This is a genomic window from Mesorhizobium sp. M0037, assembly GCF_040323635.1.
Lineage (GTDB): Bacteria > Pseudomonadota > Alphaproteobacteria > Rhizobiales > Rhizobiaceae > Mesorhizobium.
Genome location: NZ_JAMYVB010000001.1, coordinates 167,182 through 281,563 on the forward strand (window position 1 = coordinate 167,182; position 114,382 = coordinate 281,563).

Here is a 114,382-nt window from a genome sequence, read left to right on the forward strand (position 1 = left end):
AAGGGCTATTGCGGCCATGAGGAGATCGAGCTGGCGCTGGTCAAGCTGGCGCGGGCGACCGGCGAGCAGAAATATATGGACCTGGCCAGGTATTTCATCGACCAGCGCGGGCAACAGCCGCATTATTTCGACGAGGAGGCGCGTGCGCGCGGCGCCGACCCGAAGGCCTATCATTTCAAGACCTATGAGTACAACCAGTCGCACAAGCCGGTGCGCGAGCAGGACAAGGTCGTCGGCCATGCGGTCAGGGCGATGTACCTCTATTCCGGCATGGCCGACATCGCCACCGAATATGGCGACGACACGCTCAGGGTAGCGCTCGACCGTCTGTGGAACGATCTCACCACCAAGAACCTCTATGTCACCGGCGGCCTCGGGCCATCGGCGCACAATGAGGGCTTTACCAGCGACTACGACCTGCCCAACGAAACCGCCTATGCCGAGACCTGTGCCTCGGTCGGCCTCGTGTTCTGGGCCAGTCGCATGCTCGGCATGGGTCCCAACGCCCGCTACGCCGACATGATGGAGCGGGCGCTCTACAACGGCTCGATCTCCGGCCTGTCGCTCGACGGCTCGCTGTTCTTCTACGAGAACCCGTTGGAGAGCCGGGGCAGGCACAATCGCTGGAAATGGCATCGCTGCCCCTGTTGCCCGCCCAATATCGGCCGCATGGTCGCCTCCATCGGCAGCTATTTCTACTCCCTGTCGGATGATGCGCTGGCCGTTCATCTCTACGGCGACAGCACCGCGCGCTTCGACATATCGAACCGGGCGGTCAGTCTGATTCAGACCAGCAATTATCCTTGGGATGGCGCGGTCTCGATCCGGATCGAAGCCGAAGCGCCGGTCGAGTTCACCTTGCACCTGCGCGTCCCCTCCTGGTGCGGCAAGGCGGCGCTCAAGGTCAACGGCGCCGCGGTCGATCTGGACGGCATCACCAGCGACGGCTATGCCGCGATCCGGCGCGAGTGGCGCCAGGGCGACCGGGTCGAACTCGATCTCGAAATGTCGATCGCCCGTCTGTTCGCCAATCCGGAGGTGCGTCAGGACATCGGCCGCGTCGCACTTGCGCGCGGTCCGCTGATCTATTGCGTCGAGGAGACCGACAATGCCGGCCAGTTGCATCGGATCGCTCTGCCGCGAACGGCAACAATCGAGGCGCATGCCGAGCCGAACCTGCTCGGCGGCATCGTCACGCTTTCGGCACTTGCCAGCAAGGAAGCCCAGGAAAACTGGGAAACCGGGCTCTATCGCACCGATCCGCCGGCGGTGAGCGAAACGAAAATCACCGCCGTCCCGTACTTTGCCTGGGACAACCGTGAACCCGGTGAGATGCTGGTCTGGCTGCGGGACGGATGAGTTACAGGCTGACGAACGCCGTCAGCGGCAAATGATCCGACGCAACCCGCGACAGCGGCGTGTCATGGGCTTCCACCGACGAGACCATGCCGTGCCGGTTGGCCATGATCCGGTCGAGCGCCAGCACCGGCAGGCCTGAGGGGAAAGTCGGCACCGCCGCCGGCGTGAAACCAAAGGTGGCGTGCAGCGTCTTGAGCGCCGAGCGGTTGCCCAGCCGCCATTCGTTGAGGTCGCCGAGCAGCAAGGTCGGCCTTTCATCCTGGTTGCTCATGATGTCGAGCACGACGCGGGCCTGCTCCGAACGCGAGCGGCGCAACAGGCCGAGATGCGCGGCGATGACGCGCAGAGTGCGCGTTTCGTCGAGGTCGATCTCGGCAACCAGCGCGCCGCGGGGCTCCAGTCCCGGAAGCTTGATCTGATGGACGTCGCGCACGGTGCCGCGCTTGAACAAAAGCACGTTGCCGCGCCAGCCATGGCCCTTGCCGCTTCCGGAAACCGGCACCGGCACAAGCCCGGTTTCGTGTTCGATCCGGGCAAGATCGAGCAGCCCGGCGCGATCGCCGAAGCGGTTGTCGGCCTCCTGCAGCGCGATGACGTCGGGGCCGATCTCGCGGATGACGCGGGCGGTGCGTTCGGGGTCGAACCTGCGGTCGGTGCCGATGCATTTGTGGACGTTGTAGGAGGCGACCACCATCTGGGCGCCTTCAATGTGCTTGCGCGCCGTCGCGTTCGCCTTGCGCGCTTTCCTGCCGCGGATCGACAGGAGCACTGTTTCAGGAAGGCTGCGTCCGTTTATGTCCATAGGCCTGCGTTCAATCTGTCCTGATTCTAAAGATAGGGCGATCCCAGCCATAACAACCGGTCAAAAACCCGGATAACAAATGGCCGCGCTCTTAGGGTTGCGAGTGTGACGGGTTTGGCGGAAGCGATTGCCGCTCCGATGCGCCCTTCGATCTCGGCGGCAAAGCCGGTATCCAGCACCTCCAGGTCGATTTCGAAATTCAGCCGCAGCGACCGCGCGTCGAGGTTGGAAGAGCCGACATAGGCCCAGACGCCATCGACCGACAACAGCTTCGAATGGTCGAACGACCCTTCATGACGCCAGACGCGGCAATAGTGCTTCAGCACCTGGTCGTACTGCGCCGTCATGGCGCGGCCGACCAGGAAGAGATTGTTGACCGCGGGCACGACGATGTCGATCTCGACGCCGCGCCGGGCAGCCGTGACCAGCGCGCTGACAAATTCCCGGTCCGGCAGGAAATAGGGCGACATGATGCGGATCGATTTGCGGGCGACGGAAAATGCCCCCGTCAGCAATTTGTGGTTGGTTTCGATGCTGGCGTCCGGCCCCGACGCCACCGCCCGCACCAGGATCGGCTGACCGGGAGGCGGCGAGGGCTTTGCCACGTGCCAGACCTCGTCCTTGAGCGCCTCGTTGCCGGCAAAACGCCAGTCTTCGGCGGCAACCGCGAACAGGTCGGCCACGACCGGCCCCGTCACCTGGAAATGCGTATCCGCCGAACTGGCGCTGCCGGCGAATTCGGCCGAAAATCCCTTGCGGATGTTCATGCCTCCCGTGAACGCCACCACACCGTCGACGATCAGGATTTTCCTGTGCGTCCTCAAATTCGCATAGGGAAGTCTCAGGCCCATGACGATGTTGCCGTTGAACAGATCGACGGTGACGCCGGCTTCCCGGAGTGTCCCAAGGATGCTGGGCACGGAATAGCGCACGCCGACCGCATCGATCAGCACGCGAACCGTCACACCGCGCCGGACCGCGCAGGCCAGCGATCCGACAAAACGTCGTCCGATCTCGTCATTGTCGAAGATGTAGGTCTCGAGCAGAATGCTGCGCTGTGCGCTGTCTATCGCCCGGCACATTGCTGCGTAAGCTTCGTCGCCGGTCCTGAGGATCGTGATCGCGTTTGCCGACGTCAGTGCGCGCCGCGCCACCCTGTCGCCTAGCGTCTTCAGGCCGGCAAAGCGCTGGCCGAATTCGGCTGAGATGAGTGTTTCGAGCGCAATGTCGTGGTCGTGTTTGGCTGTCTCGGCTTCACCGGCGACGGGCCGCATGGCGCTGATCGTGGCGCGGCGGATGCGGTTGATGCCGGCAATGGCATAGATGATCGCGCCAAGGAACGGCGACAAGATCATCACGCCGACCCAGCCGGTGGCGGCGCGCACGTCTTCCTTGGTCATGATGGCGTGGACGATGCCGATGGCGGCCATCAGCATCGGAATGATCACAAGGATCAGAGGCCAGTAGGTCACAAAGGTCTGCCACATCGGCAGGACTATCGAGCCAGCGGCCGCAGAAGGCAATGCAACGGATCAACCAGGACGGCGGCGCTCGCGCCTCAGTCCTTCGCCCGCTCCACATAAGCGCCATCGGCCGTCATCACCACCACGCGGGTACCCGGCGCGATGTGCGGCGGCACCAGCGTGCGCACGCCGTTGGAAAGCACGGCCGGCTTGTATGACGAGGACGCCGTCTGGCCTTTGGTCGTCGGCTCCGTCTCGACCACTTCGAAAGTAGCGCGCTGCGGCAGCACCAGGGCTATGGCGATGCCGTTGAACTGCGAGATCTGCACCGCCATGCCTTCGAGCAGGTAGGGCGCCATGTCGCCGACCACGCTTTCCGGCACCGCGACCTGGTCGTAGCTTTCCGGGTTCATGAAGTGATACCCCTCGGCGTCGGCGTAGAGGAAGGTGTGCTCGCGCTCCTCGACATAGGCGCGCTCGACCTGCTCGGTGGTGCGGTAGCGCTCCGAAACCTTCACCCCGTCGGAGATGCGGCGCATGTCGAGCTGGGTGACCGGCGTACCCTTGCCAGGGTGGATGTTTTCGGCAAAGAGGATGACGTAAAGCTTGCCGTCCTTGTCGACGACATTGCCTTTACGGAGCGAACTGGCGATGACCTTCACCACGGTTTTCAATCCTAGACTTCGTTGGCCTGAAACGATCGTTCGGCGCAAATCGGCTGCGAGAGCCGTCGCCGTAGCGCATCTTGGCCCGAACCGCCAGCCCTGTCAGCAATTCCGTTGCCCGGCAAACCCATGACTGGCGCTTCGCCCTGGTGGACGGCGGATGTTCACGCCGACCGCCGGCCGCGGCTGATGGCCCGCAACGCCATAGCTGCGGCAATGCGCGGCTGGTTTGGCGAGCGCGACTTCATCGAGGTCGAGACGGCGGCGTTGCAGATTTCGCCCGGCAACGAGGCGCATCTCTCAGCCTTCGCCACCGAGGCGATCGGCGCCGACGGCGCGCGCCGGCCGCTTTATCTCCACACCTCGCCGGAGTTCGCCTGCAAGAAGCTGCTGGCCGCCGGTGAGCGGCGCATCTTCAGCCTGGGCGCCGTCTGGCGCAACCGCGAGCGCGGCCCCTTGCACCATCCCGAATTCACCATGCTGGAATGGTATCGGGTCGACGAAACCTATGACAGCCTGATGGCCGATTGCGCCGAACTGCTGAAGCTCGCGGCTGAGCGGGCCGGCGCCAAAACCTTCCGCTTTCGCGGCCGCGAGGCCGATCCGTTCGCCGAACCGGAACGCGTGAGCGTGGCGGAAGCTTTTGCGCGTTACGCCGGCATCGATCTTCTTGCCACCGTTTCTGCCGATGGCGGCACAGACCGCGCCGCACTCCATAATGCTCTGGTCAAGGCCGGCCTGCGCACGGCCGACGATGACAACTGGGCCGATTTGTTCAGCCGGGTAATGGTCGAGAAGGTCGAACCGGTGCTGGGGCAGGGGCGGGCCACCATCTTGTACGGCTATCCGATCTCGGAAGCGGCGCTCGCCCGGCCGAGCGCGGAGGACCAGCGCGTGGCCGAGCGCTTCGAGCTCTATTGCTGCGGCGTCGAGCTCGCCAATGCTTTTGGCGAACTGACCGATCCGGCCGAGCAGCGCCGGCGCTTTGCCGCAGAGATGGACGAGAAGGAGCGCGTCTATGGCGAGCGCTATCCGCTGGATGAGGATTTTCTCGCCGCCCTCGCCATCATGCCGCAAGCCAGCGGCTCGGCGCTTGGCTTCGATCGGCTGGTGATGCTGGCAACGGGCGCGACGAGGATCGATGACGTGATCTGGACGCCGGTCGCCACTCCTTGACGGAAATCGGCCTCGGTTAAACTCACAAACCGGTCAAGCCGCGCGTCTGTGGCGGCCGCCGCGGATGGGCTTTGCGGGCCGCTTGGGCGCTATGCCGCAGCGGGACAATTGCCCGTGCGCCATTGCACAAGCCGCATTGGGACAATAGATGGTGCAACAGCCGCTACCGCCCGGCGCGGCTTCAGCCAGGACCACGCGCATGACCGATACATCAGAGGCAGCGAAATTGACCGACCGCGTCGCGGCACTGGTCGAGGCTGCCAAGCGGGCCGGCGCCGACGCCGCCGACGCGGTTGCCGTGCGCGGCCGCTCGATCGGCGTGTCGGTGCGGCTGGGCAAGGTCGAGAACACTGAGGCGTCCGAGGGCGACGATGTCTCGCTGCGCGTCTTCGTCGGCAACCGGGTGGCGAGCGTCTCGGCGACAGCGGCATCGGACCCCAAGGCATTGGCCGAGCGCGCCGTGGCCATGGCCAAAGTCTCGCCCGAGGACCCCTATCAGGGTCTCGCCGATCCGGCTTTGCTGGTCGGCAAGGTGCGCGACCTCGATCTGTTCGACGCCACCGAGGTTTCGGCCGATCAGTTGAAGGAAGCGGCCCTTGCCGCCGAGGAAGCGGCCCTTGCAGTCAAGGGTGTCACCAATTCGGCCGGCAGCGGCGCCAGCGCAGGCCTCGGCGGGCTGGTGCTTGCCACGTCGGACGGCTTCGTCGGCCACTATGTCGCGTCGCGCTTTTCGCGTTCGGCCAGCGTGATTGCGGGTGAGGGCACCGGCATGGAGCGCGACTACGAATACTCCTCGAACCAGCATTTTTCCGATCTCGACGCGCCGGAGCTGATCGGCCGTAAGGCCGGCGAGCGCGCCGTGCGCCGCCTCGGCGCCCGCAAGGCGGCGACCGGTCCGGTCAACGCGGTCTTCGATCCGCGCGTCGCGCGCGGCATTGCCGGCCATCTCGCCGGCGCCATCAACGGCGCTTCGGTGGCGCGCAAGACCAGTTTTTTGCGCGAGATGATGGGCAAGCAGGTTGCGTCGGCTGCCATCACCGTCACCGACGAACCGCTGCGGCGTCGCGGTCAGGCCTCGCGCCCGTTCGACGGCGAAGGCGTCGGGGGCGAAAAGCTGTTGATGGTCGAGAACGGCGTGCTGAAGCACTGGTTCCTGTCGACGTCCGCCGCGCGGGAATTGGGGCTGACCACCAACGGACGCGGCGCGCGCAGCGGCTCGTCGGTATCGCCGTCTTCGACCAATCTCGCCATCGAGCCGGGCGACAGGACGCCGGAAGACCTGATCAGGTCGCTGAAATCCGGCTTTTATGTCACCGAAGTGTTCGGCCAGGGCGTCGACATGGTGACCGGCGAATACAGCCGTGGCGCATCCGGCTTCTGGATCGACAATGGCGAGCTTGCCTATCCGGTGGCCGAGGTGACCATCGCCTCGAATTTGAAGACGATGTTCCTCAATATGGTTCCGGCGAGCGATCTTGACCGCGATTTCGGCACTGCCGCACCGACGCTGCTGATCGAAGGAATGACCCTTGCCGGAGCGTGACCCGGTCATATCGGCCGGGGCCTCGGAAGACCTCGATCTGCTGCGCGACGCCGCCCGCGAGGCGGGCGCGATCGCCATGCGCTATTTCGGCAAAAACCCGCAAGTGTGGATGAAGGGCGGCACCTCGCCGGTCAGCGAAGCCGACCACGCGGCGGACGCCTATCTGCGCGATACCCTGCTGGCGGCCCGGCCGGACTATGGCTGGCTGTCGGAGGAAACGACTGACGATCCGGCGCGGCTTCTGGCGCGGCGCACCTTTGTCGTCGACCCCATAGACGGCACCCGCGGCTTCCTCGAAGGTCTGCGCTCGTGGTGCGTCAGCGTCGCGGTGGTCGAGAATGGCCGCACGCTCACCGGTGTGCTCGAATGTCCGGCCAAGGGCGAAACCTATTGGGCGCTGCCTGGCCATGGAGCTTTCCGCAACGGCAAGCCGATTGCCGTGCGCGGCCTGGGTAAGACGGTCGAGATCGGCGGGCTGAAGCAGTTGACTGACCTGATGCCGGCGCAATGGCAGGGCCGGGTGCGGCGGGCGGCGCACATTCCCTCGCTCGCCTACCGGCTGGCGATGGTCGCCAACGGCACGCTCGACGCCACCTTCGTCAAGCCCAACGCGCATGACTGGGATATCGCCGCCGCCGATCTCATCTTGCGCGAGGCTGGCGGCGCCGTGCTCGACGGCCATGGCCGCGCGCCGCTCTATGCCGGGGAGATCATCCGTCACGGCGCGCTGGTCGCCGGCAGCGGCCATCTGCTGACCGTGCTTGCCGGCGTCATTGCCGATACGGAAGCGTGATCGAAGGTTCCAAAGTCGGCAGCTTTGGGCTAGACCTGTCGCAAACTCACAATATGTGAAGGACCGAAATGGCCGCGGAAGACGGAAAGAAACAGCTTTTGCACCTGGTGTTCGGCGGCGAGCTGAAGAAGCTGGGAGGCACCGAGTTCCGCGATCTCGACGCGCTCGACATCGTTGGCGTTTATCCGGACTATCAAACCGCGCACACCGCGTGGAAGGCAAAGGCGCAAGCCAGCGTGGACAATGCCCATATGCGCTATTTCGTCGTCCATCTGCACCGGCTGCTCGACCCTGAAAGCAAGGCCGCCGGTTGACAGCGATGGAGCATGAAGCGGTGAAAGGGCAGCCCACCGGCGCCGCGGTCCGAAGAAGACGCGGCGGCAGTTCGAAGACATTCTGGCGCAAGATCCGCGAGCCGTTGGCGCAGTCGCGAATCGTCAAGAGCATGATCGTCAGCCTGCTCGCCCAGTTCGTCCGCCTGGTGCGCCTGACCAACCGCGTGGTCGAAGGCTCGGCTAAATTTTCAGGCGGCGACTACGCCGAATTCGAACCCGGCATCATCGCGCTCTGGCATGGCCAGCATCTGCTGACCCCAGCCTATTATCCCAAGGGACGGCCGCTGGTCGCCATGGTCTCGCGCAGCGCCGACGCCGAACTCAACGCGCTGATGATCGAAAAATTCGGCATCGAGGCGGTGCGCGGCTCCGGCGGGCGTGAAAGCACGAAGCATCTCGACAAGGGCGGCGCCAAGGCGCTCATCGCCCTGAAAAAGTCACTCGTGGCCGGCAAGAACGTCGCCATGATCGCCGACATTCCCCACGGCACGCCGCGCGACGCGGGGCTTGGTATCGTTCTGCTGGCACGCCTTTCCGGCCGGCCGATCATGCCTGCCGCCATCGCCACCAGCCGCCGCAAGGTGCTGGAAAGGAGCTGGGACAAGACCACCATCAACCTGCCGTTCGGCCGCTCCTCGATCGTCATCGGAACGCCGGTTTTCGTGCCGGCCAATGCCGACGAGGCCGAAATGGAGCGCAAGCGCCAGGAAGTCACGGCCGCGCTCAATGCCGCAACCGCCGAGGCCTATCGGCTCGTGGACGGCAGGCCATGAGCGTCGGCTGGGCGCGCGCCTTCCTGGCGGCCTACCGCCTTGCCGGTGCAGCCGCCTATCCGCTGATGGGTCCCTATGTCGCCTGGCGCACATCGCAGGGCAAGGAAGACCGCAGCCGCAGCCGTGAGCGCTACGGCGTTGCCGGGCGGCCGCGCCCCGAAGGGCCGGTGATCTGGATCCATGCGGCAAGCGTCGGCGAGACCCTTGCGGTCGTGCCGCTGGTGCAAAGCATCCTCGACTACGGTGTCAACATCGTGCTGACGACGGGAACAGTGACCTCGGCGCAGGTTGCCGACGAACGGCTGGGCGACCGCATCATCCACCAATATGTTCCGCTCGACCTCAAGCCGGCCGTCAGCCGCTTTCTCGATCACTGGCGGCCGGACCTGGCTATCATCGCCGAATCCGAGATATGGCCGATGACGATCCTCGAGCTCGGCGCCCGCCACGTGCCGCAGGTGCTGGTCAACGGCCGGCTCTCCGACCGTTCGTTCAAATCCTGGAAGAAGCGCGCCAACATCGCCGAGGCGCTGTTCGAGAACCTCGCACACGTCGTTGCCCAGTCGGATGTCGACGGCGAACGGTTTCGCGCGCTTGGCGCCCGGCCGGTCACCGTGTCCGGCAACCTCAAGGTCGACACCTTGCCGCCGCCGGTCGACGAACGGGCGCTGGCGACGCTGAAGCGCCAGATCGCCGGCCGCCCGACCTGGGCGGCAATTTCGACCCATGACGGCGAGGAGGTGGTCGCGGCGGAAGTCCACGCCACGCTCTACAAGCGCCACCATGGGCTGCTGACGATCATCGTCCCGCGTCATCCCGACCGCGCCGAAGCGCTGGCCGCACAGATTTCCGGCATGGGCCTGAAGCTGGCGCGGCGCAGCAAGGGCGACCGGATCACCGCCGACACCGATATCCTGCTCGGCGATACGATCGGCGAGATGGGGCTTTATCTCCGGCTGACGGAAATCGCCTTTGTCGGCCGCTCGCTGACCTCGGAAGGCGGCCAGAATCCGCTGGAGCCGGCCATGCTCGACACCGCTGTGCTGGCCGGCCGCAACGTCCAGAATTTTCGCGAGGCCTATCAGCGCCTGCTCGACAGTGGCGGCGCCAAGCTGGTGCGCGACCGCGACATGCTGGCCGGCGCCGTCAATTTCCTGCTGAGCAATGAAGTTGCGCGCCATGAGATGATGGCGGCCGGTGCCGCCACAGTCGACCAGATGCGCGGTGCGCTGGCGCACACGCTGAAGTCGCTCGAGCCTTATATCCAGCCATTGATCGTCAAGTCGCGCCTGAAGGGCGCCGACGGGCGATAGGTGGCGTCGGAAGCACCACCTTTCTGGTGGGAAGCGCCGGACTGGCGGGTCTTTGCGCTGTCGCCGCTATCAGCCGTCTATGGCATCGTCGCCGGCCGCCGCATGCATCGGGCGGTACGTGAAAAGATCGACGCGCCAGTGCTTTGCGTCGGCAACTTCACCGTCGGCGGCAGCGGCAAGACGCCGATCGCCATCGCGCTGGCCAAGCAGGCCCGGCGCATGCAGCTCAATCCCGGATTCCTGTCGCGCGGCCATGGCGGCTCGTTCGCGCAGCCGCATGTCGTCGATGCCAGTCACGACGCTGCAAAGCATGTCGGCGACGAGCCGCTGCTTTTGGCCGAGCACGCGCCGGTTGCGGTGAGCCCCAACCGCGCTGCCGGCGCCAAGCTGCTCCTGGAAGCCCATGGCTGCGATTTCCTGATCATGGATGACGGTTTTCAGAGCGCACGCATCCATATCGATTATGCGCTGGTCGTCGTCGACGCCCGCTACGGCATCGGCAACGGCCGCGTCATTCCGGGTGGACCGCTGAGAGCCAACATCGTCGACCAACTGGTGTTCACCGATGGGCTGTTGAAGATGGGCGAGGGCGCTGCCGCCGACCAGGTCGTGCGCCAGGCGGCGCGCGCCGGCCGGCCGATCTTCGAGGCGCATGCCGAGCCCGCGGCCAAGGAGCGGTTCGCCGGCCGGCGGTTCCTCGCCTTTGCCGGCATCGGCCACCCCGAAAAATTCTTCGACACGCTGCGCGGCACCGGTGCGGAAGTGGCGCTGAGCCGGTCGTTTCCGGACCATCACTTCTATGCCCCTGATGAACTCGCGGAACTGGCGGCAACCGCGCGCCGCGATGGACTGGGCCTCGTCACCACCGCCAAGGACGCCGCCCGGCTGCGCCACGGCGCTGCCCCGGCCGATTTCCTCGCTGAACTCGCCGTGCTGGAGATCGACGCCACCTTCGAACTCGACACTGTGCCGGAGCGCATCATCGACGAGACGTTGGATGCGTGGAGACAGCGCAGGCTTCGGGGGTAGGGCGTGCAGCGTCACGCGGAGATGCTGGCGGGACAGCACCCCCTCTGGCCTGCCGGCCATCTCCCCCGCAAGGAGGGAGATCAGCAGCTTTGCCAATGGCGCTCATTCTGCAACGCTGGTGATTTGGCGAAAGCAAAGATGACATCCAATCTCCCCCCTTGCGGGGGAGATGTCCGGCAGGACAGAGGGGGGGTGTGAAGGAACGCGACCAACGGCTCTGTGCGCGCCTTTAACCCCGGCTGCGCAGGTCCGGATGCATCTCGATCTCGCGGCGCAGCGAGGCGGCGGCGCTGACATAGGGCTCCTGCCTGGCGACGCTCCAATATTTGAGCTCGTCCAGCGGAATGCTCTCGCCGGTCACCGCGCAGCGCACGAAGGCGCCGGGGCTGGTGACCTGGAAGTCGCCGTCGAGATAGCGGATACGGGCTTCCTTGCCGCCGGGGCCTTCGAAGCGGTTCATCATGGAGTGGTGCCAAGGTTCATGCTGATTTCATCGCCATAAATTGCCGGCAAGGTCAAGCTTGACGCAATGCTGAGGCGCTATTGTCGCTCCAAACCATTCTTATGGGACCGGTATGGACATTTCATCCGCCCGCCTGACCGCGCTGCTCCGTGAGGCCATGATGTTGGCAGCGTTGCCGTCGGCGAAGGCCGATCCGGCGAAAGCAGCACTTATAAAGGCGCTGGTGCAGCCGCCGACGCCGTCCGGCGCGCCTTTGCAGCCGGCAGCGGCGCCGGCGCTGCAGGCGCTGTTGTCCGCGGCAACGGCAAAGGGGCAGCAGACGGGTTCTGCCGAGATCCTCCAGGCCTATCTGGCCCTTGCCGAGCCTAGTGACGCCACGCCCGACGCTACCGGGCCGACAACCGCTGCGATAGGCAAGGCGACGCCAGCGAACGACGATGCACAGCGCGGTCTGCCGCTGCCGCCGGCAAGGGCCGAAGATGGCGCTGCCGCAAAGCCCGCAGGACTGCCCTGGTTTGCGCTTCTCGCACCCGTGGTTTCGCCGCAGCGCCGCGCTGCCACCACCGATATGCCAATGAAGCGGGAGCAGGCGACGTCTGGGCCGAATGATGCGGCCCAGCCGGAAGGCCGACAGCAGACGCGTGTCGGTCTGATGGCGCTGGCAACCGGGTTTCTGGCCGTCGCCATTGTCGGGCTAGCCCTGCTGGTGCTTCGCTGAGCACCGAACGATCGCCGCTATCGCTCGGCTTCGAGGAAAGCTTCCATCTTGTCCATCGCCAGCCCCGCCTCGACAGCGATACGGCGTGAAAGTTCGGCGGCAGCCGTACGCGGCCGCCCCAGCGGCCGGTCCAGCCAGTACGACACCGGGTTCAGCGCCGTGCGCTCGTCGACGGCGACGATGCGGCCTGCCTCCAACTGGTGTCCGGTCAGCGGCGGCCGCGCCAGCGCGATGCCGAGCCCGTAAGCTGCGGCGTCGAGCACCAGATTGTAGTCCTCGAAGCGGCGATCCTGCGGGCGCGGGCGGTAGTCCATCCCTTGCGCGGCAAACCAGGCACGCCAACCCGAAGCGTCGGAATCGTTGATCAGTGGAAACCTCAGCAGCCGGGCCGGGTCGCCGCGGCCGATCTCGCGGGCAAGGCCGGGCGCGGCGACGGGAAAGACATGTTCCTCGAACAGCTTCACCGAGATGCGGCCCGGAATGCCGCCGCGGCCGCAGCGGACCGACAGGTCGATGCCTTCATCGGCAAGGTCGGCCTGGCGGATGTCGACGTCGAGCACGATGCGCAGCTTGGTGGGATTGTTCTCCAGCGCCGCCATGCGTGGCATCAGCCACAGCCCGCTGACGGAGGGTATCGAGGTCAGCCGCACCACGGCGGTGCCGCGCGGCTCGACCCAGCGGTCGGAATGGCTGGAGATCAGCGCAAAGGCTTCGGCCGTGCGCAGATGCAGGCGGTTGCCCTCGATGGTCAGCGATACGCCACGCGCGCCGCGGTCGAACACTTTCAAGCCCAGCCAGTCCTCCAGCTTGGCGATCTGCCGGCTGACGGCGCCGTGGGTGATGTTGAGCTTCTCGGCCGCGGCCGAAAAGCTCCCCGTTCGCGCCGCCGCATCGAAGGCGCGCAGGGTCTCGAGCGGCACCATTGTGTCTGAGCTGTGATCCACAGTCACAGGTGATCCTCGATTTGATCGTTTGTCAACCGCGCCGAAAAGGCGCTTTCTGCCTTTCAACACTCTGGGAACCCGAGGACAGGCAGATGAGCGCAACGACCAGCACGTCGAATCCGACACAGCGGATGGACACCACGGCAGCCATCGCCGTGGCCTTGACGGTGGTTGGCTGGGCATCGGCCTTTCCAGCGATTCGTGCGGGTCTCGCCGCCTTCGGGCCGCTGGAACTCGGTTCGCTGCGCTTTGCCATTGCCGCGGTGCCGGCGGCGATCTTTCTTGCCGTCAAGCGCCCGGCACTGCCGAGGCTCGATGAAGTGTGGCGCCTCGGCTTTGGCGGCGCCATTTTCGTCGCGCTCTACACTGTCATGCTTAATTACGGCGAACTGACCGTGTCGGCTGGCGCCGCCGGTTTCATCATCAATGTCAGCCCGATCTTCACCGCCATCATGGCAATGACATTGCTGGGCGAGCGTTTCTCAACGTGGGCCTGGTTTGGCACGGCCATTTCTTTCGCCGGCATCGGCATCATTGCGGTCGCCGACGGCAATGGCTTGAGTTTCGACACCGGCGCGCTGCTGGTTCTTGGCTCCGCGCTGTGCTCGGCTGTCAACACGATCGTCCAGAAGCCGCTCTTTGCCCGCCATCACCCGCTGACCATTTCGGCCTCGAACATGATCCTTGGTGCACTTTGCCTGGCGCCCTTTTTGCCAAGCGGCTTTGCGCAGGCAGCGGTCGCCAACACGGCCGGGATCGGCGCCGTGATCTTTCTTGGCATCGTGCCCAGCCTGATCGCCTATGCCGCCTGGGCAACCGCTCTGTCGCGTCTCCCGGCCGCCCGTGCCTCGAACTTCCTTTATCTGGTCTCGCCCATGTCTGCCCTGATCGGTTTCTTCTGGCTGGGCGAAGTGCCGACACTGCTCGGTCTCCTCGGCGGCGCGCTGGCGCTCGGCGGTGTGATCGTGGTGAATTTGAAGCGTTAAAACAAAAAGTTGGAACCGTTTCCGGACTCAAACCGGGAACCGTATCCCCAGCATGCAGACACCCGGAGGAAGGACCGGTATGGTGAGTTGCCTGGCTGGGGGATGGAATGGGAAAACTGTTCATATCGGCAATCTTTTGCGTTTTGCTGCTGACCGGGAAAGCCTTCGCTGGCTGGTACCAGGTCGAAAACTACGAAGGGTCCATCGGGCCTAATCCAGTCCATCTGTCACTGCAGAGATATGACAGTTTCGGCAGCGGGATTACGGTCGAAGGAAGCTATTTCTACGACGCGAAGCAAAGCCCGATAGCGGTGTACGGCAAGATCACCGGTACCAGCGTCTCCCTTTGCGAGATTGCGGACGACAAGGAATTCGACCGGGTCCTGGTCATGGGATCGAAAACGCCGGTCGACACCGCCCGATGTCCGTTTTCTCTCGACCTTGGCGAAAGCGGCGCAACGGGGACCTGGAACAGAGGCCTGGACAAGTTCCCGATCGTGCTGAAGAAGGTCGCAAGCCTCGACGATACCGGTGAGGCGAAGGTTGACGGGACCGTCGAGATCCCCTTCTGGGCGCAGACAGCCACCCACAGATTTGCCGGGGTCTACGAGAAAGCCGGCTTTCTCGTCTGCATGAGTAAGCTGCGGGTCATCGACAAGAAGAAAAAGAAGGTCGTTCAGGAGATCGTTTTCGATGACGACGATTGCGATGCCGGCATGCTGATGACTCCCATCTACATGAATGTTCTAAAACAGGTTGGGGGAAGCTTCGAGATAATCTCCGTGAATTTTCGCGGCGGTAGCGCCGGTTACTCAAGGGATTACGTTTTCTCTCATAGGTTCAAGGATTATCGCCTGTTGGTGAATTGAGCGGGTGGCCTGACCTGGCTTGTGCTCACCGCCGCCCAAACAGCCGCTCTATGTCGGCGAGCTTGAGTTCGATATAGGTCGGGCGGCCGTGGTTGCAGGTGCCGGAGCCCGGCGTTGCTTCCATCTGGCGCAGCAGCGCGTTCATCTCCTCAGGCTTGAGCAGGCGGCCGGAGCGGACCGAGCCGTGGCAGGCCATAGTCGCGGCGATCTTGTCCAGTCGTTCCTTCAGCGTCTCGATCGTGTCGTTGTCGGCGATCTCGTCGGCAAGATCACGCACCAATTGCTGGACATTGGTTTCGCCGAGCATCGACGGCGTCTCGCGCACCGCCACCGCGCCGGGACCGAAACGCTCAATGGCGAGGCCGAACCGGGCCAGCGTTTCGGAATGCATGGCCAGCCGCTCGGCGTCCTCCTCCGGCAGGTCGACGATCTCCGGCAGAAGCAGCATCTGCGAGGGCACCGCGCGCGAGTGCAGGGCATTCTTCAGCGCCTCGTAGACCAGCCGCTCATGCGCCGCGTGCTGGTCGACGATGACAAGCGAATCCCTGGTCTGGGCGACGATGTAGTTCTCGTGCACCTGCGCGCGGGCGGCGCCCAGCGCGGTGCCGAGCAGCGTCTCGGCCGGCTCGGCTAAGCCGGCACGCGCATCGGCGCTGGCGAGCGGACCGGCGTCGAATGCAGCCTGGTCGTTTTCGCGGAAGCCGGCGCCGTCAAATCCCATATCCAGCGGCCGCTGTGGCGAGCGGTCAAAGCCCGAAAAGCCCGAGGCCCGGTAGGCCGCGTCATAACTGCGATGACCGTTGGCAGGACCCGCATGGGCGTAGGAGGCGGCTCCCGGCCGGAACGCCGCCACCATCCCGGCGGCCCCGCTGGTGGCGGCGCGGATGCCGGCATTGGCCAGCGCCTCGCGAATGGCGCCGACGATCAGCCCGCGCACCAGGCCGGGGTCGCGAAAGCGCACATCGGCCTTGGCTGGGTGGACGTTGACGTCGACGGTCGCCGGATCGAGCGTCAGGAACAGCACGGTCACCGCGTGCCGGTCGCGCGGCAGCACATCGGCGAAAGCGCCGCGAATGGCGCCGGCAATCAGCTTGTCGCGCACTGGCCGGCCGTTGACATAGGCATATTGCTGCAACGCGTTGGCGCGGGTGAAGGACGGGATCGAGACGTGGCCGGTCAGGTGCACGCCGTCCCGGCTGGCGTCGATAGCGATGGAATTGTCGGGAAACTCGGCGCCCATGACTTGCGCGACGCGGCGCAGGCTGCCTTCCGCCGTGTCGTCGGTCGCCGGCAATTCCAGCGTCGAGCGGTCCGAGCCGGCGAGCGTAAAGCGCACGGCGGGGAAGGCGATAGCGATGCGCTTGAGCACGTCGCTGGTGGCGGAGCTTTCGGCGCGCTCGCCCTTCATGAATTTGAGCCGGGCCGGCGTGGCGAAGAACAGGTCGCGCACCTCGACCGTGGTGCCGCGGTTGGCCGCCGCCGGTTTGACCGCCGAAACGCGGCCGCCTTCGATGGCGATCTCGGCTGCAGCGTCGCCTGCGGCCGTGCGCGAGCGAACCGACAGTCGCGACACCGAACCAATCGACGGCAATGCCTCGCCACGGAACCCGAGCGAGCGGATATCGCGAATGTTGTCGGCAAGTTTCGAGGTGCAGTGGCGCGCAATGGCCAGCGCCAGTTCCTGTTCGGGGATACCGGAGCCGTCATCGGTGACGCGGATCAGGTTCAGCCCGCCGCCGGCAGTGACGACCTCGACGCGGGAGGCGCCAGCGTCGAGCGCGTTTTCGACCAGTTCCTTCACCACGCTCGCTGGACGCTCGATGACTTCGCCGGCGGCGATCTGGTTGATCATCGTTTCGGAAAGCTGGCGAATGGGCATGGGGGTATTATAGGCGGATTCGAAGGGTGTGCGGAAGGCTTCAATGAATGCCGGGCATTGGAGACGCCAGCGGGACAGCACCCCCCTCTGGCCTGCCGGCCATCTCCCCCGCAAGGAGGGAGATCAGATGTCACGACGGCTTTCGCCAATCTTCAATGCCTGAAGGGTGACGCGCCATATGAACTGCCAATCTCCCCCCTTGCGGGGGAGATGTCCGGCAGGACAGAGGGGGGTGTGAAGGAACTCCGCGATAGTGACTACGCTGCAACCGATTTCAAGCCTGCGCCGCCAGCCAGTCCCTGACTTTCCGCGCATTCTCGCTCAGTTCACGGTTCTTAGGCCAAACCACGTAGAACGCCTTGCCGGTTCTCAGCACATGGTCGGTCACCGGCACCAGCAGCCCCGAAGCCAGGAGCCGTTCGGCCAGATGCCGCCAGCCGAGCGCGATGCCCTGGCCCTCCATGACGCCCTGGATCACGAGGCCGTAATCGTTGATGCGCAGGCCGCGCGCGGTGTTGTCGAGGCTGCCGCCCGCCGACTGGAACCATTCGTCCCAGCTAGCCGCCTCGCGGTAGGGCTCCTCGAGGTGGATCAGGCGATGCGTCGCCAGCTCCGCGACGCTCCTTGGCATGCCGAATTTCGCGAGATAGCTGGCGCCTACGACTGGAAAAATCTCCTCGTCGGCCAGCGGCAGCGAATGATAGTCGGCCCAGTCGCGCGGCTCGCCGCCGCGCACGGCGAGCGGGATGCCCTCGGCGATGATGTCGAGATCGCGGTCGGCGGTCTGGATGCGCAAGTCGATGCCCGGCAGTTCGTCGCGGAACTGCTGCAGCCGCGGCATCATCCAGAACGAGCCGAAGGCGGTCGACGCCGCCAGCGTGACATGACCGCCGGTCGCCTGCAGGCGCAGATCCTCCGCCGATTTGCGGATATGCGACAGGCCGAGTGAGACGTCGGCATGGAAGCGTTCGCCCGCTTCTGTCAGGACGACCTGGCGGTGGCGGCGCTGGAACAGCTGGGCGCCAAGCTGTTCCTCCAACCCGCGCACCGCATAGGAGACGGCGGCCTGCGTCATGCCGAGCTCGCGCCCGGCAGCGGTGAAGCTCGACAGCCGGCCCGCCGCCTCGAAGACGATCAGGCTGCCGGCCGAGGGCAGGAGGTGGCGCAGGCTTCGCATAAGCTGAGCTTATACAAGAGATCAGGATTTTCCAGCATCACATCCATATTTCCTCTCGCTAACTTGGTTGGACGGAATGAGGAGGCTCCATGAACGCACCGGCCACTGAACTGACCGAGCAAACCCACCGCCGCGGCGGCGGTCGCCTCGGACGCAAGGCGCTGAGGAGCGCCCCCGTCACCTCGTTCCCAACGCTGGTCCGCGAGATCCCCACCTACCAGATGGTCCCGGACGAGGCGGTGGAACTGATCCACCAGGAGTCACTCGCCATCCTCGAAGAGGTCGGTTGCGAGTTCCGCGACGACGAGGCGATCGCCATGTGGAAGGCGGCGGGCGCCGACGTGTCCGAGACACGCGTCCGCATCGACCGCGGCCTGCTGATGGAACTGGTCGCGAAGGTTCCGTCCGAATTCACCCTCAATGCGCGTAATCCCGAGCGCACCGTGCGCGTCGGCGGCAAGAACTCCATCTTCGCGCCGATGTATGGCGCGCCTTACGTGCGCGACCTCGACAACAACCGGCGTTATGGCACGCTTGAAGACCTCAACAATTTTCACAAGCTCGCCTACATGGCCCCGGCGCTGCATTCGTCGAGTTCGATCATCTGCGAGCCGATGGAGATCGCGGTGCCGAAACGGCATCTCCACATCATCCATTCGGCGCTGAAGCATTCCGACAAGCCGTTCATGGGCATCGTTACTTCCAAAGACCGCGCCGAAGACACGATGGCGATGGCGGGCATCGTCTTTGGCGAAGATTTCGTTCGCGACAATCCGGTGCTGGTGTCGATTACCAACTGCAACTCGCCGCTGGTGTGGGACGCCACCATGCTGGACGCGATGAAGGTCTATGCCCGCAGCAATCAGCCGCTGATCCTGGCGCCCTTTGCGCTGTGCGGCGCATCGACTTCGGCCTCGGCCGTCGGCGCGGTGGCGCAGGTCAATGCCGAAGCATTGGCCGGGGTCGCTTTCACCCAACTGCTGCGCCCGGGTTCGCCCCAGATCTACGGCCAGTTCATGGTGACGGTTGACATGAAGACCGGCGCGCCGATGGGCGGCACGCCGGAGGCTGCGCAGATGATGTATCTGATGGGCGCGTTGGCGCGGAAATACAAACTGCCCTGGCGAACCTCCGGCTTCCATGTCGGCTCCAAGCTCAACGACGCCCAGGCCGGCTATGAATCCAACATGCTGATGCATGCCGCCATCCTCGCCGGCGCCAATTACATCTGGCACTCCGCCGGCTGGCTCGAGGCCGGGCTCACCTGCGGCTATTCGAAATTCGCCACCGACTGCGAGCAGCTTGTCGGCTGGTACAAATATGCCGGCGGCCTGTCGTTCGACGACTTCAAGGAGGCCATGGCGGCGATCCGCGAAGTCGGGCCGCAGGGCCATTTCCTCGGCACCCAGCACACGCTCGATCACTACGAGTCGGCATTCTTCATGCCCACCATCATGGATTTCAACTCCTACGAACAATGGAAGGCTGGAGGGGCGAAGGACCACGACACGCGCGGCCGCGAGAAAGCCCGCAACATGCTGGCCGACTATGAAGAGCCGAAACTCGATGAGGGCATTGCCGAGGGCCTCAGGGACTTTATCGCGCAGCGCGAGGAGAGGCTGCCCGACAGCGTTAGCTAAGAGAACGACGAATGAGTTGATAACGGGCGAAGACCCGATGGGAACCGCAAGGGAGAAAGACATGACACTTTTCAAAAGCAATGGCGATCGCGTGCCAACGGCCATCGAGGCGATGGCGCAAGAGACGCGTGCTGGCCGTATGGACCGGCGCGAGTTTCTTGCATTGGCAAGTGCGTTCGGCGCATCGACGGCGCTGGCCTACGGCATGATCGGCCTTGCCGCGCCGGGACAGGCTTTTGCCGAGGAGCCGAAGAAGGGCGGCACGCTGCACATATCGATGTCGGTCAAGGCCCAAAAAGATCCGCGCACCTATGACTGGGTGGAACTCGCCAACATCTCGCGCTGCTGGCTGGAGCCGCTGGTCCGCTACACCAGGGAATTCACCTTCGAGCCAGTGCTGCTCGAAAGCTGGGACATCAATGACGACGCGACTGAATACACGTTGCATGTGCGCAAGGGCATCACCTGGAACAATGGCGATGCTTTCAACGCCGATGACGTGGTCTTCAATGTTACCCGCTGGTGCGAGAAGAAGGTCGCCGGCAACTCCATGGCCGCTCGCGTCGGCGGGCTGATCGACGAAAAGTCGGGCAAGGCCAGGGAAGGCGCGATCGCCAAGGTCGACGACAATACGGTCAAGCTGACGCTCAGCGCGCCCGACATTTCGCTGATCCCGAACCTCACCGATTATCCCGCGCTCGTAGTCCACCGCAATTTCGACGCCGAAGGCGCCGACCCGGTCAAGAAGCCGATCGGCACGGGCCCGTTCGAACTGGTCTCCTACGATGTCGGCCAGAAGGCGGTGGTCAAGCGTCGTGAAAACGGCAAGTGGTGGGGCGGCGAAGCGCCGCTCGACAGCGTCGAGTTCATCGACTACGGCACCGACTTCAACGCTTCGATCAACGCCTTCGAATCCGGCGAGATAGACCTCAATTTCGAGACGCCGGCCGACTTCATCGACATCCTGGATAAGATGGGGCTGGAGAAGTCCGAGGTTGCGACGGCAACCACGCTGGTTGCCCGCACGAACGTTACCCACAAGCCCTACGACGACCAGCGGGTGCGCAACGCGCTGCAGATGGCGGTCGACAACAATGCGGTGCTGGAACTCGGCTATGCCGGGCGAGGGACGGTCGGTGAAAACCACCATGTCAGCCCTATCCATCCTGAATATTTCGCGCTGCCCAAGAAGACGCGCGACGCGGCCGGCGCCAAGAAACTGATGGCCGACGCTGGGCAGGCCGATTTCGAGCACGAGCTGATCACCGTCGAGGACGATTGGCAGAAGAACACCGGCGACGCGATTGCCGGCCAACTGCGCGACGCCGGCATCAAGGTCAAGCGCACGGTGCTGCCGGGCTCGACCTTCTGGAACGACTGGACGAAATATCCCTATTCGATGACCATCTGGTACATGCGCCCGCTTGGCGTCCAGGTCCTGGCGCTTGGTTATCGCACCGGCGAGGCCTGGAATGAATCGGCCTATTCCAACCCGGACTTCGACGCCAAGCTGAAGCAGGCGCTGTCGCTGATCGATGTGGAGAAGCGGCGTGAGGTGATGAAGGATGTCGAGCAGATCCTGCAGGATTCCGGCGTCATCATTCAACCCTTCTGGCAGAAGCTCTACAGCCACATGAACAAGAAGGTGAAAAACTACGGCGTCCACCAGACCTTCGAGATGGACCTGCAGAACGTCTGGCTGGATGGCTGAGAGGGTGTAAGCCGGGGCTTCATGAGCCGCAAAAAAGCCGATATGCAGGATGTCTGGTATTGCCGCCTTGCCGCCAAACGTCCGGAGATCCCGCATGAAACCGATAGTGCTTGCCGCTGTCTTTTCGATTGTCTTGCCTGCGACGGTGCTGGCCGGGCCGGCTTCCAACGCCGTGAAGTTCTTTTATGTGCCCGAGGTGAAATTCGAGGGAGATGCAAAGTACCGCGACCGCTTCACCGAGCCGGTGACCAAGCTGTTCGATCTCAACGACCAGGCCACGAAGAACAAGCCCGACGAAGTCGCATGCCTCGACTTCGATCCCGGCCTCGACGCGCAGGATTTCGACCAGAAGTCGATTGCCAAGACATTGAAGCTGACCGAAACCGTCAATGGCGATACGGCCGAAGTCACCGCCACCTTCAGCCTTTTTGCGGAAGGCGATGATTCCAAACGCAAAATGCTGTGGTCGCTGAAGAAGATCGACGGCAAATGGAAGGTCGCCGACATCACCTCCAAGACCAGCAGCTGGACGCTGAGCGCGCTGGAATGCATGCCCGACAAAGCGCCGGAGTGATCCCGTGCTCCGGCGTCTTGCCCTGGCGCTGTCGCCCATGTGCGTGCTGGCGGTGGGTATGAGCGCAGCCGCAGCACAAGGCCTGTTGGGCCCGCCGCCAGCCAATGCGCCGGCCGTGGCGGCACCGGCCGGCGCAGCACCGCCCGCAAATCCACCCGGGACAGCGGTGGAACCGGCGACACCGCCGGTTGGGTGGCCGCCGGCCGACGCCGCACGGGCCGCACCCATTCTGCCGGGATCCCCGACGGCGGTGGTGCGGCCATTTTACGATCAGGTGGGACTGGAGCTCGATCCGACCCAGCGCAAAAACTTCGTCGACCCGGCCAAGACCGTACTCGACAAGAGCGACGCGTTGCGCAAATCCGGGCAGGGCGAATGCCTCGACCCCAACATGGCGCTCGACAATGCCGACTATGACAAGGCCGAGATCGACAACAGCCTGAAGACGCTCGAAGCGATCAATGGCGACCAGGCCAAGGTCATTGTCGCCTTCGTCGTCGCCGGCAATCCACATCGCCTTGAATGGAAGTTCAGGAAGGTCGACGGCCACTGGAAGATATCCGATCTGCTTTCGGTGACCGGTGAATGGGCGCTCAGCCAGTACCAGTGCGAATAATGTTGATTGAGGATCAGCGCCTGCGATCCTTCGCGCCCCTCTCTGTCCTGCCGGACATCTCCCCCACGGGTGGGGAGATCAGCAGTTCCAGCGTCTCGCCCGCTTCGCATCATTTGAGATTAGCGAAAGCCTATGTGGCGGCCAATCTCCCCCCGTGTGCGGGAGATGTCCGGCAGGACAGAGGGGGCGCTGTCCCGCTAAAGTTCCGCAAAATAGCTTCAGCCCCTTCCGCGATAGGGGGCAACGCCGGTGTCGGGCAACCAGGCGCCTTCGGGCGGAGCGCCGGTCTGCCAGAAGACATCGATCGGAATGCCGCCGCGCGGATACCAATAGCCGCCTATGCGCAACCACAGCGGCTTCGTTGCCGCCACAATGCGGCGGCCGATCATCACCGTGCAGTCTTCATGGAAAGCGCCATGGTTGCGAAACGAGGTCATGAACAGTTTGAGCGACTTCGATTCCACGAGCGTGGCATCGGGTGCGTAGTCGATGACGATATGAGCGAAATCCGGCTGTCCGGTTACCGGGCAGAGCGAGGTGAATTCCGGGCAGGTGAAGCGCACGATCGCCGGCGGTCCGTCGCCGCGCTGGAACGGCACGGTCTCCAGAACCGCGGTCTCCGGGCTCTGTGGCGTCTCGACGTGGGCGCCGAGCTGGGTGAGGGTTTTGGTATCGATCATCGTGGTTTTCCTGGGGATTTTCCGCGCTCATTAGCACCGGACCGAAAAGTGTGCAGCGATTTTCGAATAAATTCGATGCTTAAGACAAGAACTGGAGCAGCACGCGCTGCTCCGACACAAATTGGAATGGCAGGAAGATGATGACCAGCAACGACCCGCTTCTCCAGCCTTACCAGCTCAAACACCTGACGCTGAAGAACAGGGTGATGTCGACCAGCCACGAGCCGGCCTATTCCGAGGACGGCATGCCGAAACAGCGCTACCGGCTCTACCACGCCGAAAAGGCCAAGGGCGGCATGGCGCTGACCATGACGGCGGGCTCGGCGATCGTCTCGCGCGACAGCCCGGCCGCCTTTGGCAATCTGCATGTCTATGACGACCGCATCGTGCCGTGGCTGGCCGAACTGGCGGACGCCTGCCACGAGCATGACTGCAAGGTGATGATCCAGATCACCCATCTTGGTCGCCGCACCGGCTGGAACAAGGCCGACTGGCTGCCGGTGCTGTCGGCCTCGCCGGTGCGTGAGCCGGCGCACCGCGCGTTCCCGAAAACTATCGAGGACTGGGACATCGAGCGCATCGTCGCCGACTATGCGTCCGCTGCGCAGCGCTGCCAGGCGGCCGGCCTCGACGGCATCGAGTTCGAATCCTACGGCCATCTGATGGACGGCTTCTGGTCGCCGGCCACAAACCATCGCGACGACGGGTTCGGCGGTTCGCTCGACAACCGGCTGCGCTTCACCGACATGGTGCTGGATGCCGTGCGGGCTGCCGTCGGTGAAAAGTTCATCGTCGGCATCCGCATGGTCGCCGATGAGGACTTTGACAAAGGCCTGTCGAAGGCCGAGGGCGTCGAGATCGCGAGACGGCTAGCCAATTCTGGCAAGGTCGATTTCCTGAACATCATCCGCGGCTCGATCGAAAGCGACGCGGCGCTCACCAAGGTTATCCCGGTGACCGGCATGCGCTCTTCGCCGCATCTCGATTTCGCCGGCGAGGTGAGGGCGGCAACGAAGTTCCCGACCTTCCATGCGGCGCGGATTTCCGATGTCGCCACGGCGCGCCACGCCATCGCGACCGGCAAGCTCGATATGGTCGGCATGACCCGCGCCCATATCGCCGACCCGCACATCATCAAGAAGGTCATGGAAGGTCGCGAGCACGAGATCCGGCCTTGCGTCGGCGCCACCTATTGCCTCGATCGTATCTATGAAGGCGGCGAGGCGCTGTGCGTCCACAATGCCGCGACCGGCCGCGAGGCCGAGATTCCGCATATCATCCTGAAGACCGAAGGGCCCAGGCGGAACGTCGTTGTCGTTGGCGCTGGCGCTGGCGGGCTCGAGGCAGCTCGCGTGATGGCCGAACGCGGCCATCATGTCACCGTGCTTGAAGCCTCCGGTCAGGCCGGCGGCCAGGTTCGGCTGGCGACGCAGAACCCGCGCCGCAAGGAGTTGATCGGCATCATCGACTGGCGGCTGGCCGAACTCGACCGGCTCGGCGTCGGGATCCGCTACGACACCTGGGCCGAGCAGGACGAAGTGCTGGCGCTGTCGCCCGACGTGGTGGTGATCGCCACCGGCGGCCTGCCACAGAACCCGCCGCTGACATCAGGCGACAATCTCGTCACGTCGAGTTGGGACATCATGGCCGGCAGCATCAAGCCGGCGGAGAACGTGCTGCTCTTCGACGACAATGGTGGCCACCAGGGCATGGGCGCGGCGGAGCTGATCGCCAATGCAGGGTCAAAACTGGAGCTGGTTTCGCCGGAGCGCTTCTTCGCCCCCGAAATGGGCGGCATGAACCACGTGCCCTATATGCGCGCCTTCCAGGAGAAGGGCGTCACCATCACCATCAACACCAGGCTGCGCTCGGTACGGCGCGAGGGCAACCAACTGGTCGCCGAACTCGCCTCCGACTTTGCCGATGGCTGGCGTGGCGAAAGGCGGGTCGACCAGGTGGTGGTCGAGCACGGCACGGCGCCGCTCGACGATCTCTATCTCCAGCTGAAACCGCTGTCGAAGAATGGTGGCGCGGTCGATTACGAGCGGCTGGTCGGCGGCGGCGATATTTTTCCTTCACGCAACCCCGAAGGCGGCTTCGTGCTGTTGCGCATCGGCGATGCGGTCGCCTCGCGCAACATCCACGCCGCCATCTATGATGGCATCAGGTTCGGCTTGCGGGTTTGAGCCTACAAGCCGGCCTACGGCTTGTTCCAAAGCTCGATCTCACCCTTCCGGCGGGCGCATCTCGATCGATCAAAGTGATGGGTGGCGCGCAGCCAAACCTCTGTGCGGAGAGCCACCTTGCACATTTGTCCGAACTGCGCGCCGCGTACGCCACCAGCCGAGAGCCGGGCGACGCACGATGCGGAATGCTTAAACCGGGCGGCAACGCGCGGCAGGGCTCAAATCATCCTGGCGGTCGCCATGCAAAGCACGGTGAGTACCAGCAGCCAGGCGGCGATGCGCTCGCCGCGTGCCATTTGGCTGCGCAGCGCCGCTTCCCTTGCGGCGTCCGCGCCGGCAAGCTGCCGGCTGGTCTTGCGGACGACGACGCTGAGAACGCCTGCAGCGGCGAAGGCGGCCAGGATGCCCAGCGCCAGCACCATTTCCATCGAGCCGAAATAGGCGCCGTGAAAGAAATACCAGAGCAGGGCGCCGGTCACGAACACCATACCGGCCGAGCCCATTTGCGGTCCAATAAAGCGCTCCGCCCTGATCTCGGGGTCGCGGGCAAGCGTGATGGTGGTGCCGGCCCAGAACACACCGGCCATGACGTGAAGGCCGATAACGACGATGTAGACATATTGCATGACCGCTTCCTCCTTGCCCGCCGCCCGTCCTCGGATCCCTGTCGAATGCGGGATAATACGAACTCGGTAGATCGACACGCATGATAGTTAGGTATCAAATGGTTCGATGTCAATTTATAATGCCGCGTTCCATCGCTCGGCGCCTTGTTCTACTGTCGGCGCATGACTCCCTTTGACCGTCCGCCAATCGGCATGAATCTCGCGCGCACCTCCAAGCTGGTGGCGCAGGCCTTTGACGCCGCTTTGGTCGAGGCCGGCGGCACGCTGCCGGTGTGGCTGACCTTGCTTTCGGTCAAGTCGAGCGAGCTTGCCAACCAGCGCGAACTTGCCGGCATGATCGGCATCCAGGGCGCCACGCTCACCCACCATCTCAACGCCATGGAGGCGCAAGGCTTGCTGACGCGCCGCCGCGATCCGGACAACCGCCGGGTTCATCTGGTCGAGCTGACGCAGGCGGGCGAAACGATGTTCCTGAAGCTGCGGGCGGCGGCTCTCATCTTCGACAAGCGGCTGCGCGCGGGATTGCCGGACGACAGGCTGGCGGAGTTCGCCGAGGTGCTGGCGGCATTGCGGGCGAATGTCGCGCCGGCCAAATGACCGGCACCGGTGGGCAATAGTCTAGGCTAAATTGCCCTGAAGCACCTTCAGCTTGGCTTTCTTCGGGCTGCGCGCCAGCAGCCATTCGCGCGCTTTGTCCTGCGGCATCGGGAATGCGATGGAATAGCCCTGCACCTGATCGCAGCCGATTGCCATCAGCGAATCGAGCTCGGCTTCGGTTTCCGCGCCCTCGGCGACGATCGAAATGCCGAGACCGCGCGCCAGCTCGGTGATGGCGCGCACGATCTTGGTGTTGTCGCCATTCTCGTTGATGTTCTGGACGAAGCGGCGGTCGATCTTCAGCCGGTCGATCTCGTTGGGATTGACGTGGCTGAGCGAGGCATAGCCGGTGCCGAAATCGTCGAGCTCAAGATGGACGCCGGCAGCGCGGATGTGGCGCAGCTTCGCCGCGATGCCCGTCTTCTCGTCGTCGAGAATGACGGATTCGACGATTTCCAGCGACAGTTTCTGCGGCGCCAGGCCCGCCTTTTCCAGCGTCGCGAACAGGAAGCGGTCGAAGTCGGGTTCGCGCAGCTCGGTGCCGGACACGTTGACGGCAAGCCGGCCGAAGGCAATGCCGGCGCGATCCCATTCGGCTGCTTGCTCGATCGCCTTGGTAAAGACGATGCGGCCGATCTCGGGCATGAAGCCGCATTTTTCGGCGACCGGAATGAACTCGCCCGGCGCAATCATGCCGCGCTCGGCATGCTTCCAGCGCACCAGCGCCTCGATGCCGCTGATGGCGCCGTTGCTCAGCGACACCTGCGGCTGGAAATAGACCTGGAAGGCGTTCTCCGAAATGGCGACCTTGATGTCGTGCTCGAGCTGCTTGCGGTAATCGAGTTCGCGCCTGAGTTCCTCGGAGAAGAACGAGAAGCTGCCGCCGCCGAGCTTTTTGGCGGAATAGAGCGCGAGGTCGGCGTGGACGAGCAGATCCTCGGCATTGTCGGCGTCGATGGGATAGACGGCAATGCCGGCGCTGGCCCCTGGAAGGATGGTCGTGCCCTGGAAGGTAATCGGCTCGTTGATCTCCTCCAGGATGCGCCGGGCCAGCATGTTGATGTCCTCGGGGCCGCCGGCGCCATTGAGGATCATCACGAATTCGTCGCCGCCAAGGCGCGCGCAGAGATCCGACGCACGGCAGGAATCGCGCATGCGCTGCGCGGTGACGACCAGCACATAGTCGCCGGCGGCGTGGCCGAGTGTGTCGTTGATCTGCTTGAACCGGTCGAGGTCGAGCTGGATGACCGCCAGCCTCTCGCGCCGGCGATGCGCGCCCTTGATCAGCGTTTCGAAGTGATCGGTCAGGAAGGTGCGGTTGTGCAGGCCGGTCAGCCCGTCATGTACGGCGATGAAGGCCATCGAGTTGCGGGCATCGACAAGCTCATGGGTCTTGCGCAGGATCGCCTTCGACATCGGCCGGAAGATGAAAAGCGCCACCAGCACGATGACGCCGATGGTGGCGTAGAACAAGGTGCGGTGGAGATCGAGGAGCTTTTCCGACCGCTCGTCGGCGAATGCGGCGATGCGTTGGCCGAGCGCGGCATAACCCGACAGCGTCGCATTGGCGACGGAAGCATCGAGATTGACGCGCTCGCCGCCGCCCTTGTAGGCGGCATTGCCGGAGAGCTGGGATTCGAAGGACGAGATCAGCCTTTCGCCATTGGCGACCAGCCCGACCGAGAAATAGTCGAGGTGGAACGGCTTGCCGTAGAGCACGCTCTCGATCGACCTTGGGTCGGACAATGCCGGCGACAGCGGGTCGGCTCCCGTCTGTTTGAGGAGCAGGTCGTAGTTCGTCTCGAACTCGGCGGTCGCCTGTTTCAGCGCGGCAACCAGGGCCGGCTGCTTGTCACGCGCGGCGGAGCCGGTTGCGCTGGTCAAAAAGACGATGCGCTGCGACAGCGCCTTCTGGGTGCTGACGATGTCGAGCAGAGTATGGTTGTGCTGTTGCGCCGCCATCATCTGCTGCAGCAGGATGAAGGAGGCCATCACCATGGCGGCGATGATCAGCAGCGCCAGCCAATAGCCGCTCTTGATCAGCAGGATGAGTTTGCCCGAGACGGTTTGCGCCGGCTGCTGCGACATATTCTAGGTGACCCCTCGGTCGAACTGATTCTGCCACCGATTCGTGGCGAGAAGACCATTGGCTTGAAAGGGTTAACAGGTCTGGAAGCCGGCGGAACTGTTGCTTCGGCAGTAAACGAAAGCTGCCGAGATGGTTATCATGTTCTTTCGCGGCATAGCCGTATTCGCGTGCCTGCTACTCCAGCATGCGGGCCATGCGATCGGGTCGCGCCAGGGTTGAGCCCGCCGTGCCACCGAAACGGTCGCTTTTGCGATGGATTTTTAGTGCGCGTAGCGCGACAGTCGCGCCAATCTCAACAGGACTTGATCATGAGCGCGGCATTCCTCTCCCATATCGACAACGAACTGCAAGGGCTGAAATCCGCCGGGCTCTACAAATCCGAGCGGGTGATCACCTCGACCCAGTCGGCTGAGATCGAAGTCGGCGGCGACAAGGTGCTGAACTTCTGCGCCAACAACTATCTCGGCCTCGCCGACAGCGCTGAATTGCGTAACGCAGCCAAAGGCGCGCTGGACCGCTATGGCTACGGCATGGCTTCGGTGCGTTTCATCTGCGGCACGCAGGAAGAGCACAAGCAGCTTGAATCAACGATTTCATCATTCCTCGGCATGGACGACACCATCCTTTACGGCTCCTGCTTCGACGCCAATGGCGGCCTGTTCGAGACACTGCTCGGCGAGGAGGATGCGATCATTTCCGATGCGCTGAACCATGCCTCGATCATCGACGGCGTGCGACTGTCGAAGGCCAAGCGTTTCCGCTACGCCAACAACGACATGGCCGATCTCGAAGCCCGGCTGAAGGAGGCGAAAGACAGCCGCTTCCGGCTGATCGCCACCGACGGCGTGTTCTCCATGGACGGCATCATCGCCAATCTGAAAGGCGTCTGCGACCTCGCCGACAAATACGACGCCATGGTGATGGTCGACGACAGCCATGCCGTCGGCTTCGTCGGCAAGAACGGCCGCGGCTCGGCCGAGCATTGCGGCGTCGAGGGCAGGGTGGACGTCATCACCGGCACGCTCGGCAAGGCGCTGGGCGGCGCGTCGGGCGGCTACACCTCGGGCAAAAGTCAGGTGGTCGACTGGCTGCGCCAGCGCTCGCGGCCCTATCTCTTCTCCAACACGCTGATGCCGGCGATCGCCGGCGCCTCGATCAAGGTGTTCGAGCTGATCCGAAATGGCGACGCCCTGCGCCAGCGCCTCTATGCCAATGCGGCGCGCTTCCGGTCCGAGATGGGCAAGCTCGGCTTCACGTTGGCCGGCGCCGATCACCCGATCATCCCGGTGATGCTGGGCGATGCCAGCCTGGCGCAGGAAATGGCGGCGCGTATGCTGAAGCGCGGCATCTATGTTATCGGCTTTTCCTTCCCGGTGGTGCCGAAAGGCCAGGCGCGCATCCGCACCCAGATGTCGGCGGCGCATTCCACCGCCGACATCGACCGCGCCGTGGCAGCATTCGCGGCGGTCGGCAAGGAACTGGGCGTGATTGGCTGAGAGTTTTACCCTCCCCCTTTTTGGGGAGGGTCGACTTTCGACCGCTTGCGAAGCAAGCGGGCGGGAGGCGGGGTGGGGGTCTGCAGGGTCACGACCTCCGCCAGTTTTTGACCCCACCCGGCCCTTCGGGCCACCCTCCCCACAAGGGGGAGGGTAAGGAGTTGTAGCATGTCGAACATGATGAAGGCGCTGGTGAAGGCCAAGGCCGAACCGGGCATCTGGATGGAAGAGGTGCCGGTGCCGGAGATCGGCCCTAACGACGTGCTGATCAAGGTCAAGAAGACGGCGATCTGCGGCACCGACGTCCACATCTACAATTGGGACCAGTGGGCGCAGAAGACCGTGCCGGTGCCGATGGTGACCGGCCATGAATTCGTCGGCACGGTTGCCGATTTTGGTGCTGCGGTCACCGAATACAAGGTCGGCCAGCGTGTCTCCGGCGAAGGTCACATCGTCTGCGGCCATTGCCGCAATTGCCGCGCCGGCAGGGGGCATCTCTGCCGTAACACGCTCGGCGTCGGCGTCAACCGCCCCGGCGCCTTCGGCGAATATCTGGCGATCCCGCAGCACAATGTCGTGCCGATCCCCGACGATGTGCCCGACGAGATCGCCGCGATCTTCGATCCCCTGGGCAATGCCGTCCACACCGCTCTGTCCTTCGACCTGGTCGGTGAAGACGTTCTGGTCACCGGCGCCGGGCCGATCGGCATCATGGGCGCGCTCGTTGCCCAATGTGTGGGGGCGCGAAAAGTCGTCATCACCGACATCAACCCGGTGCGGCTGGCGCTGGCCAAAAAGCTCGGCGTCCAGCATGTCGTCGATGCCTCGAAGGAAAAACTGCGCGACGTTATGCCGGCGCTGGGCATGACCGAGGGTTTTGACGTCGGCCTCGAAATGTCGGGCGCCGCGCCCGCCTTCCGCGACATGATCGACACGATGAACAATGGCGGCAAGATCGCCATTCTGGGCATCGCGCCGACCGGCTTTGAGATCGACTGGAACAAGGTCATCTTCAAGATGCTGCACTTGAAGGGCATTTACGGCCGCGAGATGTTCGAGACTTGGTACAAGATGATCGCCCTGGTGCAGGGGCCGCTGGATGTCAGCGGCCTGATCACGCATCGGATCGGTATCGATGATTTTCAGGCGGGGTTCGATGCGATGAGGAGCGGCAGTTCGGGTAAGGTGGTGATGGATTGGTAGGCGCAGAGGCACGTTCTAGCTGGAGAAGCCGGCGGGACAGCACCCCCCTCTGGCCTGCCGGCCATCTCCCCCGCAAGGAGGGAGATTGGCAGCTTTGACGCCTCGCCACCTCCGCAACATTGGAGATTGGCGAAAGCCTTCGCGACATCTGATCTCCCCCCTTGCGGGGGAGATGTCCGGCAGGACAGAGGGGGGTGTGAAGGATCACGGCGGAGCAGACCCTTTATTCACCCAACGCTCCCTCCAGCGCCGCCACGCCGCTCACAATCGCTGTCCGCTCCTCTGTGCTCAACCTCTCCAGCAACTCCCGTTCGAACGCCTTCGCCAGCGGCACCATTTCGCCATAGGCCGCCAGCCCCGCCTTCGTCAGCGCCAGGTGCTCCACACGTCGATCATTCTCGTCAGTTGTGCGTACCAGCCAGCGCCTTCGCTCCAGTTCCGCGACGGCGCGCGACACCTTGGTCTTGTGCATGGCCGACTGTTCGCCAAGCGCTGTCGCCGTCATGGTGCCGCGCTGTCCGAGCCCTGACAGGGTGCGCCATTCCGGCCGCGTCAGGCCGTGGCGGTCGCGGTAGATTTTTGAAAATTCGCGGCTGACGGCGTCGGCCAGCCGGTAGAGCCGATAGGGCAGGAAGCTTTCGAGTTCGAGGATTTCCATCTGCACCATGGATGCGGCATTCGCCCGTTGATAGTTACATTTTCGATGGTTACAAATGAAACCAGTTTGGTCAACATCGCCGGCAAGCAGCGCTTCGCGGGGCCGGGGTCAGGGAGGATCGGATGACCTTTTCCTACATGCCGGGCTTCGGCAACGACTTCGAAACCGAGACGCTGCCCGGCTCGCTGCCGCAGGGGCGGAACTCGCCGCAACGGCCGGCTTACGGGCTCTATGCCGAACAGCTATCGGGCTCGCCCTTCACCGCGCCGCGCGGCACCAATGAGCGTTCCTGGCTCTACCGCATCCGGCCGAGCGTAAAACACACCGGCCGCTTCAAGGCAGCGAGCTATCCCTTGTGGAAGACAGCACCCAATGTCGGCGACCACGAACTGGCGCTCGGGCAGTATCGCTGGAACCCGGTGCCGATGCCGAAGGAGCCGACCGATTTCATTCAAGGGATGCGCACCATCACCACCGCCGGCGACGTGCTGGGCCAAAGCGGCATGGCGGCGCATGTCTATGTCGCCAACCGCTCGATGGTCGACGACCATTTCTTCAACGCCGACGGCGAGTTGCTGATTGTCCCCCAGGTCGGTGCCTTGCGCTTTGTCACCGAGATGGGCATCATCGAGCTTCGGCCCGGCGAGATCGCCGTGCTGCCGCGCGGTCTGGTGTTCAAGGTCGAGCTCGCCGACAAGGAAGTGCGCGGCTATGTCTGCGAGAATTACGGCGCCAAGCTGACGCTGCCCGACCGCGGCCCGATTGGCGCCAACTGCCTGGCCAACCCACGCGACTTCAAGACGCCCAGCGCCTGGTTCGAGGAGAAGGAGACGCCGTGCCGGCTGACGGTGAAATGGTGCGGCAATTTCAACGTCACCGAGATCGGCCATTCGCCGCTCGACGTCGTTGCCTGGCACGGCAACTATGCGCCCTACAAATATGATCTGGCGACGTTTTCGCCGGTCGGCGCCATCCTGTTCGACCATCCCGATCCGTCGATCTTCACCGTGCTGACGGCGCCGAGCGGCGAGGAGGGCACCGCCAATATCGACTTCGTCATCTTCCCGCCGCGCTGGCTGGTGGCGGAAGACACGTTCCGGCCGCCCTGGTACCACCGCAACATCATGAGCGAGTTCATGGGCCTGATCCATGGCCAGTACGACGCCAAGGAAGAAGGCTTCGTGCCCGGCGGCATCAGCCTGCACAATCTGATGCTGGCCCACGGCCCCGACGCACCTGGCTTCGAAAAGGCCTCGCGCTCCGAGCTGAAACCGGTCAAGCTCGACAACACGATGGCCTTCATGTTCGAGACCCGATTCCCGCAAATGCTGACCCGCTACGGCGCCGAGCTTGAAACAAGGCAGGACAATTACATTGACTGCTGGACCGACCTGAAGAAGCGCTTCAACGGCACTGTGGAGGGCGACTGGTCTTGAGATCAGCCCGATGAGCGACCGGCTGCTGCTTCTCGGCTCGAAAGGCGGCCCGGCATTGCGGCCGGGCGGGCCGTGGCCGAGTTCGTCGCTGCTGGAACTGGGCGGGCGAACCATTGTCGTCGATTGCGGGCTCGGCGTCACGCGCGGTCTGGTCGATTCCGCCGTCAGCCTGAAGGCGCTCGACCTGGTCTTCATCACCCATCTGCATTCCGACCATGTGCTGGAACTGGGCCCGTTGCTCCACACCGCCTGGACCGCCGGGCTCGCCAGCCCGGTGACGCTGTTCGGACCGCCCGGCACCGACCAATACTGGCGCCGTTTCTGCCAGGCGATGGAGTTCGACATCGAAATTCGCATCGTCGATGAGGGCAGGCCGGACATTCGCGATCTGGTTTCGATCGTCGAATTCGGCGAGGGCGAGATTCTCTCGAAGGGCGGCCTGAAGGTCTCGGCACTGCGCGTCGACCATCCGCCGGTGACCGACTGTTTCGCGCTGCGCTTCGAGCATGGTGCGAATAGCGTCGTGTTCTCGGCCGACACAGCCTTCTTTCCGCCGCTCGCAGGCTTTGCCCGAAATGCCGACATTCTCGTCCATGAGGCCATGCTACAAGAAGGCATCGAGGGGCTCGTCGCCAGGACCGGCAATGGCGCGCGGCTGAAAGAGCATCTGCTTGCCAGCCACTCATTTGCCGAGCAGGCAGGTCGCATCGCCAGCGATGCCGGGGTGAAGAGGCTGGTGCTCAACCACCTCATTCCGGCCGACGATACCGAGATCGGCGAGGCCGACTGGGAGGCCGCCGTCAGGAAATCGTGGGCGGGTGACTTGACGATTGCCCGCGACGGCCTTGTTGTGAACTTAGACGGCGCCAAAGCCGCATCAGGAGAGGAAACCGTATGAAGCTTGCCACATTGAGGGACGGGGCGCGCGACGGAAAGCTTGTCGTCGTCTCGCGCGACCTGACGCGCTTCACCGACGCCTCGTTCCTGGCGCGCACGCTGCAGGCCGCACTCGACGACTGGCAGCGGATTTCGCCGCACCTGGCGACGATCGCCGAATCGCTGGAGAACAATGCGGTGCCGTCGGCACGCTTCCATGAGCATGACGCCCATTCGCCGCTGCCGCGCGCCTATCAATGGGCCGATGGTTCTGCCTATGTGAACCATGTCGAGCTGGTGCGCAAAGCCCGCGGCGCCGAGATGCCGGCAAGCTTCTGGACCGATCCGCTGATCTACCAGGGTGGCTCGGATTCCTTCATCGCGCCGCGCGAGCCGATCCGCACGGCGGACGAAGCCTTCGGCATCGACATGGAGGCGGAAGTCTCCGTCATCGTCGACGATGTGCCGATGGGCGCCAGCCTCGACCAGGCGCGCGCCGCCATCCGGCTGGTCATGCTGGTCAATGATGTGACGCTGCGCGCGCTCACCGGACCCGAGCTCGCCAAGGGGTTTGGCTTCTTCCAGTCGAAGCCGTCCTCGGCTTTTTCGCCGGTGGCGGTGACGCCGGACGAACTCGGCGACGCCTGGGATGGCGGCAAGGTCAACCTGCCTCTGCTCGCCGACGTCAACGGCAAGCCGTTCGGCCGTGCCAATGCCGGCGTCGACATGACCTTCGACTTCCCGGCGCTGATTGCCCATGCCGCAAAGACACGGCCGCTGGTTGCCGGCACCATCATCGGTTCCGGCACCGTCTCCAACAAGCTGGATGGCGGGCCGGGCAAACCGGTGGCGGCCGGCGGCGCCGGCTATTCCTGCATCGCTGAACTGCGCATGATCGAGACCATTGAGTCTGGCGAGCCCAAGACGCCGTTCCTGCGCTTTGGCGATACGGTGCGTATCGAGATGAAGAATAAAAGCGGAAACTCGATCTTCGGCGCCATCGAGCAGAAGGTCGAGAAGTCCCAGGCATAAGAGGGGGCAATAGTGACGGGAGAGGCGTTCTACCTGCTGGCCGGCGTCTGGGCGCTGGCCATTCTGGTGGTCTTCATCCAGGCGATCCGGCTGAGCTACCGCATCGAGGCGCGCTCGCCCGATCTGACCAACCGCAGTGGCTACCCGCGCAAGGCGATGATGTTCCGCACCATCACCAACACCAATGTGGCGCGGGACGAGGAGACGCAGGCGATGCGGCGGCGCATGAACCGGCTGCTGCTGATCGTTGTCGCCGGCTTCGCGGTGATGGCGGCTGGCATTGGCCTGATCAGACGAATGAACGCGTGACCCTGCTCGAGCATTTCAGCCGCATGGCCGGCAACAATCTCTGGTCGAACGACCGGCTCTATCGCGCCGTGCTGCAGCTAAAGCCCGGCGAATTCGAAGCCGAGCGCACAAGCTTCTTCCCGTCGATCAAGGCGACGCTCAACCACATCCTCGCGGTCGATCAACTCTATCTCGATTTTCTCGAAGAAGGCGGCGTCGGTGCGGCCGCTTATGACGACTACGTGCCGTTCGATGTGCCGCAGGCGCTGTTTGCCGCCCAGGTCGCAGCAGATCGACGCCTAATCGCCTTTTGCGAGAAGCTGTCGGAGGCGGATCTCGACCGTCAGGTCATCACGGACCGGCGCGAGGACGGCATGATCCCCGAAAAGATCGGCGACATTCTCGCCCATGTCTTCCTCCACGACATCCACCATCGCGGCCAGGTTCACGCGATGCTCTCGGGCAGCTCGGTCGCGCCGCCGCAGCTGGACGAGTTTTTGCTCGATTATGATTTGAAGGTGAGGAAGGAAGAGGTCGAGCGGCTGGGCCTCTGACCTTTATCTGGTGTACTCGTTCCATTCAGGGCCGAGTTTGTCGAAATCGTCAGAAATCCAAATCTTGCCCTTCAGGGCACCTATGCGCGACAACAAGTCTTCTCGAACTGGTGCCACGAGCCGCGCCGCGATCTTGCCGTGACGAGTGATGACTATCTCCTCGCCGGCTTCCGCGCGGCCGACGAGTTCCGATAGTTTGGCCTTTGCTTCGGTTATGGAGACGTTCACGGCTCGACCTCTTGTGATCGGAACTTAGATCAAAGCCGATCGAGCCGCAAACGAGCTTACGGTTTTCACGCCGCCTTGCCATCGACCTTGATCACGCCGCGCTTGATCTGGTCCTGCTCGATCGACTCGAACAGCGCGCGGAAATTGCCTTCGCCAAAACCTTCGTCGCCCTTCCTCTGGATGAATTCGAAGAAGATCGGGCCGATCACGGTTTTGGAGAATATCTGCAGCAGGATCTTGGTCATGCCGCCGTCGACCACGCCTTCGCCGTCGATCAGGATGCCGTGCTTCTTCATCCGCTCGATCGGCTCGTCATGCCCGTTCACCCTGTTGTACGACATGTCGTAGTAGGTCTCCGGCGGACCGGGCATGAACTTCAGCCCGTTGTCGGCAAGCTTGTCGGTGGCGGCGTAGATGTCGTCGGTGCCGACAGCGATATGCTGGATGCCTTCGCCATTGTACTTCTTCAGATACTCGGCGATCTGGCTGGTGTCGTCCTTGGACTCGTTCAGCGGGATACGGATCTTGCCGCAGGGCGAGGTGATGGCGCGGCTGACGAGGCCGGTGATCTTGCCGTCGATGTCGAAGAAATGGATCTGCTTGAAGCCGAACAATTCGCGATAAAAGTCCCACCATTTGTCCATCTGGCCGCGATAGACATTGTGGGTGAGGTGGTCGAGGAAATAGAAGCCGACGCCTTGGGGCCGCGGGTCGCGTTCGCCCAGCCACTCGAACTCGGCATCATAGGCCGAGCCCTTCTTGCCATAGGCTTCGATGAAATAGAGCAGTGAGCCGCCAATGCCGACAATGGCCGGCACGTCGAGCGCCTTGTCGTTGCCGTCGTAGGGCGTGGCGCCTTTCGATACCGCATGCTCGAACGCATGCTTTGCATCGACCACGCGCCAGGCCATCGAGGCGGCGCAGGGGCCGTGCTTGTCGACGAATTTCATCGCATGCGAACCCGGCTCGGCATTGACGACATAGTTGATGTCGCCCTGGCGCCAGACGGTGATGTCCTTCGTGCGGTGCTTGGCCACCGCGACATAGCCCATGCGGGTGAACAGTTCGGCTAGCTTCTGCGGCTCCGCATGCGCGAACTCGACGAACTCGAAACCGTCGGTGCCGGCGGGGTTTTCCTTGCTGATCTTTGCGGGCGGGGCGTGGTGCGGGAAGGGACCCATGGCATTCCTCCAAACGGATGGTGGCCGCATCGGACCACGAGATGACGCATGATAGTGCGAAGCGACCGCACGGTGCTTGCATTCAAACGCTTGAAATGATCTTCTCGTGCATAATTCATGCATGATTGGAGATGAATCGATGAATGAAGCGCGCATCGATCAATTTGACCGCAAGATAATGGCTCTCTTGCAGGGCGACGCGCGGCTCACCAACAACGATCTCTCGGAGCGCGTGAACCTGTCGGCATCGCAATGCTCACGCCGCCGCCAGCGGCTGGAGGAAGACGGCTACATCAAGGGCTATCGCGCCGTGCTCGACCGCGACAAGCTCGGCTTCTCGCTGGTCAACGTCATCTCGGTGACGCTCGCCACCCATAACCGCGACAATGCCAGGCGCTTCGGCGAGCTGCTGGCGCGGCTGCCGGAGGTGCAGGAGGCGCACGCGCTGACAGGCGAGATGGATTATATCTTGAAGGTGGTGACGCCCGACCTCAAATCGCTGTCGGAATTCGTCAATGGCGTGCTGCTGCCGGATGAATCGGTGCAGCATGTGAAGACAGCGATCGTGCTTGAGACATTGAAGGAAACCGGCGCGCTACCGATTTGAGTGGATATGATATCGGCACTTCGATACCGTTCATTTGCATTTGGAAAGTTCAGGCTGTGGGGAAGATGGTCAGTTTTCAGCTCGTCGCTATTGTTCTCTTTGGTGTTGGACTAGTGCTGTACACAATAGGTAGTTTTATCTATTTCGCGCGGCATCCCAAGGGCTTCGACGCAATGTTCCAAATTCCCTTTTACATCAATCCCTTCCGGTCACCTCCGGCATCTCCACTTGGAGGCTTCGTACGAGGCATATTCACAGATCCGAAATCCCGCTGGTGGTGCATTATCGGCGTTCCGATCGGTCTTGTGGGCTTTGTCTTGCTCGTTGCCAACACTGTCCCACTTGGTCAGATTGCCATGACCACCGCCGTTTTCGCTATCTTCTTTGGGGTGCGCGAACTGATGGCCAGAAGACGCCGCTGATTCCCCAGGTCAGCCCTTCGACTGCTGGATCAGCCCATAAAGATTGGTACAGCGCGCTCCAGACCGGCAATAAGCAAACACCGGTCCCTCAAGCGCTTCGAGCGCTTCGGCCTGATCTTCGACATTCTCGGCTGTGATCTGGCCGCTGATTACCGGGATGTAGCGGAAGGCCAGCCCCGCGGCTTCGACCGCCGCCTTGACGCTGTCGGCCGAAGGCTGGTCGGGCTGCTCGTCATCCGGTCGGTTGCAGATCACGCTCTTGAAACCGGCTTCCTTGATGGCGGCGGCATCTTCGGGCTGGATCTGGCCCGAGACCGAATAGTCCTCGCTGATTTCTCGATATTCCATGGCTCTCATCCTCTCAACCTGGTTTGGCGCGAAGTCTTGCCACTCTCACACGAGGCCGGCAATCCGCGCCGGAAAGAAATCCCTCGGCGCAGATAGACATTTGCGGCCCAAGATCCAACCCAGGCTCAAGAGGTTTCGCGCTGTTGGCCTTGCCCGGAGGCGGCAGCGACTCTAAACAGGCGCACCGACAAACGAAGGAACCATCCCATGAGCATTCGTCGCATCGATGTTGGCCCGCGCATGAGCCAGATCGTCATCCACGGCAACACCGTCTATCTCGCCGGCCAGGTCGGAACGCCCGGCGCCAGCGTTGGCGAACAGACCAGGTCGATCCTCGCATCTATCGACGAACTGCTGGCCAAGGCCGGCACCGACAAGACCAAGATCCTGCAGGCGATCATCTGGCTGGCCGATATGGGCACCTTCGCCGAGATGAACAAGGAATGGGACAAGTGGGTCCCGCAAGGCAACACGCCCGCCCGCGCCACGGGTGAGGCCAAGCTTGCAGGGCCGGAATACACTGTCGAGATTATTGTTACGGCGGCGATTTAGAGCGCGGTGCCTTACCCTCCCACTCGAGGGGAGGGTCGGCGAGTAGTCGAAGCGAAGCGGAGACTGCGAGACGGGGTGGGGTCGGCGAGGCTGCACCGGGCCCCCCCCCCCCCCCCCGGGGCGCCGCGGGGGGCGGGGTGCGCCGCCCCCCCCCCCCCGCGGGGGGGGGTGTCCCCCGCGGCACGCTGGACCCCCCCCCCCCCCGGGGGGGGGGGGCGGGGCGACGCCCCCCCCCGGCGCGCCGGCCCGGGGGGGGGGGGGCCGGCGAGGCTGCACCGACCCCACCCCGCGTCACCAGTGCCGCCTTGCGGCACTTGCTCCGCGACCCTCCCCTCGAGGGGGAGGGTAATCACCCCTGCGAAGGCCTGAACCGCGCCACCAGCGTGTGGCTCTCCGCGGCGTAGGTGAACCTCACCTGCGTCACCGGGTGCTCGGCGCCCCAGGTCCGGCGCTCGACCACCAGGCAGGGCGCGCCGGCGGCGATGTCGAGCGATTCGGCAATGTGCCTGTCGGCCGCGACCGCGCGGATACGGTGCTCTGCCTCGCTCCATGGCACGCGGCCGATCAGCCAAGGGCCGGGGGCGATGTCGAGAAACTCCTCCTCGGCGGCTTCCGCGACGGCGGCGAGATTGATCAGCCGCTGTTCGTGCGCGAACGGCCGCTTGCCGGCAAAATGCCGGCATTCGAGCGCCAGCACCTGTCCGGCTGCGTCCAGTTCCAGCAAGGCGCGATCCTCGGCGCTGCTGCGCCTTTTCTGCCGCGCCAAGCGCTCGTAACGATAAGCCAGGCCAAGCGACTCAACCTCGATCCTGATGTCGTGGATTTCCAGCACCGCGGCCTGCGACTGCGGCTGGCGGACAAAGCTGCCCGAACGGCGGCGGCGCTCTATCAGCCCGGCCTTGGCCAGCTGCGACAGCGCCTTGTTCACCGTCATGCGCGAGCAATTGTATTCGGCCGTCAACTCGTGCTCGAACGGGATGCGGTGACCCGGCGCCCAGGCGCCGGACATTATTTTCTCGCTGATGTCGGACAGGATGCGCTGGTGCAGCGAACCGCCGCCTTCCACCGCCGCTGTCTCTGATATGCTCATGCCGAAAGCGCCGTCATCACATGGCGAAAGCGCTCGGCGATCGTCTCACGCACTGCATGCCGGCCGCCGCTGACCTGTTTTTTTCCGTGCACCCAGACGCAATCGACCTTGCCGCCATTGGCAAAGATCCAGGCGTCGAGGATCGCATCGCCACTTTTTCCGGCCAGCGAAGGATGGTTTTCGTCGAGGGAGACGAAATCAGCCGCGGCGCCGGCGGCGATCCGCGACGGGCCGGCGCCGAGTGCGGTGCTGCCGCCATCGAGGGCGGCGTCGAACAGAGCCCGCCCGGTCGAGCCGCCGGCCACCGCCAGCACATTGCGGGCGCGGTGTGCGAGGCGCTGCGAATATTCGAGCTGGCGCAATTCATCCGGCAGGCCGATCAGCACGTTGGAATCCGAGCCGACGCCGAAGCGGCCGCCATGTTCGATGAACAGAGGTGCTGAAAAGGTGCCGTCGCCGAGATTGGCCTCGGTGATCGGGCAAAGCCCGGCAATGGCGCCGCTTCTGGCCATGCCGGTTGTCTCAGCCTCGGTCATGTGGGTGGCGTGGATCAGGCACCAACTCTTGTCGATCCCGGCATTGGCGAGCAGCCATTCGACCGGTCGCGCACCCGACCACGCCAGGCAATCCTCGACCTCCTTCGCCTGCTCGGCGACGTGGATGTGGATCGGTCCGTCCGGCGCAATGGCGGCAACAGCGCTGAGTTCCTCCGGCGTCGCGGCGCGCAGGCTGTGCGGGGCGACGCCGACGACAGCCTGATTCAACGCACGAACCGATTCGCGGCTTTTCTCAAGCAAGCGTTCGAACCGATTCACATCGTTGATGAATCGCCGCTGGCCTTCGTTGGGCGCAGCGCCGCCGAAGGAGGAATGGGCATAAAACACCGGCAGCAGCGTCAGGCCGATCCCGGTTTCGCCGGCGGCCGCGGCAATACGTTCGGCCATCTCGGCAAGGTTGGCATAGGGTTTTCCGTCGCGATCGTGGTGGAGATAATGAAATTCGCCGACGCGCGAGAATCCGGCCTCCAGCATTTCGACATAAAGCTGGGCGGCGACCGCCTCGACCTGGTCCGGCGCCATCGACAGCGCGAAGCGGTACATCACCTCGCGCCAGCTCCAGAAGCTGTCGGCGGAGGGACCGCGCAGTTCGGCAAGCCCGGCGATGCCGCGCTGGAAGGCGTGGCTGTGCAGGTTCGGCATGCCCGGCACCAGAATGGCGTGGCGTTCGTCGTCAGCCTGTATCGACGTGCCGGCTTCGACTGCCGTGATGCGACCGTCGTTCAACAAAATCCGCACCTTGTCGTGCCAGCCATTGGGCAGCAGCGCCTGTTCCGCAAAGATCGCCGTCACGTTTTTCTCCGCATTCCCTGAACAATTGCACTTGCAGTGCTTTTCAATATGTATATACATAATCGCCATCCAATCAAACGGAAAAAGATGATGGCGGCACAGAACAAAAGCCGGGCAGGGGGCCTTCACCTTTGGCGCAATGCGCGCCTGGCAACCATGGCCGAAGGCGACGCCGGACTGGGCATTGTCGACAAGGGCGCGATCGTCGCCCGTGACGGCGTCATCGTCTATGCCGGTCCGGAAGCCGACATGCCGTCAGCGTTGGCTCAGGGCGGCGAGACTACCGATTGCGAAGGCCGCTGGATCACGCCCGGCCTGATCGACTGCCACACCCATCTCATCCATGCCGGCAACCGTGCCAACGAGTTCGAGATGCGGCTGGCCGGCGCCACCTATGAAGAAGTCGCCCGTGCCGGCGGCGGCATCGTCTCCTCGGTCAAATCCCTGCGTGCCGCGAGCGAAGACGCACTGGTTGCGCAGACGCTGCCACGCCTCGATGCGCTGATGGCCGAGGGTGTCACCACGGTAGAGGTAAAGTCGGGTTACGGGCTCGATCTCGAAAATGAACAGAAGTCGCTTCGCGCCGCGCGGCAGCTGGACAAGCAACGCCCGGTCACGGTCCGCACCACCTTCCTCGGCGCGCATGCGCTGCCGCCGGAAGCAAAAGGCGACAAGGACGCTTTTGTCGATCTCGTCGCCAACACGATCCTGCCCGCAATCGCCGCCGAGGGCCTGGCTGACGCCGTAGACGGCTTTTGCGAGGGCATTGCCTTTTCGCCGGAACAGATTGCCCGCGTCTTCGACAAGGCCAAGGCGCTTGGCCTGCCGGTAAAGCTCCATGCCGACCAGCTGTCGAACCTGCGTGGCGCCGAACTTGCCGCCCGCTATGGCGCGCTGTCGGCCGACCATCTCGAATACACCGACGAGGCCGGCGCCGCAGCGATGGCCAAGGCCGGCACCGTGGCGACCATCCTGCCCGGCGCCTACTATTTCATCCGCGAAACCAGGAAGCCGCCGATCGGCCTGTTTCGCCAGCACGGCGTCAAGATGGCGGTCGCCACCGACAACAATCCCGGGACGTCGCCGCTGACCTCGCTGTTGCTGACCATGAACATGGCCGCGACGCTTTTCGGCCTGACCGTCGAGGAATGCCTGGCCGGCACCACTCGCGAGGCTGCCCGCGCGCTGGGATTGCTCGGCCAGACCGGCACGCTGGAGGCAGGAAAATCCGCCGACCTGGCGATCTGGGACGTCGAGCGTCCGGCCGAACTCGTCTACCGCATGGGCTTCAACCCGCTCCATGCCCGCATCTGGAGAGGACAATGACCGAACTTAACCTGAAGCCCGGCAATGCGACGCTGGCCGACTGGCGCACCATCTATCGTGGCGCCGTGCCGAAGCTCGACGCTGCCTGCCGTCCGAAGATCAAGGCCAGCGCCGAGGCTGTCGCCCGTATTGTCGCCAAGGGTGAGCCGGTCTATGGCATCAACACCGGCTTCGGCAAACTAGCCAGCGTCCGCATTCCGGCCGCCGATTTGGAAACCCTGCAACGCAACATCGTTTTGTCGCATGCCGCCGGTGTCGGCGAGCCGATGTCGGTTTCGATTGTCCGGCTGATGATGGCGCTAAAACTCGCCAGCCTGGCGCAGGGTGCGTCGGGCGTGCGGCCGCAAACCATCGAATTGCTGGAAGCGATGCTGGCCAACGACGTCATTCCCGTGGTGCCGGCGCAAGGCTCGGTCGGCGCCTCCGGCGATCTCGCGCCGCTGTCGCACATGACGGCAGTGATGATCGGCGTTGGCGAATGCTTTACCCCGCATGGCCGCTTCCCGGCCAAGGTCGCTTTCGTCTCGCACGGCCTGGAGCCGGTGACGCTGGGCGCCAAGGAAGGTCTGGCGCTGCTCAACGGCACGCAGTTCTCCACCGCCTATGCGTTGGCCGCTCTCTTCGAGGCCGAAGTGCTTTACCAGTCGGCGCTGGTCGCCGGCGCGCTGTCGACCGACGCCGCCAAGGGTTCGGACGCTCCCTTCGATCCGCGCATCCATCTCCTGCGCAAACATCCCGGCCAGATCGAGACGGCGGCAGCGCTGCGCAACTTGATGGCCGGCAGCGCCATTCGTGAATCGCACCGCGTCGGCGACGAGCGCGTGCAGGATCCGTACTGCCTGCGCTGCCAGCCGCAGGTGATGGGTGCGGCGCTCAGCGTGCTGCGCCAGGCCGCCGATACGCTCGGCACCGAGGCCAATGGCGTCACCGACAATCCGCTGATCTTCGCCGAGGACGATACTGCGCTTTCAGGCGGCAATTTCCACGCCGAGCCGGTGGCTTTCGCTGCCGACATGATCGCGCTTGCCGTCTGCGAGATCGGCTCGCTGTCGGAGCGCCGCATCGCCATGCTGGTAGACCCCGCGCTGTCCGGCATGCCGGCCTTCCTGACGCCGAAGCCCGGCCTGAACTCCGGCTTCATGATCCCGCAGGTGACGGCGGCGGCGCTCGTCTCTGAGAACAAGCAGAAGGCCTATCCGGCAAGTGTCGATTCCATCCCGACCTCGGCCAACCAGGAAGACCATGTATCGATGGCCGCACACGGCGCTCGCCGGCTGATCGGCATGATCGAAAACGCCACGGCCGTCATCGGCATAGAACTCCTGGCCGCCGCGCAGGGCTGCGATTTCCATGCACCGCTGGCATCGAGCGTAGCCCTGGAAGCTGTTCGCAAGCTGGTCCGAGCAGAAGTGCCGCATCTCGACAATGACCGACATTTCCATCCCGATATGGAAAAGGCCATCGCCATGGTGCGCAGCGGCGCTGCCATCAAGGCTGCGAGCGCGGTGACATTGCCTTCGATCTCGGGAGTCTGACATGACCGACTGGCTGACAGTGACCGAAGGCACGGCACCCCTGTTGGTGTCGATCCCGCACACGGGTATCGATCTCGCCGGCATCGACAATCGGCTGGTCTCGCCCTGGCTCGGCCGCCGCGATTGCGACTGGTGGATCGACAATCTCTACGATTTTGCCGCCGGCCTTGGCGCGACTGTCGTGCACACGTCGATCTCGCGCACCGTCATCGATGTCAACCGCGATCCTTCCGGCGCCTCGCTCTATCCCGGGCAGACGACAACGACGCTATGCCCGACCGAGACCTTCGACGGCGATCCGCTGTATCTGCCCGGCGCGGAACCGACGCCATCGGAGATCGATCAACGCCGCATAGCGTATTTCGTGCCCTACCATGAAATGCTGGCGGCTCAGTCCGTCAGGCTGCGCGGCCTGCATGAGAAGGTCGTCATTTACGATTGCCACTCGATCCGGTCGGTGCTGCCGCGCCTGTTCTACGGCACGCTGCCGGTGTTCAATCTCGGCACCAATGACGGCCAGACCGCGAATCCTACGCTGCAGGCGCTGGTTGGTCAGATCATGGCCGAGAGCGGTGAAAGCAATGTCATCAACGGCCGTTTCAAGGGCGGCTGGATCACCCGCTATTTCGGCAATCCGCAAGGCGGCTACCATGCGCTGCAAATGGAACTTGCCGATCGCGGCTATTTGCGCGAGCCCGAGGGCAAGGGCGAACCGGACAATTGGCCGGTGCCTTATGATGCCGAGTTCGCCGCGCCGATGCGCGCCACACTGACGAAAATCCTCCAATCCGCCATTGACTGGGCCGGGCGCTGAGACGCCGCCTTACTCCAAAGGGACAATGATGAACAATCCTCGCCACAACATCCGCGAAGTGCGCGCGCCCCGCGGCGACAAGCTCAACGCCAAATACTGGACGACCGAAGCGCCGCTGCGCATGCTGATGAACAACCTCGATCCCGATGTCGCCGAAAACCCCAATGAGCTCGTCGTCTATGGCGGCATCGGCCGGGCCGCGCGCACCTGGAACGATTTCGACAGCATCGTCGCCTCGTTGAAGACCCTCAATGAAGACGAGACGCTGCTGGTCCAGTCCGGCAAGCCGGTCGGCGTCTTCCGGACGCACACCGATGCGCCGCGCGTGCTGATCGCCAACTCCAACATCGTGCCGCATTGGGCGACCTGGGACAAATTCAACGAGCTCGATAAAAAAGGCCTGATGATGTACGGCCAGATGACGGCCGGCTCCTGGATCTATATCGGCACGCAAGGCATCGTGCAGGGCACCTACGAGACCTTCGTCGAGGCCGGCCGCCAGCACTACAATGGCAACCTTACGGGCAAATGGATCCTGACCGGCGGCCTCGGCGGCATGGGCGGCGCCCAGCCGCTTGCCGCCGTCATGGCCGGCGCCTGCTGCCTCGCCATCGAATGCAATCCGGACTCGATCGATTTCCGGCTGCGCACCCGCTATGTCGACGAGAAGGCCGAGACGCTCGACGAAGCGATGGAAATGATCGAGCGCTGGACCAAGGCCGGCGAGGCGAAGTCGGTCGGCCTGCTCGGCAATGCGGCCGACATCGTGCCGGAAATGTTCAAGCGGGGCATCCGCCCCGACATGGTCACCGACCAGACCTCGGCGCATGACCCGATTAACGGCTATCTGCCCAAGGGCTGGACGATGGCTGAGTGGCGCGAGAAGCGCGTCTCCGATCCCAAGGCTGTCGAGAAGGCCGCCCGCGCCTCAATGCGCGAGCATGTCGAGGCGATGGTCGCGTTCTGGAATGCCGGCGTGCCGACGCTCGACTATGGCAACAACATCCGCCAGGTCGCCAAGGACGAAGGCTTCGAGAACGCCTTTGCTTTCCCGGGTTTCGTGCCGGCCTATATAAGGCCGCTGTTCTGCCGCGGCATCGGCCCGTTCCGCTGGGCTGCTCTTTCGGGCGATCCCGAGGATATCTACAAGACGGACGCCAAGGTGCGCGAACTCACCCCCGGCAACACCCATCTGCACAACTGGCTGGACATGGCACGTGAGCGCATCGCCTTTCAGGGCCTGCCGGCGCGCATCTGCTGGGTCGGCCTCGGCGACCGCCACAGGCTGGGCCTCGCCTTCAACGAGATGGTGGCCAGGGGCGAACTCAAGGCGCCCGTCGTCATCGGCCGCGACCACCTCGATTCCGGCTCGGTGGCTTCGCCCAACCGCGAGACGGAAGCGATGAAGGACGGCTCCGACGCCGTCTCCGACTGGCCGCTGCTCAATGCGTTGCTCAACACCGCGTCGGGCGCAACCTGGGTGTCGCTGCATCATGGCGGCGGCGTCGGCATGGGCTTCTCGCAGCATGCCGGCATGGTCATCGTCGCCGACGGCACGCCGGACGCCGCAAGGCGCCTGCAGCGCGTGTTGTGGAACGATCCGGCGACAGGCGTCATGCGCCACGCCGATGCCGGCTACGACATCGCCATCGAGTGCGCGAAGGAGCACCAGCTCAATCTGCCCGGTATTCTAGGCTGATTGGCTTAAATGATGCGCATCCTATGGGCCGCCGACTACCGGGTCATGCCGTGGAAGAATGGCGGCGGCACGACCACCGAGATCGCCGTCTCGCCGGACGGCGCCGGGCTGGACGATTTCGACTGGCGCGTTTCGATGGCGCGAGTCGAGGATAGCGGGCCGTTCTCGGGCTTTGCCGGCGTCGACCGCACGCTGGCCGTGCTGGAAGGCGAGGGCATCGTCCTCGACATTGCTGGCCGGCGGCCGGCCGAAGTGACGGCGGCTTCCGCCCCGCTGTCCTTCCCGGCCGATGTGCCGACCACGGCCGCGCTGATCTCCGGTCCGATCACCGACCTCAACGTCATGACCCGCCGCGGGCGGGCAACGCACTCGGTCCAGCGTCTGATAGTTTCGGTTCCGACCGATATCCGGCCGACCAGCGCTATGACCCTGATCCTGCCGTTCGACGGTGAGGTCGGCGTGACCGGCGCGACATCGTCGCGCCTTGGACCTCGCGACACGCTGTTGCTCGGACCGCAGGCCGCGAAACTGCGGCTTGAACCGGTGCGGCCGACGATCGTGTTCGTCGTCCGGATAGCCAGCCTGGGCTAGCCGCACCGCCAGCACAACGATTAACGCCTGTTGCCAAACATGATCGCACGCCGGAGAAATCTGGCGTAAGCTGTTGTCTGGATCACGAAAAAGCCCGAATCCTTCCGTCGTTCCAAGGCGGACGGGAGGGCAGGGGTGCTCGTCCTTAAGTTGTCGAAAGCCCCACTTAAAATGTCGAAGGGATAACGCCTCTGGCGTGGTGCGAAGCAAAACTTTCGGCCAGTGTATTCATGCAACCAATTGCATTTGAATCGGTTTTAGGGACATTGCCGTGGCGGTGGCGCCGCATCGCGTCCCCCATGCGGAATTTTCAATGAATATCCAGACAAATCCTGCCCATATCGAAAAGTCCAGCGCCGGCTTCCCGGTCATCACCGAAGAGCCGATACGCTCCAATTTCCTGCCCGAAGAGCGGCTGCGCGCGCTGGGCGAAAGCCTCGCCAAGGGCGACATCAAGGACCTGTTCGGCCTGACGCAATTCGATTTCCAGGCCCGCATCCGCGACAGCGCCAAGAAAATCCTCGAAGTCTACCGCTCGACCAATGCCGCCCAGGCCAAGGGCGAAACCATCACGCCTGCCGCGCAATGGCTGCTCGACAACAATTATCTCGTCGAGGAGACCATTTTTCAGGTGAAGCGCGACCTGCCGCGCCGTTTCTACCGGCAGTTGCCGACCCTGGAAGTCGCCAACCGCGCCGCGGTGCCGCGCGCGCTGGCCCTGGCCTGGAGCTATGTCGCCCATTCCGACAGTTCGGTTTCGGCGACCATGTTCAAATCCATCGTCGAGGGTTTTCAGTCGGTCGAGCCGCTCAAGATCGGCGAATTGTGGGCGCTGCCGTCGCTGCTGCGCTTCGTTTTGATCGAGAATCTGCGCCGCATCGCCGTGCGCGTCGACCGCACCAGGCAGATGCGCCATATCGCCAACGAGGTCGCCGACCGCGTGCTGGCGACCGACGACAATGCAGACCGCCGGAAGATACTGTCGGGCTACGGCGCGCATGCGCAGGACACCACCTTCGCCACCCAGTTGCTCTACCGCCTGCGCGATGGCTCGCAGAATGCCGGCAGGGCGCTGGAGTGGCTGGAGGTCGAGCTCGAGAAAACCGGCTCCGACGCCGAGGAAATCATCATTTCCGAGCATCGCACGCTGTCCAGCGGCAATGTCACCACCGGCAACATCATCCGCGGCCTGCGCCTCATCAACGACGTCGACTGGACGGTGTGGTTCGAGGGCGTCAGCCGCATCGACACGCTGTTGCGCGAGCGCACCGATTTCGCCGCGCTCGATTTCTTTTCGCGCGACCAGTACCGCACGTCGATCGAGCAACTGGCGCGCCGCTCCGACCTGTCCGAATTCCGTGTCGCCGAAAAGGCCATCGAACTGGCCAGCCATGTTCCCGGGGTCACCGATGCCTCCGGCGTGCCGGATGCATCAGCCGATCCGGCCATGCATACCGATGTCGGCTTCTTCCTGGTCGGCCCGCGCCGGCCGGATCTGGAAAAGGCCATCGGCTACCGGCCGCCCTTCCATGTGACCTTCAAGCGCGCCTTCACCGCCACGGGCTGGCTCGGCATCGTTGTGCCGGTCTTCCTGCTTACGGTGCTACTGCTGGTTGTCTCCGGCAATGCGCTTGCCCATCTTGGCCTGTCGGTGGAATCCATCACGCTGATGCTGGCGCTGTTTGCGGTGCCTGCCAGCGAAGGCGCGCTCGCCTTCTTCAACACCGTTGTTTCACTGTTCCTGAAGCCGACGCGGCTCGTCGGCTATGATTACAAGCACGGCATTCCAGCGGCATCACGCACCTTGGTCGTGGTGCCGTCGCTGATCGGCTCGCGCGATGATGTCGAGGAAAACATCCGCAACATCGAGGTGCATCACCTCGCCAACACGGCCGAAGAAATCCATTTCGCGCTGCTGTCCGACTGGCCGGATTCCAAGACCGAGATCGACGCCGCCGACATCGAGATCCTGCAATATGCGCGCGACGAGATCGCCAGGCTCAATGCCCGTTATCCCTCGGAAGGCGCGCCGCGTTTCTATATCCTGCATCGCCGCCGGCTCTACAACCAGGCGCAGGGCGCCTGGATGGGCTGGGAGCGCAAGCGCGGCAAGCTGCATGAGCTGAACCTTCTCTTGCGCGGCGACAGCGACACCACCTTCCTGCCGCTCGACGTGCCGCTGCCGGAAAAGGTCGTCTATGTCATGACGCTCGACGCCGACACGCGCACCACGCGCGACGCCGTGTCGTCACTGGTTGGCAAGCTCGCCCATCCGCTCAACCGCCCGCATTTCGACGCGACAAAGCGCGTCGTCACCGCCGGCTACACCATCCTGCAGCCGCGCATCACAGCCTCGCTCACCAGCGGCGACGACGCTTCCTTCTTCCAGCGCGTCTTCTCGTCCAACAGCGGTCTCGATCCTTACGTCTTTGCCGTTTCGGACCTCTACCAGGACGTCTTCAGCGACGGCTCCTTCACCGGCAAGGGCCTTTATCACGTCGACGCTTTCGAGGCGGCGCTGCAGGGCCGCATCGAGGAAAACACCGTCCTCAGCCACGATCTGCTCGAAGGTGCGCTGGCGCGCGCAGCACTTGTCACCGATGTCGAACTGGTCGAGGACTATCCTACCCGCTACTCGGTCGACGCCTCGCGCCACCACCGCTGGGCGCGCGGCGACTGGCAGCTGCTGCGCTTCATCTTCTCGCCGCGTTCCGGCGTGCCGGCGCTGTCGCGCTGGAAGATGGTCGACAATCTGCGCCGCTCGCTGACCCCGATCTTCTGGGTGATGGCGGCGATCGCCGGCTGGACGCTGCTGCCCTTCACGCAGGCCGCGCAGTGGCAGGCGCTGCTGATCCTGTCGCTGTTCATGGCGCCGACCTTCGATGTCGTCAACGCCGTCCTGCCCAAGAGCGGCGACCAGACGCCGCGCGGCCATTTCTCCGCGCTGGCGCACGACACCGTCTTCGGCACGGCCCTTGTGGCGCTGAAAGTGCTGTTGATGGCGCACAATGCCTGGATGATGGGCGACGCCATCGTGCGCACGCTCTACCGCCTGTTCGTCAGCCGCCAGAACCTGCTGGAATGGCGCACCGCGTCGCAGGCGCACAAGGGCGGCGACAACGATATCGGCTCCTATTACAGCATGATGTATGGCGCCGTGATCATCGGCGTCGTCGGTCTCGCTATCCCCGTGCTGGCCGATTCCACCGGTGCCTTCGTCGCCTTCTTCTTCGCTCTGTTCTGGATCGGTTCGCCGGCGGTTGCCTGCTGGATCAGCCGCTCGGCCGAGACCGAGGACCGCCTGCGCATATCGCAGGCCGACATCCACGCGCTGCGCACCGTGGCGCGCCGCACCTGGCATTATTTCGAAACCTTCGTCACGGCCGAGCACCACAATCTGCCGCCCGACAATTTCCAGGAAAGCCCGGCTCCGGTTGTAGCGCCGCGGACGTCGCCGACCAATATCGGCGTCTACCTGCTGTCGGTGGTGTCGGCACGCGATTTCGGCTGGATTGCGCTCTCCGACGCCATCACCCGGATCGACGCCACGATGACGACCATCGAGAGCATGCCGCGCAACCGTGGCCACCTCTTCAACTGGTACGACACGACGACGCTCAAGCCGCTCTATCCGCTTTACATCTCGGCCGTCGACAGCGGCAATCTCGCCGGACATCTGGTCGCGGTGGCGGCTGCCTGCGCCGAATGGGCGGAAGCCCCGTCCGTTCACCTGCAGGGCGATTTCGAAGGCGTCCTCGACACGGTGAGCATCCTTGACGAGAGCCTCGAGGAATTGCCTGACGACCGCCGGCAACTGCGGCCGTTGCGCCAGCGTCTGGCCGACCGCCTCGACGGCATGCGGCGCGCCGTCATGACCATCAAGGCGCAGCCGGAGATGGCCTCAATCCGCACGATCAACCTGGCCGTGCTTGCCGGCGAGATCCGCAAGCTCGCCACCGCCATCCACACCGAGGCCGGATCGCAGCGGAGCGACATTATCGCCGACTGGGCGGCACGGCTGGAAGCGACCTGCGAGGCGCATGTGCATGACTCGCACAGCGACGAAAACGCCGTCGAAGCCTTGCGCGCCAAGCTGCTGGCGCTGCGCGAACGCTGCCGCCGCTATGCCTTCGAGATGGATTTCTCTTTCCTGATGCGTCAGGAGCGCAAACTGCTGTCAATCGGCTACCGGGTCGAGGAGCATCAGCTCGATGAGAGCTGCTACGATCTGCTCGCCTCCGAGGCGCGGCTGACCAGCCTGTTCGCCATCGCCAAGGGTGACCTGCCCACGGAGCATTGGTTCCGGCTTGGAAGGCCGATTGTCGAGATCGGCTTCCAGGGTGCGCTGATGTCCTGGTCGGGCTCGATGTTCGAGTATCTGATGCCGCCTTTGGTAATGAAGGAGCCGCAGGGGTCGATCCTCAACCAGACCAGCAAGCTGATCATCAAGCGCCAGATCCAGTACGCGCGTTCGAAGAACGTGCCCTGGGGCATTTCGGAAGCGGCCTACAATGCCCGCGACCGCGAACTGACCTACCAGTATACCAATTTCGGCGTGCCCGGACTTGGTCTCAAGCGCGGCCTTGGCCAGAACACGGTGATCGCGCCTTACGCCACGATCCTCGCGGCGCAGTTCACACCGCGCGAATCCGTCCAGAATCTGGCCAGGCTGCGCTCCATCGGCGCTCTCGGCCGGCATGGCTTTTATGACGCCGTCGACTTCACGCCGCAGCGCGTGCCGGAAGGCACCGACCATGCCGTTGTCCTGAACTACATGGCGCATCACTCCGGCATGTCGATCGCCGCCGTTGCCGACGCCATCTTCGAGGGCAGGCTGCGCGACCGCTTCCACAGCGATCCGGTGATCGAGTCTGCCGAACTCCTGCTTCAGGAGAGGGCGCCGCGCGACATCCCGACCGCCACGGTCAGGACCGAAGCCGACGAGCGCTCGAAGGACGAGACCGAGGTCGAGAGCCCGGATTCGCGCATCGTCCTCGACCCGCTGAGGGCGTTGCGCGCCACCAGCGTCATGTCCAATGGCCGCTACTCCGTCATGGTCTCGGCCACCGGTTCCGGTTACAGCCGCTGGGGCGAACTCGCCGTCACCCGTTGGCAGCCCGACCCGACCGAAGACCGGCTCGGCTCCTACATCTTCCTGCGCGACGCCGGCAGCGGCGACTGGTGGTCGGCCACCGCAGAGCCGAAGCAGGCGACCGGCGAGAGAGTGCAAACGCTGTTTTCCGACGACAAGGCGAGCTTCGTCAAAACAGTGGGCTCGCTGCGTTCGGAGGTCGAATGCATCGTCATCTCGGAAGGCAATGGCGAGGGACGGCGCGTCACGCTCTACAACGACGGCGCCACTGACCGGCATATCGAGGTGACCTCCTTTGCCGAGCTGGTGCTGGGCAACGAAGCCTCCGACAATGCCCATCCTGCGTTCTCGAAAATGTTTATCGAGACCGAGATCGCTGCCAATAACGGCGCCATCTTTGCCACCAGGCGCAAGCGCGAGAAGAACGAGCCTGACGTCACCATGGTGCATTTCGTCACCGATCCGTCCGGGTCGGCGCGCGATGCCGAGGCCGAAACCGACCGCCGTGCCTTCATCGGCCGTGGCCGTACCATCGCGGAAGCGGCGGCCTTCGATCCCGGCGCCAAGCTTGGCGGTCACCACGGCTTCACCCTCGATCCGGTAGCGGCCCTGCGCCGCCAGGTGCGGGTGCCGGCCAACAAGAAGATATCGCTGACCTTCTGGACCGCCGTCGGCGCCAACCGCGCCGAACTGGACGAGGCCATCGCCAGGCTCGACCATCCCGAAAGTTTTGCTCGCCAGGCGATGCTTGCCTGGACGCGTTCGCAGGTGCAGACCCGCCATCTTGGTCTCAGCCTGACCGACGCCGCCAACGTGCAGAAGCTGGCGCGCTTCCTGATCTATCCCGATCCGTTCCTGCGCCTTCCCGGCGAATCCATCGCTTCGGGGCTGGGCAAGCAGTCCAGCCTGTGGCCGACCAGCATTTCGGGCGATTTCCCGATCTTCCTGGTCCGCATCGGCGACGTGGCCGACCTCGAAATTGTCGCCCAGGCGCTGCGCTTCCAGGAGTATATGCGCGCCCGCGGCATGATGATCGACTTCGTGGTCGTCAACGAGCAGGCATCGTCCTATGTCCAGGACCTGCAGCGCGCGGTCGAGACGCTGTGCGAAAACAGCCGCCTGCGCGGCAAGGAACTCGGGCCGCGCCAGCACATCTTCGCCGTGCGCCGCGACCTGATGGACGAGGCGACGTACAAGACGCTGCTGGCGGTTGCCCGCGTGGTTCTGCACACGCGCAACGGCACCATCTTCGACCAGATCGAACGCGCCGAGGCGGCAGCCTTGCAAGCACGCGATGCCCTGCAGCCGGTGGCCCCCGCGTCGCTGCGCGAGCCGTCTCTGCCGGTGCCGGCGGCGCCTGCATACCATGCCGCGTCCGACAGCAGCGCCGACGGCAGCGGCCTCAGCCAATGGAACGGCTTTGGCGGTTTCGAGGGCGACGGCCGCCACTATGTCACCCGCCTTGCCGGGCGGCGCTCGACGCCGCAGCCCTGGATCAACGTCGTCTCGAACGCCTCGTTCGGATTCCATGTCTCGGCCGAAGGCGCTGCCTTCACCTGGAGCCGCAACAGCCGCGATTACCAGCTGACGCCATGGTCGAACGATCCGGTCACCAACCGGCCGGGCGAGGGCATCTACATCTACGACCAGGCCAGCGGCAAGGCATTCTCGCCGCTGGCTGCCGTGGTCCGCGATCCCTCGATGACCTATGAGACATGGCACGGCCAGGGCTTCTCCACCTTCCGGTCCAAACGCGGCCCGCTGTCGATGGATCTGACGCACGTCGTCGATCCCGTCGATCCAGTGAAGATCACGCGGCTGCGCATCCAGAACTCAGGCCCGGCGCCGGCGCGGCTGCGCGTCTATGCCTATGCCGAATGGGTCCTCGGCAGCCATCGCTCGAGCACGGCTGCGACCATCATCCCGTCCAGGGATCCAGCGACTGGCGCGCTTCTGGCGCAAAACCCCTACGGTCTCGATTTCGGCGACCGGGTGGCCTTCCTGGCCGCCACTGGTCCGGTGCATTCGGTGACAGCCGATCGCGGCGAGTTCATCGGCAGGCATGGCACCAGCGCCTTCCCGCACGCCGTCGTCAGCGGCGCCGGCCTGTCGGGCCGCGTCGAGGCCGGCGACGATCCGTGCGCAGCTGTCGCCAGCGACATCGACATCCCTGCCGGCGGCGACGTCACGCTGGTCTGGCTGCTTGGCGACGCCGCTACATCAGCCGAAGCGAGCGCGTTGGTGCAGACCCATTCGGGCAAGGATTTCGACCAGCGGCTGGCCGATAATGAACGCGTCTGGCGCGGCTTCCTCGACACCATCCAGGTCGAGACGCCCGACAAGGCGCTCGACGCCATGGTCAATCACTGGCTGCCCTATCAGAGCCTGGCCTGCCGCATCCGCGCCCGCTCGGCCTTTTATCAGGCAAGCGGCGCCTTCGGCTTCCGCGACCAGCTACAGGACACGCTGGCCCTGCTTGCGCATGATCCGAAACTGGCGCGCAACCAGATCCTCAATGCGGCGCGCCGGCAGTTCCCCGAAGGCGACGTCCAGCATTGGTGGTTGCCGCGCACCGACGCCGGCGTGCGCACTATGATCTCCGACGATGTGGTCTGGCTGGCGCATGCCACCAATCGCTACATCGAGGTGACCGGCGATACAGGGATCCTGAAGGAGCAGCTGCCTTTCATCGACGGGCAGGTGTTGGGCGAGGGCGAGCACGACGCCTTCTTCACGCCGGAAATCTCCAAGACGAGCGCTTCGCTTTACGACCATTGCGCGCGCGCGCTCGACCTTGCGGTCAAGCGCAGCAGCCCGGCCGGGCTGCCGCTGATCCTCGGCGGCGACTGGAACGACGGCATGAACCGCGTCGGCGAAGCCGGCAAGGGGGAGAGTGTCTGGCTCGGCTGGTTCCTTTTGAAGACGCTGGGCGACTTTACCACCGTGGCCAAGGGGCAGGGCGACACCAAGCGGGCGCAGGCCTGGACAAAACACGCCGATGTGCTGAAGCGGGCGCTGGAAAGCACCGCCTGGGACGGCCAGTGGTATCGCCGCGGCAGCTACGATGACGGCACGCCGCTTGGCTCGCACAATTCGGACGAGTGCAAGATCGACTCCATCGCGCAGTCGTGGAGCGTGCTCTCCGGCGAGGGCGACCCCGCGCGCTCGACCACGGCGATGCAGCAGGCGACGAACCTGCTGGTCGACGACAAGCTCAAGATCGTCAAACTGTTTACCCCGGCCTTCCAGAACACGAGAAAGGACCCTGGTTACATCAAGAGTTATCCGCCGGGCGTGCGCGAGAACGGCGGCCAGTACACCCATGCGGCGACCTGGTTCGTGATCGCGCTCGCCGAAATGGGCCGCACCGACGATGCCTATCGCTGCTTCTCGATGCTGAACCCGGTCAACCATGCGCTCGACGATGCATCGGCCGAGCATTATCGCGTCGAGCCGTACGTCGTTGCCGCCGACATCTATTCCGGTGAGGACAAGGGCGGTCGCGGCGGCTGGACCTGGTATACGGGCTCAGCGGGATGGCTCTACCGTGCTGCGGTCGAAGGCATTCTGGGCATTGAGCGGCGGGGCAAGCAGATCACGTTCCGGCCGAAACTGCCCAGCCATTGGGACGGCTATTCTGCCACGCTGAAGATGCTGGGGTCGGAGATCAAGGTTCGCGTCATCCGCGACAAAAAGGCCAAATCAATCTCGCTCGAAGTCAATGGAACCAAGACAAAATCTTCCGGTTTTCAGCCGAAAGCCGGCGACAAGACCGAGGTGGTCGTCAAGATACCCTCGTAAAATCAAAGGCTTCAGGTTATTGACGCGCGCCTTTCGAGGCGCGCGTTTTCTACTTCGACATGCTCCTGGCGCAGAACGGCGTGCCTTCCCGATAACGGCGGTCCAAGCGTGCAGTGACTAAAAATGTGGCAGGGCCAGCTGTTGCCATGATTTTGCCGCAAGACTGACATTTCACCTTTTATCTCAAACCGTTAGGTGATCACGGCAGATTTCGCAACGTCGTCATCTTTTGTTCGCAGAATGGGAACGGAAGAGGTAGACGGGCATTGTTTTGCGACCCGTTAACCGGTACGTGTCAAGAAATGGTGCGGTGCACAATAATGTTTTGGGCGGAGTAGCTGAAGTGTCACTTCTGCAAATCTACTGGAGAGCGCTGGGTTATCTCGCAGCCGACAGGAAGCGCGTTGCGTTTATCTGCGGTGCGAATGTCGCGCTCGCCATTATCGCCATCCTCGAGCCGATCATGTTCGGCCGGGTAATCGACGCCATCTCCGATAAGGGTTCGGTGTTTTCGACGCTGGCGCTGTGGGCCGGTCTCGGCGCCTTTAACATCGTCGCCTTCGTGCTGGTGGCGCGCGGCGCCGACCGTTTTGCCCACAAGCGGCGCAGCGAGGTGCTGTGCCAGTCGTTCGAGCGCGTGATCACCATGCCGCTCGCCTGGCACCACCAGCGCGGCACCTCCAACGCGCTGCACACGCTGCTGCGCGCCGTCGAGACGCTGTTCAGCCTGTGGCTTGAATTCATGCGCCAGCATCTGTCGACGGCTGTTGCGCTGGCTCTGCTGATTCCGACCGCTATAAGCATGGATCTTCGCATGTCGCTGGTGCTGATGGCGCTGGGCGTTCTCTATGTCGGCATCGGCCGGCTTGTGATGAAGCGCACCAAGGCGGGCCAGGCCGCGGTCGAGCGCCACTACCATCAGGTGTTCGCGCATGTGACCGACTCGGTCAGCAATGTCGCCGTGCTGCAGAGCTACAACCGTCTCGGCCACGAGGCCGATACGCTGCGCCGCTATGTCAAGAACCTGCTCGACGCGCAGAACCCGGTGCTCGACTGGTGGGCGATGGCCAATGCGCTGCACCGCCTGTCGTCGACCATTTCGATGATGGTTGTGCTTTTGATCGGCGCCTATCTGGTCACCCATGGCCAGCTCAAGATCGGCGACGTCATCGCCTTCACCGGCTTTGCCACGCTGCTGATTGCCCGCCTCGACCAGATGTCGGCTTTCGCCAACCAGATTTCCGAAGCCCGCGCCAAGCTCGAGGACTTCTATCACCTCGAGGATTCGGCCGCCGACTCCGCCGAGCCGGACGGCTTGCGCGACCTCACCAACGTCACCGGCCATGTCCGCTTCGAGAATGTCGGCTTCGAGTTTGCCAATTCGCGGCAGGGCGTCGACGACGTCTCCTTCGAGGTCCAGGCCGGGCAGACGGTTGCCATCGTCGGCCCGACCGGCGCCGGCAAGACGACGCTGATCAACCTCTTGCAGCGCGTCTTCTCGCCGTCTCATGGCCGTATCCTGATCGACGGCATCGACACCCGCACGGTGACCCGCAAGTCGCTGCGTCATTCGATCGCCACCGTCTTCCAGGATGCCGGCCTGCTCAACCGCTCGATCGAGGACAACATCCGCGTCGGTCGTGCCGAGGCGACTTATGACGAGGTTCACGCCGCCGCCAATGCGGCTGCCGCGCAGGATTTCATCCTTGCCAAGAGCGCCGGCTATGACACCGTCGTCGGCGAGCGCGGCGGCCAGCTTTCAGGCGGCGAGCGTCAGCGCATCGCCATTGCCCGCGCCGTGCTCAAGGACGCACCGATCCTGGTGCTCGACGAGGCAACGAGCGCGCTCGATGTCGAGACCGAGGACCGCGTCAAGGAAGCCATCGACGAACTGAGGCGCAACCGCACCACCTTCATCATCGCCCACCGCCTGACCACCGTCCGCGACGCCGACCTGGTCGTGTTCATGGACAAGGGCAAGGTGGTCGAGATGGGCGGCTTCGCCGAACTGTCGCTGCGCAATGGCCGTTTCGCCAGCCTGCTGCGCGCCGGCGGCCTGCTCAACGACGAGGAAGTCCGCCGTCTCAGCCGCACGGTGAATATCGAAGCTGCGTAAGCTTTTTTACCTCCCCCTTGTGGGGAGGTCGGACCGAAGGTCCGGGTGGGGTAGTGCCCGCCACCCCCACCCCGCTGCTTTGCAGCGACCCTCCCCACGAGGGGGAGGGTAAATAAGACTGCGACACTCCCTCGATTGCCCCGAACGCGCCGCCGGTCTATCTAGACCTTATGAGCGATACCTCCTCACGCCTCGCCGGCTGGACCGACCTCGCCAACCCCACGCGCTTTGTCGGGCTGGCCGATAGGCTGGTGCCGTGGCTGGCGTCGATCGCCGCGATCCTGCTCGCCATCGGTCTCTATATGAGCTTTGCCGCGCCTGAGGATTTCCAGCAGGGCATCACGGTGCGCATCATGTATATCCACGTGCCTTTCGCCTGGCTCGCCATGATGTGCTACACGGTGATGGCCGTCGCCGCGCTCGGCACGCTGGTCTGGCGCCATCCCTTGGCCGATGTCGCGCTGAAGTCGGCAGCCCCGATCGGCGCCACCTTCACCGCACTTGCGCTGGTCACCGGCTCGATCTGGGGCAAGCCGATGTGGGGCACCTGGTGGGTCTGGGACGCCCGCCTGACCTCGGTCTTCATCCTGTTCCTGATGTATCTCGGCATCATCGCGCTGACGCGTGCGCTGGATGACGCCAGCCGCGCCGCCTGGGCCGCCGCCATCATCACGCTCGTCGGCTTCATCAACATCCCGATCATCAAATTCTCGGTCGACTGGTGGAACACGCTGCACCAGCCGGCGTCGGTGTTCCGGCTCGGCGGACCGACGATCGATCCCAGCCTGCTATGGCCGCTGCTGGTGATGGCGCTCGGCTTCACCGTGCTGTTCTTCGCGCTGCATTTGACGGCGATGCGCACCGAAATCCGCCGCCGGCGGGTGATCGCCATGCGCAGGGTGGCAGCACGGCAGGCCGACTAGCGCGATTTTCAAAACCGAAGCCATACGCCTGCCGCCAAACATTAGCATGTGCTGCTATGTTGCGGTGCAGCAACAAGAATTCTCAAAAGATTGTTCCCGACTTCGCTTGGCTCCTTGATCTCGTTTGCTTTCTTGACAGCTCGGCCGCGAAGCAAGAGTGATACCAGTCACTAGTTGTAGCGAGGGAATCGGCGATGAAACTGCGCTTGTTGGCTGGCGTCTCGACATTTGCATTGGCGCTTGGCTGGAGTTCGGCGTACGCCGCCGACGCGATCGTCGACGTTCCGAGGGCAGAGGATCTCTGGTACGTCACGCTCTTCGGCGGCGCCAGTTTCCCGAACCATGTGAAAACGGACTACAATGGTACTGGGTATTCAGTCGATCTTGATACCGGGTTCGTAATCGGCGGCGCTGTCGGTCGGCGCATCAACGATGTGTTTCGTGTCGAAGGCGAACTGTCCTACGCGCGCTACAAGGCAAGCGAATACAGCTACACGGGCGTCGGCAACTATCCGGCTTCCGGCAATCTGTCGGCCACCTATCTTCTCGCCAACGTCTGGGCCGATGTTGCGCATTTTGGTGATGCCAAACTCTATGTCGGCGGCGGTCTCGGCGCGGCCTATGTTACCGCCGATACTCACTTTGATGGCCACGCCTTTGGATACGGGCCTGGCGGCTGGGGTTTCGCCGGCCAGGTGGGCGCCGGTGTTACCTACGCGGTAACGCAGAATGTCGACCTCGATTTCGGTTACCGCTTTAAGGCCGTGACAAGCGTGGATCTAGACGACAATGATGGCGGCGGCACATACGAGAACGCCAAATTGTACTCCCACAATCTCCAGCTTGGCGTTACCCTGAAGTTCTGATTGGTTCGTCGCAGGCCGCGACCGGGATTTGACGGATGCCGCTCTTGCCACGCCGGCAACCCCTGGGCCTGCCGGCAATGATCCCAGCCTCGCTGCCGACCGCCGGTGAGCCGGCGGAAAAGACATTGCAGCGCGGCATCGACCTGCAACGGCGCAAGCGTTTTCGCGAGGCCGAGTTCTGCTACCAGACGGTGCTTCGCACGCAGCCCAAAAATGCCATGGCGCTGAACCTGATGGGCACGCTCGCCATCGAGGCCGAGCATCATGACGCCGCCATTGCCTATATGGAAAGGGCGGTCAAGCTCGAACCGGACAACGCCATCTTCCGCAACAATCTCGGCAATGCCTACAATGTCACCGGCAACGTCGACAAGGCGCGCAGACATCTGAGAAAGGCGATCGAGCTCGACGGAGGGCTCATCGAAGCGCTGTGCAATCTCGGCCGCTCCTACCGCAGCCAGCTCGAGGGCGACATTGCCGAAGGGTTCTATCGCCAGGCGCTGGCTATCGACGGCCAGTCGGTGATGGCACTTGCCGGTATGGGCGATTTGCTCACCGACATTGGCCGGCCGGCCGAGGCGGTCGAATGCTTCAGCAAGGCCCTTGCCATCGACCCGGGCCATGTCGAGGCGCTGGCTGGAATGGCGCTTGCGCGCCGGGCGGTCAAGGACGATCCGACGTTGCCTTTGGTGCTGAAACGCCTGGAATTGCCGACAACCACCGATCGCGAGCGGGTAGTGCTGCACCACGCCGCCGGCAAGATGCTCAATGATCAGCGCGATTATGGCCCGGCCATCCGCCATTTCGCGAGGGCCAAGGCGATTTCCGGCAATGACTTCGACATCGACCGGCACACCCAGCTTTACGACAGCTTCATCGACACCTTCGACGCCGGCTTCTTCGAGGCGCGAGCCAATTTGGGAAATCCATCCAGACGCCCGGTCTTCATCGTCGGCATGCCACGGTCGGGAACGACGCTGACCGAGCAGATATGCGCCAGCCATCGCGATATCCATGGCGCCGGCGAGTTGTCGACCATTCGTTCACTTGCCGGCGAACTTGGGTTCGACAAGCTCGACCCAGCCATTTTCACCGAGGCCATGGCGGCGCTCACTGCGGCCAAGGCCAAGGAGCTTGGATCGAAATATCTCGACGCTCTCAAAAAGCGCAACAACACGGCGCGGCTTGTCGTCGACAAGATGCCGCATAATTTCGAGCTGCTGGCCTTCATCAGCCTGATCTTGCCGAATGCCCGCATCATCCATTGCCGGCGTGACCCGATGGACAATTGCGCGTCCTGTTTCATGCATAATTTTTCCGAGGCGCACGGCTACAACGCCGATCTGACCAAGCTTGGGCAGTATTACCGGCAGTATGAGCGCCTGATGCGCCATTGGGCCAAGGTCATCCCGCTGGATATCCACGACATGCCCTACGAAGAAACGGTCGCCGATTTCGAAAATCGCGCCCGCGGATTGATCGGATTCCTCGGCATCGAGTGGGACGATGCCTGCTTGCGTTTCAACGAAACCGAGCGCACCGTGCGGACGCCGAGCCGCTGGCAGGTGCGCCAGCCGATCTATTCATCCTCGGTCGAGCGCTGGAAGCTGTATGGCGACGCGCTGGATCCGCTGAAGGCGGCGCTGGGTCCGGTTTATCAGTCCTGATTTCAGTTGGCCCGAACAACCTCGCGCTCGACGCGCGCTGGCGTAGATTAGACCTGAGTTGCACCGTGCTTTGGGGCCAAATTAAAGCCGAATGCTTTCATGACCGCCAGTGTGGTTTCCAGCGTAGGATTACCGTTTTCGCTGAGCGAGGTATAAAGATGCTCGCGAGCCAAGCCGGTCTTTCTGGCAATGTTGCTCATCCCCTTGGCGCGGGCAACGACACCGAGGGCGGACGCGACGAATTTGGCGTCTCCGGTTTCCATTGCCTCTGCCAGAAACGCCTCGATTGCCGTATCGGAATCGAGCATTTCGGCGGGATCGAAATCATAGATTTTTTCAACCATTGTCGTCACTCCATTCTACGGCCAGGCGCTTTGCTGTCCGTATGTCGGTTTCTTGTGAACTTTTATCCCCGCCGCACAGGAGCAGGATGACCGTTTCACCGCGCTTGTGAAATAAACGCGATAGCCGGGCCCATAGTGAATGCGCAATTCACTGATGCCTTCACCCACTGGGGCCACGTCGCCGGGATTTCCTACAATCAAACGTTGCAGCCGAACGGCAATTGCCGCCTTGGCTCTTCCGTCTTTCAGCTTTTGGTGCCACCTCCGAAAGGTGGCTGTCTGCTTCAGGATTGCCATGGGGACTAGTAAGTTATAAATTACAATTCGTCAATGTCGAAATAGGGCGAGCCTCCAAAACGAAAAGCCTCACTCCATCCGCCCACGCGCTTCCACCTTCAGCGTTTCCAGCACCTTGTCACCGTCGATCAGATGCACCTGGTCGAACAGGTTGGTCACCACGCAGCAATGATCAGGCACCACGCGCACGCGCTCGCCAATGCGAAGCTTCGCACCATTTCCAAGCGTGACCGTGCCATGTTCCTCGCTCAAGCTGGTGACGCGGGCGCCGGGCATGCCGAGCAGCTCGCCAAAATCGGCGAGCCCCAGCGTGTCGCTGGACAGCGCCTTGCTGCCGCTGTCCAGGATGGCGCGGGCCGGCGTCGGATGGCTGACCACGGTGGCGAGCACCGTCAGCGCACAATCGTCGAGCGTGCCGACGCCTTTGGCGACCTGGTAGCGGTCGAGGTAGATGTAGGTGCCGGGGCGGTATTCGGTCACCACGCTGTCCTCGCCCGAGCGCCACATGTCAGGCGTGCCGCCGCTGGAGATGCGTTCACAGGCGAGGCCCGATGCCGCGAGCGTTTGTTTGGCGCCGGCCAGCCACGATTCAGCCTCGGCGGCGCGGCCGGCCGCGGGGTAGGTCATCAGCCCGCCGAAGGTGAGCCCCTTGGCTTGGTCGATCAACTTCGCCAGTGCCAGCGCCTCGGCGGCGCTTTGCACACCACAACGGCCCATGCCGGTGTCGCATTCGACCAGGACGGGCAGGGGGTGCCCTGCATCGGTGAAGGTGGCGGCGAGCCCCTCCAGCGTTTCGAGGCTGTCGGCCGTCACTGACAGTGTCACACGGCCATGCAGGGCCTTGAGCCGCTCCAGCTTGGCGCGGCCAAGGATGTTGTAGGGCAGGAAAATATCGGTCAGCCCGGCATCGGCCATCACCTCGGCTTCGCCGATCTTCTGGCAGGTGATGCCGACCGCGCCGGCCGCCACCTGCTTCTTCGCCCAATAAGGCAGCTTGTGCGTCTTGATGTGCGGCCTGAGTTTCAGCCCGTGGCGGTCGGCATGCGCCTGCGCTCGTGTGATGTTGGCTTCGGCGCGGGCTGCGTCGATGAGGATCGCCGGCGTGTCGAGGTCGTCTATGCCTTGCATGAAATATCACCCTGGGAAATCTGGCTGACTTATGGCCCCGATCCGCACGGATGTCATGGGGCCAGCACGCAGTTTGCGTCGACACCGCAGCGCTGTTCGGCTATGCGCTTCAGATAACTCCAGGGAACGCGACGCGAAGGGATCACGATCATGAAACGCTCCACCGTCAACGACATCATCCGCGATGCAGACGCCTTCATCCGCTCGTTCGGCTACATCATGCCGCCCTTCGCCTACTGGAGCCCGGAAGAGATGAAGGCGCGCAAGGCCGACTCCGCCGCCATTTTCACCTCGCGGCTCGGTTGGGACATCACCGATTACGGCCAGGAAAAATTCGACGAACTCGGCCTGTTCCTGTTCACCGTTCGCAACGGCGTCTATGCCGACATGAAGAAGGGCATGGGCATGCTTTACGCCGAGAAGATCATGATCTCGCGCAAGGATCAGCTGTCGCCGATGCACCGCCACAACATCAAGGCCGAGGACATCATCAACCGCGGCGGCGGTAAGCTCGTGCTTGAACTGTTCATGCACGATCGCGACGGCGGCATCGATCCGAAGGCCGAAGTGACGGTGCCGGTCGACGGCACCATCCACAGGCTGCCGGCAGGCGGGCTCCTGAAGCTCGACCCGGGCCAGAGCGTGACGCTGCTGCCCGGCGTCTGGCACGCCTTCTGGGCCGAGGGCAAGGATGTGCTGATCGGCGAGGTCTCGACCGTCAATGACGATCTCACCGACAACGTCTTCCGCGAGCCGATCGGCCGCTTCTCCAACATCGACGAGGATGTCGCGCCGGTGCACCTTTTGGTGTCCGACTATGAGAAGTGGGTGGGGTAGGCGAGGCCTAATCGCCCCAATTCACCTGCTGAAAGAACGTCCAGATGCTGATCGTGCTGTCATCCCGATCGCTCGTGCTGTGCAGCGTCAGGACAATATCCACGGTGGGCGGCGCCTTGATCAAGACTGTGATCAGGCGCGCGCTGCCGTCAGGCACGATACCTATGCCTGAGGTCATTTCCCAATTTCCGTCGGCTTGCTGAAGTCGGGAAGAAGTATCTCCGAATTGCTCCCTCATCGATGCATCGTTTGGAAACGGTTCGTCGGTGAGTTCTGCAAATTCCTTCCAGGATCCGGAGACTGCCGCCTGAATGGCGCGTTCTATTCTGGCTTTTTCCGCTTCGCTAACTTGAGCCGGCATCCCGAACTCCGATCTACCGCTGGTACTTATCCGCCTTACGCGTCCCCAGCAGAAGCTTGCGCTCAAGCTGTGCCCGCAGCTCGCCATAATAGGCGGTGAGGAAGGCCCTGGAATCGACCGGCTCGACCATCATGCCGATCTTGCGCCCGATCGTCTCGGCCACGGCTTTCAGTGCGAAATAGTCGTCGCGGCGCAGCACCTCTTCCAGCTTGTGCAGTTCGGCGATGCCATAGGCATCGAGCTGCGCCTGGGTGAAGCGGAAGGCGCGGGTAGTGGTGTCCTGGCGTTGCGACAGGTCTTCGACCAGCGCCAGTTTGGGCGCCTCGACCACCCAGGTTCCGGCCAACAGGTCGCCGATGCGCATGCGGTCGCGGTTGAACAGCGGGAAGAGCGCAAACAACAGCGTCCACACCATTCCGAAGATCGTCGACAGCGTGTCGGCGAGCCCCATCTCGCTGCGGCCAAGGATGATCGACAGCGGCAGGAATATCTCGATCTCGCGCATCAGATTGCGGGCAATGACCTGATCGACTGACAGGCCGGCGCCGCTGCGCGACGCCACCCGGATGCCGAGCATCCGTTTGCCGGGCGTGGCGGCGCGGCGGCCGGCTTCGAAGACGATGAAATAGGCGTTGCGCAGGAAGAAGATCAGGATGATCCAGACGATGAACAGCGGCTGCGCGCCTTCGCCTTTGAGGCCGGCCAGCCCGAACAGTGCAATGATCGAGATCACGATCGCCGTGACGATGATGATGACAAAGTCGAGCAGGAAGGCGGCGGCGCGAGTGCCGGCATCGGCGAGCTTGATCCGGAGACCGACCCCTTCCGGCGTGATCAGCGGCCGTATGGTCGAGACGGCAGCACGCCTAGCGGTCGCCATGCCGCACCACCCTGAACACATAGAAATAGCAAAGCCACAGCGTCAGCATGCCGCCGCCAATGGCGTAGCGTGTCACGTCGCTGGTGATCACCTGCCGACCGATGCCTTCGAGCAGGCCGGCAAACAAAAGCATGATCGTCACGCCGACCATGGTGGTGGCGGCCACGCGCCCGGCATCGGCAGCAGCCGTCATCCGCGTCAGTTCGCCGGGGAAGGCGATGCGCGTGCCGATGCGCATGCCGGCGGCGCCCGCCAAGGCGATCGCGAAGATCTCGGTGGTGCCATGGATGGACAGCCATCCGCCCAACTCCAGGCCGAGCTCCTTGGCGACGTAGATCTGGAACATCGCGCCAAGCAGGCAGCCATTCATCAGGATCAAGAGCACGCTCGGCACCGCGAAGGCAAAGCCCAGCGCGAAGGCCAGGATCGCCACCTGGACATTGTGCGTGAACAGATAGGCGGCGAAGCCCGACAGGAAATTATTCTCGGTGCCGTCATAAAGCACCTGCCGCAGCACTTCGGCCGAGGCATCCGGGTTGCGCCCGCCGGCCAGGCTCGGCGGAATGATGGCGTCGAACCAGCCCTTGTCTTTGGCCACCAGCCAGTAGCCGGCGCCGGCGCCGACAAAGGTCAGGACGACCGACAGCAAGGTCTCGCGCCACAAATCGCGAATGGCGTGTGGCCAGTCATGCAGGAAGAAGTCGCCGATGCGCTGCCGCAGGCCGCGACGTGCGCCATAGAGGTAGAAGTAGCCGCGCAGGCAAAGCGCTTCGAGATAGCTGACCAGCGCATTGTCGAGCGACGTCGCCCGCGCCACCGAAAGCGAGGACAGCGCCGAGCGGTAGAGCAGTGGCAGCGACAGCAGTTCGTCTTCCGACAGCGTGCGTGGCGCACGTTTCTCGACCCGGGCAAGCAGCGCCTCGAACGCCTTCCAGTCGGCCTCGCGCTCCGAACGGAAGCTCGCCAGCGACTGGCGCACCGCATCCTTGCCGACCAGCGCGTTCACAACAGATCCTCTCGCTTCAGCTCGAGATAGCGCTCGACCAGCGCCGGTCCGAGCCTCTGATGGTCGGCTTCGATGACATGCGCGCCGAGCAGCCTGAGCCTGCCGATGACGACCTGCCTTTCGCGCAGCAGCCCGCCGGCGACGACGGAGCGCGCCACATCCTCTGGTGTGTCCGGCGGCATGTCGGCCAAGGTCTCCAGCTCGACATCCTTCATCATCATGAACAGCACCAGATGGCGTTCGGTGAGCCGGCCTACTGTGCGCAGCATCAGTTCGGCGCTGATCGGATCGACGAAGTCGGTGAAGATGATCACCAGCGAGCGTCGGTCGAGCTTTGCTGCAAGGGTCGTCAGGGCAAGGGTGAAATTGGTCTCTTCGGTGGAATAGTCGATTTCCGCCGCCCGCTTCTGGATCATGGCGAAGCTGGCGGAGCCGCGCACGGCGCCGCTGGAAACGCGCGGCCGCGCGTCGAAGCCGAACAGGGAGACCATGTCGCCGCCCTTCAGCGCAATGAACGCCGACAGCAAGGCTGCGGTGACGGCGCGGTCGACCTTCGGCACGCCGTCGACGGGCTCGCACATCAGCCGGCCGCTATCGATGGCCAGCACGATGTTGTTGTTCTCCTCGATACGGAATTCGCGCGCCAGAAGCCTGCCGTGGCGGGCGCTGCGCTTCCAGTCGATCATGCGCCGGCCCATGCCGGGCTGGTAGTCCTTGAGCGCCTCGAATTCGCGGCCCTGGCCGGCGCGGCGCTGCGCATGGCCATCGGGCAGCGCCTGGCGCTGCAGAAGCGTGATCGCCTCGTCGCGGGCGCTGCTGACGTTGGGCAGCACCGCCACCTTGCCGTCCATCGGCAGCACGACCTGGTTCCAGACCAGCCCGAACGGCCCGCGCCAGCGCACCCACAGGCGATCGAACCTGGCAATGCCGCGCCGCAGCGCCTGAAATTTGAGATCGAGCGATGCGCTGCCGGCCTCGGCGGTCAACGCGCCGCCGGTGCCGCCCAGCGGGGCCAGCCGCTCGTCATGGCCGAGGCGCGCCTGCACCGCGCGCGACCGTCTGCTGAGCCCGGCAGTGACATGGACGGTGAACTGGCCGCCGACGCTGACTTGCGGCGGGGCATGGATGCTGGCATCCAGGGAAGCGCGTCCGCGCCCGGCGGCGGCGTCCACGGCCAGGAAAGCAAGCAGCGCGCAGATCCACAACAGGCCGAGATACCACAGCGACGGCAGCGCGAGCGCGATCAGGAAGGCCGGTATTGCACCTGCCGCACCTGCCCAGACTGCCCGGCCGCTCGGATAGATCAACGTGGCGCTTCCGTCTGGTCGACCAAGTCGGTGACGATCTGCTCGACCAGGCGGCCGTCGATCTGCGCCGCCGGCGACAGGATCACGCGATGGCGCAGCGCCGGCACCGCAAGCGCCTTGACGTCGTCGGGGATGACATAGGCGCGCCCGTCGAGCGCTGCCCGGGCGCGTGCGGCTCTCGCCAGCATGGCGCCCGCACGCGGGCTGGCACCGACTTCCAGATCGGGGCTGGCGCGCGTGGCCCGCACCAGCCTTGCGATATAGTCCACGACGTCGTCGACAATCGTGACCTCGCCGACGGTCGCCAACGCCTTTTCCAGCGTCTTGCGGTCGGCCTGGGCGGTGATGCCGTATTGCTTGATATCGTGCGAGGCGGTGCCGCCGCCATGATGGATGATGATCGCCTTTTCCTCTTGCGGGCCGGGGTAGCTCACCCGGTGCTTGAACAGGAAACGGTCGAGCTGGGCCTCGGGCAGGGGATAGACGCCCTGATGCTCGATCGGGTTCTGCGTCGCCACCACCATGAAATTCTGGCCGAGCGCATGGGTGGTGCCGTCGAAGGTGACGGCATGTTCCTGCATCGCCTCCAAAAGGGCGGCCTGGGTCTTGGGCGGCGTGCGGTTGATTTCGTCGGCGAGCAAAAGGTCGCAGAAGATCGGGCCGCGCGTCAGCGTGAATTGCCCGGTCTGGAAATTGTAGATGTTGGAACCGACGATATCGCCGGGCATCAGGTCGGGCGTGAACTGGATACGGCCATAGGCGACCCCCAGCGCCTGGGCAAAGCAGCGCGCCGTCATCGTCTTGGCCGTGCCCGGCGGTCCTTCGAGCAATATATGCCCGCCGGCGAACTATGCCGTCAGCATCAGATCGACCGTATCGTGTTGCCCGGTGATGGCCTTGGCCACCTCTTCCCTGATCTGTGTCGCCAGGGCCTTCACATCATCGACGTTCACCGAGCCTCCTTGCCGTCCAGTCGTGCAGCTTTTCGGCTGCATCATGCATTTGTGTCAGGGTCTTTGCCGCGTTCGCAGCTTGCAGGCGGGTCGTGAAACCGCCGGCTTCGTCCTTGTCGCGGGAATCGAGCCAGCGGTCGAGCGCTTCGCCCTGCAAACCGTGCGGCGCGCCGAGCAGCGCGCCGGCGCGCACGCGTGCCAGTGCTCCATAGCGGTCGCCCAGTTCCTCCAGCCGGCCAGCGCGGCGCAACAGCATCGCCGTGGTATCGACCAGCGCGCGCTTGCCGAAGGCGATGGCGCGCTGATCGGCCCGCGGCGGCCCGAACCGGCCAAGGCCATGCAGGAAGGCAAGTGCCGCCGCCGCCAGGATGGTCAGCGTCAGCGCCAGGAAGGGCGGCTCGACCAGAAGCTTGGCGAGATCGTATTTTCGCCCGACGCCATGCAGCGTCAGGTCGAACATGACGGCACCCTCTTCGGGCTGCAGGAGCTCGATCAGCTTGAGCGCCGCCGCCGCCTTGTCGGGATCTTTCAAGCCGGCGTTATTGATGAGATCGGGGTCCGTCAGAATGTAGAACCGCTCGTCTTCAACCTCGGTCAGCACGGCCTTACCGTTGCCGGCGGCAATCAGCGGGTGTTCGTCGGCCACCCATTGCAGCTGGCCGGGAACGCTGACCATTTGCCCTGCGACGTCGAGTTGCTTGGCCATGGTCTCACCTTCGCCGAGCGTCGCCTTGGCGATGCGGCCGAGCCAGTCGTTGACCATCACATCCGGCAGCCGCTGGATCTTCATCTCCCAGCCCTCATGCTGGAACAGCGGCAAGGTCGCCCATTTGGGCAGAACGAACAGCGTATCCAGGCCCTTGCGAAGCTTGATGATGTTGGCGAGCGCATCCGGGTCGCTGTCGGGCGAAATGGTGACGATCAGCAGCATCTCGGTCTCGAGATCGCTGTCGGACCGCGCCATGTCGGGCGCTTCGCCGGTCAGCTTCAGCCATTGCGCCAGACCGGCATAGCCGATGCCGCTCTTCGACAGCGGCGTTGCGCCACCGACGCTCGGCTGGCGAAAGTCGGGCGCATAGGTGGACAACAGGAAGAAGCCTGCGGCCGCGAGCAGGCTGGCGAAAATGCCCCAGAACAGCGTCCTGCGGCTGAACGGTTCCTGCTGGGCGATGTCGGCTGTCGCGTCACTCACGTCCAGGCATCCCTGAAGACGAATCGCTCATAGGCGCTGCGCGCCTCCTGCCAGCCCTCGGGCCCGACCGGCCGGCGCGCGAACAGAGCGGCCTCGACGATGCGCGCGATCTGGGTAAAGGCGCCACGCGCCCGCGTTGGCAGCGACGCCGCTCCCGCGATATCGCGCGCGGTCAGCGACGGGCGCAGGAAGTCGGGCAGGCGGCCGGCAATGTCGGCAACGCTGCGGCGAAGCAGGAGATGCACCGCCTCGTCATACTCGCCCCGGGCGGCCAGCGCATCGGCTTCCGACAGCAGGACCTGCGCGGCGCCAACGTCGGGGTGCCATGTCGCTTCCGCCTCGGTCACGCTCTTTTTGCGCCACCAGGGCAGGCGCCAGGCGACGCCTTTCACTTCAAGGACAATCAGCAGCAGAATGATCGCGGCACCTGTGATCACCGCGCCCCAGAACAGGTAGATCATGTACGGGCCGAGCGATTTCAGGAACTCGCCCAGCGGTCTCAGCCACTCGGGTGTCTCGGGTGGTCTGTAGGCCGGCAGGTCGAACTGGATCGAATCCTCTGACAGCAACTGCTTGTGCAGTTTGGCCAGCCATTCGGCTTGCGCAGCGTCCGGCTGTGCAGCAGTCACCTTTTCGCCCCCCCTGCAACCTGCGGTTCGCGGGCCGACACTGACAATACGCCAAGGCAATTGCAAGCGGCGGCAACCGCAAGTATCAATATCGGTGATTTATACTTTCTGATTTCGGGTATCCATTAGTCGGGGGGAATGTAACATGACGTCAATCGCGAGCGAGCGGCCGGAACGGTTCAGCATCGGCAGGGCTTTCAGCAATACGTTTTCGGTAATCGGACGAAGCTTCGTCCCACTTGCCGCCATCGTCGGCCTTTTTTCGACGCTGCCTGCGCTGCTGTACAACATCTGGAGCTTTAGACAGATTGCAAAGATAGCAGTACCTGGGGCGAGCTTCGAGCAATCGGCGATGGCGGGCTATGGTGCCGTTTCGATGATTGCCGGCCTGGTGCTCCTGATCTTGGCCTTTCTGGCGCAGGCGGCGCTGGTACGAGCGACAATCGAAGATTTGAACGGCAAGCGCCCGTCGATTGGCGATTGCATTCAGATAGCCTTGCGCAGCTTCCTCCCCACGCTCGGAATTGGTCTTGTGATCATCGTGGCAATGTTTCTGGTGGCGATGATATTAACGGTCATCACCATGGCCATCCCCATCGTCGGCGGTGTGATTGCACTTCTGTCGCTCATCCCCATAGCCATGTGGCTGATCAGCATATCGGTGGCTGTGCCCGTCGCAGTTCAGGAAAGGCCTGGCGTCTTCGCCTCGATTTCGCGAAGCAGGGCGCTGACGAAGGGAAGCCGCTGGCGGATATTCGCGCTGTTTCTGGTCCTCGGCATTGTTGCGATAGGGCTACAAGTGGTTTTCACCTTGCTGTTTCAGGCTGCTATTGCGAGCGGCGGGATCAGCACGACCGGTCTCATCGCCGCTGCCATCGGAAGCAGCCTGCTGTCGACAATCGTTTCGGCGGTGATTTCGGTGGCGATTGCCGTCACCTATGTCGAGCTGCGCCAGGTCAGGGAAGGCACCAGCGTCGACGAACTGGCGGAGATCTTCTCGTAACGAAGGTTTTGGCCCGAGAACAGCCAGTCATGTTGGCGCGATTGGCCGGGATCTAGCTCGGGCCGGAAGGGGTAATCGTGGCATCGACGGCGTCGGCGCGGCTTGAGAAGTTCCAGATCGGCAGGGTTTTCAACAACACCTTCGCCGTGATCGACCGCAATCCCGGTCTGATGATTGCTTTGGCGGCGCTTTTCCTGGTCCTCCCAGCAGTTGCGCTCAATCTGTCGAACCACTGGAATGGCGGCCCCAACGGCTACATCGCCACACCTCCACTCGGCGCGAAGTGGGTCATTATGAGCAGCTCGTTCTTATCGCTCGTTTTAAGCCTGATCTATTTCGTTTGCGCGCTGTTGTTCCAGTCCTCGCTGGTGCAAGCGACGATAGAGGACCTGAACGGCAAGCGCCCGGCGATCGGCGACTGCATCCAGATAGCCTTGCGCAGCATATTCCCGACGCTGGGGGTGGGGCTGATTGTCTTTTTGGCCATGATCCTTGGCCTCATCGTGATGGGCATCGCCGGAATGTTGGTGCCGATCTTCGGAGCGATCATTGCCTTCGTGGTGTTGCTCGTTGCCGGCATCAGGTGGCTGCTCGGCATATCGGTTTCCGTGCCGGTGCTGATGCAGGAGCGGCTTGGCATGTTTGGCGCGATGTCGCGCAGCCGTGCTCTGACAAAGGGCAGCCGCTGGCCGATGTTCGGTGTCTTTCTGATCCTGTTTTTGGCGGCGCTTGCCTTCCAGATGATGTTTGCCTTGCTGATCGGCCTGATTTTCGCTTTCTTCAGCGGCCTCTCGACGGTCGCCCTGATTTTCGGCGCTATCGGAAGCGTCCTTATCGCGACGGTCGTGTCCACGGTGGCATCGGTGGCCATTGCGGTCGCCTATGTTGAACTTCGCCAGGTTAGGGAAGGCACCAGCGTAGACGAACTGGCGGAGATTTTCTCTTAGAAGGCGAAGCCGACTCGGCTGGTCGGGCGGCGGGGATTTCAGTGACAACAGCTTGGCCCCGCCTCCGCGCTCGTCCGACACAGGCACGACGAGGTGATCGCCACATCCCGCGCGAGCTGGACATGGTCGAAGCAGCGTTTGGCCGCACGGTTAGCCTCGTCCTTGCCGTGCTCCTTCCAGGTGAGGTTGTAAAAAGGCCCGGCGGCATAGGCGATGCCCCAATGCACGAATGCGCAATCAGGATCTGTCTCCAGCGCCTTTTCGAAGCACTTTATGCCTTCCTCATGGTTGAAGCCGTAGCACCAGTTCAGCCCGATATCGAACCAGCGCTGCGTCTCGGCCGAGGCGGTGGAGATTGGACGGCGATAGGTGCCGAGGTCGAAGTGGTCCATGCGTTCTCGTGCAAAATATCGCGGCCAAAGTGTATCAGGCCTTGAACTCAATCTTGGGGTGCTGACCTAGGTAAAGTGCGAAGCAATCTGTTCGACAGGGTCCTTGTCTGGGCGCACCAAAAGCCAGAAGATCAGCCCTGTAGCGCCACCGAGTATCCCTATGAAGGAGCATGCATAGAGAACTCCGCCGATTCCCAATGGAGGACTCCACTTAATGAGGCCGAAGACAAACGCTGGAACAAAAACTGCCAGAAAGCCAACGACGACGTATACCCAAAAAAACTGCCAGCGCCGTCGGGTGAGGACATAGAAGGCCGGAATTCCTACCACCGCCTCCACAACATAGAAAACAAGGGTTACGAAGATGAAGCCCGACAACGGCCCCGTCTCAGGGTGGTTCGCATGCCAATTGTAGCCGGGCAGGATCGCCGGAATAATGGGTGCAAGAATGAAAGCCCAACGGGCGCGCATGTGTATTCTCCGGAATGACGCGAGCCCACAGCGGCGCCTCGTCGACACACCAGACCGATCCACGATCGCCGCGTCAAGACAAACACCGTCGTAAATGCTCGGAGTGCGCTGCAGGTATTTACCTGAGCGACATACCGCTCAGGTGCCAGCCGGTATGCGGCGTCCCCGAACGATCACCCCTCCAGCCACACCTTCTCAAAATGCTGTTCCAGCGACTGGTGCTGTTCGCAGCCTTGCACGCCCTTGCGGTAGGTGCGGTAGACCGAGCGCCAGTAGGGCTGGATGATGATGCCGGAATCGCGCAAATTCTGCTCGATCCTGGCCATGATCTCCTTGCGCTGGGCGGCGTCCGGCGTTGCCAGCGCCTTGTCGAGGAGTTCGTCGAACTCTTTGCTGGCGTAAGCACTTTCGTTCCAGGCGGCGCCCGATTTGTAGGCGAGCGCCAGCACGTGGACGCCGAGCGGGCGGCCCAGCCATTCGGTTGTGGAGAAGGGGTATTTGCTCCAGTCGTTCCAGAAGGTCGCGGCCGGCAGCACGGTGCGCTTCATCTTCAGGCCGGCCTCGCGCATCTGCGCGGCGATCGCGTCGCCGGTGCTCTTTTGCCATTCGATGTCGACCGAGATCAGCTCGAATTCGTGGTCGGCCTTGCCGGCTTCAGTGAGCAGTTTCTTGGCCTGATCCATGTCGCGCTTGGCCGGGCCGATATCGGCAAATTCCGGGTGCATCGGGCCGACATGGTGGTTGTCGGCCGGCTTGCCGCGACCGCCGAGGCCGAGCGCCAGCACGGCGGAATTGTCGACGGCAAGCTGGGCGGCGCGGCGCACCCTGACGTCGTCATAGGGTGCGTTGCCGACATTGAAACGGGCAACGATGGTCGAGCCGGTGGCGATCTCGGAATTCAACAAGCCCATCTGCTCGGTCTGCGACACGGCGTCGGACGCGGTCTCGTGGTCGGTGTCGATTTCGCCGGATTCGAACGCCGACAGCATGGCGTTGGGGTCGGAGCCGTAATCGACCCATTTGATGCCGTCGAGGTAGAAGTCGCCCTTCCACCAGGGCTTGTCCTTGCGCTTCACCTCCGCACTGGTCTCGGCATTACAGCTGACCAGTTCGCAAGGGCCGGTGGTGATCGCCAGCGCCTTCATCGGGTCGTCGCCGCCCTCATAGGAGCGGTGCATGATCAGCGCGGGATAGTCGGCCATACCGGCGATCAGGGAAATGTCGGGCTTCGGCAGATTGAGTTTGACGGTGAAGTCGTCGACCTTCTCGATGCCGCCGTCGACCGGTTTCTTGGTGTCGGCATTGACCAGCGCACCCATGCGCGCGGCGACCGAGTTGCCGGCGACGGAAGCATCGCACCAGCGGGTGAGATTGTGGATGACGTCGTCGGCGTTGAAGGTGTCGCCATTCGACCAGGCGATGCCCTTGCGCACATGCAGCGTCAGCGTCCTGGCGTCGTCGCTGGTTTCCCAGCTTTCGAGCAGCCACGGCTCGAAGGTGAAGTCGCGGTTCCAGCGCACCAGATATTCGTTGCAATGGCGCGCCACATTGGACATCTCGACACCGTCGAAGGTGCGCGGATCCTTGAAACCCTTGACGTTCATGGCGACGCGCAAGGTGCCGCCGCGCTTCGGCTCTTCGGCCCGGGCAGGTGACGCGCTGAGGCCGCCCAGCGCCAGCGCGCCGGCAGCACTGACGCCAAAGCCGGCCATGATGGCGAGATATTCGCGCCGGTTGACGCCGCCTGTCCTGAAATCATCGGCAACGGGCTTCGCCTGCGGGTGCAAATTACGGTCGGTCAGCATGAATTTCATCGTCGTTCCCTTTTTTTTGTCGGGCGCCCCGACGGTCCGCTTCCGCTGGGGGCGGATGCGATCGCCGAGGCGCCGTTGCCTGAGCAGGTGATGATAAAGCGGGCCGACACCGGGAAATGTTCGCTTTTCCGCAATTCTTGTGCACTGCTCCGCAGTGGTAGATGGCCAATCTCCCCCCTTGTTGTGGGGGAGATGTCCGGCAGGACAGAGGGGGGCGCTGTCCCGCCATCCCGTCTGCCGACTGAAGTATCATCGCAGATAATCGTTGCGTTGATTTAGGATATTGAAGGGCCGCGATCCTTCGCGCCCCCCCTGGCCTGCCGGCTTTCGTCGTTCGGAAAGCCAAGCAATTGGCTTTCCATCCGCTACGCGGACCACTCCTCAACCCCCACGAGGGGGAGATCAGCGCTTCGCCGCCTCAATACGGCCAGTCGTTCTTGCCGAGCACGGCGACGGCGGCGATGGCTGCAAGCGTGCACACGAACGCCTCGCCGGCGCGCGGAACATTTTTGCGGGCGCGCAGAAAACTGTGCACGAGGCGGTTCTCCTCATACCACCAGGCGCGGCCGCCGGCGGCAACGACGCGGTCGCGATAGGTCTCGCCGTCCGACGACAGCGGATCGCACTGGGCAGTGATGATGACAGTCGGCGGCAGGCCGGAGAAGTCGTTGTCTTTCAGCGGAGAAAAAGTCGGGTCGTCGGGCGACTGTGCCGGGGCAGCGCGAATGGTGCGGTAGAACGCGATGTCGCGCAGCGTCAGCAACGGTGCCTCGGCATGTTCGACATAGGAGCCGGCACTCTCGTCGCCGCCGAGGCCGGGATAGATCAGCACCTGGCCGGCCGCCCGGCGCAGGTGGCGGCGAGACGCGTGCGCGACCGCGGCGGCAAGGTTGCCGCCGGCGCTTTCGCCGACGAGCACGATCGGCAAGTCCGTTGTCACCGCCGCCCATTCGAACACGGTCAGCGCGTCGTCGAAGGCGGCCGGGTGGGGATGTTCCGGCGCCAACCGGTAGTCGGCCGAGACAACGTCGAAACCGGTGCCGGCGCAGATCTCGGCGCAGATGTCGTCATGGCTGTCGAGCCCGCCAAGCACAAAGCCGCCGCCATGATAGTAGACGATGACGGCGCGCACGGGCTTGCCCGCCATCCGATAGTAGCGGATCGGGATGGCGTGCCCTGCATCGGCGGCGATGATGCCGCCGCTGGCCGAAACCCCTTTGGGATAACCCTGATGGAAGGCGCGGCACATCGCATCATAGACCGACCTTTGCTCGGCGATCGGAAGTTCGGCGATTTCTGGCGGGAACCAGTCATTGACCAGGTCGATATACTCCCACAGCGCCGGATCGAGCAGGGTGGCGTATTTCCCCCGCCTGGCGGTCTTGAGCTTGTGGACCGTGCCCATCTCTCAGAGCTCGCCGTAGAGCCGTTCGGCGTTTTCAAACGTGAAGCGCAGCGGTACCGAGCCTTCGACCTGCCATGCATCGATGGTGTCGCCCGCCATCAGCCGGCACGCGTCTATCGTGTTGGTGACGGCGCCGCCATAGAGCCGGTTGGCAAGGTTGAGGATGGCGGTCTGGTGCATGGCGGCACTGCCGCTGCCGCAGGCATCCTTGACCAGAAGCACGCGAAAGCCGGATGCCACCGCGTCCTTCACGGTGGCGTCGATGCAGGCCTCGGTCCAGACGCCGGCGACGATCAGCCATTCGATGCCGCGCGCCTTGAGTTCGGTTGCGCCAGGTCCGGCGCCGAAGGCGCTGGCCTGCGTCTTGACCAGCATCGTCTCGCCGGCCGCGGGCGCCACCTCATGGCAAATCTCCGTCAGCGGATCGGTCTTGTCGGAAAAGGCGGACTTGCCGTCGGCGTCGAGCGGATGGAACGGACGCGCCTTGGCGGTATCGACGATATAGGCCCAGTGATACAGCGGCACGAAGTTGCGCCGCGCCGCCGCCTGCAGGCGCTGGACGTTGGCAAGCACCTCGCCAAAACCTTCGACCAGATAGCGCTTGTCCTGCCGATGCTCTTCCTGGAGGTCGATGAACGCCGCGGCGACCGTGCCGCGTTTGATCGAGATGGGGCTTTTCATGTGGACGGGCCTGGGTTCGCGACCGCCGCCGCCGTTCTTCTCGCAAGGGCAGCGCAAGCGATGAAGATTGGTCGGCGTCCTCCGAACTTCGTCATCCCAGGGCGAAGCAGCCGCGCAGCGGCGTCGCGGAGACCCGAGGATCCATGCCGTGACGCTGGTCGGAGAGTGCGGCGGAGCAGAACTTGCACCGTTGGGGCGCGGATGAGTCCCGGCATGGATCCTAGGGTCTGCGCCGCGTCGCTGCGCTCCTTGCTTCGCCCTAGGATGACGAAGGCATAGCTGCCGCGACTATTCCCGAAGGTTTGCGATACCGCGCTGACGTTAGTGAGGGACGCTGCGATCAAACCTGCTTCTCCAGAAATTCATCCTCGTAGGGAAAGCGCGACAGAAGCTCGGTGCCGGTGTCGGTGATCAGGATCTCGTCCTCCAGCTTGACGCCCTCGCGGCCGCCTTTCTCGCCGATATAGCTTTCCACGCTCACCACCATGCCGGGCACGACAACACCGTCGCGGCCGTAGGTTTCATAGTCCATGGCGTGCGCTATGAACGGCGTCTCGCCATGCATGCCGACGCCGTGCATCACCGAGGTATAGCGCTGGTCGACGAAGCGGTCCGGGATTTTCCACGCCTTTTCGGCGATCTCGCGAAAAGCCATGCCCGGCCTGACGATCGAAACGTTGTGCTGAACCTGGTCGTGTGCCATGCGGTAAAGCGATTTCTGATAGTCGGTCGGCTTGCCCGGCCCGCAGCGGAAGGTGCGCGAAAAATCGGAATAATAGCCATAGCAGCCGATCGTATCGGTATCGAGCGCCAGAAGCTCGCCCGGCCGGATCTTGCGGCCGCTGGCCTCGTTGAACCACGGATTGGTGCGCTGGCCCGAGGTGAGGAGCCTCGTCTCGATGAACTCGCCGCCCTGGCGGATCACCTCGCCATACATGATGGCGAACAGATCGTTTTCGGATACGCCGGGCTTGATTGCCTCGCGCACGGCGTAGACGGCAGCTTCCGCGCCGGCCATCGACACCTGCAGGCATTTGACCTCCTCAGGCGTCTTGACCGCGCGCACCGCCAAAATCTCGCCCTGGCAATCCTTGACCTCGCAGCCGCGCTTTTCCAGCGCCAGCGCCTGCAAATGGCTGCAGCGGTCGAGCCCGAGCTTCATCGAGCCGCCGCCATGTTTCTTCAAAAGCTCGGCGATCTCGTCGGCGAAGGGGCCGGCGGTTTCGTCGTCGCGGCCCGACACCGAAGACCATACCAGCTTGGACGGGCGCGCCTCGTCGATCGTGTCGAGCACCATCGAGACATGGTAGCTCTGCGGGTATTCGAACAGCACGATCGGCCCGTCGGTCGGGATGAAGAAATACCGCGTCGAGTTGCGCAGGAAATAGCCGAACATGTTGCGCGAGCCGGTGGCATAGCGCTGGTTGTAGGGGTCGAACAAAACGACGCCCCCATAGCCCGCCTCGCGCATCCAGCCGCGCAGTTTCGCCAGCCGACCCTTGCGCAGCGCGTCGGCATCGATGAAGGACGGCTCGGTGTCCGACAGCCACATGCCGCCGGCGGAGTCAGCCGCGACCGGGTGGCGCATGCGGTCCTTGAAATCCACATCCTCGGTGCTGTCGGGGTCGAAAACGACGATGCTCATTGGGTGCGCCTCCTGAAGGGCTAGACCATAGCCATGCGCCGAAAAATGTCTGTGCGGGAATCCGCAGATGTCGTGCGAAATGCCGCAAGAAGGGCATGGATACAAAGGGCAATGTTGCGATCCTTCGCGCCCCCCTCTGTCCTGCCGGACATCTCCCCCACAAGGAGGGAGATTAGCAGCTTTCGCGTCCCGCTCGCCCTGCAACGTTGGTGATTGGCGAAAGCCGAGGCGACATCTGATCTCCCCCCGTGTGGGGGAGATGTCCGGCAGGACAGAGGGGGGCGCTGTCCCGCCAGCATCTCACCGCGTTAGCGCGCAGCGCCCTCTAATGCCGCCGCATCGCCTTCGGCGCGTGCCCATGCTCCTCGCGAAACGCTCGGGCAAAACTTGACATCGAAGCAAAGCCGCAGGCCAGCGCCACGTCTCGCACCATCAGCGTCGAATGGGCCAACAGGTCGGCGGCGCGCCGCAGCCGGAGCCGCCGGTAATATCCATTGGGCGAAATGCTGAGCTGGGCGCGGAAATTGCGCTCCAGCTTGTCGGAGGAGACACCGAGCCTTGCCGCCAGCTCCGTCATGCCGAGCCGCTCTTCCACCGCATCCTCCATGATGGCGATGGCCGACAGCACCAGTTCGTTCTGGACGCCGGTGCGCAGCCTGAGCGGCATCAGCTTGCGGTCGACGCTCGAACGCAAGGGGCTGTGCACGAACCATTCGGCAACGCCCGCCGCGAGCTCGCCGCCATAATCGTTGGTGATGATCTCCAGCATCATGTCGAGGCTGCCGACGCCACCGGCCGAGGTGAAGCGCTTGCGGTCGATGACGTAGAGATCGCGCCGGAGCTCGATATCCGGGAAGGCCTCGGTGAATGCCGCCTGGCTGGTCCAGTGCAAGGTGCAGGCATGGCCGTCGAGCAGGCCGGCCCTGGCAAGGAAGAAGGCGGCGTCGGCCACCGCGCCGATATGGGCGCCGGCGCGCAGGCTCCTGCGGATCCAGGCAACCGCATCGTCCGCGACAAGCAAGTCCGCATTGCCGCCGGAGCAGACGACGATGCGGTCGACCTTCGGTGCGCTCGAGGCTGAGAATCCCGGTTGTATGACAACCCCATTGGATGCCTCGACCGTGCCCTGGTCGGCGCCGACGATCACCCAGCGGTAACAATCGCGTTTGGCCAGCACGTTGGCGGCGCGCAATGGCTCGATCACCGAACTGAACGCCATCATCGGAAAGCCGGGAAAGACCAGCACGGCGAAGGTGAGGGGACCTTCGCTCGCTGCGGGTTGCGCCCGGTCGTGTGTTTGGCTGGCACGGTCGGTATTCACAATTGTGTATTTCCCGGGAGCGTCATTGGTGGCAGACAGGAAATGTAGCGGGCTTTTTGGCCCGCCGGCAATGGAGACGACGCCATGTTTGCGGCCCAGAGCATCGACAGCACCAACAAGCCAGCCTTCTACCGCGAACTGGCCACCCAGTTGAAGGCGCTGCTGGAAGGCGAGAGCGACTCCGTCGCCAACGCCGCCAACACATCGGCGCTGATCTTCCAGATGGTGCCCGATCTCAACTGGGCCGGCTTCTATTTCCTGGCGTCCGACGAGGAGCTGGTGCTTGGACCGTTCCAGGGCAAGCCGGCCTGCGTGCGCATCGCCGTCGGCAAGGGCGTGTGCGGCACCGCCATCGATCTCGAAATGTCGATGCTGGTCAAGGATGTGCATGAATTTGCCGGCCACATCGCTTGCGACGCCGACTCGCGCTCGGAACTCGTCGTGCTGCTGAGGGACAATGACGGCGTCTTCGGCCTGATCGACCTCGACAGCCCGACGCCCGGCCGCTTCGCCAAGGACGACCAGGACGGCATCGAGGCGCTTGCCGCGATCTATGTCGCGGCGAGTTCGTTCGAGGATTAAGCGAACTTCACCAGCATCAGGCTGAAGCAGCCGATGAACAGGAAGGCGCAGGAGGCGAGCGCCAGCGGGCGAAGGCCGCGCGAGCGCAACTGCGAAATGTTGGCCTGCAGACCCATGGCGGCGAGCCCCATGGTCAGCATGATGATGGTGGCGAACGCCATGGCCGACTTCACTTCGGCCGGCACGGCAACCAGGCTGTTCAGCGCCACGACGGCGATGAAAGCGGCGACGAACCACGGCATCGGCGGCCGCGCACCGGATTGGTCGCTTGGGCGATCGCCATTGCTCTTGCGGCGCGTCATCAGGCCGAGCGCGACGACCATCGGCGCCAGCATGGCGACGCGGGTAAGCTTGGCGACGGTGGCGATCTCGCCGGACTGGGCGCCGTTCTGGAAGCCGGCGCCGATGACCTGCGCCACCTCGTGGATCGAGGCGCCGGCCCACAGGCCGAATGCGTGCTGGTCGAGGCCGAGCACCGGCGCCAGCAGCGGGAAGCCGAGCATGGCGACGGTGCCGAACAGCGTGATCGAGGCGACGGCGTAGGTGACGTCCTCGTCGCGCGCATCGGTGACGATGTTGGTGGCGACAATGGCCGAAGCGCCGCAGATCGAAGTGCCGGCGGCAATCAGTTGCGCCAGCTTGGCGTCGACGCCGATCAGCCGGCCAAGCGTAATGGTGAAGACGAAGGTCGCTCCAAGGGTCAGCGCCACGATGCCGACGCCGCCGGCGCCGATGTAGACGACCTGGCCGAGCGTCAGCTGAAAGCCGAGCAGCACGATGGCAAAGCGCAGCAGGCGCTTCTGCGAGAAGGCAATGCCGGCCTTGGCGTGGGCGGGCGTGCCGAGCACGTTGGAATAGATCATGCCGGCGACGACGGCGAGGATCATCGGGCTGAACAGCGCGAAGCCGGAGACATTATGGGCCGAGAAGGCCACCCCAGTGATCATCGTCACCAGCACGATCCCGGGGATGACGCCATTCCACACGGAATCGAGCCGCTTCCGGCCCACGGCCAGGTCGGCCGATATCAGGCTGATCGGAATATCGTTCGCTAGCTGGGCGGCGGAAGACAATGCAATTCTCCGGGCAAGTACCTCAGGAGAATGTCATTCCAGAATCGATCTTTACAACGAATTGTTCTTGTTGGAATGATCGATTTTTGCGAACGGTCGGCAATGCCTTCAATCTAGCCTGTGCCATGCAAACATGATGACTGGCTCGGTTATGCAGCTTGACGCTCTGCGTCTTGCACTCCAGCGTGGCGTCATGTCCATTTTCTCGCTCGCCATCGCCCAGCGACGTCGCCTCTGCACAGTGCGGAGCGGCAAGGCGCGACGACAAAGACCGGCACACTAAACCGCTTCGTTCGTTCCAGCCCCGCCCGCGATGTCTGCCGGCGGGGTTTTCATGTCTGGAGCCTCTGCCATGTCCAATTCTTCCATCCTGTTTCGGCCGGCCCAACCGGCGGACGCTGCCGCCATCAAGGACATTGTGCGTGCCGCCTATGCCAAATGGGTGCCTTTGATCGGCCGCGAGCCGCTGCCGATGCGCGCCGACTATGACAAGGCGGTCGCCGAACATCCGTTCGATCTCGCCATCGAAAATGGCCGCATCGTCGGCATGATCGAGACCATCCTGGCCGACGATCATCTCTGGATCGAGAATGTCTGCGTTGCGCCACAGGCGCAGGGCAGGGGCATCGGCCGGCTGTTGCTGGAACGGGCGGAGCAGAAGGCGCTGGAGGCCAGCTGCTTCGAGCTGCGCCTGCTGACCAACGGCGCCTTCATGGCCAATGTGTTGTTGTACAAACGGCATGGCTATACGATCAACCGGGAGGAGCCGTTCATGAACGGCATGACGGTCTATATGAGCAAGAAATTGGGTGATGGCCGATAACAGGGAGGATCGGATGGCAGTCAGGGTCCGGTTGAAGCCGCTCACGGGGCGGTATGCGGTTTCGCGCCTCGAAGCAAAAGACAGCATTCCCGGCTGGGCGGACGGGCCGGGCTTCGTCAGCATCACCAGGACAGAGGACGAGCTTTCGGTCGTCTGCCTGCAGGATCGGGTGCCGGACGGGGTGAAGCATGACAGGGACTGGGTCGCCCTGAAACTCCAAGGTCCCTTTGCCTTCGACGAAACCGGCATCGTCCTGTCGGTGATAAAGCCATTGTCGGAAAGCGAACTCGGCATTTTTCTGGTATCCACCTTCGATGGTGACCATCTGCTCGTCAAAGCCAAGGATGAAGCCGCGGCAAGGGGGCTTCTGGTCGCGGCGGGGCACACGCTTCTGTAGCCGTAGGCTCAATCGCCCGCCCTTGCGTTTGACATCGCTCTTGCCCCATCGTTATCCCCGATACGACGATCTGGCGATCGCCCCCATCAATTCAGAATCCCCCGAGGAGAAGCCCGTGTCACACAATCTGCAGTTCTATATCGACGGCGTGTGGGTCGATCCTGTCGTGCCCAGCACACTCGACGTCATCGACCCGTCAAACGAAGATGCTTTCGCGCAGATTTCGCTCGGCTCAAAGGCCGATGTCGACAAGGCGGTTGCGGCCGCCAAGCGCGCCTTCGAGACATTCGGCTTCACTTCGGTCGAGGAGCGCCTCGATATCCTCAACCGCATAATCGAGGTCTACAAGAAGCGCAGCGCCGATCTGGCGCTGGCCGTATCGCGCGAGATGGGCGCGCCGCGCCAGATGGCACTCGACAGCCAGGTCGGCATTGGCCTGGCACATCTGCGGAAGATGGCCGAGGTGCTGAAGTCGTTCGAATTCCGCCACGTCAAGGGCTCGTCGCTGATCGTCAAGGAGCCGATCGGGGTCGTCGGCCTGATCACGCCGTGGAACTGGCCGCTGAACCAGATCACCTGCAAGGTCGGCCCCGCCCTTGCCGCCGGCTGCACCATGGTTCTGAAGCCCTCGGAAATCGCCCCGCTCGACGCCATCATCTTTGCCGAAATCATCGACGAGGCAGGCGTTCCCAAGGGCGTCTTCAACCTCGTCAACGGCGACGGCCCGGGCGTCGGCCAGGCGCTGTCCAGCCATCCCGATGTCGACATGATGTCGTTCACCGGGTCGACCCGCGCCGGCATCCTGGTCGCCAAGGCGGCCGCCGACACGGTCAAGCGCGTGCATCAGGAACTCGGCGGCAAGTCGGCCAACATCCTGTTTCCCGATGTCGATCTCGAAAAGGCCGTCAGCAAGGGCGTCGCCGGCTGCTTCAGCAACTCGGGCCAGTCCTGCAACGCGCCGACCCGCATGTTCGTGCCGCGCGACCGCCATGACGAGGCGACCGGCTACGCCAAGACGGCGGCCGAAAAATTGACCGTCGGCCCGGCCGATGCGGCCGGCACCAAGCTCGGCCCGGTGGTCAGCCAAATCCAGTACGACAAGATCCAGGACCTGATCCAGGCCGGCATAGATGAAGGCGCGACGCTCGTTACCGGTGGCCCCGGCCGTCCGGCCGAACTCAACCGCGGCTATTACGTCCGCCCGACCGTGTTCGGCGATGTCACATCAGACATGCGCATCGCACGCGAGGAAATCTTCGGACCGGTGCTGGCGATCATGCCTTACGACACAGTGGAAGAGGCGATCGGCACGGCCAACGACACTGTCTATGGGCTGGCGTCCTACATCCAGGCCAAGGACATCCAGAAGGCCCGCGAAGTCGCCGCCCGAATGCGCACCGGCACTGTCTACATCAACTATCCCCAATGGGACGCCGGCCTGCCATTCGGCGGCTACAAGCAATCCGGCAACGGCCGCGAATATGCCGAATACGGGCTGGAGGATTTCCTCGAGATCAAGGGCATCGCGGGGTATAAGGCAGCGGAGTAGGGGCTACCCCTTGGGGACCGGCAACCAGCCGGTCCCGAGGCTTCAGCTCTCACAGGTGCGGCTTCACTCTTCCCGGAAAGCTTTCTGGATCTGATCCGACAGCGGCTTCACCAGATAGGAAAGCATCGTCCGGTCGCCCGTCGGGAAGAACACTTCGGCCGGCATGCCTGGCGCCAGCGCCAGCCCGCGCAGCTTGGCGACCTCGGTTTTGGGCAGCGTCACCCGCGCCACATAGAAGGCTGCTCCGGTGCGCTCTTCGATGGTGAGATCCGCCGAGATCCGCGACAGCGTCCCGGTCAGCTCCGGCGTGGTTTGCCGATTGAAGGCCGACAGGCGCAAAATCGCATTCTGGCCCATCGTCACCTGGTCGATATCCTGCGGCGCGATATGCGCTTCAACGGTCAGGTCGTCCGTCACCGGTACGATCTGCATCACCTGTTCGCCGGGCGTGATCACCCCGCCGATCGTATGCACGGCCAACTGCAGCACCACGCCATCCTGCGGGCTGCGCAGATCGATGCGCTTCAACTGGTCCTCGGCCGCCACCTTGCGTTCGACGAACTCGGAGATCTTCCCTTGGGTTTCGCGTAAGTCGGTTGCGACCTCGCTGCGAAGGTCCTGGTCGATCTGGATAATCTGCAGTTCGATCTCGGACGCCTTGCCTTTCACCTGGGCTATTCCCGCGGTCAACTGGCCATGCTCGCCTTCGAGCCGCACCGCGTCCCGTTCCAGCGCCGTCATCCGCTCGATCCCTATCAGCTTGCGACGCCAGAGCGACCGCACCCCTTCCAGCTCGATCCCTATCAGCTCGATCTCGCGGCGTTTCGCCTGCCGCTGCTCGGTCAGGCCGGCGGTCTCCTGCGTCAACTGGGCGATCCGTTCGCGCAATTGAGATCGCTGGCCGGATCGCGCCTGGTGCCGGAAATCGAACAGCGATTGTTCTCCGGCCATCGATGCGGCGACACCGGCTTCGTCGCGCCGCGATGTCAAAACGTCCGGAAAGCTGATCGTGTCCTTGCCGTCACGCTCCGCCTCCAGGCGCGCCAACCGTGCATAAAACTCATCCAGACCTTTTGAGACGATCGCCAGATTGGCGCGCGTTGTCGTCTCGTCCAGCCGCACCAGAATATCGCCCGCCTTGACCCGGTCGCCCTCCCGCACCCTGATCTCGCCGACCACGCCGCCCGTCGGATGCTGAACCTTCTTTACATTGGAATCGACCACCAGCCGGCCAGCTGCGATCACCGCACCTGACATCTTGGTCACTGCCGCCAGGCCGCCAACACCTCCGACAAGCAGCAGACAGGTAGCAACGCCAGCCACGAGATAGCGGCGGACCTGCCGATGATGCAAAGCGGATCTGTCCTCGCTCATGCCGGAACGCCTCGCTCCGTGGCGGCAACGACCTTGAGCGGCGCTGCCGATCGGAAGACCTTGTTCAGCACCTCGTCCTTCGGACCGAAGGCCTGCACATGGCCATTGGCCATCACCAGCACCGTATCGACATTGGCCAGCACACTGGACCGGTGCGCGACGACGATAACGATGCCGCCGCGTTCCCTGATGCCCTGGATCGCTGCGGACAAGGCCACTTCACCCTCCGAGTCGAGATTGGAATTCGGCTCGTCCAGGATGACCAGGAACGGATCGCCATAAAGAGAGCGCGCCAGCGCGACACGCTGGCGTTGCCCCGCCGAGAGCGAGGCGCCGGCTTCGCCGACCTTTGTGTCGTAACCGTCGGCCAGATGCACGACGAGATCATGCACGCCGGCGGCCTTGGCTGCCGCAAGCACCATGTCGGACGACGCATCCGGGTCGAAGCGGGCGATGTTCTGCGCGATCGTGCCGTCGAACAACTGCACATCCTGCGGCAGATAGCCGATATGTTTGCCCAACTCGTCGGCCGGCCACTGGTCAAGCGTCGCGCCGTCCAGCCGCACGGCGCCGCGCGCCGGCAGCCAGACACCTGCAAGCGTACGCACCAGCGATGATTTGCCGGAAGCACTCGGGCCGATGACCCCCAGGCCAGATCCCCTGGCCAGTGAAAAACTTGCATCCCACACCACCGGCGTCCGTTCGCCCGGCGGCGCGACACTGACATTCTCGACCGCCAGCGCGCTGACAGGGGCAGGCAGGGTCACGCCGGTTGCGCCTTCCGGCAGCGCGGACAACAGCTGCTTCAGGCGTGCCCAGCTTTGCCTCGCCGAAATGAAACCCTTCCAATGCGCTATCGCCAGTTCGATCGGAGCCAGCGCCCTGCCCATCATGATCGAGCTTGCGATCATGATGCCGCCGGTCGCCTCTTGCTTGATGACCAGATAAGCGCCGATCGCCAGCATTGCCGACTGCAACATCAATCGCAGGATCTTGGAAATCGTGCCAAGCGTTCCCGCGACATCGCTGGCTGCCGCATGGGCGTTCAAGTACTCGGCATTGACGGCAAACCACCGCTCGGCGATACGCCCGCCAAAACCCATAGCCTGCATGGCTTCGGCATTGCGCCTTGTCGCCTCGGCCAACGTGCTGCGGACGGCCGCGTGCTGTCCGGCGATCCTTGTCGGGCCGCGGGTCCGGAATTCGGCCAGAAGCGTCAGTGCAAACAGGACAACGGCGCCGGCAAGCGCGGTAACGCCGATCCAGAAATGAAAAATGAAACAGATGCCGATATAGAGCGGCATCCATGGCAGGTCGAACAAAGCGGTCGGTCCGGCACTGCCGATAAAGGAGCGGACCTGATCGAGATCCCGTAGGGGTTGCAGCCCGTCGCCGGAAGGCTTGGCGCGCAGCGGCAGGCGCATCAGCGCCGAATAGACCGACGGGCTCAGCTTTGCGTCCAACCCCTGTCCCAGCCGCACCATAAGGCGAGAGCGGATCAGCTCCAGCACTCCCTGAAACACGAACAATGTTCCCGCAAGCACCGCCAGGCCGACCAGCGTCGGCACGCTGCGACCCGGAACGACGCGGTCATAGACTTGCAACATGAAGAACGAGCCGGTCAGGGTCAGCACGTTGACGACCCCGCTCATCAGGACGATGCCCGAAAACGCACGTCGAAAGGACGCCAGGATTCCGACCAGCGTAAGCGGCGTCGATGGCGTCAGCTGCATGCAGGCTCGCAATCAGGATATGGCATCTCGTCCCTTCAATAGATAACTGCCTTGAGTGTGACATGGACGGGCAAGCCGGCCTGGAACTGCGCGCTGCCCCGCGCCACCAGCCAGCCGTCCGCACGCTCCAGGCGCGCAACGACCTGCAGCGTTGGTGAAGCGGTCGAGCTTGCGGGCAGGGGCAAGGAAAATTCTATGGTCTTTGAGCCGCCCTCGCTCTTGAGGCTGGTTTTGGCGGCGCGGCGTCGCCCACTGTCCTGAATGGCGGGATCCTCAAGATAGATCTCGAGATGACCTTCCGGGATAGCCTTGCCCCCCACAAAGGTGACGGCCCCGCGAATATCTGTTGCGCGAATATCTGGCGCGCGAATATCTGGCGATTGCGCTGCCGCTGCCCCGGTGGCCGCGGCGACTGCCGCAACTCCGGCGGCCATTAACACTGTGCGGCGGTCGGTCATCGCGTCCTCTCCCTTTTCACTGCGCTGGGGTATGCGGGAGGGCAGCCTGACGGCCCCCCTCCCGGCAACGCGTTAGATGACGATGAAGTCTGCAGCCGAAAGGTCCAGATTTGTGTTCAGGTGTGCAAACTGTACGGCTGCTCCCTGTCCGGAACCATCGGCGTCGTAAGACAATATTCCACTGTCGGTGTCGTAGATGATGCGGTCGTCGGCATCATGAGCAGCACCGGCTGCGCTCTTGTAGAATGAGCCCAAAACGAGGGCGCCGTCGCCGCCAACGCTGGCAAAGATGAGGTTGTCCAGCAGGATCGTATCGTCGGCGACCTTGAAGTCCTTGATCCAGTCGATATTGCCGTTCCCGAGTTCTGTCGAGAAGCGGAAATAGTCGTCGCCGGCGCCGCCGGTCAGCGTATCGGCAGCCAGCCCGCCATCCAAAAGGTCGCTGCCGCCGCCGCCGTTGAGCGTATCGGCGCCCGCAACGCCCGGCTGAGCTGGTGCCGGCGGGAATTCGACCGACACGTTCAGCTTGTAAGTCGAGCCCTCCGGCACGGATTCGACCCAGCCATCGCCAGGAGCCGAGTCCGACCATTCGCCCTCCACAATATAGTAGGTTCCGGTTTCCTGAACGATGAAGCTGGTGCTCCTGCCGCGCCCGACGATCTGCACCGGGCCATCGCCGTCGCCGCCATTGGCCGTGCCATTGGCGAGGTCGATCGTCACACCGGCGGAGCTGCCTTCGTAGACGACCGTATCAATGCCGGCGCCGCCATCCAGATAGTCCTGGCCGGCGCCGCCGATGATCGTGTCGTTGCCGGCTTCACCGTACAGGATGTCGCCGTCATTGCCGCCATCCAGTATGTCGTTGCCGCCGCCGCCGTTGAAATAGTCGCCGCCGCCCCGGCCCCAGAAATGATTTGCCGCCGACGTACCGATGAAACGGTCGATGCGGTCATCGGAGCCGATCAGGTTCTCGATGCTGTAGAAGGTGTCGCCCGTGGCGGTTCCGCCGCTGGCCACGTTCGTCTCGAGGTTGACGAGCAGTTGGAAGGGGCTCTCCTTGCTGAAGTCGACCGTGTCGACGCCGGCGCCGCCCCGGAATATGTCGACGCCATCCTGGCCGCTCAGCGTATCGTCGCCGTCGCCGCCGTCGAGGATGTCGTTGCCTTGGCCGCCGAGGATCGTATCGTTGCCGCGGCCGCCATAGAGCGTGTCATTGCCGTCGTCGCTCTCGGTCTGGTCTGGAAGGTCGGCGACATCGATGGTGTTGTTGATGTCGCGGCTGGCGAGCGAGTCGCGGCCGCCGATGATGAGGTCATCGCCGCCCTGGCCGAAGATCGTGTCGTCGCCGGCGCCGCCGTCGAGCGTATTGTTGCCATTGTCGCCGAAGATGACGCTGGTCATCGTGTTGTCGCCGATGGTCAGTGCGGTTTCGGTGCCGCCGTCTCCAGGCTGGAGTGTCGACTCGTCGGCGTAGATGATGTGTTCGACGTTGGCGATTTTCCGGATATTCAAGTTCCGGTTCAGCAGAACGACCGTGTCATTCCCGCCATTCGCTTCCTCGCGCACGATGTCGTCGAGGGAATCGACGAAGTAGGTGTCGTCGCCGCCATTGCCGGCCATGTGGTCGCCGCCGCCGCGGCCATCCAGCACGTTGGCTCCGTCATTGCCGATCAGGACGTCATCATAGCTGCTGCCGATGCCGTTCTCGATGTAATAATCGGTGCCATCGGCGTTGTGCCCGGCAAAGATCGACACATTGTTGCTGTGGCCGTTGACGCTGGAGAACTGTCCGGCGCGCAAATCGAGGATCGTGCCGGCCGTCTAGCCGGAGAAGTCTATCGTGTCGGTTCCGCCGGTGTCATGGATGACAAAACCGATATCGTGCTGCATGCCCGACGAGGTCAGCCGGTAGCCGTCCACGGCACTGCCGAAGCCGTAGACGTTGTCGCCCGTGTTGAGATCGATATGCTGATAGGTGCGCACGCCGTTCTCGTCGACGGTCGAGAAAAAGCGGCGGATGACCGCCTCGATGTCGGCCATCATCGGCGTTGACGCCGACCAGCGGCTGGTTTCACCGACATCGATCCCGTCGAAATAGGACATGACGCTGTATTGCTGACGGTCGTAGGTCCAGGTCGCATTGTTCAGATAATTGATCTGTACGCCGCCGGGGCCGCTGTAATTGTAGAGCCCGGGGTGGTTCAGCCCGAACTCATGACCGAATTCATGGATGAAGGAATCGAAGACATAGCCGCCAATATCCGTCTTGTTGACCTCGGTGTCGTGGAAACGCTGGCCGATGCTGACATAGCGGTCGTTGGAATAGGCGCTGCCGTCGTCCTCTTCGCCCAGTTCGGGGCTGACAACCTGCATCCAGTCCGTTGCGCTGTTGTATGGTGCATTGTCGACGATTTCGAACTTCAACGGGGTGACACTGGCCCACATCTGCAAGGCGCCGATCGCGGCGGCCTTGTATTCGGGATGGTCATTGAGCTCGGAGACATTTATCCTCAGCGTTCCCGCCGCGATCGCCGGCGTTATCGACCGGTCCAGCGCTCCAAGGTAGGTGAGGAAGGCCCCGTAATCTTCGCTTTTGCCGTACGGGTTGTCCGGCGTCTGGTCGTTGACCCACCATTGATCGCTGGTTTGGCTTGAGTTCGGCATCCTTGGGACTCCTTGGTCTCGCAGCCGTGGCAATTACGGCTGTACGGTTTAGCAGTTGCCAACCACCGACAAGCATCGTTTGCGCTTGCCGGTCGAGCCCCGTCCCAGTGCCAACAATGCTATTGGAATCTTCACTTGTCTAGCCTCAGTTCGCGCTCGGTACATATGAAGGTTCTTGGGCGCGCTTGTACCGGCGGGTTTTGAGATACTCGTTTGGTGTTAATTGAGCTATCGCTAATCTATGGTCGTACCTCGCCCGTAGGCACGAGGGGCTGAATGCGCAAGCGTGCTTCAGGAACCCGCCCGGCGGGCGAAATGTTCATAGGTCACGCGCCAGGGGTCGCTCTCCGCGCGTCTCTCCTCGCCGATCCAGTGAAAGCTGTCGGCGGTGATCTCGGTGAACCGCCACCGCGCCTGCAGGCCGCGCGAGTCGGCGCCCATCTGGACGATGTCCTTGCCTTCGGCCCGCCCGATCTGGCGCGAGTAATCCTGGTTGAGCGGATCGTTCCAGATAATGTGCCAGCCACCGATCCCGGGATCGAAGACGCGCAAGGTCGTGCCATACATGGTGGACGGGGCAGGGCGCCTGGGCCTGATCCAGATGTCCTGAATGGCGCGGCCTTCGAGCACCCAACCAAAGTGACACTCGCCATCCCATTTCTGAATTGTGCCGTCGTTGCGGTGGTGGAGCGTCTCCATGTCCCAACTGCCGATCAACCATCCATACAGGTCCATGTCTTTCGCCCGGTCGGCTGGCGGACCTTCGGATGCGAGAGCGGTAAGAAACGTCGCCATGATTGTCTCCAGGCAAGCCGCGCCGAAACGCTGGGCGTTCCAACCCTTGCACCGTTGCGGGTTCGGGGTCTTGGGAAAAATTGCGGAATGCTGCTGTGAAGGCAGCCGGCCTTCCGCGTTCGCGCCATACCAAATCTATGCGTGAATGCTAATGTAGCGTCGGCGGGTACCCCAATGCCCGCCTGGCCGGCGCCTCCTCAGGCCATCTCTTGAATGAGCGGCGTCGGCCGCTGGCTTGGGCGGCGACCAAACTCCTGCCGGGGAAATATGAGGCTTGGCGGGAGGGTTATCGCTGGGCGGTTTTGGCCGGCATTTGGATATCGGTCTGTATCCCCAGAACGTCCGCTGCCCAATCGCGCAGTTCCGGAGAAGCATCGCCCGATTCATGATCATTGGAACCCAATCAATTCTCGGGCGGCGCTTCATCTTCCCAGCCGGCCAGCTCCGGCAGGTCGTCAAGCCAACTCTTCTCCGTCGCCGAAGCTTCGCCGGCCTGCGGTACCGCCTCTGTGGCGTTTTGCATGAGCGAGTCCATCCACTTGCGATAGGCAGGCGGGGCCAATTCCGGCGGCAGCACCTTAGCCTTGGCCAGCATGCGTTTGCGGAAACTGAGTTGCCGGCGCAGTTTCGTCGTCGTGAATTTTATCGCCTTGCCCTGATATTCCACCGTCCAGCGCCCATCCCCATGGCTGGTCAGCCGGTCGATGGCAAAACCCGCATCGACCGGCCTGTCGCGCCAGGGAAGCTCGATGGCATTTCGCCTCAGATCGAGTGCCCATCGCCGGTAGTCGGCACCGGTACGCTGCGGCGGCAGCACGCCAGCCTGTTCGAGGATTTTCCTGCGAAAGGTAGGCTGCTTCTTGATCTGGCCGGTTGTCAGCTCGATGCGATGCCCACGGAACTCGACATGCCAGCGGATTCTCCCGTTGCCGACATATTTTGCCAGCCTGTCGATGGCGAACTCGTCGTCGGACAACTCCACGCATCCCTGGCGGATGCGTTCGAGGATGTACTGGCTGTCAGTGGGCATGACGTGCCTTGGCTGGGGAACCTGGATTCGAACCAGGACTAACGGAGTCAGAGTCCGTGGGTCTACCGTTAACCTATTCCCCAGCAGGCGCTGTCGCGCTGGTGGGCCGCCGAAGCAGCCGCGCGTGCCTTGTAGCCGGCGCCGGAAAATAGTCAAGCCTAAGCTGCGTTTCAATCACAGCGTTTCATAGGGGCAATTACGCCCGGGTGGCGCGCCGCACCCAATGATCCTCAGCTCTCCGTCCGGCTGTATTGCGAATGTTCGAAGAACAGCACCACGCCGAGCGCGATCAGCAACGGGATGATCAGGTAGAACAGCCGGAACACCAGAAGTGCCGCCAGCACGCCGACCGGGTCCATATCAGACAGGCCGGCGAGGAACACGACCTCGAACACGCCGAGCCCGCCCGGCGCGTGCGAGATCTGCGCTACCGAGAACGACACCAGGAACACGCCGAGGATAGCGAAACAGCCGGGATTGCCGGCAACGGGCAGGGCAAAGAAGATGATCGCCGCTGCTGCCAGAAGCTCGATCGGGCCGATCAGCAATTGCCGCGCCACGATCGGCAGCGCCGGATAGTGCAGCTGGAAGCCGGCGATTTTCAGCGGCTTCAGATGCAGCCAACTGCCGAAGATGTAGGCGCCGACCAGGATCAGCAAAGCGATGCCGGCGGCGATCGCCAGGCCGTGGTGCGGGGCGCCGGAAAAGCGGTCGATGATCGCAGGCTCGAAAACCAGCACCAGGCCGCCGACCAGAATGCTGGAGAGCACGAAGGTGATCCAGCAGATCGCCACCAGAATGCCGACATCCTGGCCGGTCAGCCCCCTGGTGCCGTAGGCGCGGTAGCGGATCACGGCGCCCGAAAACACCGAGCCGCCGATATTGTGCGACAGCGCGTAGGTGGTGAAGGAGCAGAAGGTGACGAACAGCCACGACACTCGTCTGCCGATATGCAAGAGCGCGATGTGGTCGTAGCCGGCGAGCGAGGCATAGGCGACCACCGAGCTCAGTGCCGCAAGCATCCAGCCGCGCGTCGGGATGGCGGATATGCCGTCCCAGACATCGTCGATCGAGATGCCGCGCAGTTCATGCCACAGCAACAACAGCGACCCGATGACCGCCGCGACACCGATGACCGGCCACAGATAGCGCTTCCAATTCGTGGCCCCCCAATTCATGGAGTTGTCGTCATGTGTTGCTGCCCATCGCCCAGGCGGGCGTTAAAACGTCCGCGATTCACCAATTCCCCCTCATTTCAGAAATGCCTCATTGAAGCCGGCTATTCAACCGGCAAGGGTGAGCAGCCGGTTCGCCAACGGCGAATTCGTCGTGCCAGTGGCAAGATGAAAGGCTAGCGAACGCCGGGACGCTGCAAAGCAGCGGGGATCTGGCAGGACGCAGCCGGCAAAATTTGGCCCCTTGCTCTTGGTGATCCGGTCCGGCGCTGCTACTCTGGCGGCAACTTAAAATTTTTAAGCGCCTGCTGCGTCCGGTTTTCCGGTTCGCGCGGCGCCGGAAGGAACTGAAGTGGAAGACCACGACACCGGCGCTGGCGCGCCGGAAGTGGGCGTGTCCAGGGCTTCGCCGCCGTCAGGCGGGCCAAGCCCATCCGCCGGGCGGCCCCGCCAGGCGGGGCCTCAGTCCGGTAACGGACAGGCCGGCGAAGCCCAGCATCAGCGAGGCAAGGCGAGAAAGCGGCGCAAGCGCCGGCGTGGGCGCAAGGTTTTTGCGCGCGACGACAGCCCTCTCGCAACGGCCGAAGCGGTTAGTGCGCCGGCCTCAGTCGGCCCGGCCGCTCCAGCGCCGGTGCCTTTGCCCTCGGCGCCACAATCCCGACCGGAACAGCCAATGCATCGTCCGCCGATGCAGGAACTGCCGGTGTTTGCCGCGCTCGATCTCGGCACCAACAATTGCCGGCTTTTGGTCGCGGTGCCGCAGCGCCATGGCCAGTTCCGCGTCATCGACGCCTTCTCGCGCATCGTCAGGCTGGGCGAGGGGCTGACGGCGAATGGGCACCTGAGCCAGGCGGCGATGGACCGCGCCGTCGAGGCTCTGAAGATCTGCGGCGACAAATTGCGCAACCGCAAGATCAGGAAAGCCCGGCTGATCGCCACCGAGGCCTGCCGCACCGCCGACAATGGCGTCGAATTCCTGCAGCGCGTCGAACGAGAGGCGGGGTTGAAGTTGGAAATCATCGACCGCCAGACCGAGGCGCGGCTTGCTGTATCCGGCTGCGGCTCGCTGGTCGAGCGCGACACGCAAGGCGTGGTGCTGTTCGACATTGGCGGCGGCTCGTCCGAAATCGCGCTGATCGACCTCACCGGCCAGCGCTCGCCGCGGCTTGCCAACCACATCGTGTCGTGGACGTCGCTGCCGGTCGGCGTTGTCTCGCTGGCCGAGCGTTTTGGCGGCCGCACGGTGACGCGCGAGATCTTTGCCGCCATGGTCGACGACGTCGCGGTGCGGCTAAAATCCTTTGATGGCCGCAACCGGTTGAGCCACGTGCTGGCCAGCCCGAAATTCCATCTGCTGGGCACATCCGGCACGGTGACGACGCTGGCCGGCGTCCATCTCGACCTCGAACGCTACGACCGGCGCCGCGTCGACGGGCTGTGGATGGACCGCGACAGCGTCGACCGCATGGTCGAAAAACTGGTCGGCTGGGATTTCCAGCAGCGCTGCGCCAACCCGTGCATCGGCGCCGACCGTGCCGATCTTGTGCTGGCCGGCTGTGCTATACTCGAAGCCATCCGCGCGGTATGGCCGTCGGAGCGCCTGCGCGTCGCCGACCGGGGCTTACGCGAAGGGATTTTGAGCGAGCTGATGGCCGATGACGGCGTCTGGCGCAACAGTGGGCGGGGCCGAGCATGATCCGCATTGCTTTGGTGAACGGTCGACCCCCACTCCGTCGAGCTTAGCTCGACACCTCTACCCCGATCGACGGGGTAGAGGAAGGGCGCGAACTTATGCAGACCAGCGCCTTTCCTCTCCCTCCGGAGGGGGGAGAGGTGGCGCGGCGAAGCGGCGACGGAGTGGGGGAAGCCCTTCGCGAAACGCGAAGCCGCCGAAAAACGGCGGCAACTCGGCGAGTGCAAAAACTCAAACAAGAAAATAAGTCATGACAAAGAAGCCGGAAAAGCCGGGCTCCGCCAGCATTCGTGTCCTCAAGACGCGGATCAAGAAGAAGTCGGGCCTGAAAGAATCGTCGCGCCGCTGGCTGCAACGCCACATCAATGATCCCTATGTCCAGCGCTCCAAGGCCGACGGCTATCGCTCGCGCGCGGCCTACAAGCTGATCGAGATCGATGACAAGCATCATCTGCTGAAACCCGGCATGAAGGTCATCGATCTCGGTGCGGCCCCCGGCGGCTGGTGCCAGGTGGCGGCCGCGAGGACGAAATCGACGGCTGATAATCCACATGTCATCGGCATCGACTATCTCGAAATGGATGCGGTACCGGGCGCGCCGGTGCTGCTGATGGACTTCCTTAACCCCGAGGCGCCGCAAAAGCTCGCCGAAGCGCTGGGCGGCGACCCCGATATCGTGCTGTCCGACATGGCGGCGCCGACCACCGGCCACAAGCGAACCGACCACATCCGCACCATGCATCTGTGCGAAGTGGCCGCCGATTTCGCGCTGTCGGTGCTGAAGCCGGGCGGGCACTTTCTGGCCAAGACGTTTCAGGGCGGCGCCGAGAACGAGCTGCTGTCGATGCTCAAGAAGAACTTCCGCTCAGTGCATCACGTCAAGCCGCCGGCGTCGCGCGATGAGTCGGTGGAGTTGTATCTGCTGGCGAAGGATTTTAAGGGCAGAGACGGCACGGCGTGAAAGACGCTTCGTAGCGTTCCGTCCCTCTGTCCTGCCGGACATCTCGCCCGCAAGGGGGGAGATTGGCAGCTGCGACCGCCTCGCCATTCCTTCAAAGTTGCAAGATTGGCGAAAGCCGCGTGATATCCGATCTCCCCCCTTGCGGGGGAGATGGCCGGCAGGCCAGAGGGGGGTGTGAAGGATCGCCGACGTCGACGATTTTCGTCGCGCCGCCCCTTACTTCCCAGCCGTGCTCACCGGCTCCAGTGTCTTCGGCGTCGTCATCCGGCCATGACCCGACACGGCGTTGCCGGCATCCGGCGCCAGCCGCATGAACGATACCGACGCCGCCGCTGACACTGCCGCCACGATGAAGAAGGCAATGTGGAAATCGCCGAGCATCAGCGGGCCGCCATGGATCGAGGTCGAGACTTCCAGGATGCCGCCGGCCAGCGCCACGCCGAGCGCGATCGACAACTGCTGGAACACCGCCGTGATCGGCGTTGCCTTGCTGGTGTCCTCGGCCGACACTTCGGCGTAGGAGAGCGCATTGACGCCGGTGAAGAACATCGAGCGGATGAAGCCGCCGACCAGCAATATCGCCAGCATCAGCGCGTAAGGCGTCTCCGGCGTGAACAGGCCGTATATGGCGATCGATGCGGCGGCGATCAGCGAGCCCCAGATCAGCACCCGGCGGAAGCCGGCGAGCCGGAAGATCAGCGCGGTGACGAACTTCATGCCAATGGCGCCGATGGCCGAGACGAAGGTGATCATGCCCGACTGGAACGGCGTCAGCCCGAAGCCGATCTGGAACATGAGGGGCAACAGGAACGGCACCGCCCCGATGCCGATGCGAAACAGCGAGCCGCCGAGCACCGAGGAGCGGAACACCGGGTTGCGGAACAGTTCCAGCGCCAGCAGCGGGTTCTTGGCGCGCCGCGCATGCAGGAGATAGAGCACGCCGGAAATCAGCCCGACCGCCACGGTGATGAGGCCGGTCGCCGGCGGCAGATAGGGCAAGCTGACCACCGACAGGCCGAAGATGACGCCGGAGGCCGCCAGCCCGCTCAGTACGAAACCGACGAAATCGAGCGGCGGCGTCTCCATCGAGTCGGTTCGCGGCAGGAAGCGCGTCGCCAGCCAGATGCCGACCAGGCCGATCGGCACGTTGATCAGAAAGATCCAATGCCAGGTGAAATAGGTGGTGATGAAGCCGCCGATCGGTGGTCCCACAAGCGGGCCGACCAGCGCCGGCACCGTCAGCCACGACATGGCCGCGACCAGCTCGCTCTTCGGCGTCGCGCGCACCAGGACCAGCCTGCCGACCGGCGTCATCATGGCGCCGCCTATGCCTTGCAGGAAGCGCGAGACGACAAAGGCCGGCAGTGAATTGGAGATGGCGCAGCAGACCGAGCCGACGATGAAGACGCCGATCGCGGCGCGAAAAATGGTCTTTGCGCCGAACCGGTCGGCCATCCAGCCGCTGATCGGAATGAAGATCGCCAGCGCCACCAGATAGGCGGTCAGCGCCAGCTTGAGCGCGATCGGGCTGGTGTGGATGTCGACGGCAATCGCCGGCAGCGATGTCGCGATGACGGTCGAATCCATGTTTTCCATGAACAAGGCGACCGCCAAAATCAGAGGCGTGGTGCGCACATTAGGGGACATTTATTCCGTCTCAATCCGTTGAAGCCCAAGGCTTTGCGGGTTGCGGGTGCACATTTGCGCACATTGTCCGCACATCGCCGAACACTGACGCGTGTTATGAAAGCATTTTAGGGCCACGCCTTGTTTCATAAGTTGCAGTGACCTAAACATGGCATTCATAAGTTGATGTTTGAAGGGACGATATGTCATGGCGCGGGCGACAAAGAAACTCACAGATACGTGGTTGAAGCGTGCGAAGATCGCGAACGGGGTGCACAGCGATGGGGACGGCCTTTACCTGCGGGTGCAGGGGACGAGCAGGTCGTGGATCTATATCTATTCCTTCGAAGGCAAACGTCGAGAGATGGGGTTGGGCGCATATCCAAGCGTCGGCCTTGCTGACGCGCGGGAGCATGCCGAGGCGGCGCGAAAGGTACGTGCCACAGGGGGCGATCCGATTGTACTCCGTGAGGCAGCGCGAGAGGCAGCGAAGGCGGCGAATGTCGTGGCCGAAGTTGCCAAGGTGACAGGCCTTTTTGCAGGCGTCGCGGCACAGTTCATTTCCGCAAAGGAACGCGGTTGGACCTACGATATCACGACCAAGTACAAGGGATATCTGCGGAACCATCTCGTGACGTTTGGTGCGAAGCTTTGCGCCGACATCACGACCAACGACGTTTGCGACGCTATCCGCGAAACGTGGGACACGCCGACAGGCCCTTACCTGCGGTCGTTTATCGAGCGCGTGATGGACTACGCCATGGTGAGCGGCATCTGCCCCGAACGCCTCAACCCGGCGCGTATCGAAGCGGTACGGCACGTCCTACACGACAGGGCACACGAGACGAAACATCATGCGGCCATGCCGTTTGCCGACGTACCGGCGTTTGCGAAAGGGTTGGGCGAGCTTGGCACCGTGCCGGGGAGGGCGCTGCTGTTCTGCATTCTCACTGCGACGCGTCAGCGCGAGGTACGGGAGGTCACCTGGCGCGAGTTCGACGCCGACTTGACCCTGTGGACGATTCCGAAGGCACGCTACAAGACACGCACCGATCATCGCATTCCGATCAGCGAGGCCGCGCGTGCCCTGCTACTGTCGATTGGCACCAACCGCGATCCGGATACGCTCGTGTTCCCCGGCCAGCGAAAAGGCCGCCCGATCTCCCAGCACATCTTTGCTTCGCTGATCAACGACGGGTTCAAACCGCACGGCTTTCGCACCTCATTCATCGGATGGGCAACGAAAGTCGGCAAGTTCTCTGACGATATGGCGCAGCGTTGCCTCGGGCACCTGACGGGAACAGAAGTAAGCAGGGCCTACGACCGCGACGACCGTTTGGACGAGCGCAGGGTGATGCACGACCAGTGGGCAACGTACATTGCCACAGGGGCATGACGCGCAACTTTCACCGGCCCCGGGTAGTTTATTTAGGGGTGCGTCTTATGACTGACGCCGAAACCGCCGCGCACCGGCAGGGATCGATCTGTTTGTGTTCAACGGGGGCGGCGCCGATCCGCGATCTAGCGCCTGTGCAACGGTGTTTCCCACAGTTTCCGGGATCACTCTAATTTCATTGTTGACACCGCGCCGCGGCCCTGCGCCTATCTTAGCTGTTCCTTTTAGAACTTTTCTCAATGGCGAGATCTGTCTTGAAAGGAACGCTCCCATGATAATCACCCTCGACCTTGGACAGGCGCTCACGCTTGTCGCTAGCCTATTCGGCGTTGTCGCCGGTTTCATCGCGATTGCTCGCTTCGTCAAATGGTGGTGGCACAAACCCCCTGAACCGGGCGAGTGATGTCGAAGTACGACTGACGCGAAACGTGCAGGCAGGTTCCCATACTTGCCCCGTCAGTGCGTTCGCCCACGAGTACTGCACAACGTTTACCCTTTTACCTTGCGTTTGCTGACCGCGCCGTGTGACAAGTGCCGGTATTGAGGGGGAACACCATGGCAAGATGCACAGCACCAAGACGAGGCCATCGCACTGCGAGCGGTCGAGCGGAATGCCCTCAATGCGGTGGCCGCGGCGGCTACGGTGGCGGATACGGCAGCAGCTACGGTTCGTACTCGCGACCGTCCTACCCCTCTTTCGGCGGCGGCGGGGTCAGCCGGAGTAGCGGCGGCGGGTCCAGCAGCAGCGCAAGGCCAAGATGGTCCCGATCTGGTTCGTCTGTGGCGTACACGATTGCCGAGGTGCGGGCACTCACGCCGATCCGCGAAACCGTCGAGAAGCGAGCGGAGCTTCCTGTTGCACCCGATCTTCGCGATGTGTTCCTATGTCATGCGTGGGCGGACCGACAGGAAGATGCAACGGAACTTTACAACCTGCTCAAAGCGCTCAACGTCTCCGTCTGGTTTAGCGAAAAGGACATTCCTCTTGGATCGTCGTACCTCCGCGAAATTGACAGGGGATTGGCAAAGTCGCGCGTCGGGATCGTCCTGGTGACTCCCGCGCTGCTACTTCGCCTTCCGACAGGCGGCGTTGCAGACCGCGAGCTTTCGGCGCTTCTCGCGACTGACCAACTCGTGCCCATTATTCATAACACGACTTACGAGGCTCTTCGAAACGTCAGTCCCTTGCTGGCCTCGCGAAACGGCCTAAGCACGGGGGAAAATTCGATGGCAGAAGTGGCGGCCAAGCTCGCCGAACTGGTCGCGCCTTCGTTGTAGCAAGGTATGTCAGCGATCGTCACGGACCTTTGCGTAGGTTTGGCGAGCTTCTGTGCCGAGCATCATCCGTCTGGACTCGGACGTACGTTAGTCGCAATCTCCCCGAGGGGAGAGGGGTATGGGCGTCCGTGGGAAAAAGACTTCTCGGCCTAGGCGCAGGCGTTCGTTGCTAGAGCAGCGGGCGCTAATCCCGGTCCTGTTGTGCGGTGTTGCCGCTACCAGCTACTTCATCCCGCAGGGCGAACTGCACCCGCTACCGACTGTGCATCGGCAGGGAGATTCCAGGGCGTCCGTACCAAGTGGATGCAACATCAAGGGTAATATCAGCGTCACGACAGGGGAGCGCATCTATCACATGCCCGGTCAGCGCTATTACAACGAGACGGTCGTCAACCCGGCAAAAGGCGAACGCTGGTTCTGCTCTCAATGGGACGCGTGGTGGGCCGGCTGGCGGAAGTCAAAGGTGTAACCGTCGATGTCAGGTTGAACCTCCGTCCTACAGTTCTAGCAGCCGCTCGGGCGCCGGCAGGTCCAAAAAGTGTGACTGAATAAAGCGGTCGGGGACACAGTCGGTTAAGTCGTGGTTCATCGACCGCGTCAAGCTATGTGCGTTGCGGGATTTCTTGGGGGGTACAACAGCGCCCGAAACTGGGCTGGCTCAGGCAACAGGGCGCCCGTCTATGCGGCCTGAGCCTTGACTTTCTCACCGGTAGGCCAGACGGTATGTTTCTCTTGCAAGGACGATGAAGGGATCTTCCAACATGCGTCATTGTGGATCTTATGCGCCGCTTGGGGGTCGTGGCGCCATTTTGATGTCCGTCGCCGTTAAGTCAGCGCTCTCATCAAGAATGAGGGAGAAGACGAAGCTCCTCTTTATTGCCTTCGCAGTGCTTGTTTCATCGTCCCTTCCAAGTGTTTCATCAAGTATACTTGGTTCATCGGGAGATAGCTCGCTTGATGATTATCTGAAGAAATTCAAATCTAAATCGGAAAACGCAGAATCCGAGCCGCCCGAACAGGCCGAAGCCTCTAAAACGTTATCTCTGCAGTGTGACATACAATATCGCTGCTCAGCAGTTATTGACTCAATTCACTATTGGGACCCGTGCCAAGGACACTCCCTGCGTGACGATGCCGCTTTTGCGATAAACTTGTCTGATGGAAGTGCAATTGTAAATTTATATAGAGCTGGTCGCAGCTTTCGCGCTTTCGCCGACGATGCTTCGATAACTCTTCTTCGAAAGACTTCCGAGCTTACCGTGAACATAACAATAGATAGATACAACGGTGAATTGACAGGCAGCTTAGAGGACAGCCAGTCGGGGGTCGATTATAAAGGATATTGCAAGGCGACTGAGAAACAGTTTTAGCCTAGTGGCTTGTACAATGCGTGGTCCCAGCAGGAAGAACCCTGACAAGCGTGGGGAACGACTTTCGATTGCGGCGAGCGCGCTAAAGCAAAGTCAACGCGTTGCGGGGTCATTGTAGATTTCCCCCATCTGACACGTTTTACGACATGCGGCGCCTGTCGTGGCGGCATCACGTTCACAGGCGTCTCTTGCGTCCTGCTCGGCTTTAGCTGAACATTTCCGTTGGGCTGCCCAGAAATTCTGATCGCATTGAGTGCATTGGAGCGGTTTGGACTCCATAAGCCCGCCCTCAACTGGCACGGGGATGGCTGGGCTTGGCCCTGCTGACGCGGGCTGGCAGGTAAGTACGGCATACAGCGCAACAGCCAAGACTCGGGTAAGCATGTTTGTCCTCCCGTGACGAAGACCTGTCTGTCTCATTGTGCTTCCTTTTGCATATTTTCACAAGACTTCCAGACTTCAAGCGGATTTGGCGCATTAGAGACAGGGCGCTAGGACGCCAATCTGTGCAATGCAAACAGTGTCGCGCGGGTTCGCGGACATCGGTCATAGATGGGGTCATAGATAGAGGCGGTTGCCACAGGGGGCATGACGCGCACCCTTTGACGCCCTGTGGCATGTTTCTCGCGTCGGTTTTAGGGGTGGTACTTATGACCGACGCCGCAAACCCGCGCGCTTAAAGGGTTCGATCTGTTTGCAACGAACAATGGCGTCGATCGTATCGCGTTCGCGCAGGGGCGAGTATAGAAAAAAGCACAGCGCAGGGGGATGCGGATCTTCTGGTTGCGGAGAAGGCTAAGGAACTATCTGTCCCTTGAGGCTTCGCCAAGGACAGGCCAACCATGTACAGCCTCACTGGCCTTGGTGCCTGTGCCGCCATCATGAACGCCGTGCAGCACTAACCATTCCCCTGGAGAGAGTCCGGCTCCCGGCGGCGTTCCCTTCGTTCTTCAAGGAACAGCTTGGTGTGCTCGTCCCACTCAAGGGGTGTTGTCCCGTGCTCTTGAACGAAGTTTCCAAACTCCTTGCGCAGGTCGGCAAGGTCCAAAGCCCAAAGATACTCACCGCTACCGGGGTTCGACATCGCTTTCACCAATCCGCCCATACTCCCGGAATTAAGTTGGCTTCGCGGTTGAGCCTTCAAGGTGGCAATGCGGGATAATTTGCTCGGTTCCTAATATGCCTATATCTTAGGCAGTGCGGGGGGCCTCCTGTCTTCCCGCAGTGGCCGGTGCGGTTAACCCCCCGCAAGCATGCCCAACTGCACCGGCCATTTCTAGGCCGGGTACTACTTTCGGTACGCTTTCAGACACTGAATCACGCGCGGGGAACCTTCTTCATCTTACCTGAGTTAGGCGCCTAGGAGGGTTCGCGAGTGAACCAGGCTGGCAAGCAGACGGCAACCAGGCCGGAGACATTGGTCGTGGTCAAAGAGGGTGGAATTAGCGAGGCTCAAGCCCGTGAACTGATAATGTTCGTAGGGCCTAGCTGGTCGTCACTGGTCCGGGAAGCCAAACTGCTTGCACGCACGCCCGCTCATGATCGCGGATTGCAGCGGCGTCTCTGACTTCCATGCGAGGGCGCGCGCCAACTCGATATCGTTCAATGGGCGCTGACAGCGCGCCATTTCGCGGGCGGTGCTACTTGCTGACGATCCAATCCACCAAGGCAGGTTCGATCCTCTCGCACTCGGTCAAATCATGGACCAGGGCCTCGGCCAGATCGCGCCATTGACACTCAGGCACGCCCCTTTCCTTGACTATGGCTCGGAATGCAGAGCGGAGGATGTCGGCCTGAAAAGCGGAGACGGCAACAGGTGCGGGGTCGGCATCTTCCCAGCCTCGCGCCACATCGTCGCTATAACGATGACGAAGGCGCTTCAGCAGTTCGCGAGAGGCTCGGATGGCCAGGCGCGATTTGTCCATGTCCCGGCGAAATCCAGGGGGGTCCGCCATGGACTTCTGCCACATCAGCAGGCTGGCCGCTTTCGCAGTGGCCGCTCGAGCGATTTCTATGGGTGTTGCAACCATCGCATCCCTCCCGAAAGCAATGGTAAACGCCGAATTAATAGGCCCGCCGAACTCCTCTCTTCAATCAAAAACTACTGTACGGATTCATACCAAAATTGCCGCCTGACTAGCGCCTGCTTTGTCTTGCTAGGTGGACCCACCTAGCGACCCTAGCAGCGCCCGTTAGCGCGTAGGGTCATCGTTGCACGTTGAACAACGCTGCCGCGCGCCCTGGTACCCAGTACGGGCGGCGCGCACCCCATTGCTCGCATCCGGGGTTCCCGATATGTTCACCCTCGTGGGTCACACCTTCCGATCGCTGATCGCTGACGGCATGCTGGTGACGGCGCACTGCCTCAGGACCGGCTGCGGCCACAAGCAGGAGCTGGACCTTGTGCGCCTGCGCGACACGCTTGGCCCCGACACGCCTGCCATGCGCGACGACCTGCTGCCCCGGATGAAGTGCAGCGAGTGCCAAGGCCGCAACGTGGATTTGATTTACTCGCCTGACTATTCGACGCTCGACGCCAAGCGCATCGGCAACGCCTATGCAAAGGCGCGCGACGCCAGTTAGACTGACCGATGGTATTGTCGCTAGCAATGGGGGAGGGCAGCACAATGAATTGGGCCGACTTTATGGGTGGCGTGTTGGTAATCGCCGCATGGCTGATGGCATATCTTGGCGGTTGGGGCTCAGCGCACTGGGTCCGAGACGGCAATCACCCTGCGGCGTCTTGGGCGCCATCGATGAACTGGGTTGTCGGTTCGGTGCCCGTCGGCCTGTTCGGTCTTTTCGCCATTTTTCGGTGGGGCCTTTGACAGGTCGCACCACGAAAGGCAGCGCGGTCAGCAAACTAAAGGGTAGGGGGGTATGTCATGTCGCATCGAACGCGGCGACCCCACGTGCTGACGCCCTGCGGTCGGATTGCGGTCGGTTTCGCGTCAGTCGTCGCGTCGAGGTCGCTCGCCCCGGGGCGCTTCGACTTGATTGAGGGGCCGCCATTGTTTGTCGCAAACATGTAGACCGGCGCGTTTGGTGGGGTTGAGGCGATCGAGCGCCATAGTCATAAGGTTTGGTCATAAGACGCGTACTTGCCACAGGGTGGCGGTCGTGCCTCAGTTGAGTCTATGCGCGTTCGACAACCAGCGCGATATCACCGCGTGAGTGTCGCGCAGCTTCTTAGCGATTTCGTCCTTTAGTTGATCCGGCAGGTGGGAGTCCTTTGCAAACTGCGTCGCCTCGTCCAGCGTGTGGAGCAGCTTGTTTGCTTCCTTGTCAGCGTCCTTGTCCACGGCGTCAGTTCTCGCGGCCATACATCTCGTGATACTGCTGCCAGCGCTTTGCGGCGTCCTTCTCGAAGAGCTCAGGATTGCAGCAGCTGCCATCCGGGCAGCACTCATCGTTGATCGGTTCGTGGTACGCGTTGCCTTTCGCCCATTCCAACACATGGATGCGGCATCGCTCTTGATACGGATTGGGCTTGCGGGCGCTCATATCCAGTTCCTTATGCCACAGGGGAGTTGGCGCGTCACTTCGTACTGTTTCGGCGTCGAGATCGACTATTGCGAGGCGTTGCAGGGGTTTTGCAGGGGTTCGGTTTCGGCGAAACGCATATGTTGCAAGGTGTTGCATTGTGTTGCAGGGGTAAAATGAAAAGGTATGTCTCATCACAGACGAAGATAGGGAACTAACAATTGTCGTTGCACCGTGCAACGCCCCTGCAACGCTGCAACGAGCTACTATTTTGCTGTCTGGATGAGGGGAAACTCAGTGCGCCTCGCCGAAATTTGGTCGTCATTCAACGCTATTCCGAGGTATGCCTGATACTGTACAAGCTTCCCCTGCTTCGCTGATTCTTCGACATCCTTTATCCGCGCCTTGTCGATTTGCCCCGAAAACGCCGACAGCAGGTTCTTACTGAACATTTCCTTGGTGCCAGGTTTCCAGTTGTTTTGCAGGCACCAACGATGCCATGCCGCATAAAGCTCGTCCTTTCGCACCTCGAGCGCTGTACCGCCCCTGTGGCAAAATTCGTTGACGAAATTGATCTCGGGTGACCCGAGAAGCTGCATCGTCTCTATGCTATCTTTCGACGTCTCAGGCTGGATGAAATTCCCGCGCGCCATCAAACGTCGCAAACCTGTCAACGCCCAATTCAGCACGCCGGTCGCCTCGGGTCGCAGTTTCAGGTCGAACAGTGTGCGCTCTTCGCGTCCGAGAAATGAGATCTTGAACCGCATCATGATGATACGCGAGGGCAGCACGCCCGAGTTGTCGGTGATGCCGAGCAGGCCGTTCGATGAAATCACAAAGCGGGTGTTCAGCTTAGCTGTCACCTTGCCTTTGTACTTGCGCTGCACCGGAACAACGTCCTCGCCCGACACGCCTTTGAGGCGCTCGGCGATCACGCCCGAGTCTGTGTGCTTGCTGATTTTCGCGTCGCCGACGACGGCGACTGTTGCGTCGAGCAGTTCTTCCATGCCGAACGGTTGCGCCAACATGTCGAGCGATAGCGCCTCGACATTTGATGCCCCGCACAGGTGGCCGATCATTCGCAAAATCGTGCCCTTGCCCGCGCGACCTGGGCCATTGAACATAAAGATCTTTTGCATCGACGTGTCCGAGGTCAGCAAGTAACCCATGATCTCTTGCAGCGTGTCTATCGACTGCTGATCGTCGGGCCATACCTCACGCACGAATGCCATCCAGTTCGGGCACCCTGTGTCGGCAGCATCGAAGTGGACGTCGGTCGCGCCAGTATTGAAAAAATGCGGGTTGCACGCCAAGCAGGTCGATGTCGAATGATGGTACAGCCCGTTCTTGAACGGAATATAATCGCGTCCCTCCGTGACGGGTGACGTTGCCGTCAACCATGCAGGCGCGGCAATTGCAGCGTTCACGCCAACAAGCGCTGTCAGCGCATCCACGACGTTGTCAACGGCGTTCGATGTCGGGTTAAACGGCGAATAAACTGTCACGCCTGTCTGCTTGTCGATTTCCTTGACCTTTGCCGAGTCGAGAAATTCCCAAATCGCCTGCCTGACCGATTTGTCGTCCACGAGCTTGTAGTACGACCCGTTCCAGAAATAGAATATTCGGCGCCAGTATTTAAGCGTGATCGCGCTGCCCGCTGTGCACTGTCGCTTTACGAACTCGCGGGCGCTTTCCATTGGCGCTGCGCGATTGAGCACGATGCGGGCGGCCTCTTCCGCTGCAGCACGCTGCGCGGCCTGCTGTGCAGCAACGCTGATATCGCCAGGCATCTCGTGCGCGTGCCCGTTCATGTTCACACGTATCAGCGCTGCGTCGATGGTAACGCGCTCGAACCCTGCTTCAATGAGCGCGGCAATGCTCGCTGTGTCGGCATAACCCAAGGCGCGTGAATTCTTGATGTACTGTTCAACAGCGCTCACGACGTTGCCCCTCCGCGCTTCGTTGCCCACCCATCGGGGATCACGACGTTTGCTACAGGCGAGTGTTTCAACCTGATCTGCGCGATGTTGGCGCCCCCTTGCTGTGCCATGTAGACGATAGAACCGACGCCCAATTTACCGGGGCATTTGAACCCCTGCCATTTTCGCGCAAGGGCATCGATACCGGTGTATTTCGCACCGCCTGTGGCACGCGACCATTCATCCCATAGGCGCAACCCTGCGTTCGATCCGTTTGTCTCTGTGCAAAGCGCCATGCCGACATCGACCCATCCTTTGTAGTATTCGGGGTCGAGGCGGATATACGTCAGCAGTTCCGCCAAGCACGCTATCGGGTAGGTGCCCGGAACGTTCTCGCCTTCGCTTGTGTGGCATTCCTCGGGGTGCTGCTTCTCGATGCCTGCCAGCACGTATTCAACGAAGCCGTCGCCATCGTCATCAAACGGTGGCAGGTCGTTAAGTCTGTCGCCCGTGACATCGCAATATCTCGACGGGCCTGATAGCACGTCGATGGCATACAGCTTTTTGAGAATGCGCACGCCACGCCGATCAGCGAAGCTTTTCGTAACCCTCACGAAGAAATGCGCACCTCGGCCGCTGCGTGACCGTTCGCCGAATGTGAGGCGAAGCAGTGCGTTGCCCGTCGCTGCGCGCCACAGCTTGCGCTTCGCGTTCAGTTCTTCGTCATACGTTGCGGCGCGCTCGAACGGATCGAAGTCGAACGTCAGCAGGGTTGTGCCCATGATAGCGCCGACGCCTCGAGCGAGGTCGCCCCACTTCTCCCATGCGTCAACGGCCGTCTCCGCATCACATTGATGCTCTGGTTCGATCCAGCCCGCACTACGCGGAAACATAGGGCGCTTATCTTTCGCATCGGCGACAATATGCCCCGACGCGCCCAACAGTATTAACGCCTGTAGAGCGAGGTTATATTTAGGGTTATACATAAATTTGGACCTGTCACTGTGCGTTGACATTCTGTGACGGGTGCAATATATTCGGGGTGCGTTGTTCCCTGAATCTGACCGATCACGTTTGACGCCCCTGCTTTCACGAGTGGGGGCGTTGTCGTTTTGACAGGCGGTTATGTGTCGGTGCTCATTTCTCGCGTCCCCGCAAATGCGCCATCAAGGCAGGGTTTGCATGCCGCAGGGGCACGCCGCGTTGACGAGTGAAGCGGGTCTCGGGCGCTGTTAGGCGCGGGTTCATACTAGGCGACTTGGGCGGTCGGCTCAACTGATGGTGCGGCCGCAACCGGCACCACGACAGCAGGCATAACCTTATATTCCGGCATGAAATAGGCGACTAGCTTGGCGAAATCGTCGCCGTTCGGAACGACGCCCGGGTTGTGCATCCAATACCTGAAACGCGGATAGGGCACATTCGATTGCTGGGACATTTCGGTGATCGGAATGCGCCTCATGAAGGCCAGTTGGCGCATATGTGCGCTCATATCGGCGCCCACCTGCGAGACGAAGGTTGGTCTAAGAATTTCAGTCATTGTGTTGCCTTTCGCAAATACAATCGGAAACGAAGATCACAATTGACAATGACGTTATTGCATTTTAACGTATTGATCAAGGGGTGATCGTTGCGTTATTTTTAGCACCCAACTAAATGAGACTATACCGTAAAGGATATACTGTGAACCAGTTGCCACCCACCAGATTCGCCGACCTCGGCCTCGTGTGGCAGGACATCCCAGCGCCTTCCGCACCTGAACCCGGCACCATATTCAAACCGGATTATGCGAAACCCGACCGGCCACATATCCCATCAGGCCGATACGCGGCGACGCTGATCGATAGCGGGCGCCGGCTAATGCAAGACACGCCAGGACGCGCAATAAAGGCCGGGCCGTATGTCTACCTCACATTTATGCTGACGGACGCACCACCGCATCTGCAAGGCGCGCTGATCGGTGACACGCTCCATCTCTGGGACGCTGATCCTCATGTCGGGTTCGACGCGGAATGCCGCCTGCATCATCTCCTCGCTGCCACAGGGATTGGACACGTCTACGCCGCATCGCACGAGTTGCACGGCCTGCCCCTCGAACTCGAACTGATCACGGTCGGCCCGACAACCTTGGTTCACAAGTACTGGCCGCGTCGTGCGCGTGTCGAGGTGACAGAAACGCATACCTTATCGGTCACGACGCGGCACCCTTGACAGCATCAAAGGCAATACCGCAATGAAATGCGTACCCCACTGAAACCAAAAGGATATATCCTCCATGCAGCAGCACGCAACGCTAGCAGCAACAATGCTTGCCAACCCTGATTGTTGGGGCACCCCTGTGCCTGTCTCCGACGAGCAGGCCGATGCAGACTTGGCCGCTTGGCAACTAGGGCGCACCGTTCGCATGATCTGCGGCGCTGATTGCGCGGATGGCAGCTGTCTGGAGGACCCGCAGCGTACATACGATGATCTGCTCGACATCATTCCCGATTTGCCTGCCGAGGGCACTATGCGTGCGCAGGCGGCAGTACTGGTGAGAATGTGCCTGATGCTGATCCGCGAACGTGCCACAGGGGCAAGGGCGTGAGCGTGGGGCAGGATGTCCAGTTCGAATCACGGGATGTGTCGAGCAATCTGGACCGGAGAGAAGACGAAGTCGCCAGCGCCGCACTACCAAAACCGGCACCGCAGGTTATAAGGTCCGCTTGGTTAGTTGGAGCGTACATGAAAGATGCAAGCCAAAACGGAGTCTGCCGATAGGCGCCATCTGCTCACTCCGCCAGCCCAGGTCTTCTGGCTAAGTGGTGGAATGAGGTTGATTGTGGACGCGGAGCGTAGTTGCCGGTTGCTCACGGTGAGTCCGCATCGCGTGGCTTCGTTCAAACTTGGCGACAGCAAAATCGGCTCCGTTCTGTTCGATTATAAAAACATCCGCGTTCTAGCCCATAGTATGTCCTTCAGTGACAGAGATCTAAACGATCCAATTGCTGACCAATTCGTTCTGTTTGCGGTCAAGGATAGGGAATATTTGACCAGTACTCAGCAGATCTATTGGTCCGGAGTTGGCAACGTTTTCAACGAAAATGGCAAGTACGATGAGGAAGGAATGGTCCGGCGTCTGCGTACTCAAATGCGAGTCGCTCATCGGCGCTTTGAAAAGTTGTTCTCGTCTTATTCGCACTTTTTGGATTTTGAAGAGAATGATAGGTCGATCCTTTTCAGGAACAAACATTCGCAGAATATTGGTCTGGAGTTCAGCGCACTTTTGGACAGCCTTTTCTCTCTTAGGGACGCTGTTAACTCCATTGCGTTTAGACTATTGCTCGGCGGAGTTGGAACGTTTGACACCAAGAAGCTGAAAACCAAAATTTTGGGCAAGTCTGATTCCGAGTTTTCGACTTTGCTCGCTAGCTCAATGTTCGAGGAGGCAAGTGGTGATCTTCTTTTGCGAAGAATGTCTACTTACCGTGCGGTTGCCCTTCATTGCTTGGGGACTACCAATCCGGTGACAGGTGATGGCATTTATTTTCGGAAGGATTCGGGGATTTTCGGATCAATTCGTCGAGTAGTATTCCCGCTGTACGATGATATGCAAAAAATGAGAGAGATTGAGACGGGTACTCCTGCCGGTTTCTCGTTTCGGCGCGACGACGAGGAACTGAGGCGGTTTATGGAACGCCCCCGGCACGATGACGCTCTAGATTTTGGCTTTCTAACACTGGCAAGGCTGTTGGATTTGTGTCGCTTACTAGGCTCGGAACTCGGCCTTGAGTCTAGGCTCCTGACCCTGACGGACAACGATATTATTGACTTCAAGACAGTTGTAGACCGTGGCTAGTTTTGCTGCCGTTGCAAACACGAAGGGTCGCGCCAGCTAGCATGCGACAGTCTCAAAGGGTTTCGGAAACTATCCGAGGATCAGGGCACGGTGGCAATGCAGTCATCATGCTTGCGCTTACCATCGCAGTGGCAGCGCTTGCCGCGGGGGCGTCTGGATTGGCGAGCCCTCTCGACCCTGCACCGCACGCTGCGGCAAGCGTGTATGTCATCGACGGTGACACCATCGTGGCAGACCGGGTTCGCATTCGTCTCCTCGGTGTGGACTCGCCCGAGTTCGTCCATCCGCGCTGTGATCATGAGCGCGACCTGGCCGTTGCTGCGCGCGACAGGATGAAGGCGTTGCTTGCCACAGGGGAGGTGACGTTCATCCCGGGCCTCAACGCTGACGGGTCAGGCGATTCCTATGGGCGCACTCTAGCGCATGTCTTCGCTGGCGGCGTCGATGTTGGCGACGTGATGCTGCATGATGGGTACGCGCTCGTGTGGCACCCAGGTCGCGATGCGAAGGTGGAACGCCTATCCCATTGGTGCCCATGAAGTCGACGGTTTGAATGGGCTTCTTCCCTCAATCTGAAATAGTATATCCTGTCGAGGGGGTGCTCAAGCATGGACAGAAAAGATCTTACTCAGTTTGAGTCCGCTATCGGTAAGTTGGCGATGACTTGGGCGCTGGCAGAACTCGGCCTAGATAAGTGTGTCTCGTCGCTCTTTACCACACATGGCGGTTCCACTCTTCGGCCCAAAATCCCGTTGAACGCCGGTGACAAAATTAGATTCTTCAGGCAAGCAGTCCAAAAGGCGTCGCATCTGACGCACGCAGGCGAATACGCTGCGGAGATTGCTGACGAGATGCACATCGTATTGGCCGACCGCAATTGGTGCATCCACGGCACCGCCTTACAGATGATGGAACCCGAGTTCGGAGCCGCAACTATTGTCCTTACCCGACAGGAGCGGCCAAACTTGAAGGGTGTTGAAAAGAAGGAGGTCAGTCTCAAGGACATCGAACGTGCAAGCTTCAGATGCATTCGCCTATCCGTTGCTTTCGGCCTCTTCCTTTGGAAACCCCTTGGAGTGTTACCGAAGGACACTATCCACAACGCGTTTCGCCGTCTCGGAATCGAGGTCCCTGACAATTGGGAATAGCAGATCGACCGTAATCAGATTCGTACAGGCGCGGCATTCGATGCTACTTTGGTTAGCCCGCGTGCTTGATGACTGAGGCTTTGAGGGGGTCTGGCATGGTTCTATCCGTTCCCGGTACATTAGTTCCTGAGCATTTCCTGCCTGCCCTTGGCTTCGTTGATGTGCGGCAGACGCAGATGGACAGGGCAGTCAACCTAGCAATCGGCCATCTGGCGGGACTGGACCACAGTGCGCTGATTGCTTTGCTCTCGCCTGTGAAGAGTCTCGGGACTCGACTCGACATGCTAGAGCGGCTCATACCTCTCAGAACGACGACGACTAATGACAGGGCCAAGCTTGAGGTCATCCGGCGAGAGGTTGCGTTACTAAATGGTGATCGTAACCGGCTCATCCACGACCTACCTTACGGCTACTCGCCTAGTGAAGACGCCGTTATTCTCATCAAGGCCGAGACGTGGACTGACCCGCAGGTCAAGATTTCCCCACCTAAGTCCATCACCACGGATTGGCTGTACGAGCTTGGAAACAATATGTTGCAGGCGGAGATATGGCTTGGCATGCCGTTTCATTCAAACGGTGTTGGCGTGGAGCCGCATCCTAACTGGTTGGACGATGCCGAGTTCCCATGGCCTGACAAATTGGAGAAAC

Annotated in this window: 103 protein-coding genes, 1 tRNA gene and 4 pseudogenes (2 of these 108 running past the window's edge); 58 read left to right on the top strand and 50 right to left on the bottom strand. The window is 62.7% G+C overall.

Annotated elements, in window-relative coordinates; all coding sequences use genetic code 11:
* Positions 1 to 1,359: the 3' portion of a glycoside hydrolase family 127 protein gene (locus NKJ78_RS00850; protein ID WP_352460539.1), read on the top strand. It extends 609 nt beyond the left edge of the window; the window shows 1,359 of its 1,968 coding nt (coding positions 610–1,968); the start codon falls outside the window, past its left edge; its stop codon occupies positions 1,357 to 1,359.
* Between the two features lies 1 nt (position 1,360).
* On the opposite strand, the gene NKJ78_RS00855 is transcribed toward NKJ78_RS00850, so the two are convergent.
* From NKJ78_RS00855 to efp, 3 genes are all read right to left on the bottom strand, one after another.
* The gene (locus NKJ78_RS00855) at positions 1,361 to 2,161 is read right to left on the bottom strand and encodes an endonuclease/exonuclease/phosphatase family protein (protein ID WP_023739242.1); all 801 of its coding nucleotides are present in this window, start codon (positions 2,159 to 2,161) and stop codon (positions 1,361 to 1,363) included.
* Positions 2,162 to 2,187: 26 nt separating this feature from the next.
* Complete coding sequence (locus tag NKJ78_RS00860; RefSeq protein ID WP_023739243.1) at positions 2,188 to 3,648, bottom strand: phospholipase D-like domain-containing protein; 1,461 nt, start codon at positions 3,646 to 3,648, stop codon at positions 2,188 to 2,190.
* 71 nt (positions 3,649 to 3,719) lie between these two features.
* Positions 3,720 to 4,289 (bottom strand): elongation factor P, encoded by a 570-nt coding sequence (gene efp / locus NKJ78_RS00865; protein WP_023682947.1) that lies wholly within the window; start codon positions 4,287 to 4,289, stop codon positions 3,720 to 3,722.
* A 129-nt stretch (positions 4,290 to 4,418) separates the two neighbouring features.
* On the opposite strand from efp, the gene epmA reads away from it, so the two are divergent.
* The 7 genes from epmA to lpxK all read left to right on the top strand — a co-directional run bounded on the left by epmA (position 4,419) and on the right by lpxK (position 11,251).
* A complete protein-coding gene (gene epmA, locus NKJ78_RS00870) occupies positions 4,419 to 5,465 on the top strand; it encodes an EF-P lysine aminoacylase EpmA (protein WP_023739244.1) in 1,047 nt (348 codons plus the stop codon).
* A gap of 199 nt (positions 5,466 to 5,664) precedes the next feature.
* Positions 5,665 to 7,008, top strand: coding sequence for a TldD/PmbA family protein (locus NKJ78_RS00875; RefSeq protein WP_023739245.1), 1,344 nt, complete (start codon positions 5,665 to 5,667; stop codon positions 7,006 to 7,008).
* Positions 6,995 to 7,801, top strand: a complete 807-nt coding sequence (locus tag NKJ78_RS00880; protein WP_352562294.1) for a 3'(2'),5'-bisphosphate nucleotidase CysQ — start codon at positions 6,995 to 6,997, stop codon at positions 7,799 to 7,801. Before NKJ78_RS00875 ends, NKJ78_RS00880 begins: the two co-directional genes overlap by 14 nt.
* A gap of 68 nt (positions 7,802 to 7,869) precedes the next feature.
* Positions 7,870 to 8,115 carry a DUF4170 domain-containing protein gene (locus NKJ78_RS00885; RefSeq protein WP_023682943.1) on the top strand — a complete coding sequence of 82 codons (246 nt, stop codon included), beginning with the start codon at positions 7,870 to 7,872 and terminating at the stop codon, positions 8,113 to 8,115.
* A gap of 5 nt (positions 8,116 to 8,120) precedes the next feature.
* Positions 8,121 to 8,909 carry a lysophospholipid acyltransferase family protein gene (locus NKJ78_RS00890; RefSeq protein WP_023682942.1) on the top strand — a complete coding sequence of 263 codons (789 nt, stop codon included), beginning with the start codon at positions 8,121 to 8,123 and terminating at the stop codon, positions 8,907 to 8,909.
* Positions 8,906 to 10,222, top strand: coding sequence for a lipid IV(A) 3-deoxy-D-manno-octulosonic acid transferase (waaA, locus tag NKJ78_RS00895; RefSeq protein ID WP_023671577.1), 1,317 nt, complete (start codon positions 8,906 to 8,908; stop codon positions 10,220 to 10,222). The genes NKJ78_RS00890 and waaA overlap by 4 nt, the downstream gene beginning before the upstream one ends.
* Positions 10,223 to 11,251 (top strand): tetraacyldisaccharide 4'-kinase, encoded by a 1,029-nt coding sequence (lpxK, locus tag NKJ78_RS00900; protein ID WP_023739247.1) that lies wholly within the window; start codon positions 10,223 to 10,225, stop codon positions 11,249 to 11,251. It begins immediately after the preceding gene.
* 229 nt (positions 11,252 to 11,480) lie between these two features.
* Here lpxK and NKJ78_RS00905 read toward each other — a convergent pair whose 3' ends face one another.
* Entirely contained in the window at positions 11,481 to 11,714 is a 234-nt protein-coding gene (locus NKJ78_RS00905) for a DUF2093 domain-containing protein (RefSeq protein WP_023694434.1), read from the bottom strand.
* A gap of 112 nt (positions 11,715 to 11,826) precedes the next feature.
* Between NKJ78_RS00905 and NKJ78_RS00910 the strand changes: the two genes are divergently transcribed.
* Positions 11,827 to 12,432 carry a hypothetical protein gene (locus NKJ78_RS00910; protein WP_023739248.1) on the top strand — a complete coding sequence of 202 codons (606 nt, stop codon included), beginning with the start codon at positions 11,827 to 11,829 and terminating at the stop codon, positions 12,430 to 12,432.
* Positions 12,433 to 12,449: 17 nt separating this feature from the next.
* Here NKJ78_RS00910 and NKJ78_RS00915 read toward each other — a convergent pair whose 3' ends face one another.
* Complete coding sequence (locus NKJ78_RS00915; RefSeq protein ID WP_023835122.1) at positions 12,450 to 13,355, bottom strand: LysR substrate-binding domain-containing protein; 906 nt, start codon at positions 13,353 to 13,355, stop codon at positions 12,450 to 12,452.
* A gap of 113 nt (positions 13,356 to 13,468) precedes the next feature.
* Between NKJ78_RS00915 and NKJ78_RS00920 the strand changes: the two genes are divergently transcribed.
* Positions 13,469 to 14,362 (top strand): DMT family transporter, encoded by an 894-nt coding sequence (locus NKJ78_RS00920; protein WP_023739249.1) that lies wholly within the window; start codon positions 13,469 to 13,471, stop codon positions 14,360 to 14,362.
* Between the two features lie 107 nt (positions 14,363 to 14,469).
* Positions 14,470 to 15,231 carry a hypothetical protein gene (locus NKJ78_RS00925; RefSeq protein WP_023739250.1) on the top strand — a complete coding sequence of 254 codons (762 nt, stop codon included), beginning with the start codon at positions 14,470 to 14,472 and terminating at the stop codon, positions 15,229 to 15,231.
* 25 nt (positions 15,232 to 15,256) lie between these two features.
* Here NKJ78_RS00925 and mutL read toward each other — a convergent pair whose 3' ends face one another.
* Entirely contained in the window at positions 15,257 to 17,110 is a 1,854-nt protein-coding gene (mutL, locus tag NKJ78_RS00930; protein ID WP_023739251.1) for a DNA mismatch repair endonuclease MutL, read from the bottom strand.
* Positions 17,111 to 17,384: 274 nt separating this feature from the next.
* Complete coding sequence (locus NKJ78_RS00935; RefSeq protein WP_023682936.1) at positions 17,385 to 18,287, bottom strand: LysR substrate-binding domain-containing protein; 903 nt, start codon at positions 18,285 to 18,287, stop codon at positions 17,385 to 17,387.
* Positions 18,288 to 18,376: 89 nt separating this feature from the next.
* Between NKJ78_RS00935 and NKJ78_RS00940 the strand changes: the two genes are divergently transcribed.
* The 4 genes from NKJ78_RS00940 to NKJ78_RS00955 all read left to right on the top strand — a co-directional run bounded on the left by NKJ78_RS00940 (position 18,377) and on the right by NKJ78_RS00955 (position 22,828).
* Positions 18,377 to 19,927 carry a trimethylamine methyltransferase family protein gene (locus NKJ78_RS00940; RefSeq protein WP_023753734.1) on the top strand — a complete coding sequence of 517 codons (1,551 nt, stop codon included), beginning with the start codon at positions 18,377 to 18,379 and terminating at the stop codon, positions 19,925 to 19,927.
* Positions 19,928 to 19,988: 61 nt separating this feature from the next.
* Positions 19,989 to 21,638: an ABC transporter substrate-binding protein gene (locus tag NKJ78_RS00945; RefSeq protein ID WP_023682934.1), complete on the top strand. Its 1,650-nt coding sequence runs from the start codon at positions 19,989 to 19,991 to the stop codon at positions 21,636 to 21,638.
* Between the two features lie 94 nt (positions 21,639 to 21,732).
* The gene (locus NKJ78_RS00950; protein ID WP_023739252.1) at positions 21,733 to 22,212 is read left to right on the top strand and encodes a DUF3828 domain-containing protein; all 480 of its coding nucleotides are present in this window, start codon (positions 21,733 to 21,735) and stop codon (positions 22,210 to 22,212) included.
* Between the two features lie 4 nt (positions 22,213 to 22,216).
* The gene (locus tag NKJ78_RS00955) at positions 22,217 to 22,828 is read left to right on the top strand and encodes a hypothetical protein (protein WP_023739253.1); all 612 of its coding nucleotides are present in this window, start codon (positions 22,217 to 22,219) and stop codon (positions 22,826 to 22,828) included.
* A 218-nt stretch (positions 22,829 to 23,046) separates the two neighbouring features.
* On the opposite strand, the gene queF is transcribed toward NKJ78_RS00955, so the two are convergent.
* A complete protein-coding gene (queF, locus tag NKJ78_RS00960; RefSeq protein ID WP_023682931.1) occupies positions 23,047 to 23,508 on the bottom strand; it encodes a preQ(1) synthase in 462 nt (153 codons plus the stop codon).
* A 140-nt stretch (positions 23,509 to 23,648) separates the two neighbouring features.
* Here queF and NKJ78_RS00965 point away from each other — a divergent pair, with 140 nt between their 5' ends.
* Positions 23,649 to 25,694 carry an oxidoreductase gene (locus NKJ78_RS00965; RefSeq protein ID WP_352460552.1) on the top strand — a complete coding sequence of 682 codons (2,046 nt, stop codon included), beginning with the start codon at positions 23,649 to 23,651 and terminating at the stop codon, positions 25,692 to 25,694.
* Positions 25,695 to 25,912: 218 nt separating this feature from the next.
* Here NKJ78_RS00965 and NKJ78_RS00970 read toward each other — a convergent pair whose 3' ends face one another.
* Positions 25,913 to 26,320, bottom strand: coding sequence for a hypothetical protein (locus NKJ78_RS00970; RefSeq protein WP_352460542.1), 408 nt, complete (start codon positions 26,318 to 26,320; stop codon positions 25,913 to 25,915).
* 192 nt (positions 26,321 to 26,512) lie between these two features.
* Between NKJ78_RS00970 and NKJ78_RS00975 the strand changes: the two genes are divergently transcribed.
* On the top strand, positions 26,513 to 26,917 hold the full coding sequence (locus NKJ78_RS00975) for a MarR family winged helix-turn-helix transcriptional regulator (RefSeq protein ID WP_023672921.1): 405 nt from the start codon (positions 26,513 to 26,515) through the stop codon (positions 26,915 to 26,917).
* 21 nt (positions 26,918 to 26,938) lie between these two features.
* Here the strand turns inward: NKJ78_RS00975 and NKJ78_RS00980 are convergent, their stop codons facing one another.
* Positions 26,939 to 29,005 (bottom strand): putative bifunctional diguanylate cyclase/phosphodiesterase, encoded by a 2,067-nt coding sequence (locus NKJ78_RS00980; RefSeq protein WP_023724848.1) that lies wholly within the window; start codon positions 29,003 to 29,005, stop codon positions 26,939 to 26,941.
* A 309-nt stretch (positions 29,006 to 29,314) separates the two neighbouring features.
* Between NKJ78_RS00980 and NKJ78_RS00985 the strand changes: the two genes are divergently transcribed.
* Together NKJ78_RS00985 and tdh are read left to right on the top strand one after the other, a co-directional pair.
* The gene (locus NKJ78_RS00985; RefSeq protein WP_352460543.1) at positions 29,315 to 30,502 is read left to right on the top strand and encodes a glycine C-acetyltransferase; all 1,188 of its coding nucleotides are present in this window, start codon (positions 29,315 to 29,317) and stop codon (positions 30,500 to 30,502) included.
* Positions 30,503 to 30,670: 168 nt separating this feature from the next.
* Positions 30,671 to 31,705: an L-threonine 3-dehydrogenase gene (gene tdh / locus NKJ78_RS00990; RefSeq protein WP_023739257.1), complete on the top strand. Its 1,035-nt coding sequence runs from the start codon at positions 30,671 to 30,673 to the stop codon at positions 31,703 to 31,705.
* 223 nt (positions 31,706 to 31,928) lie between these two features.
* Here the strand turns inward: tdh and NKJ78_RS00995 are convergent, their stop codons facing one another.
* Entirely contained in the window at positions 31,929 to 32,363 is a 435-nt protein-coding gene (locus NKJ78_RS00995) for a MarR family winged helix-turn-helix transcriptional regulator (RefSeq protein WP_031203942.1), read from the bottom strand.
* Positions 32,364 to 32,485: 122 nt separating this feature from the next.
* On the opposite strand from NKJ78_RS00995, the gene hmgA reads away from it, so the two are divergent.
* From hmgA to NKJ78_RS01020, 5 genes are read left to right on the top strand one after another with little or no spacing between them, the layout of a single operon-like run.
* Positions 32,486 to 33,799, top strand: a complete 1,314-nt coding sequence (gene hmgA / locus NKJ78_RS01000; protein WP_352562295.1) for a homogentisate 1,2-dioxygenase — start codon at positions 32,486 to 32,488, stop codon at positions 33,797 to 33,799.
* A gap of 10 nt (positions 33,800 to 33,809) precedes the next feature.
* Positions 33,810 to 34,697, top strand: a complete 888-nt coding sequence (locus NKJ78_RS01005) for an MBL fold metallo-hydrolase (RefSeq protein WP_352460545.1) — start codon at positions 33,810 to 33,812, stop codon at positions 34,695 to 34,697.
* Positions 34,694 to 35,707, top strand: coding sequence for a fumarylacetoacetate hydrolase family protein (locus tag NKJ78_RS01010; RefSeq protein ID WP_352460546.1), 1,014 nt, complete (start codon positions 34,694 to 34,696; stop codon positions 35,705 to 35,707). Before NKJ78_RS01005 ends, NKJ78_RS01010 begins: the two co-directional genes overlap by 4 nt.
* Before the next feature lie 12 nt (positions 35,708 to 35,719).
* The gene (locus NKJ78_RS01015; RefSeq protein WP_023821157.1) at positions 35,720 to 36,016 is read left to right on the top strand and encodes a hypothetical protein; all 297 of its coding nucleotides are present in this window, start codon (positions 35,720 to 35,722) and stop codon (positions 36,014 to 36,016) included.
* Complete coding sequence (locus NKJ78_RS01020) at positions 36,013 to 36,549, top strand: DinB family protein (protein WP_023821156.1); 537 nt, start codon at positions 36,013 to 36,015, stop codon at positions 36,547 to 36,549. The genes NKJ78_RS01015 and NKJ78_RS01020 overlap by 4 nt, the downstream gene beginning before the upstream one ends.
* A 3-nt stretch (positions 36,550 to 36,552) precedes the next feature.
* Here the strand turns inward: NKJ78_RS01020 and NKJ78_RS01025 are convergent, their stop codons facing one another.
* Both NKJ78_RS01025 and hppD read right to left on the bottom strand, forming a co-directional pair.
* On the bottom strand, positions 36,553 to 36,777 hold the full coding sequence (locus tag NKJ78_RS01025) for a type II toxin-antitoxin system Phd/YefM family antitoxin (RefSeq protein WP_023702307.1): 225 nt from the start codon (positions 36,775 to 36,777) through the stop codon (positions 36,553 to 36,555).
* 65 nt (positions 36,778 to 36,842) lie between these two features.
* Positions 36,843 to 37,958 (bottom strand): 4-hydroxyphenylpyruvate dioxygenase, encoded by a 1,116-nt coding sequence (hppD, locus tag NKJ78_RS01030; RefSeq protein ID WP_352460547.1) that lies wholly within the window; start codon positions 37,956 to 37,958, stop codon positions 36,843 to 36,845.
* 139 nt (positions 37,959 to 38,097) lie between these two features.
* On the opposite strand from hppD, the gene NKJ78_RS01035 reads away from it, so the two are divergent.
* Together NKJ78_RS01035 and NKJ78_RS01040 are read left to right on the top strand one after the other, a co-directional pair.
* Positions 38,098 to 38,565 carry an Lrp/AsnC family transcriptional regulator gene (locus tag NKJ78_RS01035; RefSeq protein WP_352460548.1) on the top strand — a complete coding sequence of 156 codons (468 nt, stop codon included), beginning with the start codon at positions 38,098 to 38,100 and terminating at the stop codon, positions 38,563 to 38,565.
* Positions 38,566 to 38,630: 65 nt separating this feature from the next.
* Entirely contained in the window at positions 38,631 to 38,987 is a 357-nt protein-coding gene (locus NKJ78_RS01040; protein WP_031250958.1) for a hypothetical protein, read from the top strand.
* A gap of 9 nt (positions 38,988 to 38,996) precedes the next feature.
* On the opposite strand, the gene NKJ78_RS01045 is transcribed toward NKJ78_RS01040, so the two are convergent.
* Entirely contained in the window at positions 38,997 to 39,335 is a 339-nt protein-coding gene (locus NKJ78_RS01045; protein WP_352460549.1) for a protein tyrosine phosphatase family protein, read from the bottom strand.
* A gap of 207 nt (positions 39,336 to 39,542) precedes the next feature.
* Between NKJ78_RS01045 and NKJ78_RS01050 the strand changes: the two genes are divergently transcribed.
* Positions 39,543 to 39,887, top strand: coding sequence for a RidA family protein (locus NKJ78_RS01050; protein WP_023672906.1), 345 nt, complete (start codon positions 39,543 to 39,545; stop codon positions 39,885 to 39,887).
* A gap of 349 nt (positions 39,888 to 40,236) precedes the next feature.
* Here NKJ78_RS01050 and hutC read toward each other — a convergent pair whose 3' ends face one another.
* Together hutC and NKJ78_RS01060 are read right to left on the bottom strand one after the other, a co-directional pair.
* The gene (gene hutC / locus NKJ78_RS01055) at positions 40,237 to 40,977 is read right to left on the bottom strand and encodes a histidine utilization transcriptional repressor HutC (RefSeq protein WP_023739263.1); all 741 of its coding nucleotides are present in this window, start codon (positions 40,975 to 40,977) and stop codon (positions 40,237 to 40,239) included.
* On the bottom strand, positions 40,974 to 42,326 hold the full coding sequence (locus tag NKJ78_RS01060; RefSeq protein ID WP_352460084.1) for a formimidoylglutamate deiminase: 1,353 nt from the start codon (positions 42,324 to 42,326) through the stop codon (positions 40,974 to 40,976). The genes hutC and NKJ78_RS01060 overlap by 4 nt, the downstream gene beginning before the upstream one ends.
* Positions 42,327 to 42,416: 90 nt before the next feature.
* Between NKJ78_RS01060 and hutI the strand changes: the two genes are divergently transcribed.
* The 10 genes from hutI (at position 42,417) to NKJ78_RS01110 (ending at position 62,756) form a co-directional block, all read left to right on the top strand.
* Entirely contained in the window at positions 42,417 to 43,652 is a 1,236-nt protein-coding gene (gene hutI, locus NKJ78_RS01065) for an imidazolonepropionase (protein ID WP_031209675.1), read from the top strand.
* Positions 43,649 to 45,187 (top strand): histidine ammonia-lyase, encoded by a 1,539-nt coding sequence (hutH, locus tag NKJ78_RS01070; RefSeq protein ID WP_352460085.1) that lies wholly within the window; start codon positions 43,649 to 43,651, stop codon positions 45,185 to 45,187. Before hutI ends, hutH begins: the two co-directional genes overlap by 4 nt.
* Before the next feature lies 1 nt (position 45,188).
* Positions 45,189 to 46,001 carry an N-formylglutamate deformylase gene (hutG, locus tag NKJ78_RS01075; protein WP_352460086.1) on the top strand — a complete coding sequence of 271 codons (813 nt, stop codon included), beginning with the start codon at positions 45,189 to 45,191 and terminating at the stop codon, positions 45,999 to 46,001.
* A gap of 28 nt (positions 46,002 to 46,029) precedes the next feature.
* Positions 46,030 to 47,700: a urocanate hydratase gene (gene hutU, locus NKJ78_RS01080; RefSeq protein ID WP_023705777.1), complete on the top strand. Its 1,671-nt coding sequence runs from the start codon at positions 46,030 to 46,032 to the stop codon at positions 47,698 to 47,700.
* Positions 47,701 to 47,712: 12 nt separating this feature from the next.
* Positions 47,713 to 48,291, top strand: a complete 579-nt coding sequence (locus NKJ78_RS01085) for a HutD/Ves family protein (protein WP_352460141.1) — start codon at positions 47,713 to 47,715, stop codon at positions 48,289 to 48,291.
* Positions 48,292 to 48,604: 313 nt separating this feature from the next.
* Positions 48,605 to 57,184, top strand: coding sequence for a glycoside hydrolase family 94 protein (locus NKJ78_RS01090; protein ID WP_352460087.1), 8,580 nt, complete (start codon positions 48,605 to 48,607; stop codon positions 57,182 to 57,184).
* Positions 57,185 to 57,527: 343 nt separating this feature from the next.
* Entirely contained in the window at positions 57,528 to 59,300 is a 1,773-nt protein-coding gene (locus tag NKJ78_RS01095; protein ID WP_023672897.1) for a glucan ABC transporter ATP-binding protein/ permease, read from the top strand.
* Positions 59,301 to 59,470: 170 nt separating this feature from the next.
* Positions 59,471 to 60,223 (top strand): heme ABC transporter permease, encoded by a 753-nt coding sequence (locus NKJ78_RS01100; RefSeq protein WP_023682911.1) that lies wholly within the window; start codon positions 59,471 to 59,473, stop codon positions 60,221 to 60,223.
* 194 nt (positions 60,224 to 60,417) lie between these two features.
* Positions 60,418 to 61,089 carry an outer membrane protein gene (locus NKJ78_RS01105; protein ID WP_023739271.1) on the top strand — a complete coding sequence of 224 codons (672 nt, stop codon included), beginning with the start codon at positions 60,418 to 60,420 and terminating at the stop codon, positions 61,087 to 61,089.
* A gap of 35 nt (positions 61,090 to 61,124) precedes the next feature.
* Positions 61,125 to 62,756, top strand: a complete 1,632-nt coding sequence (locus NKJ78_RS01110; protein ID WP_023689644.1) for a tetratricopeptide repeat-containing sulfotransferase family protein — start codon at positions 61,125 to 61,127, stop codon at positions 62,754 to 62,756.
* A 47-nt stretch (positions 62,757 to 62,803) separates the two neighbouring features.
* On the opposite strand, the gene NKJ78_RS01115 is transcribed toward NKJ78_RS01110, so the two are convergent.
* The 3 genes and pseudogenes from NKJ78_RS01115 to NKJ78_RS01125 form a co-directional block, all read right to left on the bottom strand.
* Positions 62,804 to 63,100 (bottom strand): addiction module antidote protein, encoded by a 297-nt coding sequence (locus NKJ78_RS01115; RefSeq protein ID WP_023689645.1) that lies wholly within the window; start codon positions 63,098 to 63,100, stop codon positions 62,804 to 62,806.
* Positions 63,093 to 63,397, bottom strand: a pseudogene (locus NKJ78_RS01120) (type II toxin-antitoxin system RelE/ParE family toxin). The gene NKJ78_RS01115 and the pseudogene NKJ78_RS01120 overlap by 8 nt, the downstream one beginning before the upstream one ends.
* 69 nt (positions 63,398 to 63,466) lie before the next feature.
* On the bottom strand, positions 63,467 to 64,525 hold the full coding sequence (locus NKJ78_RS01125; protein ID WP_023739273.1) for a D-TA family PLP-dependent enzyme: 1,059 nt from the start codon (positions 64,523 to 64,525) through the stop codon (positions 63,467 to 63,469).
* A gap of 150 nt (positions 64,526 to 64,675) precedes the next feature.
* Here NKJ78_RS01125 and NKJ78_RS01130 point away from each other — a divergent pair, with 150 nt between their 5' ends.
* A complete protein-coding gene (locus tag NKJ78_RS01130; RefSeq protein WP_023694398.1) occupies positions 64,676 to 65,362 on the top strand; it encodes a D-lyxose/D-mannose family sugar isomerase in 687 nt (228 codons plus the stop codon).
* A gap of 7 nt (positions 65,363 to 65,369) precedes the next feature.
* Here the strand turns inward: NKJ78_RS01130 and NKJ78_RS01135 are convergent, their stop codons facing one another.
* The 7 genes and pseudogenes from NKJ78_RS01135 to NKJ78_RS01165 form a co-directional block, all read right to left on the bottom strand.
* Complete coding sequence (locus NKJ78_RS01135; RefSeq protein WP_023702292.1) at positions 65,370 to 65,723, bottom strand: hypothetical protein; 354 nt, start codon at positions 65,721 to 65,723, stop codon at positions 65,370 to 65,372.
* 13 nt (positions 65,724 to 65,736) lie between these two features.
* Positions 65,737 to 66,603: an RDD family protein gene (locus NKJ78_RS01140; RefSeq protein WP_023739274.1), complete on the bottom strand. Its 867-nt coding sequence runs from the start codon at positions 66,601 to 66,603 to the stop codon at positions 65,737 to 65,739.
* The gene (locus NKJ78_RS01145; RefSeq protein ID WP_023739275.1) at positions 66,590 to 67,609 is read right to left on the bottom strand and encodes a stage II sporulation protein M; all 1,020 of its coding nucleotides are present in this window, start codon (positions 67,607 to 67,609) and stop codon (positions 66,590 to 66,592) included. Before NKJ78_RS01145 ends, NKJ78_RS01140 begins: the two co-directional genes overlap by 14 nt.
* Complete coding sequence (locus NKJ78_RS01150; protein WP_023739276.1) at positions 67,606 to 68,916, bottom strand: DUF58 domain-containing protein; 1,311 nt, start codon at positions 68,914 to 68,916, stop codon at positions 67,606 to 67,608. The genes NKJ78_RS01145 and NKJ78_RS01150 overlap by 4 nt, the downstream gene beginning before the upstream one ends.
* Positions 68,913 to 69,869, bottom strand: a pseudogene (locus NKJ78_RS01155) (AAA family ATPase). Before NKJ78_RS01155 ends, NKJ78_RS01150 begins: the two are co-directional and overlap by 4 nt.
* Entirely contained in the window at positions 69,856 to 71,061 is a 1,206-nt protein-coding gene (locus NKJ78_RS01160) for a hypothetical protein (protein WP_023739278.1), read from the bottom strand. The pseudogene NKJ78_RS01155 and the gene NKJ78_RS01160 overlap by 14 nt, the downstream one beginning before the upstream one ends.
* On the bottom strand, positions 71,058 to 71,690 hold the full coding sequence (locus tag NKJ78_RS01165) for a DUF4129 domain-containing protein (RefSeq protein ID WP_023739279.1): 633 nt from the start codon (positions 71,688 to 71,690) through the stop codon (positions 71,058 to 71,060). The genes NKJ78_RS01160 and NKJ78_RS01165 overlap by 4 nt, the downstream gene beginning before the upstream one ends.
* 145 nt (positions 71,691 to 71,835) lie before the next feature.
* On the opposite strand from NKJ78_RS01165, the gene NKJ78_RS01170 reads away from it, so the two are divergent.
* Positions 71,836 to 72,693, top strand: a complete 858-nt coding sequence (locus tag NKJ78_RS01170; protein WP_031253510.1) for a hypothetical protein — start codon at positions 71,836 to 71,838, stop codon at positions 72,691 to 72,693.
* Positions 72,694 to 72,770: 77 nt separating this feature from the next.
* The gene (locus NKJ78_RS01175; protein WP_023739281.1) at positions 72,771 to 73,640 is read left to right on the top strand and encodes a hypothetical protein; all 870 of its coding nucleotides are present in this window, start codon (positions 72,771 to 72,773) and stop codon (positions 73,638 to 73,640) included.
* Between the two features lie 59 nt (positions 73,641 to 73,699).
* On the opposite strand, the pseudogene NKJ78_RS01180 reads toward NKJ78_RS01175, so the two are convergent.
* The 7 genes and pseudogenes from NKJ78_RS01180 to NKJ78_RS01210 form a co-directional block, all read right to left on the bottom strand.
* Positions 73,700 to 74,032 (bottom strand): annotated as a pseudogene (locus NKJ78_RS01180) (hypothetical protein); the annotation flags it as partial.
* Positions 74,033 to 74,098: 66 nt separating this feature from the next.
* Entirely contained in the window at positions 74,099 to 74,503 is a 405-nt protein-coding gene (locus NKJ78_RS01185; RefSeq protein WP_023698040.1) for a hypothetical protein, read from the bottom strand.
* Positions 74,504 to 74,676: 173 nt separating this feature from the next.
* Complete coding sequence (locus tag NKJ78_RS01190) at positions 74,677 to 76,317, bottom strand: ABC transporter substrate-binding protein (protein ID WP_352562296.1); 1,641 nt, start codon at positions 76,315 to 76,317, stop codon at positions 74,677 to 74,679.
* Between the two features lie 418 nt (positions 76,318 to 76,735).
* Complete coding sequence (locus NKJ78_RS01195) at positions 76,736 to 77,722, bottom strand: alpha/beta hydrolase (protein ID WP_031196895.1); 987 nt, start codon at positions 77,720 to 77,722, stop codon at positions 76,736 to 76,738.
* Positions 77,723 to 77,725: 3 nt separating this feature from the next.
* Entirely contained in the window at positions 77,726 to 78,403 is a 678-nt protein-coding gene (locus tag NKJ78_RS01200) for an isochorismatase family protein (protein WP_023826099.1), read from the bottom strand.
* A gap of 340 nt (positions 78,404 to 78,743) precedes the next feature.
* The gene (locus NKJ78_RS01205; RefSeq protein WP_352460092.1) at positions 78,744 to 80,048 is read right to left on the bottom strand and encodes a M24 family metallopeptidase; all 1,305 of its coding nucleotides are present in this window, start codon (positions 80,046 to 80,048) and stop codon (positions 78,744 to 78,746) included.
* Positions 80,049 to 80,373: 325 nt separating this feature from the next.
* Positions 80,374 to 81,270 (bottom strand): GlxA family transcriptional regulator, encoded by an 897-nt coding sequence (locus NKJ78_RS01210; protein WP_245270993.1) that lies wholly within the window; start codon positions 81,268 to 81,270, stop codon positions 80,374 to 80,376.
* A gap of 183 nt (positions 81,271 to 81,453) precedes the next feature.
* Here NKJ78_RS01210 and msrC point away from each other — a divergent pair, with 183 nt between their 5' ends.
* The gene (gene msrC / locus NKJ78_RS01215) at positions 81,454 to 81,951 is read left to right on the top strand and encodes a free L-methionine (R)-S-oxide reductase MsrC (protein ID WP_352460093.1); all 498 of its coding nucleotides are present in this window, start codon (positions 81,454 to 81,456) and stop codon (positions 81,949 to 81,951) included.
* Here the strand turns inward: msrC and NKJ78_RS01220 are convergent.
* On the bottom strand, positions 81,948 to 83,024 hold the full coding sequence (locus tag NKJ78_RS01220; protein WP_352460094.1) for a YeiH family protein: 1,077 nt from the start codon (positions 83,022 to 83,024) through the stop codon (positions 81,948 to 81,950). The genes msrC and NKJ78_RS01220 overlap by 4 nt on opposite strands.
* A gap of 352 nt (positions 83,025 to 83,376) precedes the next feature.
* Here NKJ78_RS01220 and NKJ78_RS01225 point away from each other — a divergent pair, with 352 nt between their 5' ends.
* The 3 genes from NKJ78_RS01225 (at position 83,377) to NKJ78_RS01235 (ending at position 85,793) form a co-directional block, all read left to right on the top strand.
* Complete coding sequence (locus NKJ78_RS01225) at positions 83,377 to 83,847, top strand: GNAT family N-acetyltransferase (protein ID WP_352460095.1); 471 nt, start codon at positions 83,377 to 83,379, stop codon at positions 83,845 to 83,847.
* Between the two features lie 13 nt (positions 83,848 to 83,860).
* Positions 83,861 to 84,244, top strand: coding sequence for an ACT domain-containing protein (locus tag NKJ78_RS01230; RefSeq protein WP_023705798.1), 384 nt, complete (start codon positions 83,861 to 83,863; stop codon positions 84,242 to 84,244).
* 115 nt (positions 84,245 to 84,359) lie between these two features.
* Complete coding sequence (locus NKJ78_RS01235) at positions 84,360 to 85,793, top strand: aldehyde dehydrogenase family protein (RefSeq protein WP_023739289.1); 1,434 nt, start codon at positions 84,360 to 84,362, stop codon at positions 85,791 to 85,793.
* A gap of 63 nt (positions 85,794 to 85,856) precedes the next feature.
* Here NKJ78_RS01235 and NKJ78_RS01240 read toward each other — a convergent pair whose 3' ends face one another.
* The 9 genes and pseudogenes from NKJ78_RS01240 to NKJ78_RS01275 form a co-directional block, all read right to left on the bottom strand.
* Positions 85,857 to 87,167, bottom strand: a complete 1,311-nt coding sequence (locus tag NKJ78_RS01240) for an HlyD family type I secretion periplasmic adaptor subunit (protein ID WP_023705800.1) — start codon at positions 87,165 to 87,167, stop codon at positions 85,857 to 85,859.
* Positions 87,164 to 88,900 (bottom strand): type I secretion system permease/ATPase, encoded by a 1,737-nt coding sequence (locus NKJ78_RS01245; RefSeq protein WP_023739290.1) that lies wholly within the window; start codon positions 88,898 to 88,900, stop codon positions 87,164 to 87,166. The genes NKJ78_RS01240 and NKJ78_RS01245 overlap by 4 nt, the downstream gene beginning before the upstream one ends.
* Before the next feature lie 35 nt (positions 88,901 to 88,935).
* The gene (locus NKJ78_RS01250; protein WP_023682883.1) at positions 88,936 to 89,358 is read right to left on the bottom strand and encodes a hypothetical protein; all 423 of its coding nucleotides are present in this window, start codon (positions 89,356 to 89,358) and stop codon (positions 88,936 to 88,938) included.
* 72 nt (positions 89,359 to 89,430) lie between these two features.
* Complete coding sequence (locus NKJ78_RS30770) at positions 89,431 to 90,024, bottom strand: calcium-binding protein (RefSeq protein WP_502903269.1); 594 nt, start codon at positions 90,022 to 90,024, stop codon at positions 89,431 to 89,433.
* Positions 90,004 to 92,022 (bottom strand): annotated as a pseudogene (locus NKJ78_RS01255) (M10 family metallopeptidase C-terminal domain-containing protein); the annotation flags it as partial. The gene NKJ78_RS30770 and the pseudogene NKJ78_RS01255, both read right to left, overlap by 21 nt.
* A gap of 291 nt (positions 92,023 to 92,313) precedes the next feature.
* Positions 92,314 to 92,817 (bottom strand): hypothetical protein, encoded by a 504-nt coding sequence (locus NKJ78_RS01260; RefSeq protein WP_023739292.1) that lies wholly within the window; start codon positions 92,815 to 92,817, stop codon positions 92,314 to 92,316.
* Positions 92,818 to 93,220: 403 nt separating this feature from the next.
* Positions 93,221 to 93,847, bottom strand: coding sequence for a hypothetical protein (locus tag NKJ78_RS01265; protein WP_352460098.1), 627 nt, complete (start codon positions 93,845 to 93,847; stop codon positions 93,221 to 93,223).
* A 9-nt stretch (positions 93,848 to 93,856) separates the two neighbouring features.
* Positions 93,857 to 93,930 (bottom strand) — tRNA-Gln (locus tag NKJ78_RS01270).
* A 147-nt stretch (positions 93,931 to 94,077) separates the two neighbouring features.
* A complete protein-coding gene (locus NKJ78_RS01275; RefSeq protein ID WP_352460099.1) occupies positions 94,078 to 95,025 on the bottom strand; it encodes a lysylphosphatidylglycerol synthase domain-containing protein in 948 nt (315 codons plus the stop codon).
* Positions 95,026 to 95,374: 349 nt separating this feature from the next.
* On the opposite strand from NKJ78_RS01275, the gene NKJ78_RS01280 reads away from it, so the two are divergent.
* Complete coding sequence (locus NKJ78_RS01280) at positions 95,375 to 96,718, top strand: Ppx/GppA phosphatase family protein (RefSeq protein WP_352460100.1); 1,344 nt, start codon at positions 95,375 to 95,377, stop codon at positions 96,716 to 96,718.
* Positions 96,719 to 96,965: 247 nt separating this feature from the next.
* On the top strand, positions 96,966 to 97,676 hold the full coding sequence (locus NKJ78_RS01285; RefSeq protein ID WP_023682432.1) for an RlmE family RNA methyltransferase: 711 nt from the start codon (positions 96,966 to 96,968) through the stop codon (positions 97,674 to 97,676).
* A gap of 216 nt (positions 97,677 to 97,892) precedes the next feature.
* Here the strand turns inward: NKJ78_RS01285 and NKJ78_RS01290 are convergent, their stop codons facing one another.
* A complete protein-coding gene (locus NKJ78_RS01290) occupies positions 97,893 to 99,323 on the bottom strand; it encodes an MFS transporter (RefSeq protein WP_352562297.1) in 1,431 nt (476 codons plus the stop codon).
* 187 nt (positions 99,324 to 99,510) lie between these two features.
* On the opposite strand from NKJ78_RS01290, the gene NKJ78_RS01295 reads away from it, so the two are divergent.
* The 5 genes from NKJ78_RS01295 (at position 99,511) to NKJ78_RS01315 (ending at position 103,346) form a co-directional block, all read left to right on the top strand.
* The gene (locus NKJ78_RS01295; RefSeq protein WP_352562298.1) at positions 99,511 to 100,698 is read left to right on the top strand and encodes a tyrosine-type recombinase/integrase; all 1,188 of its coding nucleotides are present in this window, start codon (positions 99,511 to 99,513) and stop codon (positions 100,696 to 100,698) included.
* A gap of 271 nt (positions 100,699 to 100,969) precedes the next feature.
* The gene (locus tag NKJ78_RS01300) at positions 100,970 to 101,101 is read left to right on the top strand and encodes a hypothetical protein (RefSeq protein ID WP_352562299.1); all 132 of its coding nucleotides are present in this window, start codon (positions 100,970 to 100,972) and stop codon (positions 101,099 to 101,101) included.
* 377 nt (positions 101,102 to 101,478) lie between these two features.
* Positions 101,479 to 101,976: a toll/interleukin-1 receptor domain-containing protein gene (locus tag NKJ78_RS01305; protein WP_352562300.1), complete on the top strand. Its 498-nt coding sequence runs from the start codon at positions 101,479 to 101,481 to the stop codon at positions 101,974 to 101,976.
* Between the two features lie 118 nt (positions 101,977 to 102,094).
* Positions 102,095 to 102,445: a sunset domain-containing protein gene (locus tag NKJ78_RS01310; RefSeq protein WP_352562301.1), complete on the top strand. Its 351-nt coding sequence runs from the start codon at positions 102,095 to 102,097 to the stop codon at positions 102,443 to 102,445.
* A gap of 343 nt (positions 102,446 to 102,788) precedes the next feature.
* A complete protein-coding gene (locus NKJ78_RS01315) occupies positions 102,789 to 103,346 on the top strand; it encodes a hypothetical protein (RefSeq protein ID WP_352562302.1) in 558 nt (185 codons plus the stop codon).
* 1,640 nt (positions 103,347 to 104,986) lie between these two features.
* Here NKJ78_RS01315 and NKJ78_RS01320 read toward each other — a convergent pair.
* A complete protein-coding gene (locus tag NKJ78_RS01320; protein WP_352562303.1) occupies positions 104,987 to 105,376 on the bottom strand; it encodes a hypothetical protein in 390 nt (129 codons plus the stop codon).
* Between the two features lie 265 nt (positions 105,377 to 105,641).
* Here NKJ78_RS01320 and NKJ78_RS01325 point away from each other — a divergent pair, with 265 nt between their 5' ends.
* Positions 105,642 to 105,929, top strand: a complete 288-nt coding sequence (locus NKJ78_RS01325) for a hypothetical protein (RefSeq protein WP_352562304.1) — start codon at positions 105,642 to 105,644, stop codon at positions 105,927 to 105,929.
* A gap of 542 nt (positions 105,930 to 106,471) precedes the next feature.
* Here NKJ78_RS01325 and NKJ78_RS01330 read toward each other — a convergent pair.
* The 5 genes from NKJ78_RS01330 to NKJ78_RS01350 form a co-directional block, all read right to left on the bottom strand.
* Positions 106,472 to 106,648, bottom strand: a complete 177-nt coding sequence (locus NKJ78_RS01330) for a hypothetical protein (protein ID WP_352562305.1) — start codon at positions 106,646 to 106,648, stop codon at positions 106,472 to 106,474.
* 4 nt (positions 106,649 to 106,652) lie between these two features.
* Entirely contained in the window at positions 106,653 to 106,850 is a 198-nt protein-coding gene (locus tag NKJ78_RS01335; RefSeq protein ID WP_352562306.1) for a hypothetical protein, read from the bottom strand.
* A gap of 245 nt (positions 106,851 to 107,095) precedes the next feature.
* Positions 107,096 to 108,769: a DNA primase family protein gene (locus NKJ78_RS01340; RefSeq protein WP_352562307.1), complete on the bottom strand. Its 1,674-nt coding sequence runs from the start codon at positions 108,767 to 108,769 to the stop codon at positions 107,096 to 107,098.
* Complete coding sequence (locus tag NKJ78_RS01345; RefSeq protein WP_352562308.1) at positions 108,766 to 109,734, bottom strand: PriCT-2 domain-containing protein; 969 nt, start codon at positions 109,732 to 109,734, stop codon at positions 108,766 to 108,768. Before NKJ78_RS01345 ends, NKJ78_RS01340 begins: the two co-directional genes overlap by 4 nt.
* 263 nt (positions 109,735 to 109,997) lie before the next feature.
* Positions 109,998 to 110,288 (bottom strand): hypothetical protein, encoded by a 291-nt coding sequence (locus tag NKJ78_RS01350; protein ID WP_352562309.1) that lies wholly within the window; start codon positions 110,286 to 110,288, stop codon positions 109,998 to 110,000.
* Positions 110,289 to 110,431: 143 nt separating this feature from the next.
* Between NKJ78_RS01350 and NKJ78_RS01355 the strand changes: the two genes are divergently transcribed.
* From NKJ78_RS01355 to NKJ78_RS01380, 6 genes are all read left to right on the top strand, one after another.
* Entirely contained in the window at positions 110,432 to 110,959 is a 528-nt protein-coding gene (locus NKJ78_RS01355) for a hypothetical protein (protein ID WP_352562310.1), read from the top strand.
* Positions 110,960 to 111,023: 64 nt separating this feature from the next.
* A complete protein-coding gene (locus tag NKJ78_RS01360; RefSeq protein ID WP_352562311.1) occupies positions 111,024 to 111,335 on the top strand; it encodes a hypothetical protein in 312 nt (103 codons plus the stop codon).
* Positions 111,336 to 111,479: 144 nt separating this feature from the next.
* Entirely contained in the window at positions 111,480 to 112,586 is a 1,107-nt protein-coding gene (locus NKJ78_RS01365; RefSeq protein WP_352562312.1) for a hypothetical protein, read from the top strand.
* Between the two features lie 107 nt (positions 112,587 to 112,693).
* A complete protein-coding gene (locus NKJ78_RS01370) occupies positions 112,694 to 113,125 on the top strand; it encodes a thermonuclease family protein (RefSeq protein ID WP_352562313.1) in 432 nt (143 codons plus the stop codon).
* Positions 113,126 to 113,194: 69 nt separating this feature from the next.
* Complete coding sequence (locus NKJ78_RS01375; protein ID WP_352562314.1) at positions 113,195 to 113,734, top strand: hypothetical protein; 540 nt, start codon at positions 113,195 to 113,197, stop codon at positions 113,732 to 113,734.
* Positions 113,735 to 113,829: 95 nt separating this feature from the next.
* Positions 113,830 to 114,382, top strand: partial view of a hypothetical protein gene (locus NKJ78_RS01380; RefSeq protein WP_352562315.1) — the 5' portion only. The gene runs 44 nt beyond the window's last position; the window shows 553 of its 597 coding nt (coding positions 1–553); it begins with the start codon at positions 113,830 to 113,832; its stop codon lies off the right edge, out of view.

Bases quoted from the DNA above. Each gene is read 5' to 3' on its own strand.
- NKJ78_RS00855 (WP_023739242.1), bottom strand. From the start codon at position 2,161: ATGGACATAAACGGACGCAGCCTTCCTGAAACAGTGCTCCTGTCGATC.
- NKJ78_RS00860 (WP_023739243.1), bottom strand. From the start codon at position 3,648: ATGTGGCAGACCTTTGTGACCTACTGGCCTCTGATCCTTGTGATCATT.
- epmA (WP_023739244.1), top strand. From the start codon at position 4,419: ATGACTGGCGCTTCGCCCTGGTGGACGGCGGATGTTCACGCCGACCGC.
- NKJ78_RS00875 (WP_023739245.1), top strand. From the start codon at position 5,665: ATGACCGATACATCAGAGGCAGCGAAATTGACCGACCGCGTCGCGGCA.
- NKJ78_RS00885 (WP_023682943.1), top strand. From the start codon at position 7,870: ATGGCCGCGGAAGACGGAAAGAAACAGCTTTTGCACCTGGTGTTCGGC.
- NKJ78_RS00890 (WP_023682942.1), top strand. From the start codon at position 8,121: ATGGAGCATGAAGCGGTGAAAGGGCAGCCCACCGGCGCCGCGGTCCGA.
- waaA (WP_023671577.1), top strand. From the start codon at position 8,906: ATGAGCGTCGGCTGGGCGCGCGCCTTCCTGGCGGCCTACCGCCTTGCC.
- NKJ78_RS00905 (WP_023694434.1), bottom strand. From the start codon at position 11,714: ATGATGAACCGCTTCGAAGGCCCCGGCGGCAAGGAAGCCCGTATCCGC.
- NKJ78_RS00910 (WP_023739248.1), top strand. From the start codon at position 11,827: ATGGACATTTCATCCGCCCGCCTGACCGCGCTGCTCCGTGAGGCCATG.
- NKJ78_RS00915 (WP_023835122.1), bottom strand. From the start codon at position 13,355: ATGGTGCCGCTCGAGACCCTGCGCGCCTTCGATGCGGCGGCGCGAACG.
- NKJ78_RS00920 (WP_023739249.1), top strand. From the start codon at position 13,469: ATGAGCGCAACGACCAGCACGTCGAATCCGACACAGCGGATGGACACC.
- NKJ78_RS00925 (WP_023739250.1), top strand. From the start codon at position 14,470: ATGGGAAAACTGTTCATATCGGCAATCTTTTGCGTTTTGCTGCTGACC.
- mutL (WP_023739251.1), bottom strand. From the start codon at position 17,110: ATGCCCATTCGCCAGCTTTCCGAAACGATGATCAACCAGATCGCCGCC.
- NKJ78_RS00935 (WP_023682936.1), bottom strand. From the start codon at position 18,287: ATGCGAAGCCTGCGCCACCTCCTGCCCTCGGCCGGCAGCCTGATCGTC.
- NKJ78_RS00940 (WP_023753734.1), top strand. From the start codon at position 18,377: ATGAACGCACCGGCCACTGAACTGACCGAGCAAACCCACCGCCGCGGC.
- NKJ78_RS00945 (WP_023682934.1), top strand. From the start codon at position 19,989: ATGACACTTTTCAAAAGCAATGGCGATCGCGTGCCAACGGCCATCGAG.
- NKJ78_RS00950 (WP_023739252.1), top strand. From the start codon at position 21,733: ATGAAACCGATAGTGCTTGCCGCTGTCTTTTCGATTGTCTTGCCTGCG.
- queF (WP_023682931.1), bottom strand. From the start codon at position 23,508: ATGATCGATACCAAAACCCTCACCCAGCTCGGCGCCCACGTCGAGACG.
- NKJ78_RS00965 (WP_352460552.1), top strand. From the start codon at position 23,649: ATGACCAGCAACGACCCGCTTCTCCAGCCTTACCAGCTCAAACACCTG.
- NKJ78_RS00970 (WP_352460542.1), bottom strand. From the start codon at position 26,320: ATGCAATATGTCTACATCGTCGTTATCGGCCTTCACGTCATGGCCGGT.
- NKJ78_RS00975 (WP_023672921.1), top strand. From the start codon at position 26,513: ATGAATCTCGCGCGCACCTCCAAGCTGGTGGCGCAGGCCTTTGACGCC.
- NKJ78_RS00980 (WP_023724848.1), bottom strand. From the start codon at position 29,005: ATGTCGCAGCAGCCGGCGCAAACCGTCTCGGGCAAACTCATCCTGCTG.
- NKJ78_RS00985 (WP_352460543.1), top strand. From the start codon at position 29,315: ATGAGCGCGGCATTCCTCTCCCATATCGACAACGAACTGCAAGGGCTG.
- tdh (WP_023739257.1), top strand. From the start codon at position 30,671: ATGTCGAACATGATGAAGGCGCTGGTGAAGGCCAAGGCCGAACCGGGC.
- NKJ78_RS00995 (WP_031203942.1), bottom strand. From the start codon at position 32,363: ATGGAAATCCTCGAACTCGAAAGCTTCCTGCCCTATCGGCTCTACCGG.
- hmgA (WP_352562295.1), top strand. From the start codon at position 32,486: ATGACCTTTTCCTACATGCCGGGCTTCGGCAACGACTTCGAAACCGAG.
- NKJ78_RS01005 (WP_352460545.1), top strand. From the start codon at position 33,810: ATGAGCGACCGGCTGCTGCTTCTCGGCTCGAAAGGCGGCCCGGCATTG.
- NKJ78_RS01010 (WP_352460546.1), top strand. From the start codon at position 34,694: ATGAAGCTTGCCACATTGAGGGACGGGGCGCGCGACGGAAAGCTTGTC.
- hppD (WP_352460547.1), bottom strand. From the start codon at position 37,958: ATGGGTCCCTTCCCGCACCACGCCCCGCCCGCAAAGATCAGCAAGGAA.
- NKJ78_RS01035 (WP_352460548.1), top strand. From the start codon at position 38,098: ATGAATGAAGCGCGCATCGATCAATTTGACCGCAAGATAATGGCTCTC.
- NKJ78_RS01040 (WP_031250958.1), top strand. From the start codon at position 38,631: ATGGTCAGTTTTCAGCTCGTCGCTATTGTTCTCTTTGGTGTTGGACTA.
- NKJ78_RS01045 (WP_352460549.1), bottom strand. From the start codon at position 39,335: ATGGAATATCGAGAAATCAGCGAGGACTATTCGGTCTCGGGCCAGATC.
- NKJ78_RS01050 (WP_023672906.1), top strand. From the start codon at position 39,543: ATGAGCATTCGTCGCATCGATGTTGGCCCGCGCATGAGCCAGATCGTC.
- hutC (WP_023739263.1), bottom strand. From the start codon at position 40,977: ATGAGCATATCAGAGACAGCGGCGGTGGAAGGCGGCGGTTCGCTGCAC.
- hutI (WP_031209675.1), top strand. From the start codon at position 42,417: ATGGCGGCACAGAACAAAAGCCGGGCAGGGGGCCTTCACCTTTGGCGC.
- hutH (WP_352460085.1), top strand. From the start codon at position 43,649: ATGACCGAACTTAACCTGAAGCCCGGCAATGCGACGCTGGCCGACTGG.
- hutG (WP_352460086.1), top strand. From the start codon at position 45,189: ATGACCGACTGGCTGACAGTGACCGAAGGCACGGCACCCCTGTTGGTG.
- hutU (WP_023705777.1), top strand. From the start codon at position 46,030: ATGAACAATCCTCGCCACAACATCCGCGAAGTGCGCGCGCCCCGCGGC.
- NKJ78_RS01085 (WP_352460141.1), top strand. From the start codon at position 47,713: ATGCGCATCCTATGGGCCGCCGACTACCGGGTCATGCCGTGGAAGAAT.
- NKJ78_RS01090 (WP_352460087.1), top strand. From the start codon at position 48,605: ATGAATATCCAGACAAATCCTGCCCATATCGAAAAGTCCAGCGCCGGC.
- NKJ78_RS01100 (WP_023682911.1), top strand. From the start codon at position 59,471: ATGAGCGATACCTCCTCACGCCTCGCCGGCTGGACCGACCTCGCCAAC.
- NKJ78_RS01105 (WP_023739271.1), top strand. From the start codon at position 60,418: ATGAAACTGCGCTTGTTGGCTGGCGTCTCGACATTTGCATTGGCGCTT.
- NKJ78_RS01110 (WP_023689644.1), top strand. From the start codon at position 61,125: ATGCCGCTCTTGCCACGCCGGCAACCCCTGGGCCTGCCGGCAATGATC.
- NKJ78_RS01115 (WP_023689645.1), bottom strand. From the start codon at position 63,100: ATGGTTGAAAAAATCTATGATTTCGATCCCGCCGAAATGCTCGATTCC.
- NKJ78_RS01125 (WP_023739273.1), bottom strand. From the start codon at position 64,525: ATGCAAGGCATAGACGACCTCGACACGCCGGCGATCCTCATCGACGCA.
- NKJ78_RS01130 (WP_023694398.1), top strand. From the start codon at position 64,676: ATGAAACGCTCCACCGTCAACGACATCATCCGCGATGCAGACGCCTTC.
- NKJ78_RS01135 (WP_023702292.1), bottom strand. From the start codon at position 65,723: ATGCCGGCTCAAGTTAGCGAAGCGGAAAAAGCCAGAATAGAACGCGCC.
- NKJ78_RS01140 (WP_023739274.1), bottom strand. From the start codon at position 66,603: ATGGCGACCGCTAGGCGTGCTGCCGTCTCGACCATACGGCCGCTGATC.
- NKJ78_RS01170 (WP_031253510.1), top strand. From the start codon at position 71,836: ATGACGTCAATCGCGAGCGAGCGGCCGGAACGGTTCAGCATCGGCAGG.
- NKJ78_RS01185 (WP_023698040.1), bottom strand. From the start codon at position 74,503: ATGCGCGCCCGTTGGGCTTTCATTCTTGCACCCATTATTCCGGCGATC.
- NKJ78_RS01190 (WP_352562296.1), bottom strand. From the start codon at position 76,317: ATGAAATTCATGCTGACCGACCGTAATTTGCACCCGCAGGCGAAGCCC.
- NKJ78_RS01195 (WP_031196895.1), bottom strand. From the start codon at position 77,722: ATGGGCACGGTCCACAAGCTCAAGACCGCCAGGCGGGGGAAATACGCC.
- NKJ78_RS01200 (WP_023826099.1), bottom strand. From the start codon at position 78,403: ATGAAAAGCCCCATCTCGATCAAACGCGGCACGGTCGCCGCGGCGTTC.
- NKJ78_RS01205 (WP_352460092.1), bottom strand. From the start codon at position 80,048: ATGAGCATCGTCGTTTTCGACCCCGACAGCACCGAGGATGTGGATTTC.
- NKJ78_RS01210 (WP_245270993.1), bottom strand. From the start codon at position 81,270: ATGATGGCGTTCAGTTCGGTGATCGAGCCATTGCGCGCCGCCAACGTG.
- msrC (WP_352460093.1), top strand. From the start codon at position 81,454: ATGTTTGCGGCCCAGAGCATCGACAGCACCAACAAGCCAGCCTTCTAC.
- NKJ78_RS01225 (WP_352460095.1), top strand. From the start codon at position 83,377: ATGTCCAATTCTTCCATCCTGTTTCGGCCGGCCCAACCGGCGGACGCT.
- NKJ78_RS01230 (WP_023705798.1), top strand. From the start codon at position 83,861: ATGGCAGTCAGGGTCCGGTTGAAGCCGCTCACGGGGCGGTATGCGGTT.
- NKJ78_RS01240 (WP_023705800.1), bottom strand. From the start codon at position 87,167: ATGAGCGAGGACAGATCCGCTTTGCATCATCGGCAGGTCCGCCGCTAT.
- NKJ78_RS01245 (WP_023739290.1), bottom strand. From the start codon at position 88,900: ATGCAGCTGACGCCATCGACGCCGCTTACGCTGGTCGGAATCCTGGCG.
- NKJ78_RS01250 (WP_023682883.1), bottom strand. From the start codon at position 89,358: ATGACCGACCGCCGCACAGTGTTAATGGCCGCCGGAGTTGCGGCAGTC.
- NKJ78_RS01260 (WP_023739292.1), bottom strand. From the start codon at position 92,817: ATGGCGACGTTTCTTACCGCTCTCGCATCCGAAGGTCCGCCAGCCGAC.
- NKJ78_RS01265 (WP_352460098.1), bottom strand. From the start codon at position 93,847: ATGCCCACTGACAGCCAGTACATCCTCGAACGCATCCGCCAGGGATGC.
- NKJ78_RS01275 (WP_352460099.1), bottom strand. From the start codon at position 95,025: ATGAATTGGGGGGCCACGAATTGGAAGCGCTATCTGTGGCCGGTCATC.
- NKJ78_RS01285 (WP_023682432.1), top strand. From the start codon at position 96,966: ATGACAAAGAAGCCGGAAAAGCCGGGCTCCGCCAGCATTCGTGTCCTC.
- NKJ78_RS01290 (WP_352562297.1), bottom strand. From the start codon at position 99,323: ATGTCCCCTAATGTGCGCACCACGCCTCTGATTTTGGCGGTCGCCTTG.
- NKJ78_RS01295 (WP_352562298.1), top strand. From the start codon at position 99,511: ATGGCGCGGGCGACAAAGAAACTCACAGATACGTGGTTGAAGCGTGCG.
- NKJ78_RS01300 (WP_352562299.1), top strand. From the start codon at position 100,970: ATGATAATCACCCTCGACCTTGGACAGGCGCTCACGCTTGTCGCTAGC.
- NKJ78_RS01310 (WP_352562301.1), top strand. From the start codon at position 102,095: ATGGGCGTCCGTGGGAAAAAGACTTCTCGGCCTAGGCGCAGGCGTTCG.
- NKJ78_RS01315 (WP_352562302.1), top strand. From the start codon at position 102,789: ATGTCCGTCGCCGTTAAGTCAGCGCTCTCATCAAGAATGAGGGAGAAG.
- NKJ78_RS01320 (WP_352562303.1), bottom strand. From the start codon at position 105,376: ATGGTTGCAACACCCATAGAAATCGCTCGAGCGGCCACTGCGAAAGCG.
- NKJ78_RS01325 (WP_352562304.1), top strand. From the start codon at position 105,642: ATGTTCACCCTCGTGGGTCACACCTTCCGATCGCTGATCGCTGACGGC.
- NKJ78_RS01335 (WP_352562306.1), bottom strand. From the start codon at position 106,850: ATGAGCGCCCGCAAGCCCAATCCGTATCAAGAGCGATGCCGCATCCAT.
- NKJ78_RS01345 (WP_352562308.1), bottom strand. From the start codon at position 109,734: ATGTATAACCCTAAATATAACCTCGCTCTACAGGCGTTAATACTGTTG.
- NKJ78_RS01350 (WP_352562309.1), bottom strand. From the start codon at position 110,288: ATGACTGAAATTCTTAGACCAACCTTCGTCTCGCAGGTGGGCGCCGAT.
- NKJ78_RS01360 (WP_352562311.1), top strand. From the start codon at position 111,024: ATGCAGCAGCACGCAACGCTAGCAGCAACAATGCTTGCCAACCCTGAT.
- NKJ78_RS01365 (WP_352562312.1), top strand. From the start codon at position 111,480: ATGCAAGCCAAAACGGAGTCTGCCGATAGGCGCCATCTGCTCACTCCG.
- NKJ78_RS01370 (WP_352562313.1), top strand. From the start codon at position 112,694: ATGCTTGCGCTTACCATCGCAGTGGCAGCGCTTGCCGCGGGGGCGTCT.
- NKJ78_RS01375 (WP_352562314.1), top strand. From the start codon at position 113,195: ATGGACAGAAAAGATCTTACTCAGTTTGAGTCCGCTATCGGTAAGTTG.